The organism is Rhodococcus sp. W8901 (genome assembly GCF_013348805.1).
Classification (GTDB): domain Bacteria; phylum Actinomycetota; class Actinomycetes; order Mycobacteriales; family Mycobacteriaceae; genus Prescottella.
On sequence record NZ_CP054690.1, the window covers coordinates 2,566,947 to 2,682,289 of the forward strand.

Consider the following 115,343-nt stretch of genomic DNA (forward strand, 5'->3'; position numbering starts at 1 on the left):
GCGACCCGGTTCACGACCGATTCGACGTCCGCCCACGACAACTCGGCGCGGCCGTCGCGCAACGCGACCTCGTCGGGTGCGCTGAGCGCACTTTCGCGGTGCACGGTCGACACGGCGGCCTCCTTCGAGCGATCTACTGCGAGTGTCGAAGACAGGCTATGCGGCAGGCTCTCAGCGCAGTGCCGGAGGATTGTCCAGGCTGCGCGCCGAGTAGGTGTCGCACGCGCTCACCTTCCCGGTGTTGTAGCCGGCCAGGAACCAGGCCTGACGCTGGTCCGACGCCCCGTGGGTCCAGCCCTCGGGGTTCACACGGGCGCCCGCGGACCGCTGGATCCGGTCGTCGCCCACCGCCGACGCCGCCGACAACGCGTCGCGGATGTCGTTCTCGGTGAGCGGCTTCAGGAACGGCTGGGAGCTGTTCGGGCCTGGCTGGGTGGATGCGTAGTGCGCCCAGATGCCGGCGTAGCAGTCGGCCTGCAGTTCGGTGCGCACGGCCTGCGAGGTTGCACCACGTGGATCCTGCTGCGCCCGTCCGATGTCACCGAGCTGGTTCTGGATGTGGTGGCCGAACTCGTGGGCCACCACGTACTCCTGCGCCAGCGGACCGGCATTGGCGCCGAACTGGTCGACGAGGAGTTGGAAGAAGCTTGTGTCGAAGTAGGCGGTGGAATCGGCGGGACAGTAGAAGGGGCCCACGTCACTCGTGGCGTATCCGCATCCGGTGTTGATGGAGCCGGAGAAGAGCCGCACCTTCGGCGCGACGTACTCCACCCCCGTCTGCGCGGGCAGCTGGGCGCCCCACACGGCATCGAGGCTCTCCGCGGTACCCGCCATGCGGCAGCCGATGTCGCGGTTCGCGTCGGTGCCGAATTCGCAGTCGTCGAGGGCCGCGCCGCTGACCGCGCTGGTGCCGGAGTCCAGGGGTGTTCCTGTCGCCCCGCTCAGACCGCCGAGGATCGAGCCCGGATCGCCGCCGAGCAGGAGCGCCAGGACCAGCACGATCAGGCCTCCGGCGCCGCCGCCGAGGACGAACTTGCCGCCGCGCCCGCCGCCTCCGCCTCCACCGACGGAGACGCGCTCCGCGTTGATGCGGACATCGTCGTTGAAGGTCATTGCGCTGGCTCCCTGTCCGAAACACCTGTGCTGGTCGTTACAGCTTTCCAGTAATCCGGCATGCGTTTGGCGATAACACGCGGTGCCTCCGTAGGATCGCAGCAGACAGAACACCGTGTTGGAAGCACGGATCGACAACTGTGCTGGAAGTTTGTGAAAGGAATCCCGTGCTGCGCACCCACCTGGCCGGCTCGCTACGACCCGAGCACGCTGAGCAGACCGTCACCCTCACCGGTTGGGTGGCGCGGCGGCGCGATCACGGCGGGGTGATCTTCATCGACCTGCGTGACGCCTCGGGCGTGTCCCAGGTCGTGTTCCGCGCGGGCGACGTGCTCGAGCAGGCGCACCGCCTCCGCGCCGAGTACTGCGTCAAGGTCACCGGCGTCGTCGAGGTCCGCCCCGAGGGGAACCAGAACTTCGAAATCCCCACCGGTGCCATCGAGGTCAACGCGACGGAGCTCGAGGTTCTCAACGAGAGCGCCCCGCTGCCGTTCCAGCTCGACGACCAGGCCGGCGAGGAAGCGCGGCTCAAGTACCGCTACCTCGACCTGCGTCGCGAGGGCCCCGGCCACGCGATCCGGCTGCGCTCGAAGGCCAACGCCGCGGCCCGCTCGGTCCTGGCTCACCACGAGTTCGTCGAGGTCGAGACCCCGACGCTGACCCGGTCCACCCCCGAGGGTGCGCGTGACTTCCTGGTGCCCGCGCGCCTGCAGCCCGGCAACTTCTACGCGCTTCCGCAGAGCCCCCAGCTGTTCAAGCAGCTGCTCATGGTCGGCGGCATCGAGCGGTACTACCAGATCGCCCGTTGCTACCGCGACGAGGACTTCCGTGCGGACCGTCAGCCCGAGTTCACGCAGCTCGACATCGAGATGAGCTTCGTGACCCAGGAGGACGTCATCCTGCTGGCCGAGGAGATCCTGCACGCCGTGTGGAAGCTCATCGGTCACGAGATCACCACGCCGATCGCCCGGATGACCTACGCCGAGGCCATGCGCCGTTTCGGCTCCGACAAGCCCGACCTGCGGTTCGGCGTCGAACTCGTGGAGTGCAAGGAGTTCTTCAAGGACACCACGTTCCGCGTCTTCCAGGCCGAGTACGTCGGCGCGGTGGTCATGCCGGGCGGGGCCGCCCAGCCGCGCCGCGAGCTCGACCGCTGGCAGGACTGGGCCAAGCAGCGCGGCGCGCCGGGTCTCGCCTACGTGCTGGTCGGCGAGGACGGCGCACTGACCGGTCCGGTCGCGAAGAACCTGACCGACACCGAGCGCGCGGGTCTCGCCGCGCACGTCGGCGCCAAGCCCGGCGACTGCATCTTCTTCGGTGCGGGTGCGACCAAGTCCTCGCGCGCGCTGCTCGGCGCGGCCCGCGGCGAGATCGCGCGCAAGCAGAACCTGATCGACCCGGATGCCTGGGCGTTCGTGTGGATCATGGACGCGCCGATGTTCGAGCCCACCGCCGACGCGACCGCCAGCGGCGACGTGGCCCTGGGCTACAGCGCCTGGACCGCGGTGCATCACGCGTTCACCTCGCCCAAGCCGGAGTCGATCGACACCTTCGACACCGATCCGGGTTCGGCGCTGGCCTACGCCTACGACATCGTCTGCAACGGCAACGAAATCGGTGGCGGCAGCATCCGCATCCACCGCAAGGACATCCAGGAACGCGTCTTCAAGGTGATGGGCATCTCGCACGAGGAAGCCGAGGAGAAGTTCGGCTTCCTGCTCGACGCCTTCGCGTTCGGCGCCCCGCCGCACGGCGGCATCGCCTTCGGCTGGGACCGCATCACGGCCCTGCTCGCGGGCGTGGACTCGATCCGCGAGGTCATCGCGTTCCCGAAGTCCGGTGGCGGCGTCGATCCGCTCACCGACGCGCCGGCGGCGATCACCGAGCTGCAGCGCAAGGAGTCCGGCATCGATGTCAAGCCGGAGCCGGTCGGCGCAGAAGGCAAGTAACCACGCAGTTCGTCGGAGCCCCGCGTCACGCACATCGCCGTGGCGCGGGGCTCCGTCGTCGAACCGTGCTCAGCCGACGCGCCGAAAACGGCCGTAACCGACCTGCAACCCTGTATTCCCCCAGGTCGATGAGATCCGGATGGCGGGGCGGGCGATGAATGTCGGGCCGTGAGGGGCCGCGCCGGGTAGGTTGGTGATCGATGACCGCAATATTGGCGGAACCCCTCTCCGAGGTAGTTGCCGCAGCCGAGAAGTTGCTCACTCGTCGGACCGGGGCGCCGGTCCGACTCGTCGACCCCGTCGATCTCGGGGGGAGCGGCCGCACCATCGTCCTCCGCGTCCGGGTCGCCGAGAACCCGTTCTCGCTGCCACGGACGTTGGTGATCAAGCAGGTTCGCGAGACGTCACGCACGGCCGATCCGCGACGCATCGAGTTCGAGGGCATGGCGGACACCGCCACGGTCGACGTCGCCTTCCTCCGCGAGGCGGTCTCCTACCAGTTCGCGACCGCGCTCGCGACCGAGAGCCGTCCGGGCGCCGAACTACTGGCGTACGACTTCGAGACCCGGTTGCTCGTCCTGGGTGACCTCGGCGACTCCACTCCGTTCGCCGCGCTGCTCAAGAACGCCGATCCGGACACCGTCACGAACTCGCTGATGGCGATGGCTCAGGCGCTCGGGCGGATGCATGCTGCGACCGTCGGGCGCGAGGAGGACTTCACCGCCCTGCTGCGTCGTGCGGAGGTGGCGCACTGCGGCGATGTGGTCGCCGAGCAGGCGGCAGCCTCGCTCGAGGTTGTGCCGGGACTACTCGCCGAGCACCTCGACGTCGAGGTGTCACCGGAGGTGCTCGCGATCGCGGCACGCGCCGGCAGGCTCTTCGGTGGCGGTCGGTTCCGCGCCTTCAGCCCGTCCGATCTGTGCCCGGACAACATCATCGTCAACGACGAGGGTGTCCGGTTCCTGGACTACGAGTGGGGTGGCTTCCGGGACGCGACGCTGGACCTCGCGTACGCGCTGGTGTCGTTCCCGGCGTGCCTGTGCAGCATCGACCTGTCGTACGAGCGGGCGAGTGCGATGACCGAGGCGTGGCGGGCCGAGGTCGTCGGGATGTGGCCGGTGCTGGCGGACGACGAATTCCTCACCGAACGGGTGATCGACGCGCAGCTCGTGTGGGTGTGGCTCAGCACGTTCCTGTTCCTGCCCGAGGACTACACGCGGATCGCCGCAGTGCGGGAGCACCATCTGTCGGCGCCCCGGAACGAGGCGCTCGCGGCGCGGTGGGAGGGCCTGGCCCGATTCGCGGAGCGGTCGGGACACGACGCCGTCGCCGAGCACGCGTCGCAGGTGCTGGAGCGCCTGCGCGAACGCCTCGGCTGATCCGACTCAGTCCCGGTCGGACCCGGCGGCGCCCGCCAGCAGCAACTCGAGTGCGCGGCGCAGGTTTGCGCGCGCCGCACGTTCCATGATCGGGGCGTCGTCGCCCGGGGGAGGAACGGCCGACTCGTCCCCGCCCATCAATCTGCTGGACAGCGGGTAACGGTCGGCGAAGTCAGGGGCCGCCGCGGCCAGCGCGTCCATCCTGTCGGCCCACCACTGCTCGTCGCCCTCGCCGGTCACCGACGGTGCCCGGCGGGCGTCGACGACGGTGCGGGCGGCGGCCGCCGCGAGCGAGAACGCGGACGACGCGATCGCGGCCACGTCGGCGTGGTGGAGTCCGATCGGCAGCAGGGTTCCGAGAAGCGACTCGAACGCGTCCTGCTGGTGTGGGCCCAGCACCGGTCGGGCGTGCGCGAGGTCGAGCATCCAGGGGTGCTCGACGTACAGCTCGAGCAGATGCTCGGCCCACTCCGTCACCGATATCGGTCGGGTCGCCGCGAAGCCGGCGTAGGCCCGGTCGTACATGAGGTCGAGCAACTCGGCCTTCCCGCCGACGTACGTGTAGAGCGCCATCGCGGTGCACCCGAGGCGATCGCCGATCGCGCGCAGGGGGACGGACGCGTCGCCGCGTTCATCGGCGATTGCGGTAGCCGCCGCGACGATCGAGTCGAGCGTGAGTCCCGAGCCGGCGTCGGATCCGGCGGTGGGGGATTCCCAGAGCAGGGACAGTGTGCGGGCCGCATCCCCGCGCCCGGTGATAGGACCCATTTCCGTTCCTTACATTGTATAGTTCCTGGTCCATTGCACTATACGTCGTAAGGAGCGCTGGAGATGGGGCAACGGCACGATGAGGCGGTGCTGCACGACGGCACCCGGATTCCGGTACTCGTTCGCGGTGATCGCCGCCGACTAGGACACCGGATGGCGCACCCTGCCCCGTACCTGGAGATGCTCGCTGTCACCCGTGCGGCCCACGCCATGGCGGCCGCGCCGTCTGCAACCCACACATCGGTCGAGGCCGGGGACTGGGACGCCGTCGCGGTCACCAGTACCGAGGCGCAGACCAGGCAGTTCGTGACGCTGTACGAGGCACTGCAGGCATTCGACGACACCGCGTCCGGGGCGGTACCGACGGTTCCGCGGCTGTGCTTCGCCGGTGCGGCCGACGAGATCGCCTACGGGCCCGGCTGGGGTGACGTCACTGTGAAGGTGGCCGAGCCGCTGCTGAAGCGTCGCGCGGACCTCGAAGCCCGCGGTTGGGTGGTGGAGGTGATGCCCGGCCGGGATCACATGAGCGCGATGGGCGCGGACGTCGTGCTGCCGCTGCTGACCGGATGGCTGGCCGGGGTGCGGGTGGACCGCTGACCGATCGAGTCGAGTGTGGGGATCGGCACATTGCAGTAGATACCCCTGGGGGTATGGTGGGTGCCACCTGCAACCCACGCTCGAGGAGATTCATCGTGTGCTACCCCGTTACCTGCCGGACCTGCAACAAGACCACCTGGGGAGGCTGTGGCCGGCACGTCGACAGCGTCATGCGCACGGTGCCGGCCGCCGAACGGTGCAAGTGTGAGCAGCCGGCCAAGCCGGGGTTCTTCAAGTCGCTGTTCGGGCGCTGACCGCGACGCGAGCGGCGTCGCCCGCCGTCGGTGGCGGCTAGTAGCGTCGGGGCGTGACTGATTTCTTCGGCGACACCGACACCGCGGGCGACGGGGCGGGTCTGTTCGAGGCTCCCGCGGCCGAGCCCGACCCGGAGTCGCAGCCGCTGACGTCGGTGCCACGGCAGGCCGCATCGCCGAGTCCGGGGGCGCCGCTTGCGGTGCGGATGCGTCCGGCCGCGCTGTCGGAGGTGGTCGGTCAGCAGCACCTGTTGGGTCCCGGGGCGCCGCTGCGGCGTCTCGTGGAGGGCTCCGGTGCATCGTCGGTCCTGCTCTACGGGCCGCCGGGAACCGGCAAGACCACGCTCGCATCGCTGATCTCGGGTGCGACGGGCCGGAAATTCGAGGCGCTGTCCGCGCTGTCCGCCGGGGTCAAGGAGGTGCGCGGCGTCATCGAACTGGCCCGCCGCCGCCTCCTTCAAGGCGAGCAGACGGTGCTGTTCATCGACGAGGTCCACCGCTTCTCCAAGACCCAGCAGGACGCGCTGTTGGCGGCCGTGGAGAACCGGATCGTGCTCCTGGTTGCCGCGACCACTGAGAACCCGTCGTTCTCGGTGGTGTCGCCGCTGCTGTCGCGGTCGCTCGTGCTGCAACTCCAGTCGCTGACCGCGGACGACATCCGCAGCGTCATCGAGCGCGCCCGCGAGGACGAGCGCGGCCTCGGCGGGTCCGTCGACCTCACCGACGACGCGCTCGAGCATCTCGTCCGGCTGGCCGCAGGCGACGCGCGGCGGGCGCTGACCGCGCTCGAGGCCGCCGCCGGTACCGCGCTCGACCGCACCGACGAACGCCCCGCGGTCGTCGACCTCGAGACGGTCGAGTCCAGCGTCGACAAGGCCGCCGTCCGCTACGACCGTGACGGTGACCAGCATTACGACGTGATCAGCGCGTTCATCAAGTCGATTCGCGGCTCGGATGTCGACGCCGCGCTGCACTACCTCGCCCGGATGATCACGGCGGGGGAGGACCCGCGGTTCATCGCCCGCCGCCTCGTCGTGCACGCCAGCGAGGACATCGGCATGGCCGACCCGACCGCGCTGCAGACCGCGACCGCCGCGGCTCAGGCCGTGCAGCTGATCGGCATGCCCGAGGCGCGGCTCGCCCTCGCGCAGGCCACGATCCACCTCGCGACCGCACCCAAGTCCGGTGCCGTCATCGCCGCGCTGGGTGCCGCGATGGCCGACGTCGCGGCCGGCAAGTCGGGCCTGGTCCCGCCGCACTTGCGGGACGGCCACTACGCGGGCGCCGCGCAGCTCGGCAACGCCGTCGGATACAAGTACCCGCACGACCACCAGGACGGCGTCCTGCCTCAGCAGTACCCGCCGGACGAACTGGTCGGTGTCGACTACTACGAGCCCACCACCCACGGCGCCGAGCGGGAGATCGCCGGACGGGTGGGCAAGCTCCGCCGGATCGTGCGCGGCCGCTGAGACCTGTTGCGCCGTCGGTGAGAACGTCGTCCGGTCGCGTGGGGCTCGTCACGGTGACGCCGGGAACCAGCGGGGTATCACGTGCGCCGAATAAACGATTGGTGCGGGGGCGTTAAGCTTGCCAATGGTCGTTTCGCGTCTCGGAGGCGTTATCGGCGGCCGGACACAGTGAATTTCGACGGACATACGTTAGGACGAACACAGGTGCAGACCCACGAGATCCGTAGGCGCTTCCTCGACCATTTCGTCAAGGCGGGCCACACCGAGGTGCCCAGCGCCTCGCTGATTCTCGACGACCCGAACCTGCTGTTCGTCAACGCCGGCATGGTGCAGTTCAAGCCGTTCTTCCTGGGCCAGCAGACGCCGCCCTACGACACCGCGACCAGCGTGCAGAAGTGCGTGCGCACCGGTGACATCGAGAACGTCGGCATCACCACGCGCCACAACACGTTCTTCCAGATGGCGGGCAACTTCAGCTTCGGCGACTATTTCAAGCGCGGTGCTATCAAGCACGCGTGGGCGCTGCTGACGAACAGCACCTCGGACGGCGGCTACGGCTTCGACCCCGAGCGGCTGTGGGTGACTGTCTACCTCGACGACGACGAGGCCCGCGACATCTGGATGGAAGAGGCCGGCATCCCCGACGAGCGCATCCAGCGCCGCGGCATGGCCGACAACTACTGGTCGATGGGCATCCCCGGCCCGTGCGGACCGTGCTCGGAGATCTACTACGACCGCGGCCCCGAGTACGGCGCCGAGGGTGGCCCCGAGGCCGACGAGGACCGGTACCTCGAAATCTGGAACCTCGTGTTCATGCAGAACGAGCGCGGCGAGGGCACCGGCAAGGACAGCTTCGAGATCCTCGGCCCGCTGCCGAAGCAGAACATCGACACCGGTATGGGTGTCGAGCGCGTCGCGTTCCTGCTGCAGGGAGTCGACAACGTCTACGAGACGGACCTCGTCCGCCCCGTGATCACCAAGGCCGAGGAGCTCTCCGGCCGCACGTACGGCGCCGAGGGCCCGGACGGATCCGCTGCAGACATTCGTTTCAGAGTCATCGCCGACCACGCACGCACCGCCGTCATGCTGATCGCCGACGGCGTCAACCCCGGCAACGAGGGTCGCGGCTACGTGCTGCGCCGTCTGCTGCGCCGCATCATCCGCTCGGCGAAGCTGCTCGGCGCCGAGAAGCCGAGCATGCGTGAGTTCGTCACCGTCGTGCGCGACACGATGTCGCCGTCGTACCCGGAGCTCGCCACCGACTTCGACCGCATCGTGGGTGTCGCGGTCGGTGAGGAGACCGCGTTCCTGCGCACGATCGCGGCCGGCTCGAAGATGTTCGAGGCGGAGGCCGACCAGGTCAAGGCGGCCGGCAAGACGGTCTTCGGCGGCAACGAGGCGTTCGTCCTGCACGACACCTACGGCTTCCCGATCGACCTGACCCTCGAGATGGCGGCCGAGGCCGGCCTGAACGTGGACGAGGACGGCTTCCGTTCCCTCATGGCCGAGCAGCGCAAGCGCGCCAAGGAGGATGCGCAGGCGCGCAAGCACGCCCACGCCGACCTGTCGGTCTACAAGGAGCTCGTCGACCGCGGCCCCACCGAGTTCACCGGCTTCAACGAGCTGGTCTCCGAAGCGCACGTGCTCGCGCTCATCTCCAACGGTGTTCGCGTGCCCACGGCTACCGCGGGCCAGGACGTCGAGGTCATTCTCGACCGCAGCCCGCTGTACGCCGAGGCCGGCGGCCAGATCGCTGACATCGGCTCGATCTCGGCGGCGGGCCTGCGCGTGCAGGTGAACGACGTGCAGAAGATCGCCAAGAAGGTGTGGGTCCACAAGGTCACCGTCAAGGAGGGTCAGATCACCGAGGGCGACGTCGTCCTCGCGCAGGTCGACCCGGAGTGGCGCAAGGGCGCTACGCAGGGCCACTCCGGCACCCACATGGTGCACGCGGCACTGCGACAGGTGCTGGGCCCCAACGCCGTTCAGGCCGGCTCGCTCAACAAGCCGGGCTACCTGCGCTTCGACTTCAACTGGCAGGGCCAGCTGTCGGAGTCGCAGAAGCAGGAGATCGAGGTCGTCACCAACGAGGCCGTCGCCGCGAACCACCCGGTGAACACGTTCGTCACCGATCTCGACCGCGCGAAGCAGATGGGCGCGATGGCGCTGTTCGGCGAGAACTACGGAGACGAGGTCCGCGTCGTCGAGATCGGTGGACCGTTCTCGATGGAGCTGTGCGGCGGCACGCACGTCCAGCACTCCACGCAGATCGGCCCGGTGACGCTCCTCGGTGAGTCGTCGGTCGGTTCCGGTGTGCGTCGCGTCGAGGCGTTCGTCGGACTCGACTCGTACCGCTACCTGGCCAAGGAGCGGGCGCTGCTCGCCGGTGTGGCGTCGTCGCTGAAGGTGCCGTCGGACGAGGTCCCGGCCCGTGTCGAGGCGCTCGTCGAGCGTCTGCGCGCGGCCGAGAAGGAACTCGAGGCCACCAAGGCCGCCGCGGTCCTGGCGTCCGCCGGAACCTTCGTCGACAAGGCCCACCGCTTCGGTGAGGTGCTGCTCGTCGCCGAGCGGGCGCCCGAGGGTGTCGCCGGTAACGACCTGCGCAGCCTCGTCACCGACGTCCGGGGCCGCTTCGGCACCCAGCCCGCGGTCGTGGTGCTGCTCGGCAGCGCCGACGGCAAGGTCCCGTTCGTCGTGGCCACCACCAAGGCGGCGCAGAACCTGGGCATCAAGGCCGGCGACCTCGTCGCGAGCTTCGGACCCCAGATCGGCGGCCGCGGCGGCGGCAAGGCGGACATGGCCCAGGGCGCCGGCTCCGACGTCTCCGGTATCCCCGCAGCACTCGAGGGTGTCCGGGGTCGGGTCGCTGAGCTGGCCGGGAACTCCTAGCGGTGCCCCCGGCCCCGTCGGGTCCCGACCGTCCTGCCCCGTCGGGTCCCGACCGTCCCGCACAGCCGGGTCCCGACCGTCCCGCACAGCCGGGGCCTGATCGGCCCGGAGTCGACGATCCCGGGCGCGGCCGTCGGATCGGCATCGACGTCGGAAGCGTGCGGATCGGGGTGGCCTCGTGCGACCCCGACTGCATTCTCGCGACGCCGGTCGAGACCGTCCCCCGCTCGAAGGAGAAGGGGCCCGACGCGCCGGATATCCGGCGGATTGTCGAGCTTGTCGAGGAGTACGAGGCCGTCGAGGTTATCGTCGGTCTGCCGCAGACTCTGCGCGGGGAACGCGGGAAGGCCGCGGGCCTCGCGTCCGCGTTCGCGCAGAGGGTGCGCCGCCGCATCGATCCGATTCCGGTGCGGATGGCCGACGAGCGGCTGACGACGGTCACGGCGTCGCGTGCACTCCGCGAGAGCGGCGTCAGTGCGAAGGGACAGCGGCCGATGATCGATCAGGCCGCCGCTGTGGCGATCTTGCAGGGATGGTTGGACGAGCGGAGCAGAGCGGTGAACGTAACGGACTCGGACGGTAGCGGCCGACCCACGGAGGACGGCCTGTGAACGATCATCGGCAGCCGGGGCGTCCCGAGTTCGAGTCGGCTCCCGGCTACGACGATCACCGCTACAACGACGGGTACGAGGACGATCCCGGGCAGGGCTACTACTCGGACCCCGGCTACGACACCGCAGGCGTCTACGGCGACGACCACGACGGCTACCAGGCACAGCACGGTTACCCCACCGGTCAGGACTACGGTTACGAACCGGAGTTCGACCACTACACGTACGACGACTCCACCCGACGGGCACTGCCGACCGCGGTCGGCGCGCAACCGTTGAGCCGCGGTGCGGTCCGGCGGGAGCGTGCGGCCGCGCAGCGCAAGCGTCGGGGCCGGGTCATCGGCGTCCTCGCCGGAGCGGTGCTGCTGGGCGGCATGGGCGCCGCTGCCGTCGCCGTCTACGGCAAGCTGAGCGGCAGCGACTTCGCCGATTACGCCGGGCCCGCCGGGCCCGAGGTGGTGGTGCAGGTCCACGCGGGCGATACCGCCGACGAGATCGCGAACTCGATGGCAGACAAGGACGTGGTCGCGAGCGAGTCCGCGTTCTACCGGGCAGCGCTGCGCAACGACGCCATGAACTCCCTGCAACCGGGCTTCTATGCGGTCGCCACGAAGATCTCGGGCGCCGACGCGGTGTCCGCGCTCGTGTCGCCGTCCGCGCGCGTCGGTCAGACGGTGATCTCGGAGGGCCGTCAGCTCCACGACACCCGCGACGTGCAGACCGGTGCGATCAAGAAGGGCATCTACACGCTGATCTCGGAGGCCAGCTGTGTCGGCCCGACCGAGGCACGTAAGTGCATCAGCTACGACGACCTCAACACCGCCGGCGCGAGCTCGGATCTGGCCGCCCTGGGCGTCCCGGACTGGGCGCGTAAGCAGGTGGCGAACGTCCCGGACCGCGACCGCCAGCTCGAGGGGCTGATCGCCGCCGGCAGCTGGGACTTCGATCCCACCGAGTCGCCCGTCGCGATTCTCGAGCACCTGGTCAGTTCGAGTGCGGAGAGCTACGAGTCCACCGGTATCAAGACGGCCGGTGGCAACGTCGGCCTCGACCCGTACCAGATGCTGATCGTGGCGTCGCTCGTCGAACGCGAGGCGCTGCCCGCGGACTTCGACAAGGTCGCCCGCGTCGTGGTCAACCGGCTCGCGGTGAACCAGCCGCTGCAGTTCGACTCGACGGTGAACTACTCGCTCGACGCGACGGAGGTCGCCACGACCGACGCCGATCGCGCCCGCGTCACGCCGTGGAACACCTACGCCAGCCCGGGGTTGCCGGCCACGCCGATTTCGTCGCCGAGCATCAATGCTCTTCGCGCGGTGGAGAATCCGGCTCCCGGTGACTATCTGTACTTCGTGACGATCGACAAGAAGGGCACCACGCTGTTCACCCGGAGTTACGACGAGCACCTCGCGAACATCGGGTTGGCGCAGCAGAGTGGCATCCTCGACAGTGGAAGGTGATCGCAGTGGCCGCGCGTAAGGCCGCCGTTCTCGGCAGTCCGATCTCGCACTCGAAGTCCCCGGATCTGCACCTGGCGGCGTATCGCGCGCTCGGGCTGACGGACTGGACGTACGAGCGCATCGAATGCACCGGTGAGCAGTTGCCCGGTCTCGTCGCGGGCCTCGGCCCCGAATGGGTGGGACTGTCGGTGACGATGCCTGGCAAGGTCGCGGCCCTCGAGTTCGCGACCGAACGCACCGAGCGGGCGGTCACGATCGGCTCGGCGAACACCCTCGTCCGCATCGACGGCGGCTGGAGCGCCGACTGCACCGACGTCGACGGTGTCCGCGGCGCCCTCGTCGAGGGTGGGATCGGTGACCTCGCCGGTGCCGCGGCCGTCGTGGTCGGCGCCGGCGGAACGGCCCGCCCGGCTCTCGTCGCGCTCGCCGACATGGGCGTGGCATCGGTGACGGTCGTCGCGCGTGATGCCGACCGCGCTCGGCCCACGCTCGAGTGCGCGGAGGCGGTGGGGCTGTCCGTGCGGCACCTGACGTTCGACGACGGGCGACTGGCCGACGTCTGCACCGCGTCGGCTGCACTGGTGAGCACCGTTCCCGCGGGGGCCGCCGCGCCGTTCGCCGACGCGATCGGTCGGGCCCCGTTCGTGCTCGACGCGATCTACGATCCGTGGCCCACCCCGCTGGCGGACGCGGTCGAGCGCACCGGCGGAACCGTCGTCGGTGGTCTGGCGATGCTGCTCAACCAGGCGTACGGGCAGGTCGAGCAGTTCACCGGCATGCCCGCACCGCGAGAGGCGATGGCGGCGGCACTGCCGCGCTGAGCCCGGACCCGGTCCGCGGTTCTCCACAGCCGCACACGCATCCACAGATCTGTTCGCGGCCGCCGATTCCCGGGGCCGGGCGTCCTGGACGCACCGCATGCTCTCGGCATGTGGTGGATCGGTGTGGTGGGCGTTGCGGCGGGTGTCGCCGCCGGGGCCGGAACCAGGCGCGTCGTGGCACGGCTCGCGCGCGAGTCGCCGGTGCCCGCCGGATGGTGCGAGGTCGCGTGTGCACTCGGGTTCGCGGCGGTCGCGGTGCGGAACGGGCTCGTGCCCACCCTCGCACCGGCGCTGCTGTTCGTGTGGTGGACGATCGCGGCCGGTGTCGTCGACCTGCGGGTGCGCCGTCTCCCCAATGTCCTGACCCTTCCGGGCGCGGTGGCGATCGTGGGCTTCGCGACCGCCACGGGGCAGTGGCGGACGGCGGTCGTCGGCGGCCTGATGCTGTCGGGGCTGTACCTGCTCGTGCACCTGACGGCGCCCGCGGCCATGGGTGCGGGCGACGTCAAACTGGCGCTCGGTCTGGGCGCCGCGGCGGGCCTCGGCGGGGCCCAGACGTGGCTCGCGGCCGCCGCCCTCGCGCCAGTCCTCACCGCCGTGGTGGGCGTGTTGCGGGGGAGAGCGGACGGGATGATCGCCCACGGTCCGTCGATGTGCGCGGCGACCGCGTTGGCGATGTGGCCGGTGTGACGGGAGCGGCGGACGGCCCGCTGTCGTACCGGACGCCGTGCTCGTGGAAAGATGCTGGATGTGTTGCGCTGGATAACTGCTGGAGAGTCCCATGGTCCCGCCCTCGTTGCCATGCTCGAGGGGATGGTTGCCGGCGTCGAGGTGACGTCCGACGACATCGCGGCGCAGCTTGCGCGCCGTCGCCTCGGCTACGGCCGCGGTGCCCGCATGAAGTTCGAGGCCGACAAGGTCACGATCATCGGTGGCGTGCGGCACGGTCGCACCCTCGGCGGTCCGATCGCGGTCGAGGTGGGCAACACCGAGTGGCCCAAGTGGGAGACGATCATGTCCGCCGACCCGGTGGACGAGGCGGAGCTCGCCGGTCAGGCCCGCAACGCGCCGCTGACCCGTCCGCGCCCCGGCCACGCCGACTACTCGGGCATGCTCAAGTACGGCTTCGACGACGCCCGCCCCGTCCTCGAGCGCGCCAGCGCCCGTGAGACCGCGGCCCGCGTCGCGGCCGGAACCGTGGCCCGTCAGTTCCTGCGCCAGCTGTTCGGCGTCGAGGTCGTCTCGCACGTCATCTCGATCGGCGCCTCCGACCCCTACGTCGGCCCCGGTCCCGCCGCCGACGCGCTCGACGCCATCGATGCCAGCCCCGTGCGTGCCTGCGACAAGGCCGCGGAAGAGTCGATGATCGCCGAGATCGAGGCCGCCAAGAAGGACGGCGACACCCTCGGCGGTGTCGTCGAGGTGATCGTCCACGGTCTGCCGGTCGGCCTCGGCTCGTTCATCAGCGGCGCGGACCGGCTCGACTCCAAGCTCGCCGCCGCCCTGATGGGCATCCAGGCGATCAAGGGCGTCGAGGTCGGTGACGGCTTCGAGACCGCACGCCGCCGCGGCAGCGCCGCGCACGACGAGATGCGTCCCGGCCCCGACGGCGTCCTGCGTTCGACCAACCGCGCCGGCGGCCTCGAGGGCGGCATGACCAACGGTGAGGCGCTGCGTGTGCGCGCCGCGATGAAGCCGATCTCGACGGTCCCGCGCGCGCTGTCCACGGTCGACATGTCGACCGGCGAGGAGGCCGTGGCGATCCACCAGCGTTCGGATGTGTGCGCGGTTCCGGCCGCCGGTGTCGTGGCCGAGGCGATGGTTGCGCTCGTGGTGGCCCAGGCCGCGCTCGACAAGTTCGGTGGCGACTCCCTCGCGGAGACCCGCTCGAACTACCAGCGTTACGTCGACGGCATCGCGGCCCGTCTGTCGCGGTGATGCGATGACGCCGCGCGCCGTCCTGATCGGGCCGCCGGGCGCGGGAAAGTCGACCATCGGCCGACGTCTCGCGCAGGCACTCGATCTGGAGTTGCTCGACACCGACACCGAGATCGAGCGCGAGACCGGGCGCACCATCCCGGAGATCTTCGAGACGGATGGGGAGCCCTTCTTCCGGGAGATCGAGGAGCGGGTGGTCGGGGAGGCCCTCGAGTCGCACGACGGGATCCTGTCCCTGGGCGGCGGCGCGATCCTGTCCGAACGCACCCGTTCCCGGTTGGCGGGGCATACCGTGGTGTACCTGGAGATCAGTGTCGCCGAGGGGCTCAAGCGAACCGGAGCGAACACGGGGCGACCGCTGCTGGCCGGCGCCGACCCCAAGGCCAAGTACCACGCCCTGATGCGTCGCCGCCGCCCGCTGTACCGGCAGGTGGCGACCATTCGGGTACGCACCGACAGCCGGAGTCCCAGCCGGGTCGTCCAGCAGCTGGTGACCAAGTTGACCGACGGGGCCGCCGCAGGCGACCCGGCAAGAGACGACACAGAAGCGGAGCAGTAGAGAAGTGACCGAACCGGTACGCGTCGAGGTCGCCACGGCCGATCCCTACCCTGTGATCATCGGGCGAGGTCTGCTCGGCGAGCTCGTCGAGGAACTCGAGGGCACCCGCACGGTGGCCATCTTCCACCAGCCGCCGCTCGCGGAGACCGCGGAGGCCGTGCGCGCAGCCTTGGCGGAGAAGGGAATCGACGCCCACCGTGTCGAGATCCCCGACGCCGAGGACGGCAAGGACCTCGCGGTCGCGGGCTTCTGCTGGGAGGTGCTCGGTCGAATCGGACTGACGCGCAGCGATGCGGTCGTCAGCCTCGGCGGCGGCGCCGCTACCGACCTCGCGGGCTTCGTCGCCGCGACGTGGATGCGCGGCGTGCGGATCGTGCACGTCCCGACGACGCTTTTGGCCATGGTCGACGCCGCAGTGGGCGGCAAGACCGGGATCAACACGGAGGCCGGCAAGAACCTGGTCGGTGCGTTCCACGAGCCGTCGGCGGTCCTGATCGACCTGGCGACGCTCGAGACGGTGCCGCACAACGAGATCGTCGCGGGCATGGCGGAGGTCATCAAGACCGGATTCATCGCCGACCCGGTGATCCTCGACCTCATCGAGGCCGACCCCGCCGCCGCGCTGGACCCGACGGGCACCGTGCTGCCCGAACTGATCCGCCGCTCGGTCGAGGTCAAGGCGAAGGTGGTCGCCGCCGACCTGCGCGAGTCGAACCTGCGCGAGATCCTCAACTACGGCCACACCCTCGGCCACGCGATCGAGCGCCGCGAGCGGTACCGCTGGCGCCACGGTGCCGCCGTGTCGGTGGGACTCGTCTTCGCCGCCGAGCTCGGCCGCCTGGCCGGACGACTCGACGACGCCACCGCCGACCGGCACCGCTCGATCCTGCAGCTGGTCGGTCTTCCCACGACGTACGACGGCGACGCGTTCGGGCAGCTTCTCGAGGGTATGCAGACCGACAAGAAGAACCGCGCCGGCCTGCTCCGCTTCGTCGTGCTCGACGGACTCGCCAAGCCGGGTCGGCTCGAGGGGCCGGATCCGTCGCTGCTCGCCGCCGCCTACTCGGCTGTCGCACGCGACGAGAGCCCGAGCGGCGGGGCGGTACTGCTGTGAGGGTGCAGGTCATCAACGGACCCAACCTGGGTCGGCTCGGCAAGCGGCAGCCCGAGGTCTACGGCTCGACCACGCACGACGACCTGATTGCACTCTGTGAGAAGGCCGCCACCGACCTCGGTATCGAGGTGGTCGTCCGGCAGAGCGACAGCGAAGGCGAACTGCTCGGCTGGATCCACGACGCGGCGGACGCCCGCGAGCCGGTGATCCTGAACGCGGGCGGGCTCACCCACACTTCGGTGGTGCTGCGCGACGCGTGCGCCGAGCTGACCGCCGGCCTGGTGGAACTGCACATCTCGAACGTCCATGCGCGGGAGCAGTTCCGTCACCACTCGTACCTGAGTTCGGTGGCGACCGGGTCGATCGTCGGCTTGGGCGTCGCCGGCTATGCGTTGGCGCTGCGGTTCCTGGCCGAGCGCGGCTGACACAGCTGCGCCTCGACGCGAGTCGGGAAGCCTGGCACGACAGAACGGGCCGGGGCGGATCATCCGCCCCGGCCCGTTCGTCTCTCAGTGCGAGTTCGTTGCGCGGTCTACGTGTCGGCCCGGTGCGCCCCACCGGGCTTGCCGTCCGGGTCGACCGGCGCGAACACCTCGGTGTCGGTGTTGTCGGCGGGCACCGCGCCTTCGCCGCTCCCGTCTCCCGCGGCGCTGTCGGTGTAGCCGTAGCCGGCCTCGGTGCCGTGCTCGTACGACCACTCGCTGCCGGCGTAGTTCTCGGCGGCGGACTCTTCGACGTCGACATCGGCGTCGTCCGCATACGCGACTGCGCCGGCGGCCCGTGCCTTCGCGGAATCGCGTCCCACGAGGAACCGGCCGAGGGCGACGCCGATCGTCGCCGGGATGAAGATCAGCAGGATGGTGAAGGCTGCGCCGGAGGTGACCTCGAAGAACAGCGAGCCGTTGGTGATCGCGATGTCGAAGATCAGTCCGAGGATCCAGGCCGCGGCGCCGGCGAGGATGCCGGCGACGGCGGCGGCCTTGAGCCACATCATCGTCAGATCCGCGGACTCGTCCGGGTCGGGATTGGCGCGACGGTCGCGGATGCCGTCGAGCGCGCCCCACAGGAACGCCGCGAGGATCACGAGGATCAACGAGAACCACCTCAGGATGCTGCCCTGCTGGGGCCACTGCGTCACCGCGGCTCCCAGGAAAGTGCGCACCACGACGTGTACCAATGCCAGACCGAGACCGCGTACGACCCACCCATTCATGTGACACAGCGTAACCAGCAGGGTTCGGCACTTGTGTCCTAACCCACACAAACGGGTCGAAGAGGCGTCGGACACGTCTGTCGCGCCGGGGGAGCAGGGTGGGCGCAGGGTAGTTGCAGGGTAGTTTCGGAGGCATGTCGATCCACCGGGTGACCGCTTCGACCGCTGCGCGCCGCGGCCGACTTCGTGCTCTCCTGCGGGAGCACAGCCTCGACGCGCTGCTGGTGACGGACCTGCTCAACATCCGCTACCTCACCGGATTCACCGGCTCGAATGCGGCGTTGCTCGTGACCGCCGCCGACGAGTCGGGTGCCGAGGACCGGACCGTCATCTGCACCGACGGTCGATACCTGGTGCAGGTCGCCGAGCAGGTGCCGGACCTGCGGGCGGAGATCGCCCGCGCGAGCGCGCCGCGCCTGCTCGAACTCGCTGTCGCCTGGGGCGCCGGCAAGCTCGGCTTCGAGAGCCACGTCGTGACGTTCGACCAGCACGCCGCTTGGGTCGAGGCGGCACCGGAGATCGGTTTCACCCGCGCCCCGCGTCTGGTGGAGCAACTCCGAACCGTCAAGGACGAGGGCGAGATCGACCTGCTGCGTCGGGCGTGCGCGGCGGCCGACGATGCCCTCGCGGCGTTGATCGAGCGCGGGGGACTGCGCCCGGGGCGGACCGAACGCGAGGTGGGTCGCGAACTCGAGTCGCTCATGTTCGACCACGGTGCCGACGGAATCTCGTTCGAGACGATCGTCGCCGCCGGCCCGAACTCGGCGATCCCGCACCATCGACCCACCGACGCCGTCCTGCGGTCCGGCGACCTCCTCAAACTGGACTTCGGTGCGCAGATCGGCGGCTACCACTCCGACATGACCCGGACGTACGTGCTGGAGAAGGTCTCGCAGTGGCAGCGGGACCTCTACGACCTGGTTCGGGAGGCGCAGGCGGCGGGTCGGGCAGCGCTCGCGCCCGGCGCCGAGGTCGGCGCGGTGGACACGGCGGCCCGGTCGGTGATCGAGAGCGCCGGATACGGCGACCTGTTCCTGCACGGACTCGGCCACGGCGTGGGGCTGGAGATCCATGAAGCACCCGGGATCGGCAAGCTCGGCACCGGTACACTGCTTTGCGGTGCGGTGGTGACCGTCGAGCCGGGTGTGTACTTCTCCGGGCGCGGTGGCGTCAGGATCGAGGACACGCTCGTCGTTCGCGAGCAGGGGCCGGAACTCCTCACTCTCACCAGCAAGGATCTCGTAATCGTCTGAAGGAGACGCGAACTAAGTGGCAGACACCAGTGATTTCAAGAACGGGCTCGTACTGAAGATCGAGGGCCAGCTCTGGCAGATCATCGAGTTCCAGCACGTCAAGCCGGGCAAGGGCCCTGCGTTCGTCCGCACCAAGATGAAGAACGTCCTGTCGGGCAAGACCGTCGACAAGACCTTCAACGCGGGTGTCAAGGTCGAGACCGCTACGGTCGACCGCCGCGACATGACCTACCTGTACCACGACGGTAGCGACTACATCTTCATGGATGGCGACACCTACGACCAGATCCCGATCGGCGAGGCCACCGTCGGCGACGGCGCGCGCTTCCTGCTCGAGAACATGCAGGTCCAGGTCGCGACGCACGAGGATGCCCCGCTGTTCGTCGAGCTCCCGGTTACGGTCGAGCTCGAGGTCAAGCACACCGATCCGGGCCTGCAGGGTGACCGTTCGACCGGCGGCACCAAGCCCGCCACCCTCGAGACCGGCGCCGAGATCCAGGTCCCGCTGTTCATCAACACCGGCGACAAGCTCAAGGTCGATTCGCGTGACGGCAACTACCTCGGGCGCGTGAATTCCTGAGTGTCGGGTACGCATAAGAAACTCGGAGCACGTCACAAGGCCCGCAAGCGGGCCGTCGATTTCCTGTTCGAGGCCGAGGCGCGTGACGTCGACCCGGTCGATCTCGCGGAGGAGCGGGCGCAGCTCGCGACCCGCGACGATTCCGTTGCCCCGGTGGCCCCGTACACGGTGACCGTGGTGCAGGGTGTCGCGGAGAACCTCGACCGGCTCGATCAGGTGATCGAGTCGCATCTGCAGGACTGGACGCTCGAGCGTCTGCCTGCGGTCGACCGGGCGATCCTGCGGATCGCCGTGTGGGAGCTGTTCCACGCGACGGACGTCCCGCCCGTCGTCGCCGTCGACGAAGCTGTCGAACTCGCCAAGGAGCTGTCCACCGACGACTCGCCCAGCTTCGTGAACGGAGTGCTGGGTCAGGTCGTGCTGGTGGCCCCGCAGGTCCGGGCCGCGGCCGCGGCGACCTCGCAGCGCGCGAAGGCGGACACCGCCGACGACGCTGACACCCCCGCCGGCCCTGCCGGCGGTGAAGATTCCGAGTCCTGAAGTGGACAAGCTGCCGCCCATCCCGATTTCGGGGTGGGCGGCAGCGCGTTCGGCACACTTCGAGGACTCGGCCTACCCGGAATCTGGCGCGGTGGTCGCCGCTGATAGGCTGACCGGCGTCAGACATCCTTTAACGATCCGTCCAGAGAGGCGGAGAAGGAGGTCGCTCTATGCGTATGCCCGAAGGGCCCTCATCCGGTCTTCCCCCCGCGAACGCGCGCGAACTGCTGTCCCCGGCCGACGTCGGCAGGACCATCGCCCGCATCGCGCATCAGATCATCGAGAAGACCGCTCTCGACGCCACGGATGGTTCCGCACCTCGCGTCGTCCTGATCGGGATTCCCACCCGAGGCACCACGCTCGCCGCACGCCTCGCCGACAAGATCGAGGAGTTCGCGGGTGTCCGCCCGCCGGTCGGCTCCCTCGACATCACGCTCTACCGCGACGATCTGCGGACCAAGCCGCACCGCCCGCTCGAGCGGACCTCGGTTCCGGAAGGCGGTGTCGACAACGCGCTCGTCGTGCTCGTCGACGACGTCCTGTTCTCCGGCCGGACGGTCCGATCCGCGCTCGATGCGCTGCGTGACCTCGGCCGCCCGCGTGCGGTCCAGTTGGCGGTCCTGGTCGACCGCGGACATCGTGAGCTGCCGTTGCGCGCCGACTACGTAGGCAAGAACGTGCCCACCGCACGCACCGAGGATGTTGCCGTGCTCCTTGCCGAGCACGACGGCCGTGACGGTGTGGTGCTCTCGAGCGGGCACGCAGAGGAGAACGAGAAGTGAAGCACCTGCTCTCCATCGCGGATCTGAACCGGGATTCCGCGACCGAGCTACTCGACGAGGCCGAACGGTTCGAGCAGGCGCTACTCGGGCGTGAGGTCAAGAAGCTCCCGACGCTGCGCGGGCGGACCGTGATGACGGTGTTCTTCGAGAACTCCACCCGCACGCGGGTGTCGTTCGAGGTGGCCGGCAAGTGGATGAGTGCCGACGTGATCAACGTCAGCGCGTCCAGCTCGTCGGTGTCGAAGGGCGAGTCGCTGCGCGACACCGCGATGACGCTGCGCGCGGCCGGCGCCGACGCGCTGATCGTCCGGCACCCGGCCTCGGGTGCGGCGCATCAGATCGCGGCGTGGACCGGTGCCGCCGAGGACGGCGGTCCGTCGATCATCAATGCCGGTGACGGCACCCACGAGCATCCGACGCAGGCCCTGCTCGATGCTCTGACGCTGCGTCAGCGGCTCGGCGGCATCGAGGGTCGGCGGATCGCGATCGTCGGCGACATCCTGCACAGCCGGGTGGCGCGGTCGAACGCGTTGCTGCTGTCGATGCTCGGTGCCGAGGTGGTCCTGGTGGCGCCGCGCACGCTGCTGCCGGCCGGGGTCGAGACGTGGCCGGTGCGGGTGTCGCACTCGATCGACGCCGAACTGCCCGGACTCGACGCGGTCCTGATGCTGCGGGTGCAGGCCGAGCGGATGAACGGCGGGTTCTTCCCGTCGCCGCGCGAGTACTCGATCACCTACGGCCTCAACGAGAAGCGCCTGGGCCTGCTCGCCGACCACGCGGTGGTGCTGCACCCCGGTCCGATGCTGCGCGGCATGGAGATCGCGTCGTCGGTCGCGGATTCGCCGAAAACGGCTGTGCTGCAGCAGGTCACAAATGGTGTCCACGTCCGGATGGCAGTGCTGTTCCGGCTGTTGGTGGGAACGGAAGAGGTCGCGTGAGCGACCTGAACACAACGAGTAACGACAAGACGAGAAACGAGAAGGTGGCGCCGCAGATGTCCGCGAGCGGGAACGTGTTGATCAAGAACGTTCTGGTGTACGGCGAGGGCGATCCGACCGACCTGCTGCTGGGCGACGGCCAGATCCTCGAAATCGGTGCCGGACTGAATGCCGGCGACGACACCGAGGTGATCGACGGGCAGGGGCAGATCCTGCTGCCCGGCTTCGTCGACATGCACACGCACCTGCGTGAACCGGGCCGCGAGGACACCGAGACCATCGACTCCGGTTCGGCGGCGGCGGCCCTCGGCGGTTACACCGCGGTGTTCGCGATGGCGAACACCAGCCCGGTGGCCGACTCCGCCGTCATCACCGACCACGTGTGGCGACGCGGCCAGGAGGTCGGGCTCGTCGACGTGCACCCGGTCGGTGCGGTCACGGTCGGCCTCGAAGGCAAGCAGCTCGCCGAGATGGCGACGATGGCGGCCGGTGTCGGCCGGGTGAAGCTGTTCTCCGACGACGGCCAATGCGTCGCGGACCCGCTGATCATGCGCCGCGCGCTGGAGTACTCCGCGTCGCTCGGCGTCCTGATTGCGCAGCACGCGGAAGAGCCGCGCCTGACCGAGGGTGCAGTCGCACACGAGGGCCCCACCGCGGCCCGACTCGGACTGACCGGTTGGCCGCGCGCCGCCGAGGAGTCGATCGTCGCCCGCGACGCGCTCCTGGCCCGTGACGCCGGCGCCCGCGTGCACATCTGCCACGCGTCGACCGCCGGCTCCGTCGAGCTCGTGAAGTGGGCGCGCGGTCAGGGCATCTCCATCACCGCCGAGGTCACCCCGCACCACCTTCTGCTCGACGACTCGCGCCTCGAGACGTACGACGCGGTCAACAAGGTCAACCCGCCGCTGCGCGAGGCGTCCGATGTCGCGGCGCTGCGCCGCGGGCTGGCCGAGGGGATCATCGACTGCGTGGCCACCGATCACGCGCCGCACGCCGAACAGGACAAGTGCTGCGAGTTCTCGCAGGCCCGCCCCGGCATGCTTGGGCTCGAGACGGCACTGTCGATCGTCGTGGACACGATGGTCCGTCCGGGCCTGCTGGACTGGCGCGGCGTGGCCCGCGTGATGAGCGAGCGGCCCGCCGAGATCGTCGGACTCGACGACCAGGGTCGCCCGATCGAGGTGGGCGAGCCGGCCAATCTGGTGCTCGTCGACCCCGACACCGAGTGGACGGTGCACGGCCCGGAGTTGGCCAGCGTCGCGAACAACACGCCGTACGAGTCGATGACGCTGCCCGCGAGGGTGACGGCCACAGTGCTGCGCGGCCGCGTCACCGCACGTGACGGCAAGGTCCGGCCACTGGGAGAGGTGTACTGATGGAGCGCATTCTGTGGGTGGTCGGCTGCATCGCGGTCTGGGCGCTGGCGATCTTCCTGATGTACCGCGGCTGGAAGGGTCGGGCCAGGCGCCAGGCCGACCGGATCGGTGAGCTGCCGCAGGTTCCCGCGGACCTCGGCAAGCAGTTGATCGCCCCGAGTACCGGCCTGTACGTGGGCAGCACGATTGCCCCGAGCTGGCAGGACCGAATCGCGGTCGGCGACATCGGCTTCCGTGCGACCGGTGCGCTCAGCCGCTGGACGGGCGGCATCCTGCTCGAGCGGGACGGCGCGTCGGCGATCTGGATTCCCGAGGGATCGATCCGGGCGATCCGCACCGAGCGCGGCCTTGCCGGAAAAGTGATGACGAAGGACGGAGTCCTGGTGATCCGGTGGGAGTTGCCCACCGGCACCGAGATCGACACGGGATTCCGCGGAGACGACAAGACCGTGTACCCCGAGTGGGTGCGCGACACAGACAGTGATGACACAGCGAATGCGGCGGGCTCTGGTGAGGTCGAGCAGAACGGAGAAGACGCATGAGCGGCTTTGACAGCAATACGGCGGTCCTGGTTCTCGAGGACGGCCGTGTCTTCCGGGGAACGACGTTCGGTGCCGTGGGGCAGACCCTCGGCGAGGCGGTCTTCAGCACCGGCATGACGGGCTATCAGGAGACCCTTACCGACCCCAGCTACCACCGTCAGATCGTGGTGTCGACGGCACCGCAGATCGGCAACACCGGCTGGAACGACGAGGACAACGAGTCCGTCGGCCCCACCGGTAAGTCGTCGGAGTCGAAGATCTGGGTCGCGGGCTACGTCGTGCGCGACCCCTCGCGCCGCACCTCCAGCTGGCGGGCGACCGGGTCGCTGCAGGACGAGCTCGAGCGCCAGGGCGTCGTCGGCATCGCCGGCATCGACACCCGCGCCCTGGTTCGGCACCTGCGCACCCGCGGTTCGATGCGCGCCGGCGTCTTCTCGGGCGACGCGCTCGCCGACGTGGATGTCCTGCTGGATCGGGTGAAGAGCCAGCCGACGATGCTCGGAGCCGACCTGGCCGGCGAGGTGTCGACCCCGAACGGCTACATCGTCGAGCCGGCCGGCGGCGAGGCCCGCTACACCGTCGCGGCCATCGACCTCGGCATCAAGACCAACACGCCGCGCATGTTCGCCGAGCGCGGCATGCGCGTGCACGTGCTGCCGTCCACCGCGACGCTGCACGACATCCTGGACATCAAGGCCGACGGCGTCTTCCTGTCCAACGGCCCGGGCGACCCGGCCACCGCGGACGGTGCCGTGCACCTCACCAAGGAGATCCTGGGCCAGGGGCTGCCGCTGTTCGGCATCTGCTTCGGCAACCAGATCCTGGGCCGCGCGCTGGGACTGAACACCTACAAGATGAAGTTCGGCCACCGCGGCATCAACATCCCGGTCGTCGAGCACGAGACCGGACGCATCGCGATCACCGCGCAGAACCACGGCTTCGCGCTCGAGGGTGAAGCAGGCCAGGAGTTCGACACCCCGTTCGGCCGCGCGGTCGTGAGCCACACATGCGCCAACGACGGCGCCGTCGAGGGCGTCCGCCTGCTCGACGATTCCGCGTTCTCCGTGCAGTACCACCCCGAGGCCGCGGCCGGCCCGCACGACGCCGCGTACCTGTTCGACCGTTTCGCCAACCTGCTCGAGGGAGTCAAGAAGTAATGCCACGTCGTACAGATCTCGAGCACATCCTGGTGATCGGCTCCGGGCCGATCGTCATCGGACAGGCCTGCGAGTTCGACTACTCGGGCACCCAGGCCTGCCGGGTTCTCCGCGAGGAGGGCCTGCGCGTCTCCCTGGTGAACTCCAACCCGGCCACGATCATGACCGACCCCGAGTTCGCCGACTCCACGTACGTCGAGCCGATCACGGCCGAGTTCGTCGAGAAGGTCATCGCCCGGGAGGCGGAGAAGGGCCACAAGATCGACGCCGTGCTGGCGACGCTCGGTGGCCAGACCGCGCTCAACACCGCCGTGGCGCTGCACGACCAGGGCATCCTGGAGAAGTACGACGTCGAGCTGATCGGTGCCGACTTCGACGCCATCCAGCGCGGCGAGGATCGCCAGAAGTTCAAGGACATCGTCGAGAAGGTCGGCGGCGAGTCCGCGCGCTCGCGTGTCTGCTACACGATGGACGAGGTCAAGGCCACGGTCGCCGAGCTCGGTTACCCCGTCGTCGTGCGGCCGTCGTTCACGATGGGCGGCCTGGGCTCCGGCATGGCGTACGACGAGGCGGATCTCGAGCGCATCGCCGGAGGCGGCCTGGCCGCGTCGCCCACCGCGAACGTCCTGATCGAGGAGTCCATCCTCGGTTGGAAGGAGTACGAGCTCGAGCTGATGCGTGACGGTCGCGACAACGTCGTGATCATCTGCTCCATCGAGAACGTCGACCCGGTCGGTGTCCACACCGGCGACTCGGTGACGGTGGCCCCGGCCATGACGCTCACCGACCGCGAGTACCAGAAGATGCGCGACCTCTCGATCGACATCCTGCGCGAGGTCGGCGTCGACACCGGCGGCTGCAACATCCAGTTCGCGATGGATCCGACCGACGGTCGCCTCGTCGTCATCGAGATGAACCCGCGCGTGTCCCGCTCGTCGGCGCTGGCGTCGAAGGCGACCGGCTACCCGATCGCGAAGATGGCCGCGAAGCTGGCCATCGGCTACACGCTCGACGAGATCGTCAACGACATCACCGGCGAGACCCCGGCCTGCTTCGAGCCGACCCTCGACTACGTCGTCGTCAAGGCGCCGCGGTTCGCGTTCGAGAAGTTCCCGGGCGCCGACGGCACGCTGACCACCACGATGAAGTCCGTCGGTGAGGCCATGTCCATCGGCCGCAACTTCACCGAGGCGTTCGGCAAGGTCATGCGCTCGCTCGAGACCAAGCGCGGCGGCTACTGGACGGGCCCCGAGGTGGAGGCGACGGACTTGGAGTCGCTGCTCGAGGAGCTGAAGGTTCCGCACGACGGCCGCATGTACGGCATCGAGAAGGCGTTCGCGCTGGGCGCCACGATCGAGCAGCTGTTCGACGCGACCGCGATCGACCCGTGGTTCCTGGATCAGATGCAGCAGATCCACGAGCTGGGCGAGCAGATCCGCGCTGCGGAGAAGTTCGACGAGCGGCTGCTGCGTCAGGCCAAGTACCACGGCCTGTCGGATCGGCAGATCGCGGCACTGCGCCCCGAGTTCGGTGAGGGCCAGGCCGCGGAGGACGCGGTCCGCGCGCTGCGCGACGAGCTGAAGGTGCGCCCGGTCTACAAGACCGTCGACACCTGCGCCGCCGAGTTCGAGGCCAAGACGCCGTACCACTACTCGACGTACGAGCTCGATCCCGAGGCGGAGACCGAGGTCGCGCCGCAGACCGAGCGTCCCAAGGTGCTGATCCTGGGCTCGGGCCCGAACCGCATCGGTCAGGGCATCGAGTTCGACTACTCGTGTGTGCACGCCGCGCAGACGCTGTCCGAGGCCGGCTACGAGACCGTCATGGTCAACTGCAACCCGGAGACCGTCTCGACGGACTACGACACCGCCGACCGCCTGTACTTCGAGCCGCTCACGTTCGAGGACGTGCTCGAGGTCTACCGCGCCGAGTCGGAGTCCGGCACCGTCGCGGGCGTCATCGTCCAGCTCGGCGGCCAGACCCCGCTGGGCCTGGCGAAGCGCCTCAAGGAGGCCGGTGTGCCGATCGTGGGTACCAGCCCCGAGGCCATCGACCTGGCGGAGGACCGCGGCGAGTTCGGTCGCGTGCTGACCGAGGCCGGCCTGCCGGCTCCGAAGTTCGGCACCGCCACCACGTTCGAGGGTGCGCGCGACATCGCGTCCGGCATCGGCTACCCGGTGCTGGTGCGTCCGTCGTACGTCCTCGGCGGCCGCGGCATGGAGATCGTGTACGACGAGAAGGCGCTCGAGAGCTACATCTCCCGCGCCACCGAGATCTCCGACGACCGGCCGGTGCTGGTCGACCGCTTCCTGGAGGACGCGGTGGAGATCGACGTCGACGCCCTGTGCGACGGCACCGAGGTGTACCTCGGCGGCGTCATGGAGCACATCGAGGAGGCCGGTATCCACTCCGGTGACTCGGCGTGCGCGCTGCCCCCGATCACCCTCGGCCGCGCCGACCTGGAGAACGTCCGTCGTTCCACCGAGGCGCTCGCGAAGGGCATCGGCGTCAAGGGCCTGCTCAACGTGCAGTACGCGCTCAAGGACGACATCCTGTACGTCCTCGAGGCCAACCCGCGCGCGTCGCGGACCGTGCCGTTCGTCTCCAAGGCCACCGCGGTGCAGCTGGCGAAGGCGTGTGCCCGGGTGATGCTCGGCGAGTCGATCGCCGAACTGCGCACCCAGGGACTGCTGCCCGCCGAGGGCGACGGTGGAACGGTCTCGATGGACGCACCGGTCGCCGTCAAGGAAGCGGTGCTGCCGTTCAACCGGTTCCGTCGCGCCGACGGCACCGGCGTCGACACGCTGCTGAGCCCCGAGATGAAGTCCACCGGCGAGGTCATGGGCATCGACGCGGACTTCGGTACCGCGTTCGCCAAGAGCCAGACCGCCGCGTACGGCTCGCTGCCCACCAGCGGCTCGGTGTTCGTCTCGGTCGCCAACAAGGACAAGCGTTCGCTGATCTTCCCGGTCAAGCGTCTCGCCGACCTCGGCTTCCGGATCCTCGCGACCGAGGGCACCGCCGACGTCCTGCGCCGCAACGGCATCACGTGCGAGCAGGTCCACAAGCAGTCCGGCGAGGACCTGCCCGAGGGTGCGCAGACCATCGTCGAGCAGATCAAGGCCGGCGACGTCGACATGGTGATCAACACCCCGTACGGCAACTCCGGCCCGCGCGTCGACGGCTACGAGATCCGCAGCGCCGCGGTGTCGAAGAACATCCCGTGCATCACCACCGTGCAGGGTGCGTCCGCAGCCGTGCAGGGCATCGAGGCCGCCATCCGCGGCGACATCGGCGTCCAGTCGCTGCAGGAGCTGCACTCGCGTCTGCGGGACTCGCAGCAGTGACGTCGGAGCAGACGTCGGGCACGTCCTTCGGGGCGCGGGTCCACGCGGCACTGGGCCATCACGGCCCGCTGTGCGCCGGCGTGGACCCGCACCCCGAGCTGCTGGAGGCCTGGGGCCTGCAGCAGACCGTCGAGGGCCTCGAGCAGTTCAGTGAGATCTGCGTCGAGGCGTTCGTCGGCCGGGTCGCCCTCGTCAAGCCTCAGGTCGCGTTCTTCGAGGCGTACGGATCCGGTGGCTTCGCGGTCCTCGAACGCACCATCACGGTCCTGCGGGAGGCCGGCACGCTCGTCCTGGCCGACGCCAAGCGTGGCGACATCGGCTCCACGATGAGCGCGTACGCCCAGGCGTGGCTGGGGGAGGCCTCGCCGCTCGCGTCCGACGCCGTGACGGTGTCGCCGTACCTCGGCTTCGGGTCGCTCGATCCCGTGCTCGAGCTAGCCGAGCGCAACGACGGTGGACTGTTCGTGCTGGCGGCGACGTCCAATCCGGAGGGCGCGCAGGTGCAGCTCTCGACCGCCGTGGACGGCCGCAAGGTCAGTCAGGTGATGGTCGACGAAGCCGCCGCCCGCAATGCCGGCGCGGACGTCCTGGGCTCAGTCGGTGTCGTCGTGGGCGCCACGCTCACGCAGGCCCCCGACCTGAGCGGCCTGCACGGGCCGATCCTGATGCCCGGTGTGGGCCATCAGGGCGGCACCGCCGACGACGTCCGGCGGCTGGCGGGCGACAGCCTGCGTGCCGTGGTGCCGAGCGTGTCGCGCGAGGTGCTGCGGGCGGGGCCGTCGGTGTCGGCGATCCAGGAGGCCGTGGCGCGTTCCGTCGACGCGTTCGCGTTCCTGCAGGACTAGGCGCCGGCGCGCGTCGTGCAATCTCCGGCAAGGCCGGGTTCGGCCCGAACCCGGCCTTCGTCGTCGTGACGGCCGGCTCGGGCCACCCGGCGATTGCACGACACGCGCTGACGCACGGAAGTTTTCGTAATCTTTTCCAAATTTTTCCGACCTGGCGCCTCCCACCGGACGAACTGTGGGACATGCCACGTCGCGGGGCCGGTCCGGCGGCGCTTCCGATCGGGATAAATGTCCGTCGACCTGCGAAAACAGGGAGATTTCGGGGTGTCGGCGCCCGGCGGTCGGCGGATGTGGGTGCCCGGACGCGGTCCCTTCGAACGCACCGTCGAATGAACACATAACCCACCCGAATCGGGCGCTGACGTCGGGGGGTGGGTTAGCAATCGGCGCCCGGCGTGAGTACGGTCGCTATCGCCGCTGGTTATCCAGTGGTTGTAGACCATTTGCACACGACGAGACGGAGGAACCGTGGCCCTTCCCCAGTTGACCGACGAGCAGCGCGCTGCTGCTTTGGAGAAGGCGGCTGCCGCCCGTAAGGCCCGGGCTGAGCTCAAGGAGCGCCTCAAGCGCGGCGGCACCGACCTGAAGCAGGTCCTGAAGGATGCCGAAGAGGACGAGATCCTCGGCAAGATGAAGGTGTCGGCTCTGCTCGAGGCCCTGCCCAAGGTTGGCAAGGTCAAGGCGCAGGAGATCATGACCGAGCTCGAGATCGCTCCTACCCGTCGCCTTCGTGGCCTCGGCGATCGGCAGCGCAAGGCTCTGCTCGCCAGGTTCGATTTCGAGGCCTGAGCGCGACAAGTGATTGCTGACGCACAACAAGTGTCAGGCAGCAACGCCACCTCGGCCTCGACCGAGGATGGCAGCGCAGTGCGGAGGGGCCGGCTGGTAGTACTGGCCGGCCCCTCGGCCGTGGGTAAGTCCAGCGTTGTCCGGTTGCTGCGTGAACGTATGCCCGAGATCGTCTTCAGCGTCTCGGTGACCACCCGGGACCCGCGGCCGGGCGAAGTGGACGGACAGGACTACCACTTCATCTCGCGGGAAGAGTTCGACCGCATGATCACCGCCGGTGACCTGCTCGAATGGGCCGAGATCCACGGTGGCCTGCAGCGCTCCGGTACTCCGGCCGAGCCGGTGCGCCAGGCGCTCGCGGACGGCAAGCCGGTGCTGCTCGAGGTCGATCTGGTGGGTGCCCGCTCCGTGCGGGCGTCGATGCCGGAAGCGATCCTGGCGTTCATGGCACCGCCGAGCTGGGACGTTCTGGTCTCGCGGTTGACCGGTCGCGGTACCGAACCGGCCGACGTCGTCGAGCGCCGCCTGCAGACTGCGAAGGTCGAATTGGCGGCCCAGGACGAGTTCGACACGGTCATCGTGAACGAGGACGTCAGCCAGGCCTGCGATGAGTTGGTATCCTTGTTGGCTGGACGACAGGTCTAGGTCCTTTCCGGTCCTGACCAAGTGCCGTTGCCCCTAATTCCGACATTCAATTTGACAGTTTCCAGTCAAGTTCAGGAGAACCGAGTGAGCAGCACCGAAGCAGTAGTGTCCGACACCGCAGGTCGTGCCCTGCCTGCCTACGACACCCCGCTCGGCATCACCAACCCGCCGATCGACGAGCTCCTCGAGCGGACGTCGTCCAAGTACGCGCTGGTCATCTACTCGGCCAAGCGCGCCCGGCAGATCAACGACTACTACAACCAGCTCGGTGACGGCATCCTCGAGTACGTCGGCCCGCTCGTCGAGCCGGGTCTGCAGGAGAAGCCGCTGTCCATCGCGCTGCGCGAGATCCACGCCGACCTGCTCGAGCACACCGAAGGCGAGTGAGCGGAGCAGCGTCCGTGCCTGAGCGCGAACCCGGCACGGCATCCGAGGGCCCCAAGCGGATCGTCGTCGGTGTCGGCGGCGGGATCGCCGCCTACAAGAGTTGTGCGATCGTGCGCAGCTTCACCGAGAGCGGTCACCACGTCCGGGTGATTCCTACCGAGTCTGCGCTGCAGTTCGTCGGTCGGGCCACCTTCGAGGCGCTGTCCGGCAACCCCGTGCACACCGGCGTGTTCGCCGACGTGCCCGAGGTGCCGCATGTGCGTCTGGGCCAGGAGGCCGACCTGGTCGTCATCGCGCCGGCCACCGCGGATCTCATGGCCCGGGCCGTCTCCGGTCGTGCCGACGATCTGTTGACCGCGACGCTGCTGACCGCGCGTTGTCCGGTCGTGTTCGCTCCGGCGATGCACACCGAGATGTGGGAGCACCCCGCGACGGTGAGTAACGTCGCGACCCTGCGCGAGCGGGGCAACACCGTGATCGAACCGGCGTCCGGTCGGCTCACCGGCAAGGACACCGGCGCGGGCCGGATGCCTGATCCCGAGGAGATCGTCGCGCTCGCGTCGCTCTTGCTCGAGCGACCGGCCGCGTTGCCCCGGGATCTCGAGGGGCGACGGGTCGTGATCTCGGCCGGTGGTACCCGCGAACCCCTCGACCCGGTGCGGTTCCTCGGGAACCGTAGTTCCGGTAAGCAGGGGTACGCGCTTGCGCGCCTCGCCGCCCAGCGTGGCGCCGAGGTGACGCTCGTGGCGGGTGCCACGGCCGAACTCGCGGATCCCGCTGCCGTCGACGTCGTCCATGTGCGGACCGCGGAGCAGATGCGCGAGGCGGTCATGAAGCACGCCGTCGATGCGGATGCCGTGATCATGTCGGCCGCGGTGGCGGACTTCCGGCCGGCCACCGTCGCCACCAGCAAGATCAAGAAGGGCGCCGACGAACCCGATTCGATTCCGCTGATCCGAAACGAGGACATTCTCGCGGGTCTCGTGCAGGCTCGACGGGACGGAACCGTCGATGCCGCGACCGCGATCGTCGGTTTCGCGGCCGAGACCGGTGACGCGTCGGGCAGTGTTCTCGATCATGCGCGAACGAAGTTGACACGCAAGGGTTGTGATCTTCTCGTCGTCAACGCTGTCGGTGAGGGGAAAGCCTTCGAGGTCGACCACAACGACGGTTGGCTGCTCGGCGCCGACGGTACCGAGTCCGCGATCGAGCCCGGGTCGAAGTCACTGATGGCCAGTCGGGTGCTCGATGCACTCGCAGCGCTGCTCGTTCCCGAGTAACACACTCCGGTGGCGATCGCCGCCGGGACCCGCTTTCTGGCACTAGGGTCGAGCGCGGTATTGAATAGAAGTAGAAACGAAAATCAGCTCAGGTGTCGTATCGGGGCCAACCGAATTCGCGTCGTCGGATTCGAGGGACACGGACCCTGGACAGAACGTCGAGAGGGAGATCTGTGAGCACGTCCGGCAAGCGGCTATTCACCAGTGAGTCCGTGACCGAAGGTCATCCGGACAAGATCTGTGATGCGATCAGTGACTCCATCCTCGACGCGATGCTCGAGAAGGATCCGCGCAGCCGCGTCGCGGTCGAGACCCTGGTGACGACCGGGCAGGTGCACGTCGCCGGCGAGGTGACCACCTCCGCCTACGTCGACATCCCGAAGATCGTTCGCGACAAGGTGCTCGAGATCGGCTACGACTCGTCCGCCAAGGGCTTCGACGGCAACTCGTGCGGCGTCAACATCGCGATCGGCGCGCAGTCGCCCGAGATCGCGCAGGGCGTCGATCACTCGCACGAGGCGCGTGTCGGTGGTGCCACCGACGACGAGATCGACCGTCAGGGCGCCGGTGACCAGGGCCTGATGTTCGGGTACGCCTGCACCGACACCCCCGAGCTGATGCCGCTGCCGATCGCGCTCGCGCACCGTCTGTCGCGTCGCCTCACCGAGGTCCGCAAGACCGGCGTGCTGCCGTACCTGCGTCCGGACGGCAAGACCCAGGTCACCATCGAGTACGACGGTGACCGCCCGGTCCGCCTCGACACCGTCGTCATCTCGACGCAGCACGCGGCCGACATCGACCTCGACAATCTGCTCACCCCGGATCTGCGCGAGAAGGTCCTCGGCCACGTGCTGTCCGAGCTGGACATCGAGCTGGACACCTCGGACGTGCGCCTGCTCGTCAACCCGACCGGCAAGTTCGTGCTCGGCGGCCCGATGGGCGACGCCGGCCTGACCGGGCGCAAGATCATCGTCGACACGTACGGCGGCATGGCCCGGCACGGTGGTGGCGCGTTCTCTGGCAAGGATCCGTCGAAGGTGGACCGTTCCGCGGCGTACGCGATGCGTTGGGTTGCCAAGAACGCCGTCGCGGCGGGCCTCGCGGACCGCATCGAGGTCCAGGTCGCGTACGCGATCGGCAAGGCGGCCCCGGTGGGCCTGTTCGTCGAGACGTTCGGCACCGAGAAGACCGACCCGGAGAAGATCCAGACCGCGATCAGCGAGGTCTTCGACCTGCGCCCCGGCGCGATCATCCGCGACCTGGACCTGCTGCGCCCGATCTATGCGGGCACCGCGGCGTACGGCCACTTCGGCCGTACCGACATCGATCTGCCGTGGGAGCGCACCGACCGCGCCGAGAAGTTGCGCGCGGCGGCCGGTCTCTGACCGTCGACGACAAGTCAGCTCGCTGAGCGGCACCGACAAGACAGCGGCAGCACACGCGCCCGTGGCGCGAGTGCTGCCGCTGCTTCCTCTCGCCCATCTCGATCGGGAGTTCGACTACCTCGTTCCCGCCGACCTCGACGAGCAGGCCCGACCCGGGGTGCGCGTGCGGGTGCGGTTCGCCGGGCGGCTCGTCGACGGTTTCCTGCTCGAACGGGCCGATTCCAGCGACCACACCGGCAAGCTCGGCTGGCTCGACAAGGTGGTGTCCGCCGAGCGCGTCCTCACCCCCGAGGTGCGGGGCCTGGTCGACGCGGTGGCGCAGCGGTACGCGGGGACCCGTGCGGACGTCCTGCGCCTGGCCGTGCCGCCGCGGCACGCGAAGGTCGAGTCCGAGGAGGCCGCCGAGCGGCCTGTCCCCGAGGCGCCGAAGGTCGACCGTGACGCGTGGTCCGCGTACGTGCACGGTCTCAATTTCGTCGAGGCCCTCGAATCGGGGCGCGGCCCACGCGCGGTGTGGCAGGCCCTGCCGGGGGAGGACTGGGCCACCCGGATCGCCGAACTCGCCGGTGTCGTCGCGGCGTCGGGGCGGGGTGTGGTGCTGGTGGTGCCCGATCAGCGCGACCTGGACCGGGTGCTCGCCGCGTGCGAGTCGGTGATCGGGAAGGACGACGTGGTCGGTCTCGCGGCCGGTCTCGGTCCGTCCGCCCGGTATCGGCGGTGGCTGGCCGCGCTGCGGGGAACCGCCCGGGTGGTCGTCGGTACCCGCGCGTCGGTGTTCGCTCCGACGCCGGACCTCGGCCTGATGATCGTGTGGGACGACGGCGACGACAACCTGTCCGAGCCGCGCTCGCCGTACCCGCACGCGCGAGAGGTTGCGCTGCTGCGGGCGCACGGCACCGGTTGCGCGCTGGTGCTCGCGGGACATTCGCGCACCGCGGAGGGCCAGGCCCTCGTGGATTCGGGTTGGGCGCACGACCTGGTCGCCCCGCGTGACGTGGTGCGCGCGCGGTCACCGAAGGTGACGGCCCTCGCCGACAGCGACCACGCCCTGGCCCGCGATCCGGGCGCGCGGGCGGCCCGCCTGCCGGCGATCGCGTTCGCGGCGGCGCGACAGGCGATCGCCGCGGGTGCCGGTGTGCTGGTTCAGGTTCCACGCCGCGGGTACGTTCCGTCGCTGGCGTGTGCGAAGTGTCGTGCACCCGCGCGCTGTCGCCGCTGCAACGGCCCGCTGTCGCTACCGGCGGCCACCGGACCGGACGGTGCCGGTACCCCGACCTGTCGCTGGTGCGGTGTCGCTGACGCCAACCACCGGTGCCACGCGTGTGGGGCGCGGGCGCTGCGCGCCGTGGTGGTGGGAGCGGGACGGACCGCCGAGGAGCTCGGACGCGCGTTTCCGGGTGTCGCCGTGCACACTTCGGGGGGTGCCGACGTCAAGGCCGAGATCGCGCCGGGCCCCAAACTGGTTGTCTCGACCGTGGGCGCCGAACCGGTGATGCCCGATGGTTACGGCGCGGCGCTGCTGCTCGACGGCTGGGCTCTGCTCGGCCGCGCCGACCTGCGGGCCGCGGAGGAGACGTTGCGGCGGTGGATGACCGCGTCGGCGCTGGTGCGTTCGCATCAGGACGGCGGCGAGGTGGTGGTGGTCGCCGACTCCGGGATTCCGGCCGTCCAGGCGCTGGTTCGGTGGGACCCGTTGTGGCACGCGCAGGCTCAGCTCGCGGAGCGTGCCGAGGTGGGTTTTCCGCCGGCGGCGCACATGGCGGCGGTCGACGGTACGGCGGCGTCGGTCGCCGAGCTTCTGGAACTCGCTTCGCTGCCCGACTCGGCCGAGGTGCTCGGCCCGGTGCCGCTACCGCCGGGCCAGCGGCTGCCGTTCTCGAGTGACGAGCCCGAGCCGGAGGACGTGGAGCGCATGCTCGTTCGCGTGCCCCGCAGTGCGGGGCGGGAGCTCGCGAGAGGCCTGGCCGAGGCGCAGGCCGTCCGCAGCGCCCGCAGGTCCGCCGGGCCGGTGCGCGTCCAGGTGGATCCGCTTCGGATCGGCTAGGTGCGGCCCTCCGCGCCGGCACGGGCGTCACCGATGATGCGTCGCACGATGGTGAGTAGTTCGTTCATCTCGTCGTCGGTGACGATGCTCGGTGTGCCGGACATCGCGGCGTTGTAGTACAGGCCGTCGCCTATCAACATCACCGCCTGCGCGATCGCGCGGTCAGGGATCTCCTCCGCCATCGCGTCCATCCAGCAGTCGCGGATTCGAAGCAGGGCGTCCTGGGCGCGGGTATTGGCACCCTGACTCAGACAGATCGTCGCGACGATGGCCCGGTCGAGAACCGTGTCCTCATAGTTCGAGGTCCGTACGTAGTAGGCGGCCGGGCCCTCCGGCGCGGTGCGCATGGCCTCCACGTCGGCCGCACCCAATCCCTCGAGGTGCTCGGCCAACCCTGCCACCAGGGCGTCCTTCGACGCGAAATGGTAGAGCAGACCGCCCTTGGACACGCCCGCGGCCGCGGCGACGGCTTCGAGCGTCGCTGCGCGTTCCCCCTGCTCGATCAGGATCTGGATGAACGCGTCCAACAGCTTGGCGCGGGCGGCGGGTGGCGGTGGCATGAGACGAACGATAGCCGCTCGTTACTGCACCGTCCGGCTGGTACAGTAACGGGCGTTGCTCACCCTACGATCAGGAAGCTTTCATGTCGACCGACACTCGCATCGAACGAGCCCAGCCCGCCGCCCTGGCCGGCCCGCGGGAATGGATCGCGCTCGCGGTTCTCATGCTCCCGGTGCTGCTGGTCTCCGTCGACAACACGGTGCTGGCCTTCGCATTGCCGTCGATCACGGAGACGCTGGGCCCCTCCGGCGCGCAGCAGCTGTGGATCATCGACATCTATCCGCTGGTCCTCGCCGGCCTACTCGTGTCGATGGGCAGCCTGGGCGACCGGTTCGGCCGTCGCCGGCTGCTACTCATCGGTGCCACCGGCTTCGCCGCGGTGTCCACGTTTGCCGCCTATGCCCCCGACCCGCAGACACTGATCGCGGCGCGGGCCGCGCTCGGGTTCTTCGGCGCGATGCTGATGCCCTCGACGCTGTCGCTGCTGCGCAACATCTTCATCGACGCCACGCAGCGCCGACTCGCCATCGCCGTGTGGGCGGCGTGCTTCGCCGCCGGTGCTGCTCTCGGTCCGATCGTGGGCGGGTTCCTGCTCGAGCACTACTGGTGGGGCTCGGTGTTCCTGCTCGCGATCGCGGTGCTTGTCCCGCTACTGATCCTGGCGCCGATCTTCGTGCCCGAATCCAAGGACCCGAACCCGGGCCGGATCGATCCGGTCAGCATCGCGCTGTCGCTGCTCGCGCTGGCGCCGATCGTGTACGCGATCAAGAACATCGCCAAGGACGGCTCGCTCGCGTACACCCTGGTGCCCGCGATCGTCGGCGTCGCCGCCACGACGCTGTTCATCCGGCGTCAGCTGCGGCGGCCCGATCCGATGCTGGACGTGCGATTGTTCACGGTCCCCACCTTCTCGGGTGCGGTGGTGGTGAACCTGCTCAGTGTGTTCTCGCTCGTCGGCTTCCTGTTCTTCGTCTCGCAGCACCTGCAGCTCGTGATCGGCCAGAGCCCGATGCAGGCCGGCATCAGCCTGCTTCCGGGCTTGGCGGTCATGGTGGTCTCGGGACTGGCAGCGGTCCCGCTCGTCCGCCGAGTGAAGCCGGTGACCGTCGTGGTGGTCGCGCTGCTGGTGTCGGCCCTCGGTTACGCCGCCGTGTTCGCCTTCGCGTCACCGAGTTCGGTCGCGCCGATCCTCGTCGCGTTCGCGCTCCTCGGCGCCGGTATCGGCGCGGCGGAGACGATCTCCAACGACCTGATCGTCTCGAGCGTGCCCGCGACGAAGGCCGGCGCCGCGTCCGCGGTATCGGAGACCGCCTACGAGCTCGGCGCGGTCCTCGGCACGGCCATCCTGGGCACCATCCTGAGCGCCTCCTACCGTTCGAATCTCGTCGTTCCGGAGGGCGTCGACGCAGACGCTGCGGAGACCGCGCGCGAGACCCTCGGCGGCGCCCATCAGGTCGCGGCCGGCCTTCCGGCGGAACAGGGCGCCGCGCTGCTCGAGTCCGCCGGCCACGCGTTCGACACCGGCGTCGGCTTCACCTCGGGCATCGGCACGGTGCTGATGATCATGGCGGCGGGCCTGGCGCTGCTGACGCTGCGGCCCCGGCCCGGTCCCGTGGGCGTCGACCTGCCCTAGCTCTCGCGCACGTCCACGACGTACATCCGGGTGCGCGAGCGGTCGAGGAAGTTCGCCTCGTCCGCCTCGATCGCCGCCGCGACGTCGGGTCGGGCGTGTGTGGCGAGCATGGCGTCGTAGGCGACCCGGTCGTCGAATACGAACTCGCTGATCACGTCGAAGTCCGGGTCGGCGGCGCCGTCCGCACCGATCCCGGAGTCGCGGTCGAGGTAGTTGCGGCGGTACTCACGGATCTGCGGCAGCAGGCGTCGGATCAGTTTCGAGTGGTTGTCCTCGTAGTACGCGACGAAATCGGCGTGCGACAGTCCGGGTTTGCGGGCGAGCAGTGCGACGGCCTTGATCATGACGGGACCCTATGTCGCTCAGCATCACCGGGGCGAGCTGTGATCTCGCTCACCGGAAGGCGGGTCAGAGCCAGTGTTGACGCTTGAACACGAAGAACAGCGTCACCGATGTCGCGACCATCAGCAGGACCGCCATCGGATACCCGAACTGCCAACTCAGCTCCGGGATGTCCTCGAAGTTCATGCCGTACACGGTGCCCACCAGCGTCGGTGCGAAGAGGATTGCGGCCCAAGCTGAGATCTTCTTGACCTCCTCGTTCTGGGCGAGGCTGGTCATGGTCAGCCGTTGCATCTCCTCGTTCTGTTTCTGGGCGACGAGTGTCGCGTGGACGGTGAGCGCGGTCTGCAGGTGCGAGCGCGACGAGTCGGCGCGCTCGATCACCCGGATCGTGTGGTCGAGGACGTCACGCAGGTGTCGCCGGAGTTCGACATCGACGTGGTACTTGTCGGAACCGCGTTCGAGAGCCTCGAGCATCGACACCAGTGGGTGCGTCGCGCGCTGGAAGTCGATCACCTCGCCGGACAGGTCGTAGATGCGCCGTGCGACGGCCGGATCGCCGGTGAACACCTGGTTCTCGATCTCGTCGATGTCGTTCTCGAGTCCCGCCGCGACCGGCAGGTACTCGTCGACGACCTGGTCGAGGATCGCGTACAGGATCGCCTCGGGGCCCAGGCACAGCAGTTCGGGCGTCGCCTCGAGCCGTCGGCGCACCTGGGCGAGATCGGGGGCCTCGGCGTGTCGGATGGTCACGACGAAGTCGGGTCCGACGAAGACGTGCACCTCGCCGAACTCGACCTTCTCGACGTCGTCGAGGTACCGGGCGGGGCGGAGCACGACGAACAAGGTCTTGTCGTAGCGCTCGAGTTTGGGGCGCTGGTGCGCCGCGATCGTGTCCTCCACGGCCAGATGGTGCAGGTCGAACTCGCGTGCCAGCGACTCCACTTCGGCGGCGTCGGGGCGATACAGTCCGATCCACGCCATCCCGTCCAATCGGCGCATCGTGCGGTAGGTGTTGTCCAGTGACGTCGGGCTGTCCACCCGCGCGCCGTCGACGTAGACGGCGTTGTCCACGATGGTCATCCGGGCCCCGTTCGGTCGGCGATGGACCCCAATTCCACCATGTGGAAGTGGATTCGTGCGCCATTGCGCGACCGTGATCGTCCGGTGCCCGGGGCCGTTCGCGCGGAGATTCGTGGCGAGACCGTTATCCGTCGGTGCGCCTGCCCGCCGTGCGGAGTGGGCGTGATCTTGCTAGACACGCTGCAGTGGCACGACCGGTCGTTCGGGCGAAGTGAGGTGTGCGGTGAAACTTTTCGGGAGAGTGCTCGCCACCGGCGCGGCGGCGGTGACGGCCGCGGTCGTCACGGTCTCGGGGGCCCAGGCGGCCCCGGCGCCGGACGTCGACGGTTCGGCGCCCACCTTCGTGGTGCCGGTGGATCCGGGGCCGATCCAGACCCGGCACGCGGAGGCGCTGCGGTACGCGGAGGAACATCCGGGCTCGGCTCCACTGGGCGCGAACGATTTTCGCTGCCGTCCGGGAAGCGATCACCCCAATCCGGTGGTCCTCGTCCACGGCAGCGACTCGGACTCGTACTCCGACTGGGCGGCCTTGTCGCCGATGCTCGTCGAACGAGGATTCTGCGTGTTCAGCCTCAACTACGGTTCGGACGGCAAACCGGGGAAGTACGCCCGTGCCGACATCGCCCGCAGCGCGCGTGAGGTGGGGGAGTTCGTGGAGCAGGTCCGCGAGGCCACCGGAGCGGTGGAGGTCGATCTGGTCGGCTACTCGCAGGGCGCCACTGTGGCACGGTACTTCGTCAATCGCCTCGACGGCGCCGCCGCGGTCAATCGTTGGGTAGGGGTGGCTTCACCCACCTACGGCGGCATCATGTTCGGACTCGTGCCGCTGTTGCGAATGCTGCCGTACCCCGACCGGATCGCCGAGTTTCTCACCTCCGAGGCGATCAGCCAACAGATGCAGGGATCGTCGTTCCTGGCCGCGCTCAACGCCGGCGGCGACACCGTGCCGGGCGTGGAGTACACGACCATCGGGTCGCGCTACGACGAGATGATCCAGCCCCACACGAATATCGCCCTTCGCGACCCGGGGGCGGTGAATCTGTCGGTCCAGGACCTGTGTCCGGAGAACCGGGGCGGGCACTTCAATATGGTCTACGACCCATTCGCGCTCGGTCTCGTTCTGCAGAGCCTCGACCCGACGCTTCCTGCGGCCGCGTGTGCGCCGGTGCCCCTCGGTGCCGGAATTGTCGATATGATCGTCGAAAGCAATTCGTGATCGAACGCGGGTGTCGATCTGTTTTGCCAGTCGATCATTAGTTGCCAGAATTTCCGAAGCCTGCGGCGACGAAAGTTGCCGAGCCGTCAATTATGTCTTCCGGATCAAGGTTGGATAAACAAGATCAAATTTGGTCAGCCAAGCCTTCGTCGCTCCAGGTGAATGTGAACAACTGTTACAGTATTCGCGGACTTCTCGGTGTGAGTGTCCGGTCCTTGATGCTTCAAATATGCGCTCCGAATCGGTTCCGGGATCCATGCTGAACCCGATAGGCTTTACCCTGCAGGGCTTCCTCGTTCTCGGTGGACGGCGCGTCATCGGGACGGGGGAGAGGCTGTTGAGGCGGGGGCAGGAAACAGCTCGTTCGGATCTGTATCTCGAGGCTATTACGAATCGGCTGGAATGTGTGTGAGCGCCACTCCTGCGTGTGGGGGGCTGTCGGATCTTCCAATGTCGGGGTGTCTTATTCTCGAACAGGGGGGCTGTCGATTGTTTGATCAAGGTTGTTTTGTGGCCGTCGTGGAGAGATTCACGAAGCTGCAGGCGGCGTCATCCGAAACCGACCGTGTGCTGGCGGGTCTGGTCGATCTGGTTTCGGATCTGCTCGCCCTCGCCGGCGGCGGAGTCGTGGCCGATCTCGACGGGCTGCCGACTTCGGCGACCAGCAGGGGCGTTCCCCTCGACCGTCTGACTCAGTTGGTGTCGGACGGTCCGGGTGTAGATGCCATCGCCCGCGGGAGAGTTCTGCACATCGCGGCAGTCGATGATCACCGGGAGTCTTGGCCGCTGTTCGTCGCGGAGGCTCGACGATCGGGTGTGGCGGCGTTGGCGCTGTTCCCGCTCGTACACGACGGGCGCGCACTCGGTGTGCTCGTCCTGATTTCGGATCGGCCGCGGTGTTGGCTCGAGGACGAGATCTCCATGGTCGGCGTGCTGGCCGACATGGCGTCCGTCTACCTGGCCCAGAGGTCGGCGGTACGTCACTTCGAGCAGCTGTCCGGACAACTCGAACGGGCGCTGACGAGCCGCGTCGTCGTGGAGCAGGCCAAGGGGATCATCTCGAACGCCAACGGTATCGGCGTCGATGCCGCCTACCAGCTCATCCGGAGTCACGCCCGCTCGCACAATGCCACCGTGCGCACCGTCGCGGAAGCGATCGTGACTCTCGAGCTGCGCGTGTAACAGCTTCGATCCGCGGTCGCAGCTCCTCGGTGCCAATGGTTGCAGCCAACGCTGCTCGCCCGCACTGTCCGATGCGGGCGAGCAGCGCCAGCTGGAGCCGGCCGGAGCTGATCAGTGCTGGTCAGTGTTGGTCACAGGATGCGCGAGGTCCCGTACGTCGCGACCGAGTGGCTTCCCCGATCAGTGGTCACGGTGTAGACGGCGTACGGCCGAATCGTGACGTCACCGAGGCATCCGTCGATCTTCACGCGTGCCGCATCGAGCGACACGCCGGACTCCGGCCCGTACGACACCTGCTTGCCGAGTGGAACGTCCTGAGAGGTACCGAGCTTGGGGTTGATCAGGATCGATGGTCCGACACCGAAGTTCATGCCCAATCCGGGCGTGGGAAGGAACGTGATCGCCGGGCCGGCCAGCATCTCGATCGCGAGCTGCACGCCACCGGACACATCGACCGCGCAGCCGACCTGGTAGCCGACGTCGAGGTTGCCGCTTGTGATGTCCTGGGAACCGGCACCCGTTGCGGTGGCGACGGCCGAGATCGAGACGAGGCCCTCCCTCGAGGTCGGCATCTGTGTGAGACCCGGAACCGGTTCGACGACATCGTTCGCCAGCGTCACGGTCAACGTGCCGGCCGGGGTGGGCGCCGTTCGTTCGCTTGCCTCCGCGGCACCCGACGTGACGAGGGCCAACGCGGCCGCCAGGGGGAGGAGTGCGGCTGCCGACCAGGCGGCGGACCGACGAGGACGAGCGTGGATTGACACCGAGTTCATTGCGACATTCCTAACCTGTAGTGCGGATATGGGCGGTCGTGCGCTGTGCTCGCAGTGCCGGAGGTCGTCAGGCGATCTCGCCTCGGAACTGCTGCTCGTGTTGGTGGTCTCCGACCACGTGCAGTCGCGGTGGTGTGGTCTGTGTCGTCGTGGTCGCCGCTACGTCGTCGGCGGGTGGCTCAGATCGTGAACGCCTTGCGGGACTACGCCACACCCCGGAGTCTCGACTGCCCCACGCAAGCGGCAGTGTCCTCAAGCAGACCGCGGCATCGACGACACGCATGAGAGGGAAGGCGAGGGCGTACAGCAGGTAGTGGGGACGGCGGCTGATTACGGCGGCAAACACAGTCAGCACGAAGTCGGGAACCAGTACGCCGAGGAGTAGCGTCTGGGGTTGCAGCACCTGCGCCAGTTGCCAGGTTCCGATCCCGAGGTTCCCGACGACTTGTGCGGTGACCGAGAGAGCCAGTAGTGGTACGAGGAGCACGAACAGGATGCTGCTGGTGACCAATTCGGCGACGTATGCCGCCAGTGCCACCCAGAATCGGCCGGCGTGGAGCCGATGGCGACGCAGCGCCTGCCAGAACCCGAGGGTCCAGCGCCGGATCTGCTTGACGTAGTCGCGGAAACTGTCGGGATCCTGCGTGTAGGCAATTGCGGCGCGGGGATGGAAGGCGATGCGGCCCAGACGCTTTGCGTGGACCTCGAAGGTCATGTTGAAGTCCTCGATGACTAGTCCGGGAGCGCTCACATCGATGTGTTCCAGTGCCGACGTGCGGTACATGCTGGCGAAGCCGGGCACGATTGTCACGGCATCGGCCCAGCGTGCGGCCTGACCGTACTTGAGCAGGTACTGCACCGCGATGTACACCCGCTCGCGGTATGCCACCAGGAATCGACCCAGCCAGTTCGGCGGGTGCGGCGTGGCGATCGTGGTGGCCCGGCCCGCGACGGCGACCACTCCAGGCTCTGCGAGCTGGGCGAGTCCGGTGGTGAGGTAGTCCGGCGCCAGGTGGGTGTCCGCGTCGAGGAGCATCACCACCTCGAATCGTTCGCACAGGCCGAAGTGTTCGATTCCAGCGGCGAGCGCTCCGGCCTTGCCCCGGTTCGGGTTCAGCTCGAGGACCTGGGCTCCCGCCGCACGGCCGATGTCGGCAGTGCGATCGGACGATCCGTCGGAGATGACGAAGACGTTGGCTACGGGGACCAGCGAGCCTGCGGAGTCGATCGTCTCGGCTATCACCAGCTCTTCGTTGTGGGCCGCGACCAGAACCGCGACGTCGTCGGGAGTCAGCGGCGGCGGCCCGGGCCGGTCGACGGCCCGTCTTCCGCGCCGGCGGGTCCACCGGAACGTCAGCGCCCGTCCCACCCCGACAGACGTCCAGAAGAGAGTGTTGATCCCGAACGCGAGCAGCATGATCAAGACGAGTGTCGACATCGAAACCCCTTGCGCTGAAGGACGAGCGGATCGTGGAGGATGGAACCGGTCACTGCTGGACCCCGCTGGTGGTGATGATCGTGCGCCAGGGGCCCGGAGGGACGTCGTCCTCGTCGACGAACTGCCAGTCGACGCGGTCGTCCTGACCGTCGAGTTCGCGGAATCCCAGGCAGCCGTTCAGCGCCGGGGAGACGTCGAGTCCCGCACCGTCGAACTCGTTGTCGGCGGGTCTGCGATCGTCCGAGCCGAACACATAGTCGGCATCGTGGTAGTTCGCCGGACCGGCATCCTGAATCTGGCCGTAACACGTCTTGTCGCCACTGCTCAGGCGGACCCAGCGGTTCTTCATCAGGCTGAACGACGGATCCGAGACGTGCTCGCTGTAGGGCGAGGTGTCGGCCCAGGGAATCACCTCACCGCGCTGCGCGAAGGCGGTCTCGTCGTTGACGTCGTCGAATGGCAGATCGAGATAGAAGGGGTTCTCCCGCGGCGTCATGTTGCTGGGGAAGTACCCGTTGTCGGCGGTGCGGGGCTCCGTCCGGCAGTCCCCGTCCGCCGAGACGCCGTCGCACCCGCCGTAGCTCTCGAGCCAGTTCGCGTCGTACGCCGACATCACCTGGCTGCCGTCCTCGGCCGTGGGGTCGAAGATCTCGCCGACCCAGAACGTCGTCGCGACGATGTCGGTGTGCCACGGGTATTCGGCGGCATCGTCGGCATGGGCCGCGTCAGCCGCGCAACCCGTCACGGCGGCCGCACCTGCGACCGCTACCACTCCCAGCAACCTGGTGACGGTGTGGGGGGCCATGTGGTTCTCCTTCTGCTCGGATTTCCCTCGTCGTGCTGACAGCCGGTCCCCGCCAGGGGCCGACCGGTCCGAGATTCGACCCTCGGGCCGGTCGGCGGTGGTTGGTGGACGCCGGGACTAGTCCCCGAGCGGACCTGTGTCCGGCAGGAAGGTCTGACCGGGCTTCAGTTCATCCGGCCCCGGTACGTAGTGGAGCCGGGGCTCGATCGGCCCGCGCCGATCGATCCGGTCGGTGTCGGGGCTCGTCCTGATCCCGCGTTCCGGTGCCGCGACATCGCCCGGTGCTGCGGCGCCCGAGCCACCGCCGAGCGTCCAGGATCCCGTGGACGGCTGCACCGCGGTGTCGGTGAGCGAGTAGTCGTCGGTCTGCAGCTGGCCGTCACCGAACAGGTTGAGCCCGAAGCTGATTCCGGTCGCGCCGGCAGGAACCGCCGGCGTGGTCCACGTGGCCTCGGTATACTCGGCCGCGGTCTCGAACCAGGGGCTCGACGTCCAGTACGCCCACGTGCCGACCGCGGTCCGGTAGTACACCGCGAACTGCGTCGGGGCGGTGGACTTGTACCAGGCCGACAGCGCATAGGTGTGGCCGGGAACGGCTCCCGGTGAGCATTCACCGAGATCGAGTGCGGGCAACAGTTTGGCATCGCCGTCCACGTAGCCGGTCATCGACAAGCGCTCGGCAATGCTGCCGCCGTGTGCTTCGGGGACCGTGGCGAACGTCGGTGAATTGACGCCGTAGCCGCCCGCCATCCAGCAGGTGGGCAGTCCGTTGGCGCCGACCGTCTCGAGGCCGGGGTTCGGTGCTCCGTTGACGCCCGGGGCGGCGGCAGGCACGACGGGACCGGGTGCAGTCGGTGCGACCGCGCCGCCGATCACCTCACGCACGGTCTTGACCGTCGTGTTGGCGGTCGACCGTGCAGCGAGCCAACCAGCGAACTGATCGAGTAGTTCCGGTGAGACCGACAGGCCGCCCGGATCGCAGTTGCCGGCGCATACATGGTGGAAGGTCAACTGGATCCACCCGCCGCCGTTGTTCTCCGCGTTGGTGACGACATTCTGCAGGTCCGCGAGGGTCCAGGTGCTGTCCACCTGGTCCGGCGCCTGCGTGTAGAACGGGTTCTGGGGCGGAATAGCTTCGGCGCGGTCGCATCCCTGGCATCCGAATCGAGTCTCGATATCCCCGAGCCCGCGTGCACTGTTGTATCCGCACTGCCGCGCGATTGCCTCGGTCTCGGCGGACGCCGACGCAAACGGGTACGCGAACGAGGTGACGTCGAAACCCCAGCCGGTGAGGTTCACGCGGTCGTTGCAGATCTGTCTTGTTGCCTCGTCCCGTGACATCGAGGCGAGGTCCGGGTGCGTGACGGAATGACCGCCGATCTCGTGGCCTCCGGCTTCGATCCCGTGGAGATCGGCCTGCGTCATGTAGCCCGGCTGATCGATGTAGCCCGACGGGACGAAGAACGTCCCGCGCAGTCCGTTGGCCTGCAGTGTCTGGGCGGCCACGGTCGCATTCGCATTGCCGTCGTCGAACGTCAGGCTCACCACTGTGGGTGCTCCGGCGGCGCCGGCGGGCGCGCCGGCGCCGACCGAGATCAGGGTCGGGGCGAGGAGGAGGGCCAGGGCGCTGACCAGCCCCAGCATGCGGCGGCGCCGGGCGGGAGGTCGTTGAGGTCGTGGATGCCGGGATCCGGGACGGGCCGGGCATATCCAGTTGTGACTGTTCATACTGTGCCTTTCGGTTCGGCGGATCATTCGACGGTCACTGACTTGGCGAGATTGCGGGGCTTGTCGACGTCCCGGCCGAGCGCGAGGGCGAGCTCGCGCGCCAGCACCTGCATCGGAACGACTGATTCGAGCGGACCGCACGGTGCCGGTCCAGGGTGCAGCACCGGAACCGTGCTTCCCTCGATGCCGATGGTGATGATTCGCCCGCCGCGCGCCCGGACCTCGGCGATGTTCGCGGCGATGCGCGGGTCACCGTGGTCGACGACGACGACCGGGGTCCCCGACTCGATCACGGCCAGCGGCCCGTGCTTGAGTTCGCCGGCCGGATGGTGTTCCGCCCAGCGGTAGGTGAGTTCCTTGAGCTTCAGCGCGCCCTCGGCGGCGTAGGGCACACCGGCTCCGCGCCCGAGGAAAACGAATCCGGTCGATGTGGTCAGTTCGTCCACGATCGGCGGGATCAGCTGCTGCGCCGCCTCGGTCGCGGCCGCAAGTCGCGCGGGGATGCCGTTGAGAGACCGCATCAATCGAGAGGCGATGTCCGGAGCGAGTCGTTCGGTCGCCACCATTGCGGACATCATGAGCGCGACTCCCGATATGACCTGGCATACGAAAGTCTTCGTGGCCGCCACGCCGATCTCGGGACCGGCGGAACAGGACAGGACCGCGTCTGCGCGACGGGCGAGCGTCGAATGTGTGGAATTGGTCAACGCGAGCAGCGGTCCGTCGCCGGGGGCGTGGAGGTCCAGCGCGCGCAGGACGTCAGCGGTTTCGCCGGACTGGCTGATCGCGAGCGTGAGCGTGTTCGGGTCCGAGTGCTCTCGCAGCATTTCGCTGGCGACCGTTGCGGTGAACGGTATCGCGCCGGCCCCGCGCACGCAGTTGCCGATCACCTGGCCGGCGTGCAGCGAGGTGCCGCACGCGACGACGCGCAGTCGGTCGAAGTGGGGGAGGCCGAGCCCGGACCACAGCGATCCGTCGGCGACGCCGCCGCCGATCTGTGCGAGCAGGCGCGCGGCGACCTCCGGCTGCTCGGCGATCTCCTTGCTCATGAAGTCGGTGTGCCGGCCGAGACTGATGTCCGTGCGGTCCCACGCCTGCCGCCTGAGCGGCGGCGGTGAGCACCGCAGTCCGTGGTGGCTCCAGGTGAAGACGTCACCGAGTTCGACGACGTCCCCGTCGTCGAGAGTGCGGAACTCGTCGACCCAGTCCGCGATCGCGGCCGAGTCGCTCGTGGCGAAGGCACAACCTCTGGCGCGAGCGACCAGCAGGGGCGATCGGTTCGCGGCGGCGACGAGGCGGCCGGTGCCCTGCTCGAGGACCGCGAGCGCCCACGAACCGGAGAGCCGGTCCACCGTCTGCTGGACGGCTGTCAACAGGTCGCCCGAGACCGTGAGACAGTCCTCGATGAGGTGGGTCACCACCTCGCTGTCCACTTGGGATGCGAACTGATGTCCGGTCGCGCGGAGTTCCCGCTCCAGCTCCTCGGCATTGGTGATGATCCCGTTGTGCACCACTGCGATTCGACCGGTGCAGTCCAGGTGTGGGTGCGCGTTGGCCTCGTCGACGCCGCCGTGGGTGGCCCAGCGCGTGTGCCCGATCCCGAGTCCGTCGAGCTCGGGTCCGTTCCATCGCGTCACTTGCTGCTCGAGAGCGCCGATACGCCCGATCGTCCGTAGGCGGGCGATATCGCCGTCGTCGGTGCGGACGGCGACACCCACCGAGTCGTAGCCGCGGTATTCGAGCCGCTTCAGTGCCGGTAGTAGGTAGTCGAGGGCGGGACCATTGGTCCGGCAAGCGATAATTCCGCACATTGCTGATCCTTCGAAGCCAGAGGGAACGCGCCGGCGGGGCCGGTCGTATGACGAGATGTCGCCGGGTGCTCCGGCATCGAACCGCGGTCCGAAGCATCCGGGCTCCCGGACGGTGCCCGGCATGTGGTCACGGGCCGAGCCGCCAGATCGACGGGTCCTCCCCGCCGAGACGCCACAACGCGATGCCGGCGAGATCGTGACGCTGCGCGAGTGCGGATTTGGCCTCGACACTGCGAGCGTTCTCGAACCACACCTCGTGGGTGATCCCGTCCACGACATAGGTGAAGTGGGTGGACAGGCTGGTCTCGTCCCAATGCATCGGCGACCGGTGCACCTCCGCGACCGACATCACCTCGGCCCACGTGAGCGGTGTTGCCGCCGAGCCGACCCAGTCGTAGCCGTAGAGCCCGACTCCGAGAACGAGCTTCTCCCGCGGAATCCTGGTGACGGCATAGCGGATCACCTCCTCGACCCAGTCGTACGGGGCGATGGGCCCCGCTGTGCTCGTCGCCCAGTGCCGGTCGTACGCCATCACGATCACTCTGTCGGCGCCCGCGGCGATCGCGGCGTAGTCCTGGGCCTCGTTGTGCGGTCCGTAGCCCGTATCGTTCGGCTTGGCGTGAACTGCGACGTAGAGCACCCGGTCGATCCGGTGCAGCGCGTCGCCCAATTCGCGGACGAAGGTGGAGAAGCTGTCACGATCGGCGGCCGACAGGTTCTCGTAGTCGATCTGGACGCCGTCGAAGCCGTACTCTTCGACGAGGCCGGTGAGTGCCTCGACATGGGCGCGGCGCAATGCCGGATCGAGCAGGACCTTCGCTATGGTCTCGCGGTCCCATCGACCGTCGGTCGTGTTCGTGATCGTGGGAATCGTCCGAATACTGCTGTCGCCCGAATGCGTGCCAAGCTCGGAATCGGCGTCCGGCCTCGTACCCTCGGCCACCGTCGGCGTGCCGTCCGCGGACACCGAGTACGACCAGGGAGAGGCGACGTCGATGTAGCGGGCGTACGTGCGCATCGAGGTCAGCGCGGCGCTTCGGTCCCAGTACGGAATCGCCCCGATCACCAGCGGTAACTGGGGTAGATCGACCACCCGCGCGTCCGCATGGAGTTGCGAGAGCGCGGCCGTCGCGGCCAGTGCGACGGTCATGCACGTCCGTGGACGATCCCGCAGAGTGATTCGGGGGGTCATCGGCGCGCGCCCACCGCTCGTCCGGCCGTGCCCGTGTCCGGCAGTGCAGCGGCGACGCGGGCGATGATCTCGTCCACGGCGGTGACAGGCTCGAAGCCCACCAGCTCGCGGGCGGCCCGGTTGTCCGGAACCCTGCGCCGCATGTCCTCGTATCCCGCTGCGTACGCCTGCTCGTACGGCACCAGGGAAATCGAGCTGTCGGAGCCGAGTACCTCGACCACCCGCTCGGCCAGCTCGATGATCGAGATCTCCTGCGCTCCACCGAGGTTGAAGGCTCGGCCGTATGCTGCGGGCTCGCCGGCAATCGCGACGATCGCCGGTACGACGTCCTCGACGAACGAGAAGCATCGCGTCTGACGGCCATCCCCGAAGACCGTGAGTGGGTCGCCTCGCAGGGCTTGTCCGACCAGTGTCGGGACCACCATCCCGTATCGGCCGGTTTGGCGCGGGCCGACCGTGTTGAACAATCGAACTGTCGCCACTCGTAGTCCGAACTCGCGCCAGTACGCGTGTGCGAACGCCTCGTCGATTCCCTTCGCCGCTGCGTACGTCCATCGGGCGGTGAGCGGTGAGCCCAGGATGCGATCGGCATCCTCGGACAGTGCATCGGCGGTGTTCTTCCCGTAGATCTCACTGGTCGACGCGAGCAGCAGGACCGATCCTGCGTCGAGGCACGCGTCGAGGACGGTCTCGGTGCCGTGGATGTTCGTGCGCAAACTCTCCAGCGGACGGTCGACGATCAACCGGACGCCGACGGCCGCCGCGAGATGGAACACCCGGTCCGCGCCGCCGATCGCGCTGTCGACGGCGTCGCGGTCGAGGATCGAGCCTTCGATGAAGCGGAATCCGTCGGCGCCCGATACGGATTCGAGGTTGGCAAGTCTGCCGGTCGAGAGGTCGTCGAGCACCACGACCTCGTCGCCCTGCCGCAGTAGGTATTCGACCAGGTGACTGCCGATGAAGCCTGCCCCTCCGGTCACTGTGGTTCTCATCGTGCGCAATCCCTTTCGTTCGCCGGGGTTTCGGGCTCGTTCGCTACAGGGCGACGCGGCGCGGGAGGCGATCCAGTCGATAGGTGGTGTCGAGGACCGCCGGCGCCGTGGCCAGCCAGTCGAGATCGACGACGTCGTGTGCGGTGTGCACGATCACGAGATCGGCCTCGAACCGTCCCGGGTCCGCTACATCGGTGAGCACCGTGCCGTCGGACAGAGTCAGGATGGGGAAGTTCGGATCGTGGTACGCCACCGCGGCGCCCATCTCGAGGAGGGCGGCGATGATCTCCAGTGCCGGCGATTCCCTCAGATCCTCGACATTGGGCTTGTAGGCGACTCCGACGACGAGGACTCGGGCACCGACGATCCCGCAGCCCTGCTCGGAGAGCGTCTGCCGGGCGCGTTCGGCGACCTGGTGAGGCCGGGCCGCGATGCCGGTCATGGCCTGTTCGATCAGTGGCGTGCTCAGCCGCTTCTTGCGCAACTGCCACAGCAGGTAGTGCGGGTCGCAGGGGATGCAGTGCCCACCGACTCCCGGCCCGGGGAAGAAGGGCATGAATCCGTAGGGCTTGGTCGCGGCGGCATTGATCACGTCCATCACGTCGAGACGCAGCGATCGGCAGATCTCTGCGAACTCGTTCGCGAGCGCAATGTTGACGGCTCGGAAAGTGTTCTCCACGAGCTTTGTCATCTCGGCGGCGTCGGTCGATTCGACGCCGTGGACATTCTTCGTACAGCGGTGCAGTACCGCGGTCGCGGCCTCGGTGCACGATGCCGTTGTGCCCCCGACGACGCGCGGAACCTCCTCGTGGGGGAACCGTTCGTTTCCGGGGTCGATCCGCTCCGGGCTGAAGGCGACGAACACGTCGGTTCCGACCCTCAACCCCTTCGCGCTCAACTCGGTGGCGAGCAGATCGCGTGTGCTGCCCACGTACGTCGTGGAGGTGAGGATGAGGACCTGGCCGGGTACGGCATGCTCGACGACGGACTTGCATGCCCTGCGAAGGATGCCGAGCTCGGGGGTGAGGTGCTCGTCGACCGGGGTCGGGACACACACGATCACCGTGGCGGCGTCGGAAAGGCGCGCGATCTCGCCGGTCGTCGCGTATCCCGGGTCCTCCAGCGCGTCCGCGAGTCGACGACGGTCCGCGTCGACGAGATCGGCGCGTTGTCGGCGGACGATGTCGAGCCGATTCTCGCTGATGTCGATGCCGAGTACCCTGCAACCGGCGGCGTGGAACGCCAGTGAAGTCGGAAGCCCGACATACCCCAGTCCGATGATCGCCACATCGAACGCGAACCCCTTTCGGGTCGCGGACGCAGCGCCTTCGAGTAGTTCCATTCCGATCGTGTCAGTGTGGTCGGGCTTCGTATCCCTCAATAGCATGGCGGTACCCCTTACGGAGAAGTCGTGGGTGCTCGGGCTGCGGCGAATCGGCCGGCGCGTGGTGATCCAAGACCGCCGCCGACCCGATCAGGTGCTGGTGAAGGATCAGATCATCTTGTCGCACAATGTTTTTCGTGCCTATTAGAGATCTGGTTCCAGTCTCGCCGATCGGTCCGACGCTGGACTGATCGAGGCGCTGGTCCGAGAATGCAAAGCCGCCGGTTTGCTGGGGTGGCCCGTGAGATGCCCTGTCCTGCCGGGGTGCTGGGGCAGTGGGGTCGAGTCGAAAGTTACCTCGAGCAAGTTCGCTTTCGCGCTGTAATCGCAAAAATATGATTCGCGAGAATCGGCGTGGCGCACGAAATTTGGGGCGAACCCGTGGTATGGGACGCCTGGGTCGATGTTCCGGTATGTGCGGTGACGTCTACCTGCGTCGAAACCGGGGTGCTCGTGCTATTCGGCGAGTTCGGCGATCGCCTGGGCCCAGCGGAAGAACTTGTTGGTGCCGAGATCCCGGACAGTGCTGATCCCGAAGGCCGCCCGTAGGTGCTCGGCATCGGACTCGCTCAAGCCGCGTAGGGCGGTGACCGGCGCATCGGCCAGGTCGTCGACGGGCCGGGACTCGAATGCCTTGTCGAACTTGCTTGCGATGCCGGACATGTCTGCCTCCAGGGGCGCAACAGGGATGACCCGTAGTTCCGGTGTACACGCCGCGGGATGGCCGGTCCAGCGCTCGTTGCATCGTCGCGCATATCGTTCCGCGCATGACAACCGCCCCCGAGCGAGCCCCCGAAGGCGTCGCCGATCCTGTACAGCCGGCGACCCGACGGTTCTGGACCCAACTGCGCGGCTGTGTGCGTCGCTCGAATCCGGTGGGCCTGGCCGTCGCTCTCGTGTTCTTCACCTGGTCGATGAGCCCGTCGCTGCTCCCGCGCGCCTGGTATCTCCAAGGGCTGGCCACCGGCATCTCGGTCGCGCTCGGGTACGGCGTCGGCTGCTTCGCGGCGTGGATCGTGCGCTCGTGCGGCGTCGAGCCGGCGTGGTCGGCGCGGACGCGCCGGATCGGGTGGTGGATTCTCGGAGTCGCCGCGGTGATCCTCGTTCCGGTGTTCCTCGTGCTCGGGGCGGTGTGGCAGAACTACGTTCGCGATCTCGTCGGCCTGGAACACACCAACCAGGGGAACATCCTGCTCGTGTTCCTCATCGCAGTCGCGGTGTGGTTCGTGCTCCTCGAGGCAGGGCGCGGTATCCGGAAGGGGACGCGCAAACTCACCGACCTGGCCCGACGGCTGGTGCCCCGGCCCGCGGCGAACGTGGCGGGCCTGCTGGTGGCCGTCGTGATCGCCGTCCTGGTCGTCAACGGTGCGCTCTACAAGGGCCTGATCGCGTTCGCCAACTGGAGCTTCTCGGGCGCCGACACCGCGACTGCGGAGGGGGTCGAGGAACCGACAGTGCCCGAGCGGAGCGGATCGCCGGCGTCCGCCCAGGCGTGGGACACCCTGGGGCAGGAGGGCCGCACCTTCGTGGGCCGCGGCCCCGGCGCGGACCGGATCACCGAGGTGACGGGGCGGCCCGCGAAGGAGCCGATCCGGGTCTATGCCGGCCGTGAATCGGCCGACTCCGTCGCCGGCGTCGCCGATCTCGTCGTCGCCGAACTCGATCGCACCAAGGCGTGGGAACGAAGAGTGCTCGCGGTCAACACCACGACCGGCCGGGGCTGGGTGAACCAGAACGTCGCATCGTCGCTGGAGTACATCGAAGCCGGCGACACGGCGATCGCGTCGATGCAGTATTCCTTCCTGCCGAGCCCGTTGGCCTTCATCGCCGACCGGGAGACCCCACAGGTGGCCGGTCGGGCCCTGTTCAACGCCGTGTTCGCGCGCTGGATCGACCTGCCCGTCGAGACCCGGCCCAAGCTTGTCGTGTTCGGGGAGAGTCTCGGTTCGTACGGCGGCCAGAACGCGTTCGCGGGCTATCAGGACATGGCGACCCGGGTGGACGGTGCCCTGTGGGTGGGGACGCCGAACTTCACGCCGCAGTGGCGGGAGGTGACCGCGGACCGCGACCCGGGATCCCCGGAGATCCTTCCGATCGTCGAGGACGGGAGGTCGGTCCGGTTCGCGTCCGAGCCCGGCGACCTGGACCTCGACGCCGAGTGGGGTCCGCGGCGGGTCGTGTACTGGCAGCACGCGAGCGACCCGATCGTGTGGTGGTCGCCGTCGCTGCTGTTCAACGAGCCGGACTGGTTGCGTGAACCGCGTGGACGCGACGTCGATCCCAACATGTCCTGGCTGCCGCTGGTCACCTTCTGGCAGGTGACGCTCGACATGATCTTCTCCGCGGACGTCCCGGCAGGCCACGGGCACTCGTACGGTCCGGAGGCCGCCGGCATGTGGGCCCGGATCCTGCAGCCCGACGGCTGGTCCGACGCCGACACCGAACGGGTGGAGGCGGCGCTGACCGGTGGCTGAGCTGCTCCTTCGGGTCCGTAGAATCCCGGAGTGAACCTTCTTCCGGCACCGCCGGGATTCGATGCTCCGGGAGCCGCCCTCGTGAACACCTCGCCCACCCGCTCCGACCACCTGGAGGCCCGGAGCTGATGCGCATCGTCTTCGCGGGGACGCCCGAACCGGCCGTGCCGTCGCTGCAGCGGCTGATCGACTCCGAACGTCACGAGGTGGTCGCCGTCGTGACCCGGCCCGACGCCGTCGCCGGTCGCGGGCGGAAGCTGGTCCGTTCGCCCATCGGGCAGCTCGCCGACCAGCACGGCATCGAGGTGCTCACGCCCGCGTCGGCGTCGGACCCGGAGTTCCTGGCGCGATTGCGGGAACTCGAGCCCGACGCGTGCCCGGTGGTCGCGTACGGCAACCTGCTGCCGCGCCCGGTGCTCGACGTTCCGCGGCACGGCTGGATGAACCTGCACTTCTCGCTGCTGCCCGCGTGGCGGGGTGCCGCTCCCGTGCAGGCCGCGATCAACGCCGGCGACGAGATGACGGGCGCGACGGTCTTCGATCTCGACGAGGGTATGGACACCGGACCCGTGTACGGAGTGGTGACCGAGGCGATCCGCACAACCGACACGGCGGGGGCCCTGCTCGGGCGCCTCGCCGAGAGCGGCGCGCTGCTTCTCGAATCGGTGCTCGACGGTGTCGAGGACGGCACCGTGCACGCGGTCCCGCAGCCGCCGGACGGTGTGTCCCATGCGCCGAAGGTGTCGGTCGAGTCCGCCCGGATCCGCTGGGACCAGCCGGCTCTCGCCGTCCACCGGCACGTGCGTTCGGTGACTCCCGCTCCCGGGGCGTGGACGATGATCGGGGATCTGCGGGTGAAGGTCGGACCCGTGACGCTGGCGCAGGAGACGTTGCGGCCCGGGCAGATCGAGGTCCGCAAGGACGGCTTCTACGTGGGCACCTCCACGACGGCGGTCCGGCTCGATCAGGTCCAGCCGCAGGGCAAGAAGCAGATGGCAGCGGTCGACTGGGCGCGCGGTGCGCGTCTCGACGGAGAGGTTCGGGCACAGTGAGCGAGTCGAGGCGACCCAACAGGTCCGGCGGCGGACAGGGCGGCGGCCAGGGCGGCGGCCAGGGCGGCCGCCGAACCGGGGGCCGCGGCGGCAGCGGTGGTCAGGGCGGCCGGAGCGGTGACAACAACCGGCCGCGGCAGGCGAAGCGCCCGGATCCGGCGCAGGCGTCGGTCGACCAGTCGCGGCGCGCGGCCCGGGACGTGTTGCGCGCGGTGCGCGAACGCGACGCCTATGCGAATCTCGTTCTGCCGGGGCTGCTCCGGGAACGACGGCTCGACGGCCGCGACGCGGCCCTGGCGACCGAGTTGGCGTACGGCGCCGCCCGCGCCCGCGGTCTGCTGGACGCCGTGATCGCGAAGTGCGCGGGCCGCCCGATCGAGGAGATCGACGGCCCGTTGCTCGACGTCCTGCAACTCGGCGCCTACCAGTTGCTGCGCACCCGCATCGCATCGCACGCCGCGGTCGCGACGTCGGTGGATCTCGTTCGTGCCGAGGCCGGTTCGGGCAAGGCGGGTTTCGTGAACGCCGTCCTGCGCCGGGTGTCGGAGAAGACCGAGGACCAGTGGGTGGCCGAACTGGCCCCGGACGCCGCCGTGGACCCGGTGGGACACCTCGCCTTCCGGTACGCCCACCCGACGTGGATCGCGCAGGCGTTCGCCGACGCCCTCGGCGCCGATGCGGGCGAGCTCGAGGCCGTCCTCGCTGCCGACGACGCCCGTCCGGCGGTCCACCTGGTCGCCCGGCCCGGTGAGATCTCGGCGGAGGAGCTGGCTCTGATCACCGGCGGCGAGGTGGGAGCGTACTCGCCGTACGCGGTCCACCTGGACGGTGGTGATCCCGGTCTGCTCGACGCGGTCCGCGAGGGTCTGGCGGGCGTGCAGGACGAGGGCAGCCAGCTGGTGGCCCGCGCGCTCACGCTCGCGCCGATCGACGGGCCCGACAGTGGACGCTGGCTCGACCTGTGCGCCGGCCCGGGCGGCAAGGCCGCGCTGCTCGGTGCGTTGGCGGGGATCGAGGGCGGACGCCTCGACGCGGTGGAGCCCGTCGAGCACCGTGCCGACCTGATCCGCAAGACCACCCGCGAGCTGCCCGTCGACGTGCACGTCGCGGACGGTCGCGACCCCGGTCTGGACGGCGGCTACGACCGGATTCTCGTCGACGCCCCGTGCACCGGGCTGGGCGCCCTGCGTCGACGTCCGGAGGCGCGGTGGCGGCGGCAGCCGGCGGACGTGGCGGGTCTGGTGAAGCTGCAGCGCGAGCTGCTGGCGTCGGCGCTCGAGCTCGTCCGGCCCGGCGGGGTGGTGCTGTACTCGACGTGCTCGCCGCACGTGTCGGAGACGGTGGCCGTGGTCGCCGACGCCGTGCGCAGGCACGGGGCGATCCCGCTCGACACGCGGGAGTTGCTGCCCGGGGTGCCCGGCCTGGGCGACGGGCCCGGGGTCCAGCTGTGGCCGCACCGGCACGGAACGGATGCGATGTTCATGGCGGCGCTGCAGCGGCCTGCAGACGACGCCGGGGCCTCCGGGTCCTGATTACGGCCCGGGCCCGCGGCTCGGAATGTGTTCCGATTCACACTGCAACGTGTTGTAATCCACAGTGGGTGGCGGCCCGTCACCCACTGTGGGCAGGCACGGAGGAGGACTGATGAATCGGGTTGCCGGGAAAGTCGTTCTGATCACGGGCGCCGCGCGCGGGCAGGGCCGCAGCCACGCCGTCCACCTCGCCGACGAGGGCGCGGACATCATCGCGTTCGACGTGTGTGCCGACATCGAGAGCAACGAGTACCCGCTGGCCACGGAGGCCGATCTCGAGGAAACGGCGCGGCTCGTCGAGAAGGCGGGCAGCCGTGTCGTTGCCGTGAAGGTTGATGTCCGGGATCGTATCGCTCTGGAACGTGAACTCGCCGAAGCGGTTTCGAAGCTCGGGCGGCTCGACGTCGTGGTCGCGAATGCGGGAATCTGCCCGTTGGGCAATGACGTGCCGGTGCAGGGCTTCGTCGATGCGTTCGACGTCGACTTCGTCGGCGTCGTCAATACCATCCACGCCGCGATGCCGTACCTGGGCGCCGGGGCGTCGGTCATCGCCACCGGTTCGGTCGCGGGTTTGGTGCCGCAGATCGGGATCAACGGCCAGCAGGCGATGCAGGGTCCCGGCGGGGACGGCTACGGGCTGGCGAAGAAGATGATCTGGACGTACACGCAGTCCCTGGCGCTGACGTTGGGTCCCAGTTCGATCCGCGTCAACGCGATCCACCCCACCAACGTCAACACCGACATGCTGCAGAGCCCGCCGATGTACAAGACGTTCCGGCCCGATCTCGAGAACCCGACGGCCGAGGACGCGAAGGTGACGTTCCCGTTCATGCAGGCGATGCCGACGCCGTGGGTCGAACCGGAGGACATCTCGCACGCGGTGGTGTATCTCGCGTCCGACGAGTCACGCTTCGTCACCGGCCAACAGTTGCGGGTGGACGCCGGTGCGGGGATGAAGCTGGGGATCTGACCGCCCGGCCGGCCCGCCTCACACCGGTTCCGGCCAGACCCAGTTGCACACCTCCGGCATGTCCTCGAGGTGTTCGCGGACGTATCCGTGGTGCCGTTCGAGCATCCGCTCGCAGTAGCCCGTGAGATCCGCGGCGCCGTCGGGTTCCCGTCGGCACCGGCGCAGCGCCTCGATCGCCAGGTGGTAGCGGCTCATGTGGTTGAGCACCACCATGTCGAACGGCGTGGTGGTCGACCCCTGCTCGGTGTAGCCGCGCACGTGGAACCGGTCCGGGTTCATCCGGCCGTGCAGCAGTTGGTGGAAGGACCGCGCGTAGCCGTGCCACGCGACGACGACGTCCACATCCTCGGTGAACAGGCGTGCGAAGTCCTCGTGCGAACGGCCGTGCGGATGGACGTCGGGCGGCGCCATCGACATCAGGTCCACCACGTTGACCACCCGGACCCGCAGCCCCGGCACGTGCCCACGCAGCAGTGCCGCCGCGGCCAGCGTCTCCTCGGTGGGGACGTCACCCACGCACGCCAGCACGATGTCGGGTGCCGCGCCGTCGCCGGTCTCGGTTCCGGCCCAGTCCCACACCGACGCCCCGGCCCCGACGTGCTCCCGGGCCTGCTCGAGCGTCAGGTACTGCGGGTGCGACTGCTTGTCGACCACCAGCAGGTTCGCGCAGTCGCGGGTGGCGAAGACGTGCTCGGCGACGATCAGGAGCGAGTTCGCATCCGGTGGCAGATACACGCGGGTGACACCACCGGACAGCGACAGCATCGTGTCGATCAGCCCCGGCCCCTGATGCGAGAACCCGTTGTGGTCGTTGCGCCAGCACGTCGAGGTGAGCAGGATGTTCAGGCTCGCGACCGGGGCCCGCCAGTCGAGGGAGCGGGCGCGTTCGAGCCACTTGGTGTGCTGGATCGTCATCGACGCGCTCACCATCGCGAACGCCTCGTACGTCGCGAACAGCCCGTGCCGGCCGGTCAACAGATAGCCCTCGAGCCAGCCCTGGCACAGGTGTTCCGACAGCACCTCCATCACCCGGCCGTGGTGCCCGACATGGTCGTCGCCGGGAATCAGGGTGCCGACGAAGCAGCGGTCGGTGACCTCGAAGACGGCGCCGAGCCGATTGCTGTTGGTCTCGTCCGGGCAGAACAACCGGAAGTCGTCGGGGTTGGCCGAGTAGATGTCGCGCAGCATCTCGCCGAGCGGACGGGTCGTCTCGTGGTGGACGGCGCCGGGCACGCGCACCTCGACGGCGTACCGGTCGGGTGCGGGCAGATCCAGCGGGCGCAGGAGTCGCCCGCCGTTCGCGTGCGGGTTCGCACCCATCCGCTTGTCACCGGACGGTGCCAGCGCCGCCAGTTCGGGGACCAGGCGGCCCTGCGGGTCGAACTGTTCCTCGGGCCGATACGAGCGCATCCACTGCTCGAGCGTCTGCAGGTGCGTGGGGTCGTCGCGTACGTGGGCGATCGGTACCTGGTGCGCTCGGAACGTGCCCTCGACCTGCACGCCGTCGACGATGTCCGGTCCCGTCCAGCCCTTCGGCGTGCGCAGCACGATCGCCGGCCACCGCGGCCGCTCGGTGAACCCCGACCGGCGCGCATCGTCCCGGATCCGCGCGATGGCGGTGTGCGCGCGATCGAGCGTCTCCGCGAGGTCGCGGTGTACCTGCATCGGGTCGTCACCGGAGACCGCCACCGCGTCCCAGCCGATCGCGCGCAGCACAGCCAGAACCTCGTCGTCGGTGCGTCGTCCGAGGACCGTCGGGCCGGAGATCTTGTAGCCGTTGAGGTGCAGAACGGGCAGTACCGCGCCGTCGTGGGTCGGGTCGAGGAAGAACGGGACCTTCCACGACGCGGCCAGCGGGCCGGTCTCGGCCTCACCGTCCCCGACGACGCACGCCACGATCAGGTCCGGGTTGTCCATCGCGGCGCCCGCGGCATGCGCCAGCGAGTAGCCCAGTTCACCGCCCTCGTTGATCGAACCCGGGGTCTCCACGCCGGAGTGACTCGGGATCCCGCCCGGCGTCGAGAACTGCCGGGCCAGTCGGCGCAGTCCGGCCTCGTCGGGGCTCACCTCCGGGTACAACTGCGAGTACGTGCCCTCGAGATAGGTATTCGCGACGACGGCGGGTCCGCCGTGACCAGGACCGGCCACGAACAGCACGTTCGCGCCGGTTCGCCGGATCAGCCGGTTGAGGTGGGCGTAGACGAGGGACAGGCCCGGGCTCGTGCCCCAGTGTCCGAGCAGTCGCGGCTTGATGTCGGGCGGTACCAGCGGGCGTCGCAGCAGGACGTTGTCGCGCAGGTAGATCTGGGCCACCGTCAGGTAGTTGGCCGCCATCCAGTACCGGTGGAGCAGTTCTAGATCGTCGTCGGTCGGGTGCTCGTCCACGGATCGGCTCCTCCGGTCGAGGCGAAGGTCTCTCCATCCTGACGGTTGTCGGCTCCATTTGCCAGGGCCGACCCGCGGGTGGGCCCACACTGACCGGTACCTCCGGTTGCCCCTGTCGCCGGGCCACCGAACCAGGCATCCTGGAAGAAGCGACACCGGCATCGTCCACAGGTGCCGCGCACCGGTTCCGGCCGGCGCCGACGACACGAAGTACGGATCTCGTATGCGGACTGAAAACTCGCGGACCTCACGAACCACGACGTCGACCACCATGATGCGTGCCTGGCGGACGACGAGACCGGGTCCACTCACCGATCGCCCGCTCCAGATCGGCCGGGAACTTCTGCCCCGACCGAACAGCGGCGAACTGCTGGTCCGGGTGCTCGCGTGCGGAGTGTGCCGCACCGATCTGCACGTCGTCGAAGGCGAGTTGCCGCCGCACCGCCTCAACGTCATACCGGGGCACGAGGTGATCGGCGAGGTCGTGGGCGTCGGCGAGGACCTCGGCGAGCACGCCGGACGGTTCACACCGGGACAGCGCGTCGGCGTCCCGTGGCTGCGCAGCACGTGCGGACACTGCCGCTACTGCGTGCGCGGAGACGAGAACCTCTGTCCCTATTCGACGTACACCGGCTGGGACGCCGACGGCGGTTACGCCGAGTACACCACCGTGCCGGCCGACTTCGCGCTGGAACTGCCCACCGGCTATCCGCTGGTGGAACTCGCGCCGCTGCTGTGCGCGGGCATCATCGGCTATCGGTCGCTGCTGCGCGCCGATCTGCCCGAGGGCGGCCGGCTCGGCATCTACGGGTTCGGCGGCAGTGCGCACCTCACCGCGCAGGTCGCGCTGGCGCGCGGCGCGCGCGTGCACGTGATGACGCGTGGGGAGGAGGCCCGCGAGCTGGCGTTCAGTCTCGGTGCGGCATCGGTGCAGGGCGCCGCGGACCCGCCGCCGGAACCGCTGGATTCGGCCATCCTGTTCGCGCCGACCGGTGACCTCGTGCCGCCCGCGCTGGAGGCGCTCGACGCCGGCGGCACGCTCGCACTGGCCGGCATCCACCTGAGCGACATTCCGCCCCTCGACTATCAGCGGCACCTGTTCCGCGAACGGCAGCTTCGCAGTGTCACCGCGAACACGCGGAAGGACGCGCGGGAGTTCCTCGCGTTCGCGCAGCAGCACCGGCTCCGGGTGAGCGCCCACCGATATTCGCTCGACGCCGCCGACCGGGCGCTCGCGGATCTGGCGGGCGGCGTGTTCGGGGGAGTCGCGGTGCTCGTCCCGTGAACCGGCGCCGTGAACGCCGGGGGTGTCCTAGCGTGGACTGACGGGTGCGTTCCGACGGCCCGCGCCCGCGAGTGGGAGGACGGCCGCCATGATCACCCATCCCGCCTTCACCGTCGACCCGTGGAGCCTGCGCGCCACCAGCCTCGACCTCGACGTGCTCGCGCAGACCGAGTCGCTGTTCACCCTCGCGAACGGTCACCTCGGGTGGCGGGGCAACCTCGATGAGGGCGATCCACACGGGCTGCCGGGCAGCTACCTGGCCGGTGTCTACGAGGTCCGACCCATGCCGTACGCCGAACCCGGCTACGGATACCCCGACTCGGGCGAGACGATCATCAACATCACCGACGGCAAGATCGTGCGGCTCCTCGTCGACGACGAGCCGTTCGACGTGCGCCGCGGACACGTCGTCAAGCACGAGCAGGAACTCGACATGCGCGCCGGTGTGTTGCGCCGGGTCGTCGAGTGGCAGTCCCCGGCCGGCCGGACGGTGCGGGTGTCGACCGTGCGGTTGGTGTCGTTCGCCCAGCGGACGCTCGGTGCGATCCGGTACGAGGTGGAGCCGCTGGACGGGCCGGCGCGGGTGGTGCTGCAATCGGAACTGGTCGCGAACGAACCGATGCCGCACGCGGAGGCAGATCCCCGGGCGGCCGCGGTGCTCGCGGAGCCGTTGATCGCGGAGGAACACTTCGATCACGACGCGCTGGTCCAGTTGGTGCACACGACCGGCGAGAGCGGCCTGCGCATCGCGGTCGCGATGGACCACGAGGTGTCGGGGCCCGACGTGCATGTCGAGACCGAGAGCTACCCGGACCAGGGGCGGGTCACCGTGACCGGTCACACGAGGCCGGGCCGGGCCCTGCGCATGGTCAAGTACGTCGCGCACGCCTGGTCGGCCCGGCGGACAGCTCCCGCGATGCGCGACCAGGTCGCGGGGGAGTTGACGCTGGCCCGCGAGAGCGGCTGGGACGGACTGGCCGCCGAGCAACGCGCCTACCTCGACACGTTCTGGGCGCGCGCCGACGTCACCGTCGACGGCGACCCCGAGGTGCAGCAGGCGGTGCGGTTCGCGTTGTTCCACATCCTGCAGGCGTCGGCGCGGGCCGAGGGGACGGCCGTCGCGTCCAAGGGCCTGACCGGACGCGGATACGACGGCCACGCCTTCTGGGACACCGAGATGTTCGTGCTGCCGGTCCTCACGTCGGTGCTGCCGGATGCGGTGGGCGACGCGCTGACCTGGCGACACTCCACGCTCGGGATGGCGCGGGCGCGGGCGCGGCAACTAGGCTTCGACGGCGCGGCCTTCCCGTGGCGGACCATCACCGGCAAGGAATGCAGCGGGTACTGGCCGGCCGGGGCCGCCGCCTTCCACGTCAACGCGGCCGTCGCGCACGCGGTGAGCGGGTATCTGCGGGCCGACGGCAACCCCGACTTCGAGCTGACGGTGGGCCTGGACCTGCTGGTCGAGAGCGCGCGCCTGTGGCATTCGCTGGGCTACTTCGACGAGGACGGCCGCTTCCGGATCGACGGGGTGACGGGCCCCGACGAGTACAGCGCGCTGGTCCGCAACAACCTCTACACCAACCTCATGGCCCGCGAGAACCTGACCGCCGCAGTCGAGATCGTCGAGCGACACCGGGACCGGATGCCCGACCTCGGCGTCACGGACGAGGAGATCGGCGGGTGGCGGACCGCGGCCGATCGCATGTTCGTGCCCTACGACGCTCGGCGCGGCGTGCACCCGCAGTCGGCGGGCTTCACCGATCGGCAGGTGTGGGATTTCGCCGGCACGCCCCCGGAGCATTATCCGCTGCTGCTGCACTATCCGTACTTCGACCTGTATCGCAAGCAGGTGGTCAAACAGGCCGACGTGGTGCTTGCGATGCAGTGGGTGCCCGACGCCTTCACCGCGGAGGAGCGGGCACGCAACTTCGCCTACTACGAACGGCTCACGGTCCGGGACTCGTCGCTGTCCGCGTGCAGCCAGGCCGTGGTCGCCGCCGACGTCGGCGCCCTGGACCTGGCGTACGCCTACCTGGGCGAGACCGCGCTGATCGATCTGCTCAATCTCGAACACAACACGAGCGACGGGCTGCACCTGGCGTCGCTGGCCGGCATCTGGATCGCGTTGGTGCAGGGCTTCGGCGGTGCCCGCCGTCGGCGAGCCGGGCTGACGTTCCGGCCGGCGCTGCCACGGGGGATCGATCGGCTCGCGTTCGGTGTGGCGGCCGCCGGGTGCCGGCTGCGCGTCGAGATCGACCGGGTCGAGACGCGGTACCGGCTGGCGGAGGGCGACGAGTTGACCCTGTACCACGACGGAACCCCGGTCACGCTGCGCCGCAACGACGTTCGGGTGATGCCGACCGTGCATCCGCCGGCGGGGCCGGTCGTGACCCAGCCGCCGGGGCGGGCGCCCGCGCGGCGGGGGAGCGGCGGATGATCGTGCGGTGATCCCGCGGACGTGGGTGGATGCTCCCGGTGTGTCGGTGGCCCGATCGCGAGACGGGAGTGTTTGTCGCAGGGGTTCTCCCGCCGTCGCACGGGTTCTCCGTATGCAGAACCCCTGCGGCACCGCCGGAACCCCTGCGGCACCGCCGGAACCCCTGCGGCCCTCACCCGAACCGCGCACACCCACCCCACGCGGCAACAACTAAACTCGCTGCCGTGGCAACCCCGATGATCGCTCCGTCCATTCTCTCCGCAGACTTCGCACGCCTCGCCGAGGAGGCCGACGCTGTTGCCGGCGCCGACTGGCTGCACGTGGACGTCATGGACGCCCACTTCGTGCCGAACCTGACGCTCGGCCTGCCCGTCGTGCAGAGCCTGCTCAAGGCCACCGACATTCCGCTGGACTGCCACCTGATGATCGACGATCCGGGCCGCTGGGCGCCGCCGTACGCCGAGGCCGGTGCCCACAACGTCACCTTCCACGCCGAGGCCACCGACGATCCGGTCGCGGTCGCCCGCGACATCCGCGCGGCCGGCGCCAAGGCGGGCCTGAGCGTGAAGCCGAACACGCCGATCGAGCCGTACTTCGATATCCTCAAGAGTTTCGACACCCTGCTCGTGATGAGCGTCGAGCCCGGCTTCGGCGGCCAGTCGTTCATCCCGGCCGTGCTCGACAAGGCCCGGGCCGTGCGCAAACTGGTCGACGCGGGCGAACTGCGTCTGCTCGTCGAGATCGACGGCGGCATCAACGTCGACACCATCGAGCAGGCGGCCGAGGCCGGCATCGACTGCTTCGTCGCCGGTTCCGCCGTCTACGGCGCCGCCGACCCCGCGGCCGCAGTCCGCGGACTGCGTGAGCAGGCGGCCAAGGCGTCCCCGCACCTGACGCTGTCGATCTGACGGACCCGTCCGTGACGACCTCTGCGCGTGCCCTCGAGGCCGCGATGCGGCTGGCGATCGACGCCTCGCACGGCGTGCGGGGCGCCACCAGCCCCAACCCGCCCGTCGGCGCCGTGATCCTCGACGCGTCGGGCGCGGTCGTCGGTGTCGGCGCCACCCGGCCCCCGGGCGGTGCGCACGCCGAGGTCGTCGCGCTCGCCGAGGCCGGGGAGCGGGCCCGCGGAGGGACGGCGGTCGTCACGCTCGAACCGTGTAACCACCAGGGCCGCACCGGTCCCTGCTCGCAGGCGCTGATCGACGCCGGGGTCGCGGCCGTGCACTACGCCGTGTCCGACCCGAACCCTGCCGCGGCGGGCGGCGCCCAGCGGCTCCTGGAAGCGGGCGTGACGGTGTCGGCGGGCCTGTCGGCCGACGACGTCGAACACGGCCCACTTCGCGCGTGGCTGCACCGGCAGCGTCACGGACGTCCGCACGTCACGTGGAAGTTCGCCGCCACCCTCGACGGTCGCAGCGCCGCCGCGGACGGCACCAGCCAGTGGATCACCGGGCCGGAGGCGCGGGCACGAGTGCACGCCGACCGGGCGCTGCTCGACGCCATCGTCGTCGGAACCGGCACGGTCCTGGCCGACGATCCGTGGCTCACCGCGCGCCTGCCCGACGGCTCGCTCGCCCCGCACCAGCCGCTGCGCGTAGTGGTCGGGACGCGCGAGATCCCGCCCACCGCGAAGGTCCTGGACGATGCAGCCCCGACGCTGGTACTGCGCACCCACGACGTCGACGACGTGCTGGTCGCCCTCGCTGATCAGGACGATGTCCTGATCGAGGGCGGCCCCCGGCTGGCCGGGGCGTTCCTCGCCGCCGGACGGGTCGATCGGGTCCAGGCGTACCTCGCGCCCGTCGTGTTGGGCGCAGGGTCCCACGCAGTGGAAGACGCGGGGGTCCACACCATCGCCGAGGCGCTACGGTTTCGGCGGGAGAGCGTCGAGACGATCGGCGACGACCTGTTGTTGAACCTGATCCCGCGGGGGATCCGAAGTTGAACCGATCCCTCCGGGATCACCGTTGAACCGATCCCTCCGGGATCCGAAGGAGTGAGCGAAGACATGTTCACCGGAATCGTCGAGGAACTCGGCGAGATCGTCGCCAAGGAGGACCTGGCGGACGCCGCTCGGTTCACCGTGCGCGGACCGCTGGTCACCTCCGATGCGGGGCACGGCGACTCGATCGCCGTCAACGGCGTCTGCCTGACCGTCGTCGACGTCCTCGACGGGGAATCGTTCACGGCCGACGTGATGCGCGAGACCCTCGTGCGGTCGAGCCTCGGCGCCCTCGATGTGGGCAGCCGGGTCAACCTGGAACGTGCCGCCGCGGTGAACAGCCGGCTCGGCGGGCACATCGTTCAGGGCCACGTCGACGGCACCGGCGAGGTCATCAGCCGGAGCCCGTCCGAGAACTGGACCGTGGTGCGGATCTCGCTGCCGTCGAGCATCGCCCGGTACGTCGTCGAGAAGGGCTCGATCACCGTCGACGGTGTGTCGCTGACCGTGTCCGCGCTGGGCGGACAGCGCGGCGACGAGTACTTCGAGATCTCCCTGATCCCGACCACCCTCGGCCTGACCACGCTCGGCTCGGCCGAGCCCGGCACCCCGGTCAACCTGGAGGTGGACGTCATCGCCAAGTACGTCGAACGCCTGCACACCGCCGGCGGCCGATAGCCGGAATAACGACCTCGTATCGCGAGGTCGTACTGTTGAGGTGCATCTGAAGCGATGCGCCGGGACATACTCGAGCACACCAGTTCAAGAATTTGGAGCCCAAGCACGTGACCAGGTTCGACAGCATCGAGCGCGCAGTCGCTGACATCGCCGCAGGTAAAGCGGTTGTCGTAGTCGACGACGAGGATCGCGAGAACGAGGGCGACCTCATCTTCGCGGCGGAGAAGGCCACCCCCGAACTCGTGGCGTTCATGGTTCGTTACACCTCGGGTTACCTCTGCGTCCCGCTCGACGGCGAGGACTGCGACCGTCTCGGCCTGCCGCCGATGTACGCGACCAACCAGGACAAGCACGGCACCGCGTACACGGTCACCGTCGATGCGCGCGAGGGCATCGGCACCGGCATCTCCGCCTCCGACCGTGCCGCGACGATGCGTCTGCTGGCCGACCCGGACAGCGGTGCGAACGACTTCACCCGTCCCGGCCACGTCGTGCCGCTGCGCGCGAAGGAGGGCGGCGTCCTGCGTCGCCCCGGTCACACCGAGGCCGCGGTCGATCTCGCCCGCATGGCGGACCTGCGTCCGGCCGGCGTGATCTGCGAGATCGTCAGCCAGAAGGACGAGGGCCACATGGCCCAGACCGAGGAACTCCGGGTGTTTGCGGACGACCACGATCTGGCCCTGATCTCGATCGCCGACCTCATCGCGTGGCGCCGCAAGCACGAGAAGCACGTCGTGCGTGTCGCCGAGGCCCGGATCCCCACCCGTCACGGTGACTTCACCGCCGTCGGCTACCGCAGCATCTACGACGACGTCGAGCACGTCGCGCTCGTCCGCGGCGACCTCTCCGACAGCGACGGCAGCGACGTGCTGGTCCGCGTGCACTCGGAGTGCCTCACCGGCGATGTCTTCGGTTCGCTGCGCTGCGACTGTGGCCCCCAGCTGGATGCCGCACTCGACATGGTGGCGCAGGAGGGCCGCGGTGTCGTGCTGTACATGCGCGGACACGAAGGCCGCGGCATCGGCCTGATGCACAAGCTGCAGGCGTACCAGTTGCAGGACGCGGGCTCGGACACCGTCGACGCGAACCTGCAGCTCGGCCTGCCGGCGGACGCCCGCGACTACGGCATCGGCGCGCAGATCCTCGTCGACCTCGGCATCAAGTCGATGCGGCTGCTGACGAACAATCCGGCCAAGCGAGTAGGCCTCGACGGCTACGGCCTGCAGATCACCGACCGGGTTCCGATGCCGCTGCGCGCGAACGCCGAGAACCTCACGTACCTGCGCACCAAGCGGGATCGCATGGGCCACGACATGATCGGTCTGGACGAGTTCGAGGCCGGGGACGCACTGTGAGCGGCGAGGGACGCCCCGACCTCCAGCTCGGCATGGCCAAGAATCTCAAGCTCGCGATAGTCGCCGGCCAGTGGCACCCCGAGATCAGTGAGGCGCTCGTCGCCGGCGCCAGGCGCGTCGCCAAGCAGGCTCAGATCGAGGAGCCGACGCTGATCCGCGTGGCGGGCGCGATCGAGTTGCCCGTCGTGGCGCAGGAACTGGCGCGCTCGCACGACGCCGTCGTCGCGCTCGGCGTCGTGATCCGCGGTGGCACACCGCACTTCGAGTACGTGTGCGACGCCGTGACGGCCGGCCTGACCCGGGTGTCCCTCGACGAGGGCACCCCGGTCGGCAACGGCGTGCTCACCACCGACACCGAGCAGCAGGCACTGGACCGGTCGGGCCTGCCCGGCTCGGTCGAGGACAAGGGCGGCGAGGCGTGCGCGGCGGCGATCGACACCGCGGTCACGCTCGCGCAGCTCCGACGCATGCGGACGGGGCAGTCGACCCGATGAGCGCGAACGAGGACTGGGAGTTCGAGGTCCGCTCCAAGAAGTCGCCGCGCTACGCGATGATCGCCGCGGCCGTGCTGGTGGTGGTGCACGTGACGCTCGGCGTCCTGCTCCGGACGTCGGCGACCGGTGTGTACTTCCGGGTGGTGGACCAGTTCGCGATGGCGGGCATCGGGATCCTGCTGGCGGGCGGCGTGCTGCTGCTGACCCGTCCGCGCCTGCGGGTCGGTCCGCGGGGCATCGCGGTCCGCAACATCCTCGGTGAGCGCATCGTCGACTGGGATCTGGACGAGGGCATGTCGTTCCCGGACGGGGCGCCGTGGGCCCGGATCGAGCTGCCCGACGACGAGTACGTGCCGGTGATGGCGATCCAGGCCAACGACGGCGAGCACGCGGTGCGGGCGGTCCGCCGGTTCCGCGAGCTCGAAGCGAAGTACACGGGCTCGCGCGCCGCCTGAGTGCCGTCGGTACCGCCGACTAACCTTGAATCGTGCCTGATCCTTCGACGTATCGCCCCGCCCCGGGAACCATCCCGGCGGCGCCGGGTGTCTACAAGTTCCGCGACCCGCACGGCCGGGTCATCTACGTCGGCAAGGCGAAGAGTCTGCGGTCGCGACTGAACTCGTACTTCGCGGACGTCTCGTCGCTGCATCCGCGGACCCGGCAGATGGTCACCACCGCGGGCAGTGTCGAGTGGACGGTCGTCAGCACCGAGGTCGAGGCACTCCAGCTCGAATACAACTGGATCAAGGAGTTCGATCCACGGTTCAACGTCCGCTATCGCGACGACAAGACGTACCCCGTCCTCGCGGTGACGTTGAACGAGGAGTTCCCGCGACTGTTCGTCTACCGCGGTCCGCGCCGCAAGGGAGTGCGCTACTTCGGTCCGTACTCGCACGCCTGGGCCATTCGCGAGACGCTGGATCTGCTGCTGCGGGTTTTTCCTGCCCGGACGTGCTCGGCCGGAGTATTCAAGCGGCACAGCCAGATCGGCCGGCCGTGCCTACTCGGCTACATCGACAAGTGCTCGGCGCCGTGCGTCGGCCGGGTCAGTGCCGCGGAGCACCGGGAGATCGTCGAGGACTTCTGCGACTTCCTGTCCGGGCGCACCGATCGGCTGGTCCGCCAGCTCGAGGTCCGGATGCAGGACGCCGCGGAGGAACTCGACTTCGAGACCGCCGCTCGGCTGCGCGACGACATCGGTGCACTGAAGAAGGCGCTCGAGAAGCAGGCCGTCGTCCTCGGTGACGGCACCGACGCCGACCTGGTGGCGTTCGCGTCCGACGACCTCGAAGCGGCGGTGCAGGTGTTCCACGTCCGCGGCGGCCGGGTCCGGGGTCAACGCGGCTGGGTGGTCGAGAAGGCGGGCGACGTGATCGAGCGGGACGCGGTCGCCCTCGATGCCGCCGATGCCGCCGGCGCCCCCGGCGCCTCGGAGGAGGCGATCCTGGTGGAGCAGTTCCTCACCCAGTTCTACGGCGAGCAGGCCGCCCTGGGCGACGGCGGCGCACAGGCCGACCAGCCGGCCAACGCCGTCCCCCGGGAGGTACTCGTCCCGGTGCTGCCGCGGGGCGCCGAAGAGATCCAGCGGTGGCTCTCGACGCTGCGCGGGTCATCCGTGCAGTTGCGGGTCCCGCAGCGCGGCGACAAGAAGGCGCTCGCCGAGACCGTCGAGCGCAACGCCAAGGAGGCGCTCACGCAGCACAAGCTCAAGCGTGCTGGCGACTTCACGTCGAGATCGGCTGCGCTGCAGGGTATCCAGGAGGCGCTCGACCTGGATTCGGCCCCGTTGCGGATCGAGTGCGTCGACATCAGCCACGTCCAGGGCACCGACGTCGTCGCGTCGCTGGTCGTGTTCGAGGACGGTCTTCCGCGCAAGTCCGACTACCGCCACTACGCGATCAAGGAGGCCGCCGGTGACGGCCGCTCCGACGACGTCGCGAGCATCGCCGAGGTGACCCGTCGCCGGTTCCTGCGGCACAACCGGGACGTCGCTGCGGGGGCGAACCCCGGCGCCGACATCGACGGTGACGGGGCCGACGGCGGCGATCTCGCGCCGGAGGCCGCGCTCGACCCCCGGACCGGGCGGCCCCGTAGGTTCGCGTACCCGCCCAACCTGTACGTCGTGGACGGCGGCGCCCCGCAGGTCGCGGCCGCCGCGGAGGTGCTCGACGAACTCGGCATCACCGATGTCGCGGTCATCGGACTCGCGAAGCGCCTCGAGGAGGTGTGGGTGCCGGGGGAGGAGGATCCGGTGATCCTGCCCCGGACCAGCGAATCGCTGTACCTGCTGCAGCGGGTCCGCGACGAGGCGCACCGTTTCGCGATCACGTTCCACCGCAGCAAGCGATCACGGCGGATGACCGCGTCGGCCCTGGACTCGGTGCGCGGGCTGGGGGAGACTCGGCGGACCGCACTCGTCACCCATTTCGGGTCTGTGGCCAGGTTGCGCAGCGCGACCGTCGAGGAGATCACCGCCGTTCCGGGGATCGGCACCGCCACCGCACAGGCGGTCCTCGAGGCGCTCGCGGGGTCCGATCCGGCGGCCGATCCTGCGCCTGCACCGGGCGATGCCGGATCGGATGTCGCTGCGGGCAGCGCCGTCGTGGGGGATGATGTGACGGACATCGGCGCTTCGAAACGAACAGGACACACTCTCGAGTGAACGACCTGCAGGATTCTGGTGGGCAAGGCATGGAGGTTGCGCTCGTCACCGGACTGTCCGGTGCGGGGCTGAGCACGGCGGCGAAGGTCCTCGAGGACCTCGGCTGGTATGTCGTCGACAACCTGCCGCCCGAGCTCATCGCCCGGATGGTCGACCTCGGGGTCGAGTCCGATCCGCCGATCCGGCGGCTCGCAGTGGTGATGGACGTGCGCAGCCGCCCGTTCTCCGGCGACCTGGGCCGGGTCGTGACCGCGCTCGAGGCGATGCCCGTGCAGATCCGGGTGTTGTTCCTCGAGGCCAACGACTCGGTCCTGATCCGCCGGTTCGAGCACGTGCGACGCAGCCACCCGCTGCAGAGCGACAGCAAGGAAGGCACCCTCTCGGAGGGGATCGCCGCCGAGCGGGCGAAGCTGGCTCAGGTGCGGGCCGCGGCCGACCTGGTGGTCGACACGTCCTCGCTCGCGGTCCGCGAGCTGCGCGAGAAGATCGAGACGGCCTTCGGCGGCGAGGGCAGCTCCGAGATCCAGGTGACCGTGCAGTCGTTCGGGTTCAAGCACGGTCTGCCGATGGACGCGGACCTGGTGTGCGACGTGCGGTTCCTGCCGAATCCGCACTGGATTCCCGAACTGCGCGAGCACACCGGACTGGAGGAGGCGGTTCGGGACTACGTCCTGTCCCGCGACGAGGCCCAGGAGTACCTGGATACGTACCTGCGCCTGCTGGAACTGACGACGGCGGGATACCGCCGGGAGGGAAAGCGCTACATGACCATCGCGGTCGGATGCACCGGCGGCAAGCATCGCAGTGTTGCCATGTCGGAGGCGCTCGCGGCGCGTCTGCAGAAGGAAGACGGCCTCGCCGTCCGCGTCGTGCACCGTGATGTGGGGCGCGAATGAGCGACGATCGACTGCACGGCAACGGCCGCACACCCCGAATCGTCGCGCTGGGTGGAGGCCACGGTCTGTACGCGACGCTCAGCGCCGCGCGGCGGCTGAGTTCGGACGTGACCGCGGTGGTCACGGTCGCCGACGACGGAGGTTCCTCGGGACGGCTGCGCGGTGAACTCGGCGTGATCCCGCCGGGCGATCTGCGGATGGCACTGGCCGCGCTCGCGTCGCGGGAACCACAGGTCCAGACGTGGACGGACGCCGTCCAGCACCGCTTCGGCGGCACGGGCGCCCTCGCGGGCCACTCGGTCGGAAACCTGATTCTCGCCGGTCTCACCGAGGTCCTCGGCGACACGGTCGCGGCGCTCGACACCGTGGCGCGACTGCTCGACGTCGAGGGCCGGGTGCTGCCGATGTCGCCGGTGGCGTTGGAGATCGAGGCGGACGTCGTCGGACTGGAGTCCGATCCACGGGTGAGCCGGTGCATCCGCGGACAAGTCGCGGTCGCGACTACACCGGGAAAGGTGCGCCGCGTGCGGCTGCTGCCGGCGAGCCCGCCCGCGTGCCCCGACGCCCTGGCCGCGATCGAGAATGCCGATGTCGCCGTGCTCGGACCCGGTTCGTGGTTTTCGAGTGTGATTCCTCACGTTCTCGTGCCGGACCTGCTCGACGGTCTGATGCGTTCGTCTGCGCGGAAGGTGCTGATCCTCAACCTCGCGCCCGAACCCGGCGAGACCGCAGGATTCTCCGCGGAACGTCATCTGCACGTACTGTGCCAGCACGCGCCCGAATTCCGTGTCGACCATGTGGTCGTCGACTCGGCATCGGTTCCGGCCGGGCGTGAACGCGACCATCTGTGCCGCGCCGCGACGCAACTCGGCGCGGACGTCGTCTACGCGGATGTCGCCGAGGACGGAACCCACAAGCATCATGCGGGCAAGCTCGCGGCGGTGCTCGAACGCCTCACCGCGCAACAGACGGGCGAGCACCGCCCGGTCGAGGTGCGCGGGAGCGAGCAGCCTGCCGAACGGACAGCAGGGGGAAGGGAGAGCGCCACGTGGCGATGACAGCCGAGGTCAAGGACGAGCTCAGCAGGCTCACGGTGACTCAGGTGAGTTGTCGGAAGGCGGAGGTGTCGGCGCTGCTCCGGTTCGCCGGCGGGCTGCACATCGTGGGCGGCCGGGTCGTCGTGGAAGCCGAGGTGGACCTCGGATCGATCGCACGGCGCCTGCGCGGCGAGATCCTCGACCTCTACGGGTACCACTCGGACGTGCACGTGCTGAGCGCCAGTGGCCTGCGCAAGAGCTCCCGATACGTCGTGCGGGTCGCGAAGGAAGGCGAGGCGCTGGCCCGCCGGACCGGACTGCTCGACATGCGGGGGCGTCCGGTGCGGGGCCTGCCGGCGCAGGTCGTGGGCGGCAGCGTGGGGGACGCGGAGGCCGCGTGGCGCGGCGCGTTCCTGGCGCACGGCTCACTCACCGAGCCGGGGCGCTCCTCGGCCCTCGAGATCAGCTGCCCGGGCCCGGAGGCGGCCCTCGCGCTGGTCGGCGCGGCCCGGAGGCTCGGCATCACTGCGAAGGCGCGCGAGGTCCGTGGCACCGACCGGGTGGTCGTGCGCGACGGCGAGGCGATCGGCGCGCTGCTCACCCGGATGGGTGCGCAGGACACCCGGCTCACGTGGGAGGAACGCCGCATGCGCCGCGAGGTGCGCGCCACGGCGAACCGTCTCGCGAACTTCGACGACGCGAACCTGCGCCGGTCCGCGCGCGCGGCCGTCGCGGCTGCGGCGCGGGTCGAACGGGCCCTCGAGATCCTCGGCGAGGACGTCCCCGACCACCTCGCGGCGGCGGGCACGTTGCGCGTCAAGCATCGGCAGGCCTCGCTCGAGGAGTTGGGGCAGCTCGCGGATCCGCCGATGACCAAGGACGCCGTCGCCGGTCGCATCCGGCGACTGCTGTCGATGGCGGACCGCAAGGCCAAGGAGGTCGGGGTCCCCGACACGGAGTCGGCGGTGACCCCGGAGTTGCTCGAAGAGGCGTGACGATCGGTCGACGACCCACCCCGGTTCCGGTGACCGGGGCAGATGCGCGCGTATGCGGGTGCGCGCACTAGGGTGGGACACGCATCGACCGATGAGTCTCGCGTTTCGGTTCGATAGTCGTGGGTATCACGTGCTCGCGGGGTTCTCGCGGGCGAAAACTGGCACACCAGAGTAGATGGGCAAAGGAGCTAACTGTGACGGTCCGGGTAGGCATCAACGGCTTCGGTCGTATCGGACGTAACTTCTTCAGGGCGGTCGATGCGCAGAAGGCGCTCGGCACCACCGACATCGAGATCGTGGCGGTCAACGACCTCACGGACAACGCGACGCTGGCTCACCTGCTCAAGTACGACTCGATCCTGGGTCGTCTGCCGCACGAGGTCTCGCTCGAGGGTGACGACACCATCGTCGTCGGCGACACCAAGATCAAGGCGCTGGCGCACCGCGGCCCGCTGAGCGAGCTCCCCTGGGGCGAGCTGGGCGTCGACGTCGTCGTCGAGTCCACGGGCATCTTCACCGACGCCGAGAAGGCCAAGGGCCACCTCGAGGCCGGTGCCAAGAAGGTCATCATCTCCGCGCCCGCCAAGGGCGAGGACATCACGATCGTGATGGGCGTCAACGACGACAAGTACGACGGCAGCCAGGACATCATCTCCAACGCGTCCTGCACCACCAACTGCCTCGGCCCGATCGCCAAGGTCCTCGACGACGAGTTCGGCATCGTCAAGGGTCTGATGACGACGGTCCACGCGTACACGCAGGACCAGAACCTGCAGGACGGCCCGCACAGCGACCTCCGTCGCGCCCGCGCCGCCGCGCTGAACGTCGTTCCGACCGGCACGGGTGCCGCCAAGGCCATCGGCCTGGTCCTCCCGCAGCTGCTGGGCAAGCTGGACGGCTACGCGCTGCGCGTGCCGATCCCCACGGGCTCGGTCACCGACCTGACGGTGAACCTCGCGAAGCCGGCCACCATCGCCGAGATCAACGCCGCGATGAAGGCTGCCGCCGAGGGCCCGCTGAAGGGCATCCTCAAGTACACCGAGGCTCCCATCGTGTCCTCGGACATCGTGACGGATCCGCACTCCTCGATCTTCGACGCCGGCCTGACCAAGGTCATCGACGACCAGGTCAAGGTCGTCTCCTGGTACGACAACGAGTGGGGCTACTCGAACCGCCTCGCGGACCTCATCGGCCTCGTCGCCAAGTCCCTCTGATCCGGGTCTGGTCCACGTGGCTGTCAAGACTCTGAAGGATCTGCTGGACGAGGGGGTCGAGGGCCGTACCGTGCTGGTGCGCTCCGACCTCAACGTTCCGCTGGACAACGGAACGATCACCGATCCGGGCCGGATCGTCGCGTCCGCGCCGACCATCTCGGCGTTGGCCGAGGCGGGCGCCAAGGTCATCGTGATGGCGCACCTCGGCCGCCCCAAGGGCGAGCCGGATCCGGCGCTGTCGCTGGCGCCTGTCGCCACGAAGCTCGGTGAGGTGCTGGGCCGCAACGTCCAGCTGGCCGGTGACGTGGTGGGCCAGGACGCGCTCGCGCGTTCCGAGGGCCTGACGGACGGCGATGTCCTCCTGCTGGAGAACATCCGTTTCGATCCGCGCGAGACCAGCAAGGACGACGCCGAGCGCGAGGCGCTGGCGAAGGCGCTCGTCGACCTCGTCGACGGCGACGGCGCGTTCGTCTCCGACGGTTTCGGCGTCGTGCACCGCAAGCAGGCGTCGGTCTACGACGTGGCCGAGCTGCTCCCGCACTACGCGGGCAACCTGGTCGCGGCCGAGGTCGAGGTGCTGCAGAAGCTGACGCAGGACTCCGAGCGTCCGTACGCGGTCGTGCTCGGCGGCTCGAAGGTGTCGGACAAGCTCGCCGTGATCGAGGCGTTGGCCCCCAAGGTCGACACCCTCGTCATCGGTGGCGGCATGTACTACACCTTCCTTGCCGCGCAGGGCATCTCGGTGGGCAACTCGCTGTGCCAGGAAGAGATGATCGGCACCTGCAAGGACCTGCTCGAGCGGTATGCGGACGTCATCCACATCCCGCAGGACGTGGTGATCGCGGACTCGTTCTCGGCGGACGCGGAGTCGAAGACGGTCTCCGTCCTCGAGATCCCGGACGGCTGGATGGGTCTGGACATCGGACCGGAGTCGGTGGAGCGCTTCGCGGCGATCCTCTCGGGTGCCAAGACGGTGTTCTGGAACGGCCCGATGGGTGTGTTCGAGTTCTCGAAGTTCGCGGCCGGCACCAAGGGTGTCGCCGAGGCGATCGTCGAGGCCACCGGCAAGGGCGCGTTCAGCGTCGTCGGCGGCGGTGACTCCGCGGCGGCCGTGCGTCAGCTCGGTCTGCCCGAGGACGGCTTCTCGCACATCTCGACCGGCGGCGGCGCGTCCCTCGAATACCTCGAGGGCAAGACCCTGCCCGGCATCGAAGCACTGGAGGGCTGAGGTTTGACTCGAAAGCCCCTGATCGCCGGCAACTGGAAGATGAATCTCAACCACCTCGAGGCCATCGCCCTGGTGCAGAAGATCGCTTTCTCGTTGCCCGCGAAGTACTTCGAGAAGGTCGACGTGACGGTGATCCCGCCGTTCACCGACATCCGCAGCGTGCAGACGCTGGTCGAGGGCGACAAGCTCCTGCTCACCTACGGTGCGCAGGACGTCTCGGCGCAGGATTCGGGCGCGTTCACCGGCGAGATCAGCGGTTCCATGCTGGCCAAGCTGGGTTGCACGTTCGTCGTGGTCGGACACTCCGAGCGGCGCACGCTGCACGGTGAGTCCGACGAGCTGGTGCTCGCCAAGACCAAGGCGGCGCTGAAGAACGGGCTCACCCCGATCGTGTGCATCGGTGAGGGCCTGAACATCCGCGAGGCCGGCGAGCACGTGGCGTACAACGTCGCGCAGCTGAAGGGCTCGCTCGCGGGCCTGTCGGCGGACGAGATCGCCAAGGTCGTCGTCGCGTACGAGCCGGTGTGGGCCATCGGCACGGGCAAGGTGGCCTCGGCCGCCGACGCCCAGGAGGTCTGCAAGGCAGTGCGCGAGACCCTGGTCGAGCTGGCTTCCCCGGAGGTCGCTGCCGGTGTCCGCGTGCTCTACGGCGGCTCCGTCAACGCCAAGAACGTCGGCGAGATCGTCGGCCAGGCGGACGTGGACGGTGCGCTCGTGGGCGGCGCCTCGTTGAAGGCGGACGAGTTCGCGACGCTGTCGGCCATTGCGGCCGGTGGCCCGCTGCCGTGAACGGCTGATGTCGCTGCCGTGAACGGCTGATGTCGCTGCCGTGATCCGGTAGCAACCCGAAGACGAACGCTGGGCGCGTGACCGTGAAGGTCACGCGCCCAGCGTTTTTCGTTCATGCGCGCAGAGGAGCAGCTTTGCCTGCCGCGTGACAATCGTTGCCCGGTCGACGCCGAGTCCCTCCGTCAGGTACCGGTCGAAGGTGCCGTAGTTCCGGTCGACCTCCCGCGAACGAGGCTTCGAGGTAGCTCGCATCGACCCCGATGAGTTGGCGGTAGATCTCGGCCGCCTCGGACCCCTTTGACTGCGGTGATCTGGTCGAGAGTGGCCTGGATCGTCGCGGCCGAGTACTCGTTGGACAGCCCGCCGAGGCCGGTGTACCCGACTCCGTTTCCCGCGATGTCACGGAAGTTGTGCACCGACGTAAGGCGTGGCGTCTCGGCCTGCCCGGCAACGCCGGATCCCGGATCCGATGAACCGAGCGAGCTCGGTGACGAGGCGTCGGCGACGGCCGATCCGGCGAGGAGCAGTAGCCCGTCACGGTCAGTGCGGCCGTCGTTCGGCCACGTCGGAAACGCTTGCGGTGCACAGGGTTCGTCACTGAGATGATTCCTTCCGCGTCGGTGTCGTCCGACTGGAAGGTATCGACGAACGCCTGCACTGCGAGTGGTCTCAGTCAGTGGTGCGCCAGGCGCTACCGGGCGCTGCCGGGCGCGGACGGTGAATCCGTCGCGCGCCCAGCCGCGTTCACAGGTGTGCGTCAGCCGAGCAGTTTGACGGCGAGCTTGCCGATGGTCACCGACGAGAGGCCGAGACCGGTGCGCAGGTAGTTCTGCACGGTGCCGTACTTCGCGGTCAGCTCGTCCAGGCCGGCCTGCAGGTAGCTGGCGTCGACGCCGAGCAGCGGGTCGTAGACCTGGGCGACTGCTTCACCCTGGCTGGCGACGATGCCGGCCCGGGACCTGGCCATGGATGCGACGGTGTACTCGTTCGTGAGCAGGTAGTCGCTCATGATCGTCTCGTGCGGCACCCCGGCGATGCTCTGCAGCAACATGGACGCCCAGCCCGTCCGGTCCTTACCGGCGGTGCAGTGGAACACCTGCGAGCCGGGGGTCTCGGCCAGATCGGTGAGCAGTTTCGTGAACCCCGCGCGCGCCGCGGGATCGTTGACAAATGCACGATTCATGTCCCGCGTCCCGCATGAAGTTCCGCGAGTCCTCAGGGGTCTTCAGCTTGGCGACGCCGGCCTCGAGATCGCCGGACAGGATCGGGATGTGCACGTAGGTGGTGCCGGCGACGGTGCGGTCGGGCTTGTGGGCCACCTCTTCCTCGGTGCGGACGTCGTACACCGCGGTCAGCTTCAGCGATTCGAGCGTCGCGAGGTCGGCGTCGTTCGGGGTGAGCGCGTTGGCACGGTAGAAGACGCCGGTGCGCATGTGGCCGAGTGGAGTCTTGTAGCCGGGGCCGGCGACGTCCCGGAAGTTGTCGACAGTCGCCAACCGGGGCGCCTCGACGATGGTCGGTGCGCTCGAGCCGAGTGCGGAGGATCCGAAGGACGACAGGTCGAGGGAACCGGTGGCCCCTGCCGCGGCAGTGCCGGCGAACAGGAACGAGCCTGATACCGCGAGTGCCACTGCGGTCCGGGTGGTGTGGCGCAGAGCTGTGGAGCGGTGCGTCATGGTGAGGCCTTCCTCGCATGGGGGTGACTGACTGCTCGGAAGGTAATGCGGCACGTTGTGCCACGAAAGTGAGCTGTCTCACTATACGGGAGGATTGTGGTGACGGTCGCTCGGAACCGCTTCCCGCGCGAGCGAATTGCGCACGGGAAGCGCGTCGGCAGGTTACCGAGCGACCCGAACGTCGCGAGTGAGCCTTCCGGTAGGCCGGTGAGGCGATCCCGCGGTGGGGTGCATGGGCGGTGCGGTGTGATCTGCATAACAGATACGGACGGTAACGACAAACGAACGATCGGCGCGTCCCGATCGTCAGGTTCCGTCTCCCGGCCACTGTGGCGGGTTTGCGCTCGATCGCCCAGGTAACAGGTAAGCTGAGCGCGCTAGTGGCCGAAATCCGTCGTGCGTGAAGGGCAGCGAATACCGAAATGGCACTGTTCCTGGACATCCTGCTGGTCATCACCAGCTTGCTGCTGATCCTGCTGATCCTTCTGCATCGCGGCAAGGGCGGCGGTCTGTCCAGTCTCTTCGGTGGCGGTGTCCAGTCCAGCCTCGCCGGCTCGAGCGTCGTCGAGAAGAACCTCGACCGACTGACCGTCTTCACCGCGGCGATCTGGCTGATCGCGATCCTCGGCATCGGGCTCGAGATCAAGTTCAGCTGACGATGGCGGGGTACCGCAGCTCCACCTCCATCCCCGATGCTGCCGCGGCCCTGATCGACGCGCCCGAATTCGCGACACTCGCGACCGTCGAGCCCGGAGGCCAGCCGCAGCTGTCCGTCGTGTGGTTGGAGCGGGACGGCGACGAGGTGCTCATCTCGACCGTCCGTGGCCGCCGCAAGACCGACAATCTCCAGCGTGACCCGCGTGCGACGGTGCTGATCTATCCGGCTGGCGGGCCGTACCGCTACGTCGAGATCCGCGGTACCGCCACGATCACCGACGACCCGGGTGGGTCGCTGATCCACAAGCTGGCCCGCAAGTACACCGGGGCCGCGCGTTGGGAGCACGACACACCGGACACCCCGCGGGTGATCGTGCGGTTGAAGCCGTCGAAGGTGATCTGGAAGGGCTGACGCCCGGTCGGACGGTTGCCGTGCGGGTGTCCGGTCATCGGTCGATAATCAGGTGATGACCGGGATCCCCGATTCATCGCCAGCGTCCTCCGCTCCGCCTTCGTCGGCTCCGCGTGCTGCCACCGAACCGCTCCGAGAGGACATCCGCCTGCTCGGGGGCATCCTGGGGGAGATCGTCCGGGAGCAGTCCGGTGACGAGATCTTCGCGCTGGTCGAGCGGGCGCGGGTCGAGTCGTTCCGGGTCCGGCGTTCGGAGATCGACCGGGCGGAACTCGCGGAGATGTTCGAGCAGATCGACACCGCGGACGCCATCCCGGTGATCCGAGCCTTCAGCCATTTCGCGCTGCTTGCCAACGTCGCCGAGGACATTCACCGCGAGCGGCGGCGCGCGATCCACGTCCGGGCCGGCGAACCTCCACAGGACAGCAGCCTGGCGGCCACCTACGCGAAACTCGATGCGGCGACCCTCGACCCGGCCACCGCGAGCGCCGCGTTGGTCGGTGCGCTCGTGGCGCCGGTGATCACCGCGCACCCCACCGAGACGCGCCGGCGGACGATCTTCGAGACCCAGAACCGCATCATGGAATTGATGCGGATGCGGGAGTGGGTTGCCGGGGACGTCGACGAGGCGGCCGCGATCGGTCTCCAGCTGCGCCGCCAGATTCTCACCCTGTGGCAGACGGCGCTGATCCGCCTGTCCCGATTGCGGATCCAGGACGAGATCGAGGTGGGCCTGCGCTACTACGATGCCTCACTGTTCGAGGTGGTCCCACAGATCAACGCTGACCTCCGGGACGGTCTGCGGGCCCGGTGGCCGGGCTCGACTCTACTCGCGGAACCGATGCTGCGGCCGGGGTCGTGGATCGGCGGCGATCGGGACGGGAATCCGTTCGTCACAGCCGAAGTCGTCGGCCGGGCGACTCACCGTGCGGCCGAGACCGCGCTCGAACATCACCTCGAGGAGCTCGAGGTACTGGAACGGGAGCTGTCGATGTCGGCGCGGCTGGTCACGGTGACCGCCGAGTTGGACCGGCTCGCGGACGAGTCCGGTGACGAGTCGGCGTTCCGCGCGGACGAGCCCTACCGGCGCGCCGTCCGTGGTCTGCGTGCACGCCTGACGGTCACCGCGGACCGGATCCTCGGCCATCCCGCCGTTCACCGCGTCCGAGCGGCCTCGACGGACCTGCCGGGATACGACAGCCCGGCCGAGCTGCTGGCGGACCTCGATGTCATCGACACGTCGCTGCGATCGCACGGCGACGACACCGTCGCCGACGACCGTCTGGCGCAGCTGCGGAACTCGGTGGAGGTCTACGGCTTCCACCTGTGCGGTCTGGACATGCGGCAGAACTCGGAGGTCCACGAGTCGGTGGTCGCCGAGTTGCTGGCGTGGTCGGGGGTGCACTCGGACTACCGGTCGCTGTCGGAGGACGAGCGGATAGCGCTGCTGTCCCGGGAACTCGCGACCCGTCGGCCGCTGTCGGGTCCGCACGCCGAGTTCAGCGAGCTGACCACGAAGGAGTTGGGCATCCTGCGGGCCGCCGCCGAGGCCGTCGAGCGGATCGGACCGGACGCGATCCCGAACTACATCATCAGCATGTGCGACTCGGTGAGCGACATGCTCGAGGCCGCGATCCTGCTCGCCGAGGTGGGGTTGTTCGACCCGGACGGCGACGACGGACCTTGGTGCCCGGTGGGGATCGTGCCGCTGTTCGAGACCATCGAGGACCTGCGGCACGGCGCCGCGACCCTCACCCGAACGCTCGAGGTGCCGATCTACCGGGCTCTGGTCGCGAACCGCGGCGACAGCCAGGAAGTGATGCTCGGATACTCCGACTCGAACAAGGACGGCGGATATCTCGCCGCGAACTGGGCGCTGTACCGGGCCGAGCTCGAGTTGGTGCAGGCGGCGCGGAAGACAGGAATTCGGTTGCGGCTCTTCCACGGTCGCGGCGGCACCGTGGGCCGCGGCGGCGGACCGAGCTACGATGCGATCCTCGCGCAGCCGCCGGGCGCGGTGCAGGGGTCGCTGCGGATCACCGAACAGGGTGAGGTGATCGCGGCCAAGTACGCCGAGCCGCGGCTCGCCCGCCGCAATCTCGAGGCGCTCGTCGCGGCCACCCTCGAATCGACCCTGCTCGACGTCGAGGGACTCGGCGACGACGCGGCACCCGCGTACGAGATCCTCGACGAACTGGCCGAGCTGGCGCGCGTCGCGTACGCGGACCTCGTGCACGACACCCCCGGCTTCGTGGAGTACTTCAAGGCGTCGACGCCGGTCGCGGAGATCGGTGCCCTCAACATCGGCAGCCGGCCCGCATCCCGCAAGCCGACCGCGTCGATCTCCGACCTGCGCGCCATCCCGTGGGTGCTGTCCTGGAGCCAATCGCGGGTGATGCTGCCCGGGTGGTACGGCACCGGAACGGCCTTCGAGCAGTGGGTGGGCGGCGATGAGCAGCGACTGAAGACATTGACCGACCTGTACGAGCGGTGGCCGTTCTTCCGTACCGTGCTGTCGAACATGGCGCAGGTCATGGCGAAGTCCGACATGGGCCTCGCGGCGCGCTACGCGGAACTGGTGCCGGACGTCGCGTTGCGGGACGAGGTGTTCGGCAAGATCGCCGCCGAGCATGCCCGCACGATCGCGATGTACACGTCGATCACCGGGCACGACAATCTGCTGTGGGACAACCCGGCTCTCGACCGCTCCGTGCACAATCGATTCCCGTACCTCGAGCCGCTCAACCATCTGCAGGTGGAGTTGCTGCGCCGCTACCGCGCCGGCGACGACTCCGACGGCGTCCGGCGCGGCATCCAGTTGACGATGAACGGTCTTGCGACCGCGCTGCGGAACAGCGGCTGATCCGACCGCGATCGCCACCGGATGCGACGGGGTGGCGCGCCAGCGCGTCAGAGTTGTTCGGCGCGTACGCCCGCCGCCACGGCGTGCATCTTCTCGAGGAATGCTCCGATCGTCTCCCGCTCGCGTGGCGAGAAGGATTCGATTGCCACCACCGCGCGGTCGATGAGGGGCCCGAAGAACGACGTGCCCAGGTCCACGGCGTGGGATGTGACCTCGACGACGACCCGACGGCGATCGGCGGTGTCGCGCGAACGGCACAGGAGTCCCTGCTTCTCGAGCCGGTCGATCAGGGCGGTCGTGGAGGCGGAACTGATGCCCAGCTGCTGCCCCAGCCATCCCGGTGTCGCGGGATGGCCCGCGCGGGCCGCGTCGAGGAGGGTGATCAGCGCGCGCAGGTCGGTGGTGTGGAGGTGGTGGCTCCTGGCGAACTCGGCGCCGAAGAGGTTGAGTTCCACGGTCAGTGCCCGCAGTTGATGCACCGTTGCGTGGCCCCGGATTCGGGGGTCGAGTTCGTCGTCGTGCATTGCTGCCTCTTTCCGGCTGGGTCTGGACGCCAGTTGCCTCGTCTGCCTAGTATCTCGATGATCGAGATAAATGTCGAGTGTCGAGGATTCGACCAGGGGTGGGCAGATGAACCGAAGTGATGCAGTCCATTTCGCGTCGACGGAGAGCGGGCGCGAGTTCGAGCGGCGGTACGACCGGGTGCTCGGACGGTGGCCGGGACCGGTGGAGCGTGTCGATGTCGGCACCGGGTTCGGCACCACACGCGTCAACGTCTGTGGGCCCGAGGACGCGCCGCCCGTGATCCTCTTGCCCAGTGGCCGAGCCACCTCCACCGTGTGGTTCGCCGTGGCCGCGGAGCTCTGCGGGGACCACCGGGTGTTCGCGGTCGATCTCCCCGGCGACGTCGGGCTCGGGGTGGTCACCGAACCGCTGCGGAGCCGGGACGATCTGATGGACTGGATATCGGCGGTCGTTCACGGTCTCGAGCTGGAAACGTATGGCGTCGTGGGTCATTCGTACGGCGCGATGGTCGCCCTCGCGCATGCCGTGCGGCGACCCGACGGGTTGGACAGGCTCGTACTGCTGGATCCCAACTCGTGCTTCGCGGGGATGAGTCCGCAGTACCTCGCCCGTGCAGTCCCGCTGCTCGTTCGCCCGACCGGTGATCGCCAACGACGCCTGATCGGATGGGAATCGGCCGGCGCCACGGTGGACGCCGACTGGCTCGACCTGGTCGCGTTCGGCGCCGAACGGTTCCCGGCACACCGCCCGGTGGTGCCGCGGCGACCCTGGCCACAGGATCTCCAGGAACTCCGAGCCGAGGTGACCGTCGTGCTGGCGGAGCGCAGCCGGGTACACGACGCGGCGCGGATCGGTGAGCGGGCGCGGAGCTCGATGCCGCGGGCCACAATTCGCGTCATTCCCGGTGAGTCCCACTACACGCTGCCGATGAGCTCATCGCCGGAACTGGGCGCGGCGCTGCGGACCGCGATCGGCTAGTGCGTGTCTCTCTGCGGCCCGGTGTCAGCGCAAGATGTGCGCGGCGCGGGCGGCGCGCAGCCAATCTGGATACTCCGACAACAGGAGTCGGTACAGCTCCGCATCGGAGAGCGCGTCGACTTTGTTCACGGAGAAGAATCCCGCATTGTCGACTTTCCGACCGGACATTGTGTCGAGCTTCTCGAGCACACCGAAGCTGCTTCGGCCGATCCCGATGAACTGCCAGAACGCCGGCCGAGATGAGGCCCGGCGCATCAGCTTTTCGATGGCAGAGCGTTTGCTGAATCCGCCATCGGTGAAGAACAGGATCAGCGTCGGTACGGTGGTGTTCTCGTCCAAGCCGGCGAGAACCTCAGTCATGATGGGGATCTCGTCGTTGAAGCCACCGATCTCGTTGTCGTAGTCGATACCGCCGTGTACCCCTTGCAGATGGATGTACTCGTCGATCCACTGGTCGGCGCGGTCGACTGTCACGTCGGGGAGCTTGGCGAAATTGACGCCGTACAGGTATGCCTCGAGCTGTCCGTCGGCGTCGAGCTGCGTGGCCACCGGGACCATGCGGCGCACAGTCTCCTGCACCTCGCCGTCAGAGTAGCGCCGGCTCATCGATCCGGTCTTGTCGATCACGAGGATCACCCGACCGACGTAGTCTCGGGCGCCGTTGGCGAGCAGGACCTTCGCGACCTCCTTCTTGCGCAGGTCCAGCTTCTGTCGCTTCTCCAGCGACAGCTTCGCCTCAGCCGGAACCGTGCGAACCCCGTCTGCGTCCACCGTCGCCACCCCCGCAGGTGGGGTCGGCGCGGTAGCCGTGACAGCAGGTACGGAGGTGGAGGTGGTGGGTTGTGCCGGTGTGTCGTCAACGGCGACGCCGTGCTCGGTGACCAATGCGACCAGGCCGTCGTTCCAGCCGGCGGAGACGTTGCGAACCTTCCATGCCCCGTTCCGGCGGTACACCTCGAGCAGCACCGCGGAGCGCTCGGTGGTCAGTCCCTCCGCAGCCGCGGTGACGGTCGTGCCGCCAGGTTGGGTCACGGCAACCGCCAGCGCGGGCACCGCCGACAGTGGGCCGGTTACGGTTTCGTCGACCGACACCGCTATCGCGATCCGCTCGATTCCCGCGGGGATCGCCGCGAGATCGAGTCGCACCTGCCCCTGGGCCACGAGGGTGACTGCCCCCTCCGGGGAGGTCGGGTTGTTGAAGAACACCAGGTCCTCGTCGCTGCGGACCTTGCGACGCTCGTCGAGTTGGAACACGAACAGGTCGACGCTGCCGGGAGAGGTTCCGGTCACTCCGATCGTGGTGGCAGTGGTGGCGACGCTGGTATTGGCGCCTCGGGTCAGGGCGGTCACGGGTCGGTCAGTCCTTTCGGCAGGAGGCGGAGCCCGGGCGGACCCTCTGGCGGATGCTGTTGCGTGACTGGCTCAACGCCGCGAAGCATATGACCCCACCGCTCGGGCACCATGCGGCTCGTGCCGAATCCCGACACCGATCACCGATGTCGTCAATGCTGGCTTCCCAGCTGGCTGCTGATCTCCTGGTTGATCTGATGCAGTCCTGGCGAGGAGACCCCCGGCAGCATGCCGAGGATGCTACGAACCAGCGACTGATCGTTGATGACCTTCTCGCTGGACTGCACCAACACGGTGCCGGCGCCGGTGAAGTCGTATTGCCGTTCCTCGCCCGACTGCACGCCGACGCGGCGCGCGGCGGCCTGCACGAACCCGGTCACCCACGCTTGGTCGAAGTGGTGGCTCGGCGACGGGCAGTCCGCCCACCCGACAAGCGCTTCCGGGTCCACCCGCACCGGTGGCTCGACGAACATGACCGGCCCGTTCGATGACGCGAGGAACTTGCCGGTGCCGATCAGCGTCACAAAGCCCGGAACGATCGATTGGTTGAGCGCCAGGGCGGGCTCGAACGCCAGAAGGTTCGCGGCTCGAATGGTCAGGTTGCCGTCATCGAGGTCGTAGGAGTTGATGTCGTAGCCGCGGTCGCCGAGGATCAGCTTGCCCTGTCCGTCGGCGACGACGAAGTCGTGCAGGTGCAGGGGAGCGGAGAACTGCTGGGCGACCATCTGCAGCATGTGGCCCTGCAAACCGTGCTGGAGCGAGGTGAACGTCATCTGCCCGTAGTAGGCGATCATCGCGCCCTTGGACATGAACCACGGGTGCTGCAGATCCACGGTGAACGTGTAGTGGTTGCCTGGGATGTTGTCGTTGCCGGGCAGCGTCGCCGGATTCCAGACCGTGCTCACAGTTTCTCCTCCGATGCCTGGACCAACACCACACCGTGACCGGTGCACTCGAGTTGTATGTTCTCCCCGCCGCTGCGGGCGACGTTGCGCCAGCTCATTCCGGACTTCAATGTCGTCGTCACCGACCCGAGGGCTGCGACGTAGGCCTGCGGATCGACCATCACCGGCCGATCGGGGGTGACCTGGAGTTCCAGAAATCCGCCGTGACCGAGGACCACCGCGAAACCGTGCCCGGAGAGCTGTGTGGTCGACATGCCTTGCCCGGTGGCCACTCCTGCGGCGGCGCCACGCAGCGTCCCCCGCAATCCGCCGCCCCCACCACTGGACGGGGCGGCTGCGGAGACGACCGAGACCTGCAACCCGCTCGTGTAGGCCAGCAGACGGGAGGCTTCGACTCGCAGTTGCCCCGCGGCCGAAACGTCGACGATGTGGGTTTCGATTCCGCGGAACCCGTAGTGCACGGAGCCGGTTCCCTGCGCGAGCATCGTCGCCTCGTGCTCGCCGTGGAGCATTCGGCCGGCCATGGCCCCGAGCCCGCCACCGCCCCCGAGACCTGGGACGTGGTGCGGGGTGAACTGCACCTGCCCGGTGTAGAACAGCATCGCGCCGCGGCGCGCCACCACGGGCCCTGTCCGGCCCAGATCCACGGTGACAACTCTGTCGTTGACCTGTGTGAACATCCGTTGCTCCCTGTCTCCGCTGTGACGGATCAGCGTTCGGCCGGTTGGATCGACACCACGCCTGTGCCGTCCCACTTCAGGGAGAACGCCTCACCGTTGCCCTGGCCCACCGCGGTCCGCCAGGACGCATCGGTGACGAACGACTGGGTGAGTTGACCGCGAGCGCACACGAACGCATCGGGGTCGACGACCAGTGGGTGCTGCGGGGCCACCTCGAGGTGGACGAGAGGACCGCCGTGGGACATCAATGCGACCTGGCCGGTGCCGGTGACCGTGGTGGTGAACAGGCCCTGGCCGCTCATCGCTCCGCGCAGTCCGGTGAATGACACGGCGGTGCGTAGGTTCCCGGTCAGTGCCAGTAACTGTTCGGATTCGACCTGCAGCGTCTCGCCCGCCATTTCGATGAGGGTGAGATCTGCGGCGTCGTGCGCGAGATAGACGGTGCCGGTGCCGGTGCACTCCATCAGCGACAAACCCTCGCCGGTGGTGCGTTGTTTCAGCGCTGCGAGCACCCCGTCGCCGCCACCGAATCCGGCGGACTTGAACGTGACCTTGCCGTCGTAGGCGATCATCGATCCGCTCAGTGCGCGGATAGTGTCGCCGGTCAGGTGCGCCTCGAGGATCCTCTTGGATCGCTGCACCAACTGCATGTTCGTCTCCCCATACGTTCGACCGGCAGCCCTTCGCCGGCGACATCTCGGTACAGAGTGAATCACGGGGGCCTGGAGGTGAACTCGACCGCCTCGGGAACTGGGCGACCCAAGTTGATCATTGCGGGCCAACCGAGTTGCTCACGGGGGCTGGGGTTCGTCTCCTGTTCGGCGAGGAGTCGCAGCCAGGTGCTCCGATCCGACCGTCTCTCTTCAGGAGACACGCTCTGGGGTGCAGGGCCCCGTCCGCCGCGGTCCCTACCCGGTCGGCGGGGTGAACAGCAGCGGGGTGATGGTTCCGTAGCCGTCGTCGCCCTCGATGTGCCAGGGCACCCTCGAGCGACCCTCACCGACCCGGGACCACAACGTCGTGAGCCAGGTCGCGGCGGCGTCGACCACCGCGTCCTGGATGCAGAAGGGCGTGTTGCGGGTGGGCCAGAGCGGAACGTCGGGGTCGAGTCCGTCCTCGGTGTGGACCACCCCGAACAGGTGGCGGTGGTCGTCGATCGGCCGGTTCAGCACGAAGGCGTCCGGGCCGTCGAATCGCGCCCACACATCGAAGGTTCCCTCCCCGTCCTGATCGGGGAACACGTCGAACCACAGGGCGGTCGCCTCGGTGGGGCAGGCGTCGAGAATCTCCGAAATCCGCTGCGCGGCAGTCTCCGTGTAGCGGCCGAGGACGGTCGCCAGTTCCGACAGGTACTCGGTGCGGTTCACGACGGAATAGTAGCGCCGGGACCCGGCCGGCGGCGGCGAGGGAACCGTTCGATGATTCGTCGCGTCCTACAGAACGAACGGATTCGAAAAAGGGGAACGGCGGCGGAGGGAGTGGGCGAATGGATCGGTGCCCGAGGGGAGCCACGTATCGGCGGCCGACATTGCGCGCGTCGGCCGGGCCGCGCAGCGGTGGACTGCTGTCGACCGGATGTCGGCCCCGACCGATCGTGGCCGACACCGGTGAACCTCCGCAGTCGGTCCGGCCCGTCGACGACCAGCCGGAATGACGGACGTCGAGGTCAGGCGCGGGGCAGTGCGCCCGCCGCGGTCTCGTCGAGCAGCCACACGGTCTTCTCGATCCCCCGAGCACCCGCGGCCGGGATCTCCTCGGCGGATGCGCCTCCGATCGCGGCGGCGACCGCGTCGGCCTTCGCCTCGCCCGAGACGATGAGCCACACCTCGCGCGCCGACTGCAGCGCCGGCAGCGTGAGCGTCACGCGGACCGCCGGCGGCTTGGGGGAGTCGGTGACGGCGACGACCAGCTGCTTACTCTCGCGGACCGCATCGGTGTGGGGGAACAGCGAATTGATATGTCCCTCACCGCCCATACCCAGCAGGTGGATGTCGAACAACGGGCCGGTGCGATCGGACCCGAACGCATCGAGCACCTCGGCGTACGCGGCCGCCGCGGTGACCGGATCGCTGTTGTACGCGCCGTCCGATGCCTCCACCACGTGCACCCGGGACTGGTCGACCGGGACGTGGTCGAGCAGGGCCTGGTGTGCCTGCACCTCGTTGCGCTCGGGATCACCCGAGGGCAGGAAGCGTTCGTCGCCGAAGAACACGTCGAGCGCCGACCAGTCGATCGCACCCGGGTTCTTGCGGACGTGCTCGAGCAGTGCGATGCCGGTGCCGCCTCCGGTGAGGACCACCGATGCCGACCCGCGCTCGCGCTGCGCCGCGACGACGGCGTCGACGAACCGCGTGGCCGCAGCCTGCACCAGTGCGTCGGTGTCCGGGTACCGCTGGATCTCCTGCTGTGCATGCACGTCAGACATATTCCACCTTCGACAGTCCGGTCAGGGCGGCCTCGTAGATCTCGTCCGGGTCCAGTCGGCGCAGTTCCTCGGCGAGGCAGTCGCGGGTCTCGCGCCGGGCCAGCGCCACCAGGGCGTCGGGCTGACCGGTCCGGCTCAGCGTCGCGGTCGTCTCGGCCTGCGGGCGGCTGATCGAGATGGTGTCGTTCGCGAGCTTCAGCTCGACGAACAGATCACCGGTCTGCCGGCGGACCGGGCCGTCGATGCGATCGGCCAGCCAGCCCGCGAGCACGTCGAGGGCCGGTTCGGTGGCCAGACCCGACACCGTCGCCGAGACGATGCGCTCGTGCGGCGGCTGGTCGAGGGCGGAGGTCAGCAGCGCGCGCCAGTACGTGACCCGGCTCCACGCCAGGTCGGTGTCCCCGGCGGTGTACGACCCGAGCCGGCTCTTGATCGTCGATGTCGGGTCCTCGGCGCCGGTGGCGTCGGTGATGCGGCGGATCGCCAGGCGACCCACCGGATCCAGTGCCGGCACGGTGGGGGCGTCTTCGGGCCACCACGCGACGACGGGGGTGTCGGGCAGCAGGAACGGGACGACGACACTCGCCTCGTGGTCGGCAAGCTCTCCGTACACCCGCAGCACCACGACCTCGGAGGCGCCGGCGTCGCCGCCGACCCGGATCTCGGCGTCGAGATGTGTCTCCTCCGAGCGGGATCCGCGCGCCACCACGATGACGCGGCAGGGATGCTCCCGGCTGGCCTCGTTCGCGGCGTCGATGACGTCCTCGGAGTTCTTGCTGTCCCGGGTGCACACGACCAGCGTCAGGACGCGGCCCAACGTGACGGCGCCGCCGGACTCGCGGAGCTCGACGAGCTTCTTGTTGATCGCTCCGGTGGTGGTTCCCGGCAGCTCGATGATCACGGCCTTCTCCATTCACGACCGGTGCGGCGCATCATTTCCTGCGCCGACGGCGGACCCCACGTGCCTGCCTCGTAGGGCTCGGGCTTGCCCTGCTTCGCCCAGTGTTCGAGGACCGGGTCGAGGATCTTCCACGACAACTCGACCTCGGCGTTGACGGGGAACAGGGACGGCTCGCCCAGCAGGACATCGAGGATCAGCCGCTCGTAGGCCTCCGGGGAGGACTCGGTGAACGCCTGTCCATAGCTGAAGTCCATGTTGACGTCCCGGACCTCCATGCTCGATCCCGGCACCTTGGAGCCGAACCGCATGGTGACGCCCTCGTCGGGCTGGACCCGGATCACGAGGGCGTTCTGGCCGAGGTCCTCGGTCATGGTCGCGTCGAACGGCAGATGCGGGGCCCGCTTGAACACGACGGCGATCTCGGTGACCCTGCGGCCCAGCCGTTTTCCCGTACGCAGGTAGAACGGCACCCCGGCCCAGCGGCGGGTGTCCACCTCGAGGGTGATCGCCGCGTAGGTCTCGGTGGTGGAGTCCTTCGCGAATCCCTCCTCCTCGAGGAGGCCGACGACCTTGCGTCCGCCCTGCCACCCACCGGCGTACTGACCGCGTGCGGTGGTCTCGTCGAGGGGCTCGGCGAGGCGGGTCGCGGAGAGCACCTTGATCTTCTCGGCCTGCAGCTCGGACGGTTCGAAGCTGATCGGCTCCTCCATCGCGGTGAACGCCAGCAGCTGCAGCAGGTGGTTCTGGATGACGTCCCGTGCGGCGCCGATACCGTCGTAGTACCCGGCGCGCCCCCCGAGACCGATGTCCTCGGCCATCGTGATCTGCACGTGGTCGACGTAGTGCGCGTTCCAGATCGGGTCGAACAACTGGTTCGCGAACCGCAGCGCCAGGATGTTCTGGACCGTCTCCTTGCCCAGGTAGTGATCGATGCGGAACACCGTGTCCTCCGGGAACACGTTGTTCACCACCGCATTGAGTTCCTGCGCGCTCTCGAGGTCGTGCCCGAACGGCTTCTCGATGACCACCCGGCGCCACTGCCCGTCGGCGGACTTGGCCAGACCCGACGTCGACAGCTGTTCGCACACCGTGGGGAACTGGGCGGGCGGAATCGACAGGTAGAAAGCGTGATTGCCGCGGGTGCCGCGTTCACGGTCCAGGGCGTCGAGGGTGTTCGAGAGGTTCGTGAAGGCCTCGGCGTCGTCGAAGCTGCCCTGCACGAAGCGAATGCCCTTCGCGAGCTGCTCCCACACGTCCTCGCTGAACGGTGTGCGGGCGTGCTCGCGCACGGCGTCGTGCACGACCTGGGCGAAATCCTGGTCCACCCAGTCACGCCGGGCGAACCCGACCAGAGCGAACCCGGGCGGCAGGAGGCCTCTGTTGGCGAGGTCGTAGACCGCGGGCATCAGCTTCTTGCGAGCCAAATCGCCGGTGACACCGAAGATCACCAGGCCACAGGGGCCGGCGATGCGAGGCAGTCGCCGGTCCCTGCTGTCCCGAAGTGGGTTGGTCCAACCGTCCGCCGCGGGTCCGCTCACGGGGTCAGCTCTCTCGAGCAGCGGTGAGCTGCTCCGAGATCGCGTCGAGGAGCTCGTTCCACGAGACCTCGAACTTGTCCACGCCCTCCGTCTCGAGCTTGTCGAACACCGCGGGGATGTCGATACCGACGGCGGCGAGCTGGTCGAAGACGGCCTGCGACGCCGCGGCGGTGCCCGAGATGGTGTCCCCGGAGACGACGCCGTGATCGGCGACCGCTTCCATGGTCTTCTCCGGCATCGTGTTGACCGTGTGAGGGGCGACGAGCTCGGTGACGTACAGCGTGTCCGAGTAGTCGGGATTCTTCACACCGGTCGAGGCCCACAGCGGACGCTGCACGCGGGCGCCGGCGGCGGCCAGCGCCTCCCAGCGCGACCCGCCCTCGAACACCTGCTGGTACGAGGCGTACGCGAGGCGGGCGTTGGCCAAACCGGCCTTGCCGCGCAGTGCGAGCGCCGCGTCCGAGCTGATCTTCTCGAGCTGTCCGTCGATCTCGCTGTCCACGCGGGAGACGAAGAACGACGCGACCGAGTGGATCTTCGACAGATCGTGTCCGGCGGACTTCGCGGCCTCGAGGCCCGCGAGGTACGCGTCGATGACGGCCTCGTAGCGCTCGACCGAGAAGATCAGCGTGACGTTGACGCTGATGCCCTCCGCGATCACCCGGGTGATCGCGGGCAGACCCGCCTTGGTGGCCGGGATCTTGATCAGCAGGTTGTCGCGGTCGACGAGCTTCCACAGTTCGATGGCCTGCGCCACCGTCGCGTCGGTCTCGTGTGCCAGTCGCGGATCGACCTCGATCGACACCCGGCCGTCGACACCGTCGGAGGCCTCGGCCTGCGGGGCCAGCACCTCGCACGCTGCCCGGACGTCGTCCGTGGTGAGCGCGCGGACGGTCTCGTCGACGTCGGCGCCGTTCTTCGCGAGCTCGCGCAGCTGCGCGTCGTACGCCTCGCCCTTGGTGAGGGCGCCCTGGAAGATCGTCGGGTTGGTAGTGACGCCGACGACGCTGCGGGTCGCGATCAGCTCCGCGAGGTTGCCGGTCTCGAGCCGCGTGCGCGACAGATCGTCGAGCCACACGGACACACCCGCCGCGGACAGCGCCGCGAGGTTTGCATTCTGGGTTGCGGTGTCAGTCATGGTGATTCATCCCTTCACACGTGCGAGGGTGCGGCGAGCCGCATCGGTGACCGCCTCGGCCGTGAAGCCGAACTCGCGGAACAGCGTCTTGTAGTCGGCGGAAGCGCCGTAGTGCTCGATCGACACGGCCTCGCCGTCACTGCCGATGAACTTGTACCACGGCATCGCGATACCGGCCTCGACGGAGACGCGGGCCCGCACCGCCGGCGGCAGCACCGCGTCGCGGTAGGCCTGGTCCTGCTGCTCGAACCAGTCGAGGCAGGGGACCGACACGACGCGGGTGGCGATGCCGTCGGCTTCGAGCACCTCGCGGGCGGCGACGGCCAGCTGCAGCTCCGAACCGGTACCCAGCAGGATCACCTCGGGGGTGCCCGTCGACGCCTCGGCCAGGATGTACGCGCCACGGGCGACGCCCTCGGCGGCCTTGTCGCGGGTGCCCTCGAGGACCGGGATGTCCTGACGGGTCAGGGCCAGGGCGGTGGGGCCGGTCTTGTGTTCGAGCGCGGCCTTCCAGGCCTGCGCGGTCTCGTTCGCGTCACCCGGACGGATCACGGACATGTTCGGGATCGCACGCAGCGCGGCCAGGTGCTCGATCGGCTGGTGCGTGGGGCCGTCCTCGCCGAGACCGATGGAGTCGTGCGTCCACACGTAGATCGCCGGCGTCTTCATCAGCGACGCCAGTCGGACCGCGGGACGCATGTAGTCGCTGAACACGAGGAACGTGCCGCCGTAGGCGCGGGTGGGTCCGTGCAGCACGATGCCGTTGAGGATCGAGCCCATCGCGTGCTCGCGGATGCCGAAGTGCAGCGTCCGGCCGTAGGGCTGCGCGTTCCAGTCCTTGGTGGAGATCGACGTCGGACCGAACGAGTCGGAACCGTCGATCGTGGTGTTGTTGCTGCCGGCGAGGTCGGCCGAGCCGCCCCACAGCTCCGGCAGGATCGGGCCCAGCGCGTTGAGGGTCTTGCCCGACGCCTTGCGGGTGGCGACGCCCTTGGCGTCCGCGTCCCACGTCGGCAGGTTGTCGGTCCAGCCCTCGGGGAACTCGCCGGCGTGGAGGCGGTCGAACAGCGCCTTGCGCTCGGGCTCGCGAGCGGCCCACGCGTCGAAGTCGGCCTGCCACTGTGCGTGTGCCGCGGCGCCTCGATCCAGGACCTCACGGGCGTGCGCGAGCGCGGCCGGATCGACGTCGAAGCTCTTCTCCGGGTCGAATCCGAGGGCCCGCTTGACGCCGGCGACCTCTTCGGCGCCCAGAGCGGCACCGTGCACGTCGCCGGTGTTCATCATGGTCGGCGCCGGGTAGCCGATGATCGTGCGGAGCAGGATGATCGACGGCTTGTCGGTGACCGCCTTGGCGGCCTCGACAGCGTCGAGGATCGCGGAGACGTTCTCGCCGCCCTCGACGGTCTGCACATGCCAGCCGTACGCCTCGTAGCGCTTGGCGACGTCCTCGCCGAGGGCGATCGCGGTGTCGTGTTCGATCGAGATCTTGTTGTCGTCGTAGAAGACGACGAGGTTGCCCAACTGCTGGACACCGGCGATCGACGACGCCTCCGACGTGACGCCTTCCTCCATGTCACCGTCGGAGGCGATCACGTAGACGTAGTGGTCGAACGGGCTGGCGCCGGCCGCGGCGTCCGGATCGAACAGGCCGCGCTCGCGGCGGGCGGCCATCGCCATGCCGACCGAGGACGCCAGGCCCTGGCCGAGCGGCCCGGTGGTCATCTCGACGCCGACCGTGTGGCCGTACTCCGGGTGGCCCGGGGTCAGCGAGCCCCACGTGCGCAGTGCCTCGATGTCGGACAGCTCGAGTCCGTAACCCGACAAGTACAGCTGCAGGTACAGCGTCAGGCTGCTGTGGCCGCAGGACAGGACGAAGCGGTCGCGACCCACCCATTCCGGGTTCTTCGGATCGTGGCGCAACACCCGCTGGAACATGGTGTAGGCGAGAGGTGCGAGGCTCATCGCGGTGCCCGGGTGGCCGTTGCCGACCTTCTGGACGGCGTCCGCGGCGAGGACTCGGACGGTGTCGACGGCCTTGGTGTCCAGGTCGGTCCAATCGGCAGGGTGGACCGGTTGCGTGAGGACGCGGATCTCGTCTGTGATCGACACGGGCAGATGTCTCCTGACATGGTTGTACGTGGAGCCGGAGGGAGCTGTGGGCGTTAGCGGGCCTCTTGTGCGCCTCCAGCCTAGTTGTGCCTCCCCATTCGGGTCGATTCGGTTCGCAGGTTTGCGGCGTCTACCATCGTTTGTAGTAGTGCAGTAGCAAGCGAGGATGTAGTCGCGTGGGGCAAGGAGATAGCGTGCGTACAGGGCATCGGCCGAGCGGACATGGCTTCGGCAGCCCCGCCGCCGCATCCGAATCGAAGACTGCGCGGGACACCACCACGCTGTGGGGCCGCGTTTCGGCGACGATTCTGGCGTACATCGCATTGACGAAGCCGCGGGTGATCGAGCTGCTGCTCGTCGCCACGATTCCGGCGATGCTGCTCGCGGACCGCGGCCACATCGATCTCGTCCTCATCATCAGCACGCTGTTCGGTGGATGGATGGGCGCGGCGAGCGCCAACTCGCTCAACTGCGTCGTCGACGCCGACATCGACAAGGTGATGAAGCGGACGGCGCTGCGTCCCCTCGCACGTCAGGCCGTCCCGACCCGGCACGCTTTCGTGTTCGGCATGACGCTCGGTGTCGCCTCGTTCCTGTGGCTGTGGTGGCGCGCCAACCTGCTCGCCGGGTTCCTCGTGGTTCTCACCATCGCCTTCTACGTGCTCGTCTACACGATGGTGCTCAAGCGCCGGACGTGGCAGAACGTGATCTGGGGCGGCGCCGCCGGCTGCATGCCGGTCATGGTCGGCTGGGCCGCGGTCACCGGATCGCTGAGCTGGGAGCCGGTCGTCCTGTTCCTGATCATCTTCTTCTGGACGCCGCCGCACACCTGGGCGCTCGCGATGCGCTACAAGGAGGACTACAAGGCTGCCGGTGTCCCGATGCTCCCGGTCATCGCGTCCGAGGAACACGTCACCAAGCAGATCGTGATCTACACGTGGGCGACGGTCCTCGCGTCGCTGGCGCTGGTCCCGGCGGCCGGCTGGATCTACGCGGGCGTCACCCTGCTGGCCGGCGCGTGGTTCCTGTTCGTCGCTCACCAGCTGTACAACAGCGTGCGCGGCGGCACCCCGATCAAGCCGCTCAAGCTGTTCCTGCAGTCCAACAACTACCTCGCGGTCGTGTGCTGCGGACTCGCCGTCGACTCCGTGCTCGGCTGGAACACCATCGCCAGTTACTTCTGACGAACTCTCGGCGAGGGCCCTGGTCGTTTCGACGACCGGGGCCCTCGCCGTTCGACAGCCTCCGTCGTTCGACGGGCTTGCTAGGGCACCAGCACGATCGACCCGATGGTCCGGCGTCCCTCGAGGTCCCGGTGCGCCTGCGCGGCGTCCGCGAGGGGATATGTGCCGCCCACGCGCAGTTTCAATGTCCCGGCGGCGATGGCGTCCAGTACCACACCGGCGCGCCACGTCAGCTCTTCCCGATTCCGCACGTAGTGCGCGAGCGTGGGGCGGGTGACGTACAGCGATCCGGAGGAGTTCAGACGCTGCAGGTCGAAGGGCGCGACGGGTCCGCTGGCGGCCCCGAACAGCACGAGGGTGCCGCGGATCCGCAACGACGCGAGACTCGCGTCGAACGTGTCCTTGCCGACGCCGTCGTACACGGCGGCGACCCCTTCGCCGCCGGTGAGCTCACGAACCTGGTCCGCGAGCCCGGCACCGTACCGTAGGACCCGCCACGCGCCGGCCTCGCGCGACAGCGATTCCTTCTCGTCGCTCGACACCGTCGTGATGACCTTGACGTCCTTCGCGGCGGCCATCTGGGTGAGCAGCAGGCCCACCCCGCCGGCTCCGGCGTGCACGAGGACGGTGTCCCCGGCCTGCGCGGGAAACGCCGACTCGATCAGGTAGTGCGCGGTCATGCCCTGCAGCAGCGCCGACGCCGCGAACTCGGGAGCCACGCCGGCGGGCACCTTCACCGCCACCGCGGCGGGCACCGCGACCTTCTCCGCGTAGCCGGCGGCCGCGGCCGCCCACGCGACGCGGTCGCCCACCGCGAAGTCGGTGACGTCGGACCCGACCTCGAGGACCACGCCGGACCCCTCGTCGCCGGGCACGTATGGGACGTCGCGGGCATAGGTTCCGGTGCGGAAGTACGTGTCGATGAAGTTGATGCCGATCGCCTCCGTGGCAACCAGCAGGTCACCGGGGCCGATCTCCGGATCGGGCACCTCTGTGGGGACGAGAACCTCCGGACCGCCGAACTGGGACACCACGATTGCACGCATGCTCTTTGTTCTACACCGGCTCACGCCGTGCGGTACCGGAAGGTCGTGACGGTCGTTCGGCTACCGCACAGTAGTCTGGCCCCATGAGCACCGATACCCAGAGCACCGCTGCGGCCCCGGTCCTGCCCTCGGGCACGGTCGCCGCGATCCGCAAGTTCCTGTCCGAGCACGGTGGATCCGCGAGCGCGGTCATCCAGCCGGTGGGTCGCGCGGGCGTGCGCATCACCCTCGTCGGCGCCGACGGCATCCTCGGCGACCAGGTGGTCGACACGGTCGCGATCGCCAACGCCGTCGTGGCTTCGTTCGACGAGATCACGGTCTCCGAGTGGGACCGCGCCCTCACCAGTGTCGTGACCCCGCGCAAGGGTCATTTCGCGAAGATGGCGGGCTGGGTGGCCCACCAGACGCGATTCCCGAAGGCTCGCAACGAGCGCTGACACCTGAGAAGGCCGGGTCCCCGCGGTAGTCGCGGGGACCCGGCCTTCGTCGTTCGTTGTGGTGACGCGGCGTCAGGCCGACGCGACAGTTTCGGCTTCGGCGCGGTCGGCCACCGGCTCGCGGATCCGGCCCGCCGCGTACAGGGCAGCGGTCGCGGCGGTGCACGCACCGGCGAGCGCCACGTGGATCGTCACCAGCACGGCCGGCACGTGCGTCCAGAACTGCACGAGTCCGACGCACGCCTGTGCGACGACCAGCGCGATCACGACCTTCAGGCGCAGCTTCACCTCGGCGCTCGCCCCGACTGCGTACAGGCCGAAGCCCAGGCCGATCAGCAGCGCCAGGTAGCCGACGAGCAACTCGGCATGCAGGTGCACCAGGTTGGTGATGTCGAGGTCCAGACGTTCGACCGTGCGCTCCGGGTTCTTGTCACCGGCGTGCGGGCCGGCACCGGTCACCATCGTTCCCGCCACCAACGTGCCGGCCAGCGCGACGCCGGTGAGGGCGGTCAGCCAGCTCAGCTGCTTGGGCAGGGTGGTGACCTCGACGCCGTCGTCCGGTTGGTCGATCTTGTGGTACAGCATCACCGACAGCCACACCATTGCCATCGACACCAGCAGGTGCAGCGCCACCGTCCACCAGAGCAGCCCGGTGAGCACCGTGATCCCGCCGAGCACCGCCTGCGCGACGGTCGACAGCGGCATCAGCCACGCGTACACGAGCACCTCGCGCCGCCGCGCCGCGCGCGTGACCGCGAGGACCACCGCGGCGGCGGTCGCGATCACCAGGAACGTGAGCAGGCGGTTACCGAACTCGATGGTCTGGTGGAACCAGGGCGCCGTCGAATCACCGGTCGGGACGAAACTGCCCGGGTAGCACTGCGGCCAGGTGGTGCATCCGAGGCCGGATGCCGTCACGCGGACCACCGATCCGGTGACCGCGATGCCGCCCTGCGTCACGATCACCGCGATCGCGATCCACTTCTGGACCGCAAGCGACGGCAGCGGTAGACGGTTGACCAGGCTCACAAACCCGCGATACAGCACAACCCGATGGTAGAGGGCCTTCCACTACGCGGTGTAGTTGGGCCCGGCTCGGCCGGGGTGTCGTCGACCCGGGCCCGGTGCCCGGCGACCGCGGGGATCACGACCCCGACGATCCCGAGCCGCTCGAGCCGCCGCCGTCCGGGTTGACCGACACGATCCCCGAGATCGTGCCCTGCATGTACCGGCCGTCCTCGGTGATCAGCGCCGACATCTGCAGGGTGTCCCCGAGCATGGTGCCGGTGATCGTCCTGGTGGTCTTCACCGCGCCGGTGTCGGGGTCGATCACCGCGTAGGCGAAGCCGTCGAGCGGCGTCGTCGCGTCCAGTCCCTGCCGGACCATCGTGTAGATGTTGCCGTCCGCCGTGGACAGGTGCGGCACCGCCGAACTGCGGACCTCGTTCTGCCATACGGTGCTGCAGCCCTCGCCGTCGGTGTCGACGTCCACGCGCGTCATCCCGCCGCGGAACGGCGCCGACGCGGGAACCGCCTCGCCCGCGCCGTCCGGGACCGTCGGGTACGGGTAGCCATAGGTGCTCGCGACGAACACCGAGCGCCCGATGCCGATGGGGGAGTTCTCGCTGCCGCTGCCCGATCCGGTGCTCCCGGTGGCGCTCCCGCTCAGGCTGCCGGTGCTGCCCGACAAGCTGCCGCCGTCGTCGCCCGGAGGCAGGACCGGTTCCTTGCAGATCTCGGCGCCGGTGTCGGACCGGTAGACCAGCAGGTTCACCTGGCCGTCGGCGTTGTCGACGATCGTGACGTACTCGGATCCGGTGGCGGGCCCGAAGTAAGTGGGTGTCGAACCCGTGCCCCAGCTGAGCTGGCCGGGCTTGCGCGCCGACCCCCGGTCGTACTCCTGCCGCCACTCGAGTTGCGGCTGCGAGTCCGGTCCGGCGGTGAACTGGTAGGTGGCGTGGGTGGACGCGACCGAGGTGCCCGTCGGTGACGTCGAGATGCTGTTCTGCACCTGTTCGCCCGCCGGTAGGGGCACGGTGCGGGCGGTGCCGGTGTGGTCGACCGTGCCCACGACACCGTTGCCCGTCGCGAACCACACGTTGCCGGCCCAGTCGGGCGCGAGTCCGGTGACGTTGTCGCCGTCGGGAATCGCCGACGTCAGATCGGTGCTCGAGTCGACCGTGAGCGTCCAGGTGCCGTCCGGGTCCTGGGCGTGGCCCACCCGCAGCAGGTGACGGCTGCCGTCGACCACCACGAGGCGGTCGTCCGAATCCAGGTAGGCGTACACCCCGCCGAGCAGGCTGCCCCTGGCCAGCTCCAACTGGGCCAGCGTGCCACCCACCGGGAACGTCGACGCGGTCGGATCGAGCAGGTGCACGGTGGGCGTCCGGCCCAGCATCGTCGTGCACAGTGCGACGCCCAGGCCGTCGGAGCCCTGCAGCAGCGTCGGGCAGGCCGACGCGAGCGGGTACTGCGCGATCGAGACCGCGCCGGCGCCCGGGCCGGCCAGCCGCGTCGCGTCCGACGATCCGGCGTCCCCGTGCATGGTGGAGGTCCCGTCGGGGCCCAGATACGGGTTGGCCGGTGCGAGGGGCCCCCACCCGGGGGCCGCATCCGCGGTCACCGGGGCCAGGGCCAGAGCGAGTGCGCCGCACGCGGCGATCGAGGTACGACGGAATCCGGTGATCAGGGAAGCAGTCACGACGGTCATTGTGGTACCGGACGGTCGGTGCCGGGAGCGTTTCGCCCGACACGAGCCGAATGCACGAATACTCGTGTCAGGTGAACTTGAAGGTGCGGGTCGCGACGAAACCGGCCACCGCCGCCCACACCGCCAGCACTGCCACGCACATGACGTTGATGCTGCCCGTGGTCGCGTCCTCGAGGGCCTGCGCCAGCGCCCCAGACGGGATGAGCTGCGCGCCGATCCGGACACCACTGTGCAGTTGATCGGCGAAGATGACGCTGCCGACACCGGCCATCACGAACCACAGGATGTTGGCGAGGGCGAGAACGATCTCGGCGCGCAGCGTGCCGCCGAGCAACAGGCCGAGCGCCGCGAACGTGACCGTGCCGAGCGCGATGACGACGCCGCCGAGGAGCAGTCCGAGCACCTCGGGCCGCCAGCCCAGGGCGAAGCCGATGGCTCCGAGCAGGAGGGACTGCATCGCGACGACGATGACGACAGCCGCGCTCTTGCCCGCGATGATGCCCCAGCGCGGCAGGGGAGTGGCCCCGAGTCGTTTCAGCGCGCCGTAGCGCCGGTCGAAGCCGACCGCGATCGCCTGCCCCGTGAACGCCGTCGACATGATCGCGACCATCATCACGGCCGGGACGATGGTGTCGACGCGGTCGTCGCCGAAGTCGCCGACGGGGAGAAGAGTCAGACCGATCAGCAGGGTGATCGGGATGAACATCGTGATGAGCAACTGCTCGCCGTTGCGCAGCAGCAGCGTGAGCTCGAGCCGGGTCTGTGCGGCGAGCATGCGGGCCGCGGGCGCCGGCTGCGGGCGCGGCGTGAAGGTACCGTCGGCGAATCGGTTGTCGGCCAGGCGGTCGTGGTGCGTCACGCTCATCCCCTCAGGTCCCGTCCGGTGAGTTCGAGGAAGACGTCCTCGAGTCGGCGCTGGTCCACCCGGATCTCCGTGGCGAGCGCGTCCTGTCCGGCACACCACGACGTGACCGCCGCGACGATGTGCGGATCGATGGTGCCGCGCACCGCGTAGTTGCCGGGAGTGCGCTCGAGGGCCTGGTAGTCGGCAGGCAGGACGGCGCGCAGACGCTCGAGGTCGAGACCGGGCGGCGCGACGAGGCTCAGCTGGCCCTCGGCCCCGGTCCGGGTGACCTCGGACGGTGTACCGGACGCGACGATCTGCCCGTGGTCGATGATGACCAGTTCGTCGGCCAGTTCCTCGGCCTCGTCCATCAGGTGCGTGGTCAGCAGGACGCTGACGCCGTCGCGGCGCAGGGCGTCGATCAGCTCCCACACCAGCAGACGGGCCTGCGCGTCCAGGCCGGCGGTCGGTTCGTCGAGGAACACCAGCTCGGGGCGCCCGACGAGTGCGCATGCGAGCGCGAGGCGCTGCTGCTGGCCACCGGACAGTCGTCGGTACGGCGTCCGGCGCGCGTCCTGCAATCCGAGGCTCTTCAGGAGCCACTCGGGATCGAGCGGGTCGGCCGAGTATGACGCCACGAGGTCGAGCATCTCCCCGGCCTTCGATCCGGGGTAGGCGCCGCCGCCCTGGAGCATGACGCCGATCCGCGGGCGCAGGGCGGCCGAGTCGGCGATGGGGTCGAGACCGAGGACGCGCACCGACCCGGCATCGGGGGAGACGAAGCCCTCGCACATTTCGACGGTCGTGGTCTTGCCGGCGCCGTTGGGGCCGAGCAGGGCAAGTACCTGCGCGGACTCGAGCGTGAGGTCGAGTCCGTCGACCGCGCGCAGGTCGCCGAACGACTTGACCACGCCCTCGAGTCGCACGGCGGGACCGCCCCTGTTGGACGTCGTGTTCGACGCTCTGACAATCACGAGGAACCAGCCTAAGCCCCGGCCGGATCAGTCTGAGCCGGCGGTCCGGGCTGCGCCCGCCACAACAGCTGATTCCGTGTCAGGACGATCAGGGCGATGCTCGTCACCGCGGTCGCGATGGCGGCCTGGACGATCATGAACGGCTCGTACTCGGCGCCGTTGGGCATCAAGATCACGCTGACGAACGACGAGAAGGCGATCGCGGGGATACGGAAGATGGGCCGGGTGGCCCACGCGGCCAGCGGGATCACCGCCCACAGCAGGTACCAGGGCTGCACCACGGGGAAGAGCAGGACGATCGCGCCCAGCGAGACGCCGAGCGCCCCCACCGGATGGATTCGTCCGACTAGGACGGCGATCAGCATGCGGACCGTGATGAAGGCGGCGATCAGCGACGCGATCGGTCGTGTGAGGCTGAGCACAGCGGTGGTGTGGTCGCCGAGGCCGAGCAGGACGCCCGCGAGACCGGTTCCCAGTCCGAGCAACGTCGGGATCGACATCCAGCTGCGCACCTCCGTTGCGGTGCCGAGCGTCTGGGTCCAGCCCATGCCCAGTCCGCTCGCGACGCTGACGAACACCGTCACCGCGATGGTCACCGCGCCGAGGATGGCCGCAGCGGACACCAGTGCCTTGAGGTTGCCGCCCCACCGCCGGGCCAGGGCCATGCCGACGAAACCGAGTGCCAGCAGCGACGGAATCTTGATCGTCGAGGACAACACGATCAGCGTCGCGCCCGCGAGCAGGAGGAGCAGGACCCGGCCCCGGATCGGTTGGACGCTGTCGACAGCACGCAGGGCCACCTCGACGCCGGCCAGCATCAGGCCGATCATGAGAGCCTCGTTGTGGATGCCGGCGACCAGGTGGAACAGCACCAGTGGGTTCGCCGCGCCCAGCCACAACGCGCTCACAGCGGAGACGCCGCAGCGGCGGGCGAGGCGGGGCAGCGCCCACACGATCAGCGCGACACCGGCGAGCGCGAGAATGCGGTGCAGGAAGATCCCGGCCACGATGTTGTCGCCGGTCAGGTAGGTGATTCCGCGTCCCATCCAGAGGAACAGGGGACCGTAGGGCGCCGGCGTCTCACGCCAGATGTTCGGCACGGTCCGGGTGAGGACGTGATCGACGCCGAGTGCCCCGGCCGGTCCGATCTCGTACGGATCGAGGCCGCGGGCGGTGATCTCACTCTGCGCGAGGTAGGAGTACACGTCGCGGCTGAACATCGGCGGAGCGACTGTGAGGGGAATCACCCACAATAGAAGGGTGCGGTCGAGTTGCGACCGGCTGAGCTGTCGGGGCGCTCGGCCGCCGCGGATGTTTCCGACCGCAAATCGGCCGAGCAGCAGCCAGGCCAGCACCACCATGACGGTGCCCGTCATCGCCATGCTCAGGGTCGCGCTCGGCATACGTGCCGGCAGGCCGAGGATCCGCAGGCCCTGGACCGGGTTCTGCAGAACAGGTTGCGCTCCCGCGCCCAGCGCGCCGACGGCCATCAATACTGCGCCGGTCGCACCGAAGAGTCGGATGTGGTGCAGTTGGCGGTTCTCGCGGGCGTTGAGACCTGGCGACTCCGGTTCGTCGCCGTGGAGGGCGTCGCCTACCGACGGGCGGGGGGAACGCCCGTCGATCCCGAGCGCGCGCTTGGCGAAGGTCGTCGCCCGCTCGGCCCGAGATCGGGCCGGGGCGTCCGACTCGTTGTCCATCTCGGTCTGCGGCACACGGTGCAGCGTAGCGGGGCGGGCGGGGGACTTCGGTCACGGCGGATCGACGACCCGGCCGAATCGGTGTGGCGCCCGTTACACAGGCAACCCTTCGTGGACCGCTGGGCCTAATTCCGTCACACTGGTGTTGTGAAATCGGAAGCGGCTCGACGTTCGAGTGGAGAAAGCGCAGCTCACGTGACTGCGTCGTCCTCCGCTGGTTCCACGGTGTCCGTTGCCGGTGCACACGAAGGACACACTCGCGCGGCGGTCGTTCAATTGCTCGTCGAGGAGGGGCCGATCTCGGCCACCGACATCGGCGTGCGACTCGGTCTCAGTGCGGCCGGTGTCCGACGGCATCTGGATGCGCTCATCGATGCGGGTGAGGCGCAAGCCGCGAGTGCCGCCAGTTGGCGGCAGCGTGGTCGTGGCCGTCCCGCGAAGCTGTTCCAGATCACCGCAGCGGGTCGGGGCAAGCTCGGCCACACGTACGACGACCTCGCCGGTGCCGCGATGCGGCAGTTGCGGGAGATCGGTGGCGACGCGGCCATCGAGGACTTCGCCCGACGTCGGGTGCAGTCCATCGTCGGCGACGTCGCGCCGGTGACCGAGGACAAGCCGGAGGAGGTGGAGTCCACCGCCGAGGAGATCGCGGAGGCGTTCACCTCGGCCGGGTTCGCCGCCTCGATCCGTCCGGTCGGCAACGGGGTGCAGATCTGCCAGCACCACTGCCCGGTCTCGCACGTGGCCGAGGAGTTCCCAGAACTGTGCGAGGCGGAACGGGCCGCGTTCGCCGCCTTGCTCGGCCGACACGTGCAGAGGTTGGCGACCATCGCCAACGGGGACTGCGCCTGCACCACGCATGTCCCGCTCGCGTTACCCCGAACGACCGAATAGATGATCTCGATTTTCTCCCTGCCGGTGTCCAGCTCTCACCGGTACGTACCAAGACTCCGGAAGGAGCTCGCATGACCGTCACATCAGACCAGGTGACACCCGAGGCGCCACTGACGCAGGAAGAGACGATCGCCTCGCTGGGCAATTACGGCTACGGCTGGTCGGACTCCGACGCCGCCGGTGCCAGTGCACAGCGAGGTCTGTCCGAGGCCGTCGTGCGGGACATCTCATCGAAGAAGAACGAGCCCGAGTGGATGCTCGACATCCGCCTCAAGGCGCTCAAGACCTTCGACAAGAAGCCCATGCCGCACTGGGGTTCGAACCTCGACGGCATCGATTTCGACAACATCAAGTACTTCGTGCGGTCCACCGAGAAGCAGGCCGAGAGCTGGGAAGACCTGCCCGAGGACATCAAGAACACGTACGACAAGCTGGGCATCCCGGAGGCGGAGAAGCAGCGCCTGGTCGCCGGCGTCGCCGCGCAGTACGAGTCCGAGGTGGTCTACCACCAGATCCGTGAGGATCTCGAGGCTCAGGGCGTGATCTTCCTCGACACCGACACCGGTCTGCGCGAGCACCCGGAGATCTTCCAGGAGTACTTCGGCTCGGTCATTCCGGCCGGCGACAACAAGTTCTCCGCGCTGAACACCGCCGTCTGGTCCGGTGGCTCGTTCATCTACGTCCCGCCGGGTGTCAAGGTCGACATCCCGCTGCAGGCCTACTTCCGGATCAACACCGAGAACATGGGTCAGTTCGAGCGGACGCTGATCATCGTCGACGAGGGCGCCTCGGTGCACTACGTCGAGGGCTGCACGGCCCCGATCTACAAGTCCGACTCGCTGCACTCCGCGGTCGTCGAGATCATCGTCAAGAAGGGCGGCCACTGCCGCTACACGACGATCCAGAACTGGTCGAACAACGTCTACAACCTGGTGACCAAGCGCACCAAGGTCGAGGCCGGCGGATCCATGGAGTGGATCGACGGCAACATCGGCTCCAAGGTCACGATGAAGTACCCGGCCGTGTGGATGATGGGCGAGCACGCCCGCGGCGAGGTTCTCTCCGTCGCGTTCGCCGGCGAGGGCCAGCACCAGGACACGGGTGCGAAGATGCTGCACCTGGCGCCGCACACGTCGTCGACGATCGTCAGCAAGTCCGTCGCCCGCGGCGGCGGCCGCGCGTCCTACCGCGGCCTGGTCCAGGTCAACAAGGGTGCGCACGGGTCGAGGGCGACCGTCAAGTGTGACGCCCTGCTGGTCGACCAGATCAGCCGTTCCGACACGTACCCGTACGTCGACGTCCGCGAGGACGACGTGACGATGGGCCACGAGGCGACGGTGTCGAAGGTCAGCGACGACCAGTTGTTCTACCTCATGAGCCGCGGTCTGACCGAGGACGAGGCGATGGCCATGGTGGTGCGAGGGTTCGTCGAGCCCATCGCCAAGGAGCTGCCGATGGAGTACGCCCTCGAGCTCAACCGCCTGATCGAACTGCAGATGGAAGGGGCGGTGGGCTAGTGAGCACCCCCGTGACGGGAGTACAGGGTGCGGTGGCCGGCGAGAACGTCGCCCCCGCAACCAACAAGGGTGAGGTCTTCACCTCGTTCGACGTGAATGCGTTCGAGGTGCCCGCCGGACGCGACGAGGCGTGGCGGTTCACCCCGCTGCGCCGGCTGCGGGGTCTGCACGACGGCACCGCCGTCGCATCCGGCTCGGCCGCTGTCGAGGTCACCGGTGGCGACGTCACCGTCGAGACCGTCGGCCGTGACGATGCCCGCCTCGGCCAGGGCGGCGTCCCGTTCGATCGAGTCGCCGCGCAGGCGTACTCGTCGTTCGAGACGGCGACCGTCGTGACCGTCGGTCGCGAGACCGAGGTGGCGGAGCCGATCAACATCGTCGTCACCGGACCCGGTGAGGGCCAGGTGGCGTTCGGTCACCTGCAGATCCGCCTCGAGACCTTCGCGAAGGCGACCGTCGTCCTCGATCAGAAGGGCAGCGGAACCTACGCGGAGAACGTCGAGTTCGTGCTCGGCGACGGCTCGTCGCTGACCGTCGTCGCGGTCCAGGACTGGGAGGACGACGCGGTGCACGCGGCGGCCCACCACGCGATGCTCGGCCGGGACGCGGTGCTGCGGCACACCTCGGTGAGCCTGGGCGGCGACCTCGTCCGGATCACGCCGACGGTCAAGTACGCGGGCCCCGGCGGCGACGCCGAGCTGCTCGGCCTCTACTTCGCCGACGCCGGTCAGCACTTCGAGCAGCGCCTGCTGGTGGACCACTCGCAGCCGCACTGCAAGTCGAATGTCGTGTACAAGGGTGCGCTGCAGGGCGATCCGGCCTCCGGTAAGCCCGACGCACACACCGTGTGGATCGGCGACGTGCTGATTCGTGCCGAGGCCGAGGGCACCGACACGTTCGAGCTCAACCGCAACCTGGTGCTCACCGACGGCGCGCGCGCCGACTCCGTGCCGAACCTCGAGATCGAGACCGGCGAGATCGTGGGCGCCGGACACGCCAGCGCGACCGGACGTTTCGACGACGAGCAGCTGTTCTACCTGCGCGCCCGGGGTATTCCCGAGGACCAGGCGAGGCGACTGGTGGTGCGTGGTTTCTTCCACGAGATCATCAACCGCATCGCCGTTCCCGAGGTGCGCGAGCGCCTCGAGGCCGCGGTCGAGGCCGAACTCGCCGCCGTCGGCGCCTGATCCGGGCCCGCCTCCAGCTTTCCGCCGATACTTCCCAGAGGAAATCGAATGTCTACCCCTGAAAACTCGGTTCTCGAAATCAAGGACCTGCACGTCAACGTCGCCAGCTCGGACGAGAACGCCGAGCCGATCAACATCCTCAAGGGCGTGAACCTCACCGTCCGCTCGGGTGAGACCCACGCGATCATGGGCCCCAACGGCTCCGGCAAGTCCACCCTGTCGTATGCGATCGCCGGCCACCCCAAGTACGAGGTGACCTCCGGTTCGATCACCCTCAACGGTGAGAACGTCCTGGAGATGAGCGTCGACGAGCGCGCCCGCGCCGGTCTCTTCCTGGCCATGCAGTACCCGGTCGAGGTTCCGGGCGTGTCGATGTCGAACTTCCTGCGCACCGCTGCCACCGCGGTCCGTGGCGAGGCCCCCAAGCTGCGCCACTGGGTCAAGGAGGCCAAGGAGGCGATGGTCGAGCTCGAGATCGATCCCGCGTTCGCCGAGCGCAGCGTCAACGAGGGCTTCTCGGGTGGCGAGAAGAAGCGCCACGAGATCCTGCAGCTGGGTCTGCTCAAGCCGAGGATCGCGATCCTCGACGAGACCGACTCCGGCCTGGACGTCGACGCGCTGCGCGTCGTCTCCGAGGGCGTCAACCGCTACAAGGAGCGTGAGAACGGCGGCATCCTGCTGATCACGCACTACACGCGGATCCTGCGCTACATCGAGCCCGAGTTCGTGCACGTGTTCGTGAACGGCCGCATCGTCGAGTCCGGTGGCGCCGAGCTCGCCGACGAGCTCGAGACCAACGGCTACGTGCGGTTCACCCAGGCTGCAGCGTCCGGGGCAGAGGCGTAGTTCGGATGACCACCACGGCGGCAGCGCTGGACGTCACCAGGATCCGGGAAGACTTCCCGATCCTGGGACGTACCGTGCGCGACGGAAAGCCCTTGGTGTACCTGGACTCCGGTGCCACGTCGCAGCGTCCGGTCCAGGTGCTCGACGCCGAGCGGCACTTCCTCACCACGTGCAACGCCGCGGTGCACCGCGGTGCGCACCAGCTGGCCGAGGAGGCCACCGACGCGTACGAGGGTGCCCGCAGTGCGATCGCGTCGTTCGTCGGCGCCGAGGCGGACGAGCTGGTGTTCACCAAGAACGCCACCGAGTCGCTCAACCTGGTTGCACACGTGTTCGGTGACGACCGGTTCTCCCGGGTCGTCGGCCCGGGCGACGAGATCGTCGTGACCGAGCTCGAGCATCACGCGAATCTCGTTCCGTGGCAGGAGCTTGCGCGCCGCACGGGCGCGACGCTGCGCTGGTACGGCATCACCGACGACGGGCGCATCGACCTGGACTCGCTCGAGCTGACCGACAAGGTCAAGGTCGTCGCGTTCACGCACCAGTCGAACGTGACCGGTGCGATCTCGCCGGTGACCGAGCTGGTCCGCCGGGCGCAGGCCGTGGGCGCGCTGACGGTGCTCGACGCATGTCAGTCCGTGCCGCACATCGCCGTCGACTTCCACGCTCTCGACGTCGATTTCGCGGCGTTCTCGGGACACAAGATGCTCGGCCCGTCCGGCGTCGGCGTCCTCTACGGCAAGCGCGCGCTGCTGGCGTCGATGCCGCCGTTCATCACGGGCGGCTCGATGATCGAGACCGTGACGATGGAGGGCAGCACGTACGCGCCCCCGCCGCAGCGCTTCGAGGCCGGTGTGCCGATGACGTCGCAGGTGGTCGGGCTCGGTGCCGCCGTGAAGTACCTCGAGGACATCGGCATGGATGCCATCGCGGCACACGAGCATCAGCTCGTCACCGCGGCGCTGGAGGGGCTCGCCGGGATTCCCGGCGTCCGCATCGTCGGCCCGACGGACGGAATCGACCGCGGCTCTGCCGTGTCGTTCCTCGTCGACGGGATCCACGCCCACGACCTGGGCCAGGTCCTCGACGACGACGGCGTGGCCGTCCGCGTCGGCCATCACTGCGCGTGGCCGATGCACCAGCGGTTCGGCATCGCCGCCACCGCGCGGGCGTCGTTCGCGCTGTACAACACCCTCGACGAGGTCGATGCCCTGATCGCCGGTATCCGGCGGGCGCAGGACTTCTTCGGGGTCGGCGGAGGAGCCTGAGCGTGCGTCTGGAGCAGATGTACCAGGAAGTGATCCTGGACCACTACAAGCACCCGTTGGGTCGCGGTCTGCGCGATCCGTTCGGCGCCGAGGTGCACCACGTGAACCCGACGTGCGGTGACGAGATCACGCTGCGCGCGCACCTGTCGGAGGGTGAGGACGGCCGGCCCGTCGTCGCCGACATCTCCTACGACGGCCAGGGCTGCTCGATCAGCCAGGCGTCGACGTCGGTGATGTTCGACCAGATCGTGGGTATGCCCCTCGATGAGGCGCTGCGCACGGTCGACGCGTTCAGCGAGATGGTGAGCAGTCGGGGCACCGTCGAGGGTGACGAGGACGTGCTCGGCGACGGCATCGCGTTCAGCGGCGTGTCGAAGTACCCGGCGCGCGTGAAGTGCGCGCTGCTGGGATGGATGGCTTTCAAGGACGCCGTTGTTCGAATAGTCGACGGCAATCCCGAAGACGACCTTGCTCGAACCGGAGGACAGACATCATGACCGAGACCCAGGCCGAGCAGGCCCAGCCCGAGAACGCGGCGACCGAGGCCGAGAGCGGTGCCGAGTACGGCGCATCGCTCACCCCGGAGCGCCTCGACGAGCTCGAGGAGGCGATGCGTGACGTCGTCGACCCCGAACTCGGTATCAATGTCGTCGACCTCGGCCTGGTCTACGACTTCAAGGAGATCGACGAGAACGGCATCGACGTCGTCCTACTCGACATGACGCTGACGTCCGCGGCCTGCCCGCTGACCGACGTCATCGAGGAGCAGTCCAAGCGCGCCCTGGTGAACAGCAGCCTGTGCGACGAGCTGCGGATCAACTGGGTCTGGATGCCGCCGTGGGGCCCGGACAAGATCACCGAGGACGGCCGCGAGCAGCTGCGCGCGCTCGGCTTCACGGTCTAGCGGGTTGGCCCGGGATTCCCGGGTACTGACCTACCGCGAGGTCGGTGCCACCGCCGGAGAGCTGCCGGCCGGCTACCGACACCTGCGGGAATCGACCGCCATCGGACGCGGCGAGGATGCCTTCCTCGCCGCGTCCGACGCGTTGATGGGCTGGGATGTCCACCGGCGTGCATGCCTACGGGTGGAGGCCGAGTCGCCGATCGCGGTGCCCGGCACCACCGTCGAGTTGCGGTGGTTCGGCTTCACGATCCCGTGCCGCGTGATCTACGTCGTCGACGAGCCCGACCGTCGCGGATTCGCGTACGGCACGCTGACCGGTCATCCCGAGTCGGGGGAGGAGCGGTTCTGCGTCGAACGCCACGCCGACGGCGCGGTGGTGGCGACGATCACCGCGTTCTCGCGTCCCGGCCGCTGGTTCACCCGCGTCGGCGACCCGGTGGCACGTCTCGTGCAGCGTGCGATGACGCGGCGCTATCTGGACGCGTTCGCCGACTGACGCGTCAGGCCCGCTTGCGGCCCGCCTTCTTCGCGGGTGCGGGCTTGACGTCCTCGCCGGCCGCCTCGAGACTGCGCTGCAGGGCCGCGACCAGGTCGACCACCTCGGCGTCCTCGCCGCCTGCCTCGGCCCGTTCGGCGGCGGGGATGACCTTCTTGCCACCGCTGGCGATCGCGTCGTCCAGGAGTTGGCGGAGCTGGATCTGGTAGTCGTCGGTGAACTCGGTGGGGTCGAAGTCCTCGGCCATGCTCTCGACGAGCGTGCCGGCCATCTTCAGTTCCTTGGCCTTCGGTTCCTCGGCGTCGTCGAGGGACGGGAATGCGGCCGCGCGGACCTCGTCGGGCCACAGCAGTGTCTGGATCACCAGCACCCCGTCCCGTTCCCGCAGTGCCGCCAGTCGGGTCTTCTGGCGGAGGGTGAAGTGCACCAGTGCGGTGCGATCGGTCTTCGCGAGTGTCTTCGCCAGCAGCACGTACGCCTTCGGTGTGGCCGAGTCCGGCTCGAGGTAGTAGCTCTTCTCGAACAGGATCGGATCGATCTGGTCGGTGGGCACGAACTGCAACACCGGGATCTCGTGTTGCTCGGCCGCCGGCAGCTTCTCGAAGTCCTCGTCGGTGAGGATGACGCGATCGCCGTCGTCGGAGTCGTAGGCCTTGTCGATGTCCGCGAACTGCACCGTCTGGCCGCATTCACTGCACACCCGGTTGTACTTGATCCGTCCGCCGTCCTTGGCGTGGACCTGATGGAAGCGGATGTCGTGGTCCTCCGTCGCGGAGTACACCTTGACCGGCACGTTGACCAGCCCGAACGCGATGGAACCCTTCCAGATTGATCGCATGGAACCCACTATTGCCCAGATCGGGGCACGGTGTCGGCTCCGCCGAGAAGATCATCACCATCTCGAGACATTTCGGCGACGTCGGACCGACAGGCAGGCGTCGCCGCGGCGTCTGCGGCGAACGCCCGTCGAACAGTCGACGAACAGTCCGTCCGGCGTCGGGAGAATTGGTCTAGTCCAATTCAGGCTGTTCGTTGTGACTAACAACATCACATCCCCCAAGGCCCTGTCCCTCCTCCTCGCCGCCGGTGCCGTCGCGGCCGGTGTCGTCGGCGCAGCGGGTACCGCGAGCGCCGCGCCCACGCCGTCGGTCACCAAGACCGTCGTCATCGGACTCGACGGCACGATGCTCGACTACGTCAAGGACGCGAACACCCCCAACCTGCATCGGCTGATCGCCGAGGGCACCAGCGGGCAGTCGTCGATCCTCGGTCACCCGACGATCTCCGGTCCGTCGTGGTCGACGATCCTCACCGGCGTGTGGCACACCAAGCACGGTGTGGTCGACAACTCGTTCAACGGCTCGCGCTACGACCGGTACCCGACGGCCTTCACCCGCATCGAGCAGGTGAAGCCCGAACTGCGCACCGCCTCGATCTCGACGTGGGGCGGCATCGCCACCATCGCCGGATCGGGCACGCCCAAGGCCGACGTCGTCGTGACGACCCCGGGTGCCGGCAGCGAGGCCGCGACCGACGCGGCCACCGCGACTGCCGTCGCCGCCGAGATCGCCTCCAATGGTCCGGATTTCGTCTTCACCCAACTCGACCAGGTGGACGGCGCCGGACACTCCTCGGGCACCGCCGGATCGGAGTACGCGCCGGCCCTCGAGCGCGTCGACGCCGAGGTCGGCAAGATCGTCGACGCGGTCGACGCGCGCAGCAACGCCACCGGCGAGAAGTGGACGATCATCGTCACCTCCGACCACGGCCACAAGCCGAACGGCGGCCACGGCGGCCAGAGTGCCGAGGAGGCAACGACGTTCGTGATCGCGCGCGGTGCGGGCTACCAGGCCGGCGTCGCCGACGACGAGTACACGATCGCCGACGTCGCTCCCACGGTCCTCGACAACCTGGGCAGCGCCCAGCCCGCCGACCTCGACGGCGCCCCGCTGCCCAAGGCCGCGCCGACCGCGACCGGTTCCCTCGGCCGGCTGCCGTCGTGGATCCCGACGGGCTCGCTCGGGTCCTGAGTCACGACCGTCGGACGCCGGCTGCCGCCAGCGTCCGACGGATCGGCGGCGGTGCTTTCCGGAAGATCTCCCACATCGCCGCGGCGATGGCCGCGGGTTGATCACGTCCGGACAGGTAGGCCCGCTGCCGATCCACCGGCAGAGTGAAGAAGGCCTCGAAGAACTCGGCGGTGCATGCCGGATCGAGGCTCAGCAGCGCCCGTAACCCCACCTCGCGCAGGGTCCGGACGGCTCGGGTGGGTAACGGCCACAATGCTTTTCTGGGGTCCCTGCCGGTGGTGAGCGCGGTGACCACGTCGTCGACCGCGCACAGGGACGCCGCCACGCTGTAGCCGGTGCCCGGGTGGACCAGTCCTGCTCGGGCACCGAACGCGGCCACCGCGGACCTGCCGTGCGGAGCCTCCACGGGAAAGCGCACCCGTTCGGCCGGCGTGTCGGCGGGCAGTTCGACGCCGCGGTTGCGCAGCCGGGCCGCGAGTCGCGTGCGCAGCGAATCGAGCGGCAATCCGGGCCGTCCCACGAGACAGGTCTCCTCGAGCAGCACCCGGTCGGCGCCGACGGGGACGGCATACAGGAACGACGCCGGATCGTCCGGCGCGGTGCCGTTGTCGCGGCGCCAGTCCATGAACCAGCCGTCGGCGCCGGCCATCGCGGGCGCAGCGACCTCCACGGACACCACGATCCCGAACGCGGTCTGCTCCGCCAGCGCAGGATCGGGGCGCAGGCCGCGCGAATCGATCACCCGTGCCGCGCGGATCTGCGTGCCGTCACGCAACGTGACCGTGCCGGGGCCGATCTCGGCCGCTACCCCGCGAACGACGCGATCGAATCCGAGCCGCGCATGCAGGGCGGAGTTGTCGAGCACGGCGTACGCGCGGTCGAGGCTCCGTTCGCGCGTCGTCCACACCCGGGGTCGGGACACCCGGGCACGCAACACCGACGAATCCAGCCAGGACGGCAGTTCGTCGACCCAGGCCGCGTAGGTGGGCGTCCACGGTCGGTCGGGCGTCGGGTCGACACCCACCACCCGCAGCCCGGCGGCGGCGGCGCGGTGGGCGAGGGCGCGGCCGGCGGGACCGAGGCCCACCACCGCGACATCGGCGGAGAACGTAGGGATCAGAGCCCGCCCGTCGCGAGCAGTCCGCCGTCGACGCGGACGGTCTCGCCGGTGATCCAGGCGGCATCGTCGGAGACGAGGAAACCGACCAGGCCGGCGACGTCCTCCGGGGTTCCCAGCCGCTTCATCGGGTAGACCGACGACGCCTGATCCTCGCCGGCCGACACGAGGGCCGCCGCGAACTTGGTCTTCACCACGCCGGGGGCGACGGCGTTGACCCGGATCTTCGGCCCGAGCTGCCACGCGAGTTCCTCGGTGAGCCGGATCAGCGCGGCCTTCGAGGCGCCGTACGCGGCGATGACGCCGGTCGAGCGGATGCCGGCGACGCTCGCGAGGTTCACGACCGCGCCACCGTGCTCGCCCATCCAGGCCCGGTACGCCTCCTGGACGTAGCCGAGGGCGGCGACGACATTGACGTCGAAGATCTTGCGGACGGC

106 protein-coding genes (2 of these 106 cut by a window edge) are annotated in these 115,343 nt (G+C 68.9%); 67 read left to right on the forward strand and 39 right to left on the reverse strand.

The genetic code is table 11. From position 1 onward, the window contains the following. Positions 1–113, reverse strand: partial view of an AMP-binding protein gene (locus tag HUN07_RS12150; RefSeq protein WP_174909904.1) — the 5' end (the start) only. It extends 1,426 nt beyond the left edge of the window; only the first 113 of its 1,539 coding nucleotides appear in the window; its start codon is at positions 111–113; its stop codon lies off the left edge, out of view. A 58-nt stretch (positions 114–171) separates the two neighbouring features. Further along, entirely contained in the window at positions 172–1,113 is a 942-nt protein-coding gene (gene ypfJ / locus HUN07_RS12155; RefSeq protein ID WP_174909906.1) for a KPN_02809 family neutral zinc metallopeptidase, read from the reverse strand. Positions 1,114–1,280: 167 nt separating this feature from the next. Between ypfJ and aspS the strand changes: the two genes are divergently transcribed. Together aspS and HUN07_RS12165 are read left to right on the forward strand one after the other, a co-directional pair. Then, on the forward strand, positions 1,281–3,062 hold the full coding sequence (gene aspS, locus HUN07_RS12160; RefSeq protein WP_114722654.1) for an aspartate--tRNA ligase: 1,782 nt from the start codon (positions 1,281–1,283) through the stop codon (positions 3,060–3,062). 200 nt (positions 3,063–3,262) lie between these two features. Further along, positions 3,263–4,441, forward strand: a complete 1,179-nt coding sequence (locus HUN07_RS12165; protein WP_174909908.1) for a kinase — start codon at positions 3,263–3,265, stop codon at positions 4,439–4,441. Between the two features lie 6 nt (positions 4,442–4,447). Here the strand turns inward: HUN07_RS12165 and HUN07_RS12170 are convergent, their stop codons facing one another. Then, positions 4,448–5,209 (reverse strand): TetR/AcrR family transcriptional regulator, encoded by a 762-nt coding sequence (locus HUN07_RS12170; RefSeq protein WP_114722656.1) that lies wholly within the window; start codon positions 5,207–5,209, stop codon positions 4,448–4,450. A 63-nt stretch (positions 5,210–5,272) separates the two neighbouring features. Between HUN07_RS12170 and HUN07_RS12175 the strand changes: the two genes are divergently transcribed. The 12 genes from HUN07_RS12175 (at position 5,273) to aroQ (ending at position 17,346) form a co-directional block, all read left to right on the forward strand. Next, positions 5,273–5,806 carry a hypothetical protein gene (locus HUN07_RS12175; protein WP_174909910.1) on the forward strand — a complete coding sequence of 178 codons (534 nt, stop codon included), beginning with the start codon at positions 5,273–5,275 and terminating at the stop codon, positions 5,804–5,806. A gap of 95 nt (positions 5,807–5,901) precedes the next feature. Continuing rightward, positions 5,902–6,060, forward strand: a complete 159-nt coding sequence (locus HUN07_RS12180) for a hypothetical protein (protein ID WP_174909912.1) — start codon at positions 5,902–5,904, stop codon at positions 6,058–6,060. Positions 6,061–6,113: 53 nt separating this feature from the next. Further along, positions 6,114–7,529 (forward strand): replication-associated recombination protein A, encoded by a 1,416-nt coding sequence (locus HUN07_RS12185; RefSeq protein ID WP_174909914.1) that lies wholly within the window; start codon positions 6,114–6,116, stop codon positions 7,527–7,529. Between the two features lie 204 nt (positions 7,530–7,733). Beyond that, on the forward strand, positions 7,734–10,418 hold the full coding sequence (gene alaS / locus HUN07_RS12190) for an alanine--tRNA ligase (protein ID WP_174909915.1): 2,685 nt from the start codon (positions 7,734–7,736) through the stop codon (positions 10,416–10,418). Positions 10,419–10,555: 137 nt separating this feature from the next. Further along, positions 10,556–11,029 carry a Holliday junction resolvase RuvX gene (gene ruvX, locus HUN07_RS12195; RefSeq protein WP_254622984.1) on the forward strand — a complete coding sequence of 158 codons (474 nt, stop codon included), beginning with the start codon at positions 10,556–10,558 and terminating at the stop codon, positions 11,027–11,029. Beyond that, positions 11,026–12,489 (forward strand): endolytic transglycosylase MltG, encoded by a 1,464-nt coding sequence (mltG, locus tag HUN07_RS12200; protein ID WP_174909919.1) that lies wholly within the window; start codon positions 11,026–11,028, stop codon positions 12,487–12,489. The genes ruvX and mltG overlap by 4 nt, the downstream gene beginning before the upstream one ends. Before the next feature lie 5 nt (positions 12,490–12,494). Then, on the forward strand, positions 12,495–13,310 hold the full coding sequence (locus HUN07_RS12205; RefSeq protein WP_441346812.1) for a shikimate dehydrogenase: 816 nt from the start codon (positions 12,495–12,497) through the stop codon (positions 13,308–13,310). A gap of 108 nt (positions 13,311–13,418) precedes the next feature. Continuing rightward, positions 13,419–14,000 (forward strand): prepilin peptidase, encoded by a 582-nt coding sequence (locus tag HUN07_RS12210; RefSeq protein ID WP_174909923.1) that lies wholly within the window; start codon positions 13,419–13,421, stop codon positions 13,998–14,000. A gap of 60 nt (positions 14,001–14,060) precedes the next feature. Then, complete coding sequence (aroC, locus tag HUN07_RS12215; RefSeq protein ID WP_114722750.1) at positions 14,061–15,248, forward strand: chorismate synthase; 1,188 nt, start codon at positions 14,061–14,063, stop codon at positions 15,246–15,248. Positions 15,249–15,252: 4 nt separating this feature from the next. Further along, entirely contained in the window at positions 15,253–15,807 is a 555-nt protein-coding gene (locus tag HUN07_RS12220) for a shikimate kinase (protein WP_114722664.1), read from the forward strand. Positions 15,808–15,811: 4 nt separating this feature from the next. Beyond that, positions 15,812–16,921 carry a 3-dehydroquinate synthase gene (gene aroB, locus HUN07_RS12225; RefSeq protein WP_114722665.1) on the forward strand — a complete coding sequence of 370 codons (1,110 nt, stop codon included), beginning with the start codon at positions 15,812–15,814 and terminating at the stop codon, positions 16,919–16,921. After that, positions 16,918–17,346 carry a type II 3-dehydroquinate dehydratase gene (aroQ, locus tag HUN07_RS12230; RefSeq protein ID WP_174909926.1) on the forward strand — a complete coding sequence of 143 codons (429 nt, stop codon included), beginning with the start codon at positions 16,918–16,920 and terminating at the stop codon, positions 17,344–17,346. Before aroB ends, aroQ begins: the two co-directional genes overlap by 4 nt. Positions 17,347–17,453: 107 nt before the next feature. On the opposite strand, the gene HUN07_RS12235 is transcribed toward aroQ, so the two are convergent. Continuing rightward, complete coding sequence (locus HUN07_RS12235; protein WP_174909928.1) at positions 17,454–18,134, reverse strand: B-4DMT family transporter; 681 nt, start codon at positions 18,132–18,134, stop codon at positions 17,454–17,456. 134 nt (positions 18,135–18,268) lie between these two features. Here HUN07_RS12235 and HUN07_RS12240 point away from each other — a divergent pair, with 134 nt between their 5' ends. The 16 genes from HUN07_RS12240 to HUN07_RS12315 all read left to right on the forward strand — a co-directional run bounded on the left by HUN07_RS12240 (position 18,269) and on the right by HUN07_RS12315 (position 36,024). After that, positions 18,269–19,387: a M24 family metallopeptidase gene (locus HUN07_RS12240; RefSeq protein ID WP_174909929.1), complete on the forward strand. Its 1,119-nt coding sequence runs from the start codon at positions 18,269–18,271 to the stop codon at positions 19,385–19,387. Between the two features lie 16 nt (positions 19,388–19,403). Continuing rightward, entirely contained in the window at positions 19,404–19,967 is a 564-nt protein-coding gene (efp, locus tag HUN07_RS12245; RefSeq protein ID WP_114722669.1) for an elongation factor P, read from the forward strand. After that, positions 19,968–20,507 carry a transcription antitermination factor NusB gene (gene nusB / locus HUN07_RS12250; protein WP_114722670.1) on the forward strand — a complete coding sequence of 180 codons (540 nt, stop codon included), beginning with the start codon at positions 19,968–19,970 and terminating at the stop codon, positions 20,505–20,507. It abuts the gene before it with no gap. 170 nt (positions 20,508–20,677) lie between these two features. Then, positions 20,678–21,289 carry a bifunctional pyr operon transcriptional regulator/uracil phosphoribosyltransferase PyrR gene (gene pyrR / locus HUN07_RS12255; protein WP_114722671.1) on the forward strand — a complete coding sequence of 204 codons (612 nt, stop codon included), beginning with the start codon at positions 20,678–20,680 and terminating at the stop codon, positions 21,287–21,289. Next, positions 21,286–22,227: an aspartate carbamoyltransferase catalytic subunit gene (locus HUN07_RS12260; RefSeq protein ID WP_114722672.1), complete on the forward strand. Its 942-nt coding sequence runs from the start codon at positions 21,286–21,288 to the stop codon at positions 22,225–22,227. Before pyrR ends, HUN07_RS12260 begins: the two co-directional genes overlap by 4 nt. Positions 22,228–22,283: 56 nt before the next feature. Further along, the gene (locus HUN07_RS12265) at positions 22,284–23,603 is read left to right on the forward strand and encodes a dihydroorotase (protein ID WP_174914661.1); all 1,320 of its coding nucleotides are present in this window, start codon (positions 22,284–22,286) and stop codon (positions 23,601–23,603) included. After that, a complete protein-coding gene (locus HUN07_RS12270) occupies positions 23,603–24,145 on the forward strand; it encodes a PH-like domain-containing protein (RefSeq protein WP_114722673.1) in 543 nt (180 codons plus the stop codon). Before HUN07_RS12265 ends, HUN07_RS12270 begins: the two co-directional genes overlap by 1 nt. Beyond that, positions 24,142–25,302, forward strand: coding sequence for a glutamine-hydrolyzing carbamoyl-phosphate synthase small subunit (gene carA / locus HUN07_RS12275; protein WP_174909931.1), 1,161 nt, complete (start codon positions 24,142–24,144; stop codon positions 25,300–25,302). The genes HUN07_RS12270 and carA overlap by 4 nt, the downstream gene beginning before the upstream one ends. After that, positions 25,302–28,649, forward strand: a complete 3,348-nt coding sequence (gene carB / locus HUN07_RS12280) for a carbamoyl-phosphate synthase large subunit (RefSeq protein WP_174909933.1) — start codon at positions 25,302–25,304, stop codon at positions 28,647–28,649. Before carA ends, carB begins: the two co-directional genes overlap by 1 nt. Continuing rightward, positions 28,646–29,494: an orotidine-5'-phosphate decarboxylase gene (gene pyrF / locus HUN07_RS12285; RefSeq protein WP_174909935.1), complete on the forward strand. Its 849-nt coding sequence runs from the start codon at positions 28,646–28,648 to the stop codon at positions 29,492–29,494. The genes carB and pyrF overlap by 4 nt, the downstream gene beginning before the upstream one ends. Before the next feature lie 468 nt (positions 29,495–29,962). Then, complete coding sequence (gene mihF / locus HUN07_RS12290; protein ID WP_007535578.1) at positions 29,963–30,283, forward strand: integration host factor, actinobacterial type; 321 nt, start codon at positions 29,963–29,965, stop codon at positions 30,281–30,283. Positions 30,284–30,361: 78 nt separating this feature from the next. After that, entirely contained in the window at positions 30,362–30,928 is a 567-nt protein-coding gene (gene gmk, locus HUN07_RS12295) for a guanylate kinase (RefSeq protein ID WP_114722677.1), read from the forward strand. A 105-nt stretch (positions 30,929–31,033) separates the two neighbouring features. Further along, positions 31,034–31,315, forward strand: coding sequence for a DNA-directed RNA polymerase subunit omega (gene rpoZ, locus HUN07_RS12300; protein WP_114722678.1), 282 nt, complete (start codon positions 31,034–31,036; stop codon positions 31,313–31,315). Between the two features lie 14 nt (positions 31,316–31,329). Next, entirely contained in the window at positions 31,330–32,595 is a 1,266-nt protein-coding gene (gene coaBC / locus HUN07_RS12305; protein ID WP_254622913.1) for a bifunctional phosphopantothenoylcysteine decarboxylase/phosphopantothenate--cysteine ligase CoaBC, read from the forward strand. Between the two features lie 173 nt (positions 32,596–32,768). After that, positions 32,769–33,980: a methionine adenosyltransferase gene (gene metK / locus HUN07_RS12310; RefSeq protein ID WP_114722680.1), complete on the forward strand. Its 1,212-nt coding sequence runs from the start codon at positions 32,769–32,771 to the stop codon at positions 33,978–33,980. Positions 33,981–34,002: 22 nt separating this feature from the next. Further along, positions 34,003–36,024: a primosomal protein N' gene (locus HUN07_RS12315; protein ID WP_254622985.1), complete on the forward strand. Its 2,022-nt coding sequence runs from the start codon at positions 34,003–34,005 to the stop codon at positions 36,022–36,024. On the opposite strand, the gene HUN07_RS12320 is transcribed toward HUN07_RS12315, so the two are convergent. After that, positions 36,021–36,584 (reverse strand): TetR/AcrR family transcriptional regulator, encoded by a 564-nt coding sequence (locus HUN07_RS12320; protein WP_174909940.1) that lies wholly within the window; start codon positions 36,582–36,584, stop codon positions 36,021–36,023. The two genes, HUN07_RS12315 and HUN07_RS12320, sit on opposite strands and share 4 nt — an antisense overlap. A gap of 83 nt (positions 36,585–36,667) precedes the next feature. Between HUN07_RS12320 and HUN07_RS12325 the strand changes: the two genes are divergently transcribed. After that, positions 36,668–38,218 (forward strand): MFS transporter, encoded by a 1,551-nt coding sequence (locus tag HUN07_RS12325; RefSeq protein WP_174909942.1) that lies wholly within the window; start codon positions 36,668–36,670, stop codon positions 38,216–38,218. Here HUN07_RS12325 and HUN07_RS12330 read toward each other — a convergent pair. Further along, a complete protein-coding gene (locus HUN07_RS12330) occupies positions 38,215–38,562 on the reverse strand; it encodes an EthD domain-containing protein (RefSeq protein WP_114722684.1) in 348 nt (115 codons plus the stop codon). The genes HUN07_RS12325 and HUN07_RS12330 overlap by 4 nt on opposite strands. 64 nt (positions 38,563–38,626) lie before the next feature. Then, positions 38,627–39,643, reverse strand: a complete 1,017-nt coding sequence (locus tag HUN07_RS12335; RefSeq protein WP_174909944.1) for a magnesium and cobalt transport protein CorA — start codon at positions 39,641–39,643, stop codon at positions 38,627–38,629. A gap of 241 nt (positions 39,644–39,884) precedes the next feature. Here HUN07_RS12335 and HUN07_RS12340 point away from each other — a divergent pair, with 241 nt between their 5' ends. Together HUN07_RS12340 and HUN07_RS12345 are read left to right on the forward strand one after the other, a co-directional pair. Continuing rightward, on the forward strand, positions 39,885–40,859 hold the full coding sequence (locus tag HUN07_RS12340) for an esterase/lipase family protein (RefSeq protein ID WP_174914663.1): 975 nt from the start codon (positions 39,885–39,887) through the stop codon (positions 40,857–40,859). Between the two features lie 519 nt (positions 40,860–41,378). Beyond that, complete coding sequence (locus HUN07_RS12345) at positions 41,379–42,041, forward strand: ANTAR domain-containing protein (protein WP_174909946.1); 663 nt, start codon at positions 41,379–41,381, stop codon at positions 42,039–42,041. A 131-nt stretch (positions 42,042–42,172) separates the two neighbouring features. On the opposite strand, the gene HUN07_RS12350 is transcribed toward HUN07_RS12345, so the two are convergent. The 9 genes from HUN07_RS12350 to HUN07_RS12390 all read right to left on the reverse strand — a co-directional run bounded on the left by HUN07_RS12350 (position 42,173) and on the right by HUN07_RS12390 (position 52,827). Continuing rightward, on the reverse strand, positions 42,173–42,814 hold the full coding sequence (locus tag HUN07_RS12350; protein ID WP_174909948.1) for an MspA family porin: 642 nt from the start codon (positions 42,812–42,814) through the stop codon (positions 42,173–42,175). Between the two features lie 67 nt (positions 42,815–42,881). Further along, on the reverse strand, positions 42,882–44,252 hold the full coding sequence (locus tag HUN07_RS12355) for a glycosyltransferase family 2 protein (protein WP_174909950.1): 1,371 nt from the start codon (positions 44,250–44,252) through the stop codon (positions 42,882–42,884). A gap of 49 nt (positions 44,253–44,301) precedes the next feature. Further along, complete coding sequence (locus HUN07_RS12360) at positions 44,302–45,057, reverse strand: hypothetical protein (RefSeq protein ID WP_217487198.1); 756 nt, start codon at positions 45,055–45,057, stop codon at positions 44,302–44,304. A gap of 117 nt (positions 45,058–45,174) precedes the next feature. Then, a complete protein-coding gene (locus HUN07_RS12365; protein WP_217487199.1) occupies positions 45,175–46,701 on the reverse strand; it encodes a polysaccharide deacetylase family protein in 1,527 nt (508 codons plus the stop codon). Between the two features lie 107 nt (positions 46,702–46,808). Continuing rightward, positions 46,809–48,596, reverse strand: coding sequence for a glutamine--fructose-6-phosphate transaminase (isomerizing) (gene glmS / locus HUN07_RS12370; protein ID WP_174909954.1), 1,788 nt, complete (start codon positions 48,594–48,596; stop codon positions 46,809–46,811). Between the two features lie 127 nt (positions 48,597–48,723). After that, a complete protein-coding gene (locus HUN07_RS12375) occupies positions 48,724–49,746 on the reverse strand; it encodes a glycosyl hydrolase family 18 protein (RefSeq protein ID WP_174909956.1) in 1,023 nt (340 codons plus the stop codon). 38 nt (positions 49,747–49,784) lie between these two features. Then, entirely contained in the window at positions 49,785–50,780 is a 996-nt protein-coding gene (locus tag HUN07_RS12380; protein WP_174909958.1) for a dTDP-glucose 4,6-dehydratase, read from the reverse strand. 43 nt (positions 50,781–50,823) lie between these two features. Next, positions 50,824–52,122, reverse strand: coding sequence for a nucleotide sugar dehydrogenase (locus HUN07_RS12385; RefSeq protein WP_174909960.1), 1,299 nt, complete (start codon positions 52,120–52,122; stop codon positions 50,824–50,826). A 498-nt stretch (positions 52,123–52,620) separates the two neighbouring features. Next, a complete protein-coding gene (locus tag HUN07_RS12390) occupies positions 52,621–52,827 on the reverse strand; it encodes a hypothetical protein (protein ID WP_114722695.1) in 207 nt (68 codons plus the stop codon). Positions 52,828–52,931: 104 nt separating this feature from the next. Here HUN07_RS12390 and HUN07_RS12395 point away from each other — a divergent pair, with 104 nt between their 5' ends. The 4 genes from HUN07_RS12395 to HUN07_RS12410 all read left to right on the forward strand — a co-directional run bounded on the left by HUN07_RS12395 (position 52,932) and on the right by HUN07_RS12410 (position 58,192). Beyond that, a complete protein-coding gene (locus tag HUN07_RS12395) occupies positions 52,932–54,638 on the forward strand; it encodes an alpha/beta hydrolase (protein ID WP_174909962.1) in 1,707 nt (568 codons plus the stop codon). A gap of 128 nt (positions 54,639–54,766) precedes the next feature. Further along, positions 54,767–55,690, forward strand: a complete 924-nt coding sequence (gene fmt, locus HUN07_RS12400) for a methionyl-tRNA formyltransferase (RefSeq protein WP_114722696.1) — start codon at positions 54,767–54,769, stop codon at positions 55,688–55,690. After that, positions 55,687–57,222, forward strand: a complete 1,536-nt coding sequence (locus HUN07_RS12405) for an RsmB/NOP family class I SAM-dependent RNA methyltransferase (RefSeq protein WP_302675484.1) — start codon at positions 55,687–55,689, stop codon at positions 57,220–57,222. The genes fmt and HUN07_RS12405 overlap by 4 nt, the downstream gene beginning before the upstream one ends. Positions 57,223–57,334: 112 nt before the next feature. Continuing rightward, the gene (locus tag HUN07_RS12410) at positions 57,335–58,192 is read left to right on the forward strand and encodes a mycofactocin-coupled SDR family oxidoreductase (protein ID WP_174909964.1); all 858 of its coding nucleotides are present in this window, start codon (positions 57,335–57,337) and stop codon (positions 58,190–58,192) included. 18 nt (positions 58,193–58,210) lie between these two features. Here the strand turns inward: HUN07_RS12410 and HUN07_RS12415 are convergent, their stop codons facing one another. After that, complete coding sequence (locus tag HUN07_RS12415) at positions 58,211–60,577, reverse strand: phosphoketolase family protein (RefSeq protein WP_174909966.1); 2,367 nt, start codon at positions 60,575–60,577, stop codon at positions 58,211–58,213. 274 nt (positions 60,578–60,851) lie between these two features. Here HUN07_RS12415 and HUN07_RS12420 point away from each other — a divergent pair, with 274 nt between their 5' ends. The 15 genes from HUN07_RS12420 to tpiA all read left to right on the forward strand — a co-directional run bounded on the left by HUN07_RS12420 (position 60,852) and on the right by tpiA (position 77,595). Beyond that, positions 60,852–61,862, forward strand: coding sequence for a zinc-binding alcohol dehydrogenase family protein (locus HUN07_RS12420; protein WP_174914669.1), 1,011 nt, complete (start codon positions 60,852–60,854; stop codon positions 61,860–61,862). A gap of 88 nt (positions 61,863–61,950) precedes the next feature. Further along, on the forward strand, positions 61,951–64,302 hold the full coding sequence (locus HUN07_RS12425) for a glycoside hydrolase family 65 protein (RefSeq protein ID WP_174909968.1): 2,352 nt from the start codon (positions 61,951–61,953) through the stop codon (positions 64,300–64,302). A 224-nt stretch (positions 64,303–64,526) separates the two neighbouring features. After that, positions 64,527–65,210 carry a ribulose-phosphate 3-epimerase gene (gene rpe, locus HUN07_RS12430; RefSeq protein WP_174909970.1) on the forward strand — a complete coding sequence of 228 codons (684 nt, stop codon included), beginning with the start codon at positions 64,527–64,529 and terminating at the stop codon, positions 65,208–65,210. Positions 65,211–65,254: 44 nt separating this feature from the next. Further along, the gene (gene ribD, locus HUN07_RS12435; protein WP_174914671.1) at positions 65,255–66,250 is read left to right on the forward strand and encodes a bifunctional diaminohydroxyphosphoribosylaminopyrimidine deaminase/5-amino-6-(5-phosphoribosylamino)uracil reductase RibD; all 996 of its coding nucleotides are present in this window, start codon (positions 65,255–65,257) and stop codon (positions 66,248–66,250) included. 63 nt (positions 66,251–66,313) lie between these two features. Beyond that, positions 66,314–66,925 carry a riboflavin synthase gene (locus HUN07_RS12440; RefSeq protein ID WP_174909972.1) on the forward strand — a complete coding sequence of 204 codons (612 nt, stop codon included), beginning with the start codon at positions 66,314–66,316 and terminating at the stop codon, positions 66,923–66,925. Between the two features lie 107 nt (positions 66,926–67,032). Next, positions 67,033–68,280, forward strand: a complete 1,248-nt coding sequence (locus tag HUN07_RS12445; protein ID WP_114722703.1) for a bifunctional 3,4-dihydroxy-2-butanone-4-phosphate synthase/GTP cyclohydrolase II — start codon at positions 67,033–67,035, stop codon at positions 68,278–68,280. Beyond that, positions 68,277–68,774, forward strand: a complete 498-nt coding sequence (ribH, locus tag HUN07_RS12450; RefSeq protein WP_174909974.1) for a 6,7-dimethyl-8-ribityllumazine synthase — start codon at positions 68,277–68,279, stop codon at positions 68,772–68,774. Before HUN07_RS12445 ends, ribH begins: the two co-directional genes overlap by 4 nt. Further along, positions 68,771–69,229, forward strand: coding sequence for a PH domain-containing protein (locus HUN07_RS12455; protein ID WP_114722705.1), 459 nt, complete (start codon positions 68,771–68,773; stop codon positions 69,227–69,229). The genes ribH and HUN07_RS12455 overlap by 4 nt, the downstream gene beginning before the upstream one ends. A 32-nt stretch (positions 69,230–69,261) precedes the next feature. Next, a complete protein-coding gene (gene uvrC, locus HUN07_RS12460; RefSeq protein WP_174909976.1) occupies positions 69,262–71,436 on the forward strand; it encodes an excinuclease ABC subunit UvrC in 2,175 nt (724 codons plus the stop codon). A gap of 29 nt (positions 71,437–71,465) precedes the next feature. Beyond that, entirely contained in the window at positions 71,466–72,332 is an 867-nt protein-coding gene (gene rapZ / locus HUN07_RS12465; RefSeq protein ID WP_114722756.1) for an RNase adapter RapZ, read from the forward strand. Further along, on the forward strand, positions 72,329–73,390 hold the full coding sequence (locus HUN07_RS12470; RefSeq protein ID WP_114722707.1) for a gluconeogenesis factor YvcK family protein: 1,062 nt from the start codon (positions 72,329–72,331) through the stop codon (positions 73,388–73,390). Before rapZ ends, HUN07_RS12470 begins: the two co-directional genes overlap by 4 nt. After that, complete coding sequence (gene whiA, locus HUN07_RS12475) at positions 73,387–74,364, forward strand: DNA-binding protein WhiA (protein ID WP_174914673.1); 978 nt, start codon at positions 73,387–73,389, stop codon at positions 74,362–74,364. Before HUN07_RS12470 ends, whiA begins: the two co-directional genes overlap by 4 nt. 194 nt (positions 74,365–74,558) lie before the next feature. Continuing rightward, entirely contained in the window at positions 74,559–75,578 is a 1,020-nt protein-coding gene (gap, locus tag HUN07_RS12480; protein WP_114722709.1) for a type I glyceraldehyde-3-phosphate dehydrogenase, read from the forward strand. Positions 75,579–75,594: 16 nt separating this feature from the next. Then, a complete protein-coding gene (locus tag HUN07_RS12485) occupies positions 75,595–76,806 on the forward strand; it encodes a phosphoglycerate kinase (protein ID WP_114722710.1) in 1,212 nt (403 codons plus the stop codon). A 3-nt stretch (positions 76,807–76,809) separates the two neighbouring features. Continuing rightward, a complete protein-coding gene (gene tpiA / locus HUN07_RS12490; protein ID WP_114722711.1) occupies positions 76,810–77,595 on the forward strand; it encodes a triose-phosphate isomerase in 786 nt (261 codons plus the stop codon). 757 nt (positions 77,596–78,352) lie between these two features. Here tpiA and HUN07_RS26945 read toward each other — a convergent pair. Then, entirely contained in the window at positions 78,353–78,778 is a 426-nt protein-coding gene (locus HUN07_RS26945; protein ID WP_254622914.1) for a tyrosine-protein phosphatase, read from the reverse strand. Next, positions 78,669–79,271, reverse strand: coding sequence for a tyrosine-protein phosphatase (locus HUN07_RS12495; RefSeq protein ID WP_254622915.1), 603 nt, complete (start codon positions 79,269–79,271; stop codon positions 78,669–78,671). Before HUN07_RS12495 ends, HUN07_RS26945 begins: the two co-directional genes overlap by 110 nt. 422 nt (positions 79,272–79,693) lie before the next feature. On the opposite strand from HUN07_RS12495, the gene secG reads away from it, so the two are divergent. From secG to ppc, 3 genes are read left to right on the forward strand one after another with little or no spacing between them, the layout of a single operon-like run. Next, positions 79,694–79,927, forward strand: coding sequence for a preprotein translocase subunit SecG (secG, locus tag HUN07_RS12500; RefSeq protein ID WP_114722713.1), 234 nt, complete (start codon positions 79,694–79,696; stop codon positions 79,925–79,927). A gap of 2 nt (positions 79,928–79,929) precedes the next feature. Further along, the gene (locus tag HUN07_RS12505; RefSeq protein WP_174909978.1) at positions 79,930–80,340 is read left to right on the forward strand and encodes a PPOX class F420-dependent oxidoreductase; all 411 of its coding nucleotides are present in this window, start codon (positions 79,930–79,932) and stop codon (positions 80,338–80,340) included. Positions 80,341–80,395: 55 nt separating this feature from the next. After that, complete coding sequence (gene ppc / locus HUN07_RS12510; RefSeq protein WP_174909980.1) at positions 80,396–83,203, forward strand: phosphoenolpyruvate carboxylase; 2,808 nt, start codon at positions 80,396–80,398, stop codon at positions 83,201–83,203. A gap of 47 nt (positions 83,204–83,250) precedes the next feature. On the opposite strand, the gene HUN07_RS12515 is transcribed toward ppc, so the two are convergent. Further along, positions 83,251–83,727, reverse strand: coding sequence for a MarR family winged helix-turn-helix transcriptional regulator (locus HUN07_RS12515; RefSeq protein ID WP_114722716.1), 477 nt, complete (start codon positions 83,725–83,727; stop codon positions 83,251–83,253). A 106-nt stretch (positions 83,728–83,833) separates the two neighbouring features. On the opposite strand from HUN07_RS12515, the gene HUN07_RS12520 reads away from it, so the two are divergent. Beyond that, positions 83,834–84,706 carry an alpha/beta fold hydrolase gene (locus HUN07_RS12520; RefSeq protein WP_174909982.1) on the forward strand — a complete coding sequence of 291 codons (873 nt, stop codon included), beginning with the start codon at positions 83,834–83,836 and terminating at the stop codon, positions 84,704–84,706. A gap of 24 nt (positions 84,707–84,730) precedes the next feature. Here HUN07_RS12520 and HUN07_RS12525 read toward each other — a convergent pair whose 3' ends face one another. The 10 genes from HUN07_RS12525 to tkt all read right to left on the reverse strand — a co-directional run bounded on the left by HUN07_RS12525 (position 84,731) and on the right by tkt (position 95,752). Then, positions 84,731–86,056, reverse strand: a complete 1,326-nt coding sequence (locus HUN07_RS12525) for a vWA domain-containing protein (RefSeq protein ID WP_174909984.1) — start codon at positions 86,054–86,056, stop codon at positions 84,731–84,733. Positions 86,057–86,208: 152 nt separating this feature from the next. Then, a complete protein-coding gene (locus tag HUN07_RS12530; RefSeq protein ID WP_114722718.1) occupies positions 86,209–86,961 on the reverse strand; it encodes an AIM24 family protein in 753 nt (250 codons plus the stop codon). Beyond that, positions 86,958–87,641, reverse strand: coding sequence for an AIM24 family protein (locus HUN07_RS12535; protein ID WP_174909986.1), 684 nt, complete (start codon positions 87,639–87,641; stop codon positions 86,958–86,960). The genes HUN07_RS12530 and HUN07_RS12535 overlap by 4 nt, the downstream gene beginning before the upstream one ends. A 29-nt stretch (positions 87,642–87,670) precedes the next feature. Beyond that, positions 87,671–88,291: an AIM24 family protein gene (locus HUN07_RS12540; protein WP_114722720.1), complete on the reverse strand. Its 621-nt coding sequence runs from the start codon at positions 88,289–88,291 to the stop codon at positions 87,671–87,673. Positions 88,292–88,549: 258 nt separating this feature from the next. Next, entirely contained in the window at positions 88,550–89,008 is a 459-nt protein-coding gene (locus HUN07_RS12545) for a DUF6389 family protein (RefSeq protein WP_174909988.1), read from the reverse strand. A gap of 299 nt (positions 89,009–89,307) precedes the next feature. Next, positions 89,308–90,066, reverse strand: coding sequence for a 6-phosphogluconolactonase (pgl, locus tag HUN07_RS12550; protein WP_174909990.1), 759 nt, complete (start codon positions 90,064–90,066; stop codon positions 89,308–89,310). Beyond that, positions 90,059–90,967, reverse strand: coding sequence for a glucose-6-phosphate dehydrogenase assembly protein OpcA (gene opcA / locus HUN07_RS12555; protein WP_368077042.1), 909 nt, complete (start codon positions 90,965–90,967; stop codon positions 90,059–90,061). Before opcA ends, pgl begins: the two co-directional genes overlap by 8 nt. Beyond that, complete coding sequence (zwf, locus tag HUN07_RS12560) at positions 90,964–92,505, reverse strand: glucose-6-phosphate dehydrogenase (RefSeq protein WP_174909992.1); 1,542 nt, start codon at positions 92,503–92,505, stop codon at positions 90,964–90,966. The genes opcA and zwf overlap by 4 nt, the downstream gene beginning before the upstream one ends. Before the next feature lie 4 nt (positions 92,506–92,509). Beyond that, positions 92,510–93,643 (reverse strand): transaldolase, encoded by a 1,134-nt coding sequence (tal, locus tag HUN07_RS12565; protein WP_174909994.1) that lies wholly within the window; start codon positions 93,641–93,643, stop codon positions 92,510–92,512. 6 nt (positions 93,644–93,649) lie between these two features. Next, the gene (gene tkt, locus HUN07_RS12570; RefSeq protein WP_174909996.1) at positions 93,650–95,752 is read right to left on the reverse strand and encodes a transketolase; all 2,103 of its coding nucleotides are present in this window, start codon (positions 95,750–95,752) and stop codon (positions 93,650–93,652) included. Positions 95,753–95,946: 194 nt separating this feature from the next. Between tkt and HUN07_RS12575 the strand changes: the two genes are divergently transcribed. After that, positions 95,947–96,936 carry a heme o synthase gene (locus tag HUN07_RS12575; RefSeq protein ID WP_174909998.1) on the forward strand — a complete coding sequence of 330 codons (990 nt, stop codon included), beginning with the start codon at positions 95,947–95,949 and terminating at the stop codon, positions 96,934–96,936. Between the two features lie 80 nt (positions 96,937–97,016). On the opposite strand, the gene HUN07_RS12580 is transcribed toward HUN07_RS12575, so the two are convergent. Then, the gene (locus HUN07_RS12580; RefSeq protein ID WP_174910000.1) at positions 97,017–97,982 is read right to left on the reverse strand and encodes a quinone oxidoreductase family protein; all 966 of its coding nucleotides are present in this window, start codon (positions 97,980–97,982) and stop codon (positions 97,017–97,019) included. Positions 97,983–98,065: 83 nt separating this feature from the next. On the opposite strand from HUN07_RS12580, the gene HUN07_RS12585 reads away from it, so the two are divergent. After that, positions 98,066–98,419 carry a hypothetical protein gene (locus HUN07_RS12585; protein WP_114722729.1) on the forward strand — a complete coding sequence of 118 codons (354 nt, stop codon included), beginning with the start codon at positions 98,066–98,068 and terminating at the stop codon, positions 98,417–98,419. 72 nt (positions 98,420–98,491) lie between these two features. Here the strand turns inward: HUN07_RS12585 and HUN07_RS12590 are convergent, their stop codons facing one another. The 5 genes from HUN07_RS12590 to mptB all read right to left on the reverse strand — a co-directional run bounded on the left by HUN07_RS12590 (position 98,492) and on the right by mptB (position 104,647). Next, positions 98,492–99,466 (reverse strand): COX15/CtaA family protein, encoded by a 975-nt coding sequence (locus HUN07_RS12590; RefSeq protein WP_174910002.1) that lies wholly within the window; start codon positions 99,464–99,466, stop codon positions 98,492–98,494. A 97-nt stretch (positions 99,467–99,563) separates the two neighbouring features. Beyond that, complete coding sequence (locus HUN07_RS12595; RefSeq protein ID WP_174910004.1) at positions 99,564–101,129, reverse strand: hypothetical protein; 1,566 nt, start codon at positions 101,127–101,129, stop codon at positions 99,564–99,566. A gap of 67 nt (positions 101,130–101,196) precedes the next feature. After that, positions 101,197–101,994 carry an ABC transporter permease gene (locus tag HUN07_RS12600; RefSeq protein WP_174910005.1) on the reverse strand — a complete coding sequence of 266 codons (798 nt, stop codon included), beginning with the start codon at positions 101,992–101,994 and terminating at the stop codon, positions 101,197–101,199. Next, complete coding sequence (locus HUN07_RS12605; RefSeq protein ID WP_114722758.1) at positions 101,991–102,944, reverse strand: ABC transporter ATP-binding protein; 954 nt, start codon at positions 102,942–102,944, stop codon at positions 101,991–101,993. Before HUN07_RS12605 ends, HUN07_RS12600 begins: the two co-directional genes overlap by 4 nt. 14 nt (positions 102,945–102,958) lie before the next feature. Further along, the gene (gene mptB / locus HUN07_RS12610) at positions 102,959–104,647 is read right to left on the reverse strand and encodes a polyprenol phosphomannose-dependent alpha 1,6 mannosyltransferase MptB (RefSeq protein WP_174914675.1); all 1,689 of its coding nucleotides are present in this window, start codon (positions 104,645–104,647) and stop codon (positions 102,959–102,961) included. Between the two features lie 195 nt (positions 104,648–104,842). On the opposite strand from mptB, the gene HUN07_RS12615 reads away from it, so the two are divergent. From HUN07_RS12615 to HUN07_RS12650, 8 genes are all read left to right on the forward strand, one after another. Continuing rightward, positions 104,843–105,541 carry a helix-turn-helix transcriptional regulator gene (locus HUN07_RS12615; RefSeq protein WP_174910007.1) on the forward strand — a complete coding sequence of 233 codons (699 nt, stop codon included), beginning with the start codon at positions 104,843–104,845 and terminating at the stop codon, positions 105,539–105,541. Positions 105,542–105,612: 71 nt separating this feature from the next. Next, positions 105,613–107,058, forward strand: coding sequence for a Fe-S cluster assembly protein SufB (gene sufB, locus HUN07_RS12620; protein WP_174910009.1), 1,446 nt, complete (start codon positions 105,613–105,615; stop codon positions 107,056–107,058). Then, positions 107,058–108,245, forward strand: coding sequence for a Fe-S cluster assembly protein SufD (gene sufD / locus HUN07_RS12625; protein WP_174910011.1), 1,188 nt, complete (start codon positions 107,058–107,060; stop codon positions 108,243–108,245). Before sufB ends, sufD begins: the two co-directional genes overlap by 1 nt. A gap of 48 nt (positions 108,246–108,293) precedes the next feature. Beyond that, positions 108,294–109,091 (forward strand): Fe-S cluster assembly ATPase SufC, encoded by a 798-nt coding sequence (gene sufC, locus HUN07_RS12630; RefSeq protein ID WP_114722736.1) that lies wholly within the window; start codon positions 108,294–108,296, stop codon positions 109,089–109,091. Positions 109,092–109,096: 5 nt separating this feature from the next. Continuing rightward, positions 109,097–110,359 carry a cysteine desulfurase gene (locus HUN07_RS12635; RefSeq protein ID WP_174910013.1) on the forward strand — a complete coding sequence of 421 codons (1,263 nt, stop codon included), beginning with the start codon at positions 109,097–109,099 and terminating at the stop codon, positions 110,357–110,359. Positions 110,360–110,361: 2 nt separating this feature from the next. Continuing rightward, complete coding sequence (sufU, locus tag HUN07_RS12640) at positions 110,362–110,856, forward strand: Fe-S cluster assembly sulfur transfer protein SufU (RefSeq protein WP_114722738.1); 495 nt, start codon at positions 110,362–110,364, stop codon at positions 110,854–110,856. Further along, complete coding sequence (locus HUN07_RS12645) at positions 110,853–111,263, forward strand: metal-sulfur cluster assembly factor (protein WP_114722739.1); 411 nt, start codon at positions 110,853–110,855, stop codon at positions 111,261–111,263. The genes sufU and HUN07_RS12645 overlap by 4 nt, the downstream gene beginning before the upstream one ends. Before the next feature lie 4 nt (positions 111,264–111,267). Beyond that, entirely contained in the window at positions 111,268–111,759 is a 492-nt protein-coding gene (locus HUN07_RS12650; protein WP_181818832.1) for a DUF1990 domain-containing protein, read from the forward strand. 4 nt (positions 111,760–111,763) lie between these two features. Here HUN07_RS12650 and ku read toward each other — a convergent pair whose 3' ends face one another. Next, entirely contained in the window at positions 111,764–112,597 is an 834-nt protein-coding gene (gene ku / locus HUN07_RS12655) for a non-homologous end joining protein Ku (protein WP_114722740.1), read from the reverse strand. A gap of 196 nt (positions 112,598–112,793) precedes the next feature. On the opposite strand from ku, the gene HUN07_RS12660 reads away from it, so the two are divergent. Further along, positions 112,794–113,789, forward strand: coding sequence for an alkaline phosphatase family protein (locus HUN07_RS12660; protein ID WP_174910015.1), 996 nt, complete (start codon positions 112,794–112,796; stop codon positions 113,787–113,789). A 1-nt stretch (position 113,790) separates the two neighbouring features. On the opposite strand, the gene HUN07_RS12665 is transcribed toward HUN07_RS12660, so the two are convergent. Both HUN07_RS12665 and HUN07_RS12670 read right to left on the reverse strand, forming a co-directional pair. Next, complete coding sequence (locus HUN07_RS12665) at positions 113,791–114,876, reverse strand: lycopene cyclase family protein (RefSeq protein ID WP_254622987.1); 1,086 nt, start codon at positions 114,874–114,876, stop codon at positions 113,791–113,793. Between the two features lie 29 nt (positions 114,877–114,905). Continuing rightward, positions 114,906–115,343: the 3' portion of an SDR family oxidoreductase gene (locus HUN07_RS12670; protein WP_174910017.1), read on the reverse strand. The gene runs 333 nt beyond the window's last position; 438 of the gene's 771 nt are visible here — the last part of the coding sequence; the start codon falls outside the window, past its right edge; it ends in the stop codon at positions 114,906–114,908.

Excerpts from the sequence above, each read along its gene's own strand:
- HUN07_RS12440 (WP_174909972.1), top strand. The coding sequence starts at position 66,314 with ATGTTCACCGGAATCGTCGAGGAACTCGGCGAGATCGTCGCCAAGGAG.
- HUN07_RS12170 (WP_114722656.1), bottom strand. The coding sequence starts at position 5,209 with ATGGGTCCTATCACCGGGCGCGGGGATGCGGCCCGCACACTGTCCCTG.
- carA (WP_174909931.1), top strand. The coding sequence starts at position 24,142 with ATGAGCGGCTTTGACAGCAATACGGCGGTCCTGGTTCTCGAGGACGGC.
- HUN07_RS12505 (WP_174909978.1), top strand. The coding sequence starts at position 79,930 with ATGGCGGGGTACCGCAGCTCCACCTCCATCCCCGATGCTGCCGCGGCC.
- HUN07_RS12235 (WP_174909928.1), bottom strand. The coding sequence starts at position 18,134 with ATGAATGGGTGGGTCGTACGCGGTCTCGGTCTGGCATTGGTACACGTC.
- whiA (WP_174914673.1), top strand. The coding sequence starts at position 73,387 with ATGACAGCCGAGGTCAAGGACGAGCTCAGCAGGCTCACGGTGACTCAG.
- HUN07_RS12635 (WP_174910013.1), top strand. The coding sequence starts at position 109,097 with ATGACCACCACGGCGGCAGCGCTGGACGTCACCAGGATCCGGGAAGAC.
- HUN07_RS12595 (WP_174910004.1), bottom strand. The coding sequence starts at position 101,129 with ATGACCGTCGTGACTGCTTCCCTGATCACCGGATTCCGTCGTACCTCG.
- HUN07_RS12585 (WP_114722729.1), top strand. The coding sequence starts at position 98,066 with ATGAGCACCGATACCCAGAGCACCGCTGCGGCCCCGGTCCTGCCCTCG.
- HUN07_RS12270 (WP_114722673.1), top strand. The coding sequence starts at position 23,603 with ATGGAGCGCATTCTGTGGGTGGTCGGCTGCATCGCGGTCTGGGCGCTG.
- sufC (WP_114722736.1), top strand. The coding sequence starts at position 108,294 with ATGTCTACCCCTGAAAACTCGGTTCTCGAAATCAAGGACCTGCACGTC.
- tal (WP_174909994.1), bottom strand. The coding sequence starts at position 93,643 with ATGACTGACACCGCAACCCAGAATGCAAACCTCGCGGCGCTGTCCGCG.
- HUN07_RS12320 (WP_174909940.1), bottom strand. The coding sequence starts at position 36,584 with ATGCCACCGCCACCCGCCGCCCGCGCCAAGCTGTTGGACGCGTTCATC.
- HUN07_RS12220 (WP_114722664.1), top strand. The coding sequence starts at position 15,253 with ATGACGCCGCGCGCCGTCCTGATCGGGCCGCCGGGCGCGGGAAAGTCG.
- HUN07_RS12470 (WP_114722707.1), top strand. The coding sequence starts at position 72,329 with ATGAGCGACGATCGACTGCACGGCAACGGCCGCACACCCCGAATCGTC.
- HUN07_RS12495 (WP_254622915.1), bottom strand. The coding sequence starts at position 79,271 with ATGACGCACCGCTCCACAGCTCTGCGCCACACCACCCGGACCGCAGTG.
- HUN07_RS12240 (WP_174909929.1), top strand. The coding sequence starts at position 18,269 with ATGTCGATCCACCGGGTGACCGCTTCGACCGCTGCGCGCCGCGGCCGA.
- HUN07_RS12265 (WP_174914661.1), top strand. The coding sequence starts at position 22,284 with ATGTCCGCGAGCGGGAACGTGTTGATCAAGAACGTTCTGGTGTACGGC.
- HUN07_RS12420 (WP_174914669.1), top strand. The coding sequence starts at position 60,852 with ATGCGTGCCTGGCGGACGACGAGACCGGGTCCACTCACCGATCGCCCG.
- pgl (WP_174909990.1), bottom strand. The coding sequence starts at position 90,066 with ATGTCTGACGTGCATGCACAGCAGGAGATCCAGCGGTACCCGGACACC.
- mptB (WP_174914675.1), bottom strand. The coding sequence starts at position 104,647 with ATGGACAACGAGTCGGACGCCCCGGCCCGATCTCGGGCCGAGCGGGCG.
- HUN07_RS12455 (WP_114722705.1), top strand. The coding sequence starts at position 68,771 with ATGAGCGCGAACGAGGACTGGGAGTTCGAGGTCCGCTCCAAGAAGTCG.
- ppc (WP_174909980.1), top strand. The coding sequence starts at position 80,396 with ATGACCGGGATCCCCGATTCATCGCCAGCGTCCTCCGCTCCGCCTTCG.
- HUN07_RS12600 (WP_174910005.1), bottom strand. The coding sequence starts at position 101,994 with ATGAGCGTGACGCACCACGACCGCCTGGCCGACAACCGATTCGCCGAC.
- HUN07_RS12410 (WP_174909964.1), top strand. The coding sequence starts at position 57,335 with ATGAATCGGGTTGCCGGGAAAGTCGTTCTGATCACGGGCGCCGCGCGC.
- HUN07_RS12210 (WP_174909923.1), top strand. The coding sequence starts at position 13,419 with ATGTGGTGGATCGGTGTGGTGGGCGTTGCGGCGGGTGTCGCCGCCGGG.
- HUN07_RS12390 (WP_114722695.1), bottom strand. The coding sequence starts at position 52,827 with ATGTCCGGCATCGCAAGCAAGTTCGACAAGGCATTCGAGTCCCGGCCC.
- HUN07_RS12425 (WP_174909968.1), top strand. The coding sequence starts at position 61,951 with ATGATCACCCATCCCGCCTTCACCGTCGACCCGTGGAGCCTGCGCGCC.
- HUN07_RS12395 (WP_174909962.1), top strand. The coding sequence starts at position 52,932 with ATGACAACCGCCCCCGAGCGAGCCCCCGAAGGCGTCGCCGATCCTGTA.
- HUN07_RS12350 (WP_174909948.1), bottom strand. The coding sequence starts at position 42,814 with ATGAACTCGGTGTCAATCCACGCTCGTCCTCGTCGGTCCGCCGCCTGG.
- HUN07_RS12360 (WP_217487198.1), bottom strand. The coding sequence starts at position 45,057 with ATGGCCCCCCACACCGTCACCAGGTTGCTGGGAGTGGTAGCGGTCGCA.
- HUN07_RS12385 (WP_174909960.1), bottom strand. The coding sequence starts at position 52,122 with ATGGAACTACTCGAAGGCGCTGCGTCCGCGACCCGAAAGGGGTTCGCG.
- pyrR (WP_114722671.1), top strand. The coding sequence starts at position 20,678 with ATGCGTATGCCCGAAGGGCCCTCATCCGGTCTTCCCCCCGCGAACGCG.
- HUN07_RS12365 (WP_217487199.1), bottom strand. The coding sequence starts at position 46,701 with ATGCTGGGGCTGGTCAGCGCCCTGGCCCTCCTCCTCGCCCCGACCCTG.
- HUN07_RS26945 (WP_254622914.1), bottom strand. The coding sequence starts at position 78,778 with ATGAATCGTGCATTTGTCAACGATCCCGCGGCGCGCGCGGGGTTCACG.
- ku (WP_114722740.1), bottom strand. The coding sequence starts at position 112,597 with ATGCGATCAATCTGGAAGGGTTCCATCGCGTTCGGGCTGGTCAACGTG.
- HUN07_RS12330 (WP_114722684.1), bottom strand. The coding sequence starts at position 38,562 with ATGATCAAGGCCGTCGCACTGCTCGCCCGCAAACCCGGACTGTCGCAC.
- HUN07_RS12535 (WP_174909986.1), bottom strand. The coding sequence starts at position 87,641 with ATGTTCACACAGGTCAACGACAGAGTTGTCACCGTGGATCTGGGCCGG.
- fmt (WP_114722696.1), top strand. The coding sequence starts at position 54,767 with ATGCGCATCGTCTTCGCGGGGACGCCCGAACCGGCCGTGCCGTCGCTG.
- glmS (WP_174909954.1), bottom strand. The coding sequence starts at position 48,596 with ATGTGCGGAATTATCGCTTGCCGGACCAATGGTCCCGCCCTCGACTAC.
- HUN07_RS12165 (WP_174909908.1), top strand. The coding sequence starts at position 3,263 with ATGACCGCAATATTGGCGGAACCCCTCTCCGAGGTAGTTGCCGCAGCC.
- HUN07_RS12175 (WP_174909910.1), top strand. The coding sequence starts at position 5,273 with ATGGGGCAACGGCACGATGAGGCGGTGCTGCACGACGGCACCCGGATT.
- carB (WP_174909933.1), top strand. The coding sequence starts at position 25,302 with ATGCCACGTCGTACAGATCTCGAGCACATCCTGGTGATCGGCTCCGGG.
- HUN07_RS12540 (WP_114722720.1), bottom strand. The coding sequence starts at position 88,291 with ATGCAGTTGGTGCAGCGATCCAAGAGGATCCTCGAGGCGCACCTGACC.
- sufB (WP_174910009.1), top strand. The coding sequence starts at position 105,613 with ATGACCGTCACATCAGACCAGGTGACACCCGAGGCGCCACTGACGCAG.
- HUN07_RS12325 (WP_174909942.1), top strand. The coding sequence starts at position 36,668 with ATGTCGACCGACACTCGCATCGAACGAGCCCAGCCCGCCGCCCTGGCC.
- secG (WP_114722713.1), top strand. The coding sequence starts at position 79,694 with ATGGCACTGTTCCTGGACATCCTGCTGGTCATCACCAGCTTGCTGCTG.
- HUN07_RS12335 (WP_174909944.1), bottom strand. The coding sequence starts at position 39,643 with ATGACCATCGTGGACAACGCCGTCTACGTCGACGGCGCGCGGGTGGAC.
- ypfJ (WP_174909906.1), bottom strand. The coding sequence starts at position 1,113 with ATGACCTTCAACGACGATGTCCGCATCAACGCGGAGCGCGTCTCCGTC.
- HUN07_RS12355 (WP_174909950.1), bottom strand. The coding sequence starts at position 44,252 with ATGTCGACACTCGTCTTGATCATGCTGCTCGCGTTCGGGATCAACACT.
- HUN07_RS12580 (WP_174910000.1), bottom strand. The coding sequence starts at position 97,982 with ATGCGTGCAATCGTGGTGTCCCAGTTCGGCGGTCCGGAGGTTCTCGTC.
- HUN07_RS12380 (WP_174909958.1), bottom strand. The coding sequence starts at position 50,780 with ATGAGAACCACAGTGACCGGAGGGGCAGGCTTCATCGGCAGTCACCTG.
- HUN07_RS12520 (WP_174909982.1), top strand. The coding sequence starts at position 83,834 with ATGAACCGAAGTGATGCAGTCCATTTCGCGTCGACGGAGAGCGGGCGC.
- rapZ (WP_114722756.1), top strand. The coding sequence starts at position 71,466 with ATGGAGGTTGCGCTCGTCACCGGACTGTCCGGTGCGGGGCTGAGCACG.
- HUN07_RS12375 (WP_174909956.1), bottom strand. The coding sequence starts at position 49,746 with ATGACCGTCGCACTGGCCGCGACGGCCGCGCTCTCGCAACTCCATGCG.
- ribD (WP_174914671.1), top strand. The coding sequence starts at position 65,255 with ATGCGGCTGGCGATCGACGCCTCGCACGGCGTGCGGGGCGCCACCAGC.
- HUN07_RS12645 (WP_114722739.1), top strand. The coding sequence starts at position 110,853 with ATGACCGAGACCCAGGCCGAGCAGGCCCAGCCCGAGAACGCGGCGACC.
- HUN07_RS12515 (WP_114722716.1), bottom strand. The coding sequence starts at position 83,727 with ATGCACGACGACGAACTCGACCCCCGAATCCGGGGCCACGCAACGGTG.